The sequence below is a fragment of the Haladaptatus sp. DYF46 genome (assembly GCF_021083305.1).
Classification (GTDB): domain Archaea; phylum Halobacteriota; class Halobacteria; order Halobacteriales; family Haladaptataceae; genus Haladaptatus.
Genome location: NZ_JAJFAY010000005.1, coordinates 172,222 through 287,564, shown reverse-complemented (window position 1 = coordinate 287,564; position 115,343 = coordinate 172,222). Strand labels below are relative to the sequence as shown.

The following is a 115,343-nucleotide window of genomic DNA, read 5'->3' as shown; positions in this document are numbered from 1 at the left end:
TCGAAAACGGCCCGTCCGATGAGTTCGTCCCGAAAATAGAGAGCGGGGTTCTCCTCGATATCGATGGCGTCGGAGAGGCCCACCGTAACTCTGTCTGCTGATGTGACGTCCACCCTCTCGACATCGGGCCAGCGGAAAGTGGATGTTTGAATATGATGAATATGGCCGATTATCATCATTCATGCAGTCATTACAGGAAAAGGGATGTAATGATTGCATCGTAGAGACATCATGAGAATCAGTGGCACATCCATACTGACAACTATACTGTAGGTCGCGATTCATACCCATATTGTTTGTTATAGATATAGAATAATAATGGCTGAATTGAACATACATCCACGTAAAAAATATCATAGTATTATTACTACAGACACGTGTCCCGTTTTATCATAATTCCGAACGTCGCATTCGGTGACGATGGCCCGAACAGGCGGAGAGCAGCATCTCAAAGTCGAGGTTTCGATATCCTAGGGACATCTTCGAGGTCGAACTCCATGGCGGTGTAGGACGGTGTAAACGTCCTATTTTCCCGCTTCCTGGGACGATATCCCTCTAATATAAAATATCTGTTGTATTTGATAAACAGACAGATATCTGAGCGAATACAATACAGTAATTAGATATGTTCAGATTGTAATTTAATAACTTTGTAGAATGCCCGGATGTAACGCGGCTACCATCGGTACTCGGGAAACAGTTTCTGTATCTTTGACTTTATATAGTGATTTAACGCCCCTCTTCAATCCCCACTCGGAGGCTTGAGGAGAGGATTTCCGCACCGTACTACCCATTTTTTCGTATGGATCACGATACTATTATCGATATTATGCTACTCACTTCGTCTTTCTTTCTATGATAGATATCAAATAACTCCCGTTGAGTGATCTGATTGATGTCGGTATTGTTATCGGTGGTTAATCCATATCGGGAGGAGGCACATCATCATCATCATCATCATCATCATCATCATCATCTGAGGTATTGTACTGGGTGCACTCGAAACTACCTCATCGAATTCATAGTATTTGACATCCCTCCATACGGGATCGACCTTCCCAGGCCACCGGAATCATTACAGGACTAAAAGTGTAACGGTACGGGCGATATATCTGATTTATTTGCCATTTTGGGGAGTTTCCTTCTAACTATCCTGGTTATCTACAATCTCTTCCCACACTCCAACTTATCTGGGTAATCCAAACTTCTTTTGGAGAAATGGCGGCATATCTGATGGAATATGGGTAATCAGTTTTCGATCGTTGTAATTATTGTCGCCGGAAATTCTCCCAGCTATTCTAAACACATTCTTACTATTGCTAAATATATTTCGGCATTTCTACGAAACTTCTATTAATAATAGATATCTATGCAGTATGTAAACCAGCCACAGAATAACTAAATGGTGTTCTGAATCACTGGATAGACCGGTAACGAAATCGGACTAGAGAATGTAAATACAGAACAAATCCGATGTGGGCGATGTCACGTGTAGGTGATATTGAGTTCGATGATGTTCGCTACATTCTGGAGCTTGGCTGGTAACTCCTCCCGAAATTGTTTCGTCTGGAATCGGCTAGTTGGTCCGGAGACGCTGATTGCACCTTCGACTTCATCGTTATTATTGATTATCGGGACTGCTACGCAACGAAGCCCCTTCACGCGGGCCTCATCGTCCAGAGCATACCCGTTTTGGCGTACACGATTCAACTCTTCGAACAGCTCTTCACGGTTTGTTATCGTGTTCTCGGTCGCGGCTGGCATACCGTGCTGATCCAGAATCGCGTTTACGTGATCTCGAGGGAGATGTGCGAGTATAGCGTTCCCGAGTCCGGTATTGTGAAGGTACACTTCTTGACCGATATACGAGTCCGTTTTGACCGCGTCATCTCCGTGGGCCCGGTGTAAGTAGTACCCTCTTCCGTTTTCTTCGACGAGGAGATTTGCTAGTTCGCCTGTCTCCTCGGCTAAACTAGTGATTTCATCTTTTGCAATCGCATAGAGGCGCTGCCTGTGCTGAGCGTGTCCCCCGAGATCAAGCATTTTGAGCCCGATTCGATATGTGTTTCCCTCTTTTACTACATACCCTTCGTGTTCCAGAGTGCTGAGATAGTTATGAAGGCTGCTCTTGGAGAGATCGAACTGTTTGGTCAGTTCGGTCACTGTGGCTTCGTTCTCGGATTTCAGCGCGTCCAGAATCTGGAAGGTCGTCTGTGCTGTTTTCACCCGATTCGATGACTGCGTGTCTACCATCATTAGTGACTATCGTTCGTCACACATAAATGTATGTGTGGCAAAACTGGCCATAGATTCAGTATTACTGTGGTGGTTCCACTGACGAAACTCGTATTCATCTACAATGGCGTCCAATCGCACGCCGAAATAGCCCGTCCCCGAGACGGATACCGGTCGATAGTGCGATTGGATTTCGCGATAAGCTTATTAGACTCGCATAGGAACGGACTGTAGATGCCACGAAGACCAGCCGCGCTACGGGCGAGCATTTCGGACCACGGACTACCCGACGAATACACACAGTCTCCGGACATCGAGCGTGCGGAACTCGCGCGCGCACTGTCGGTTGCGATCGATCAGATCGATCGCAATCTCGACGACTATTACGACCGCTTCCCCGAACCGTCCAGCGATAACCTCACCTATTCACCGACGGGTAACACCGATGGGTGGACAACATCGTTTTGGACCGGCCTGTGCTGGCTCGCCTACGAAGTAACGGGTGACTCCCGGTACCGGAAAGCCGCCGAAGCGCAGTTCGAGACGTTCGAGCGGCGACTGAAATCGGGGGAAGTCAAAACGCACGATCTTGGATTCCTCTACACATTGTCCGCGATAGCCGGCCACCGCCTCACGGGAAATGATCGATATCAGTCTGCCGCCGTAACCGCGGCGGACTACTTGGTCGATCGTTTCTGGGAAGCACCTGGTCTCATCCAGGCTTGGGGCGACCACGAAGCATCCGAAGATTCCTGGGAAAGGGGTCGGATGATCGTCGATTCGATGATGAACCTTCCTCTCTTGTTCTGGGCGAGTGAAACGACCGGAGACCCGACGTACGCCTCGATAGCGGAAACGCACGCGAGGACGAACGGACAGCACATTATCCGTCAGGACGGATCCACATTCCACACGTTCAAATGTGATGTCGATACCGGAAAGCCCGTCGGTGGGGAAACAGCACAGGGATATAACGCGAGTTCCTGCTGGTCACGGGGACAGACATGGGCAATCTACGGGTACGCTCTCGCGGGTGATTACACTGGAGAGGGCGAATACGTCGAGATCGCTGCCAAACTGGCGAATTATTATCTCTCAAAGCTGGAAGACGACCACGTTCCGCGCTGGGATTTCGATGCACCTCCTGACCAAGACATTCGCGACAGCTCGGCTGCTGCGATCGCCGTCTGTGGCCTTCATGAACTCACTTGCCAACTCCCATTTGCTGACGATCGGACTCGTTTCTACCGGAATGCGGCCTTGAGCACTCTCGGGAGCCTCGCAACGGACTATTCGACCGAAGACACCGAATCGAATGGATTACTCACGGATGGCGCGTACGACCCTTCCGACGGCGATTATGACGAGTGTTGCATCTGGGGCGACTACTTCTACGTAGAAGGGCTGGTTCGGGCAACCCAACATTGGACTCGCTACTGGTAATAACGCCGATATTATCGTCATCATAGGGTGACGAGAGCGCCCAACGAAATGGAATCCGACGTTTTAGACGCAGCGGAAAAGACGCGGGGCGGTACGTTTATACGACCGATCGATAAAGGTGAAACGTGAATCCGCTGAAAGAGAACCCACTTCGAACCCGAAGCGACTTCGAACGGGCAGTAGAACAACTGTACGAACCTCTCGTCCCTCATTTCAGCGAAGGAAAAGCGAGAGTCAGACCGACGGCTACCGGCGCTCGCTTTCCCCCCGTATCGGCCGAGTTAGAGGGGTTCGCCAGACCGCTGTGGGGAATCGTTCCGCTGAGTGTCCACGGGGATTTCGATCACTGGTCCACTCTCCGGACTGGATTGGTCCATGGAACGGATCCAACCCACGAGGAGTACTGGGGGGAAGCAGATGACTACTCACAGAAGCACGTCGAGATGGCTGCGATCGGAGTTGGCCTTGCACTCGCGCCGGAGAACATCTGGGAGCCTTTGTCTCGGATCGAGCGAGAACGGTTAGTCACCTGGTTGAACCAGATAAATGAAGCTGAACTCTACGACTGCAACTGGCTCTTCTTCCGAGTGATGGTGAATCTGGGACTTCGTTCGGTTGATGCACGACACGATTGGGAGTTCACTCAGCGATCACTCGATCGTCTCGATTCGTTTTACCTCGCTGATGGGTGGTACACTGATGGGCTGAAAGACGACCAGAGTCCAATCGACTACTACCTCCCATGGGCGATGCACTTCTACGGATTGGTCTACGCCGAGTTGATGGGTGACGAAGACCCGGAGAGAGCCGAAACATATCGAACCCGGGCCGGGAAGTTCGCTACTCACCATATTCACTGGTTCGATGAGAGCGGTCGTGCGATTCCCTTCGGTCGAAGTCTGACGTACCGATTCGCACAAGCCTCGTTTTGGGGTGGACTCGCCTTCGCCGGGGTAAATCCACTTCCTTGGGGTGTCATCCGGGGGATCTGGGCACGTAACATCAGATGGTGGCTCGAACAACCGATCTTCACGGACGGTGGACTCCTGTCCGTCGGATATCGATACCCGACACTGAAGGTGTCGGAGACGTATAATTCCCCGAACTCCCCGTATTGGGCGATGAAAGCCTTCTTCCCGCTCGCTCTCGAGTCTGACCATCCGTTCTGGAAATCCGCGGAGGAGCCACTCCCGGAACTTCCGGACGAGGTCGTTCAACAGGAGGCCGGGAAGGTCATCCTCCGCGACGATGACCACCTGTTCGCGCTTTCGTCCGCTCAGGACAGCGTTCATGGGCGAGAGAAATACACGAAGTTTGCGTACTCGACGGAGTTCGGGTTCTCTGTCGCCGGGCGATCGCCGGGCGAAGGGAGGGCAGGCCACGACAGTGCCCTTGCGCTAAGTCTCGATGGGGATCAGTACAAAATTCCGGCTACAGCGACCAGTACGAGCAGCGAGGGGACTACGTTACGATCACGGTGGGTGCCGTGGGATGGGGTCACTGTCGACACGTGGCTCTCGCCAGCACTCCCTTGGCACGTACGCGTACACAGATTGCGGACCGACCGACCGATCCACAGTGAGGAGGGTGGATTCGCGCTCGACCAATCGGGGGACGACGATTCGGCGTTCGACCACGACGTTCGGAACGCAACCGCACTCGCCAGGTACCCCAACGGTCTGAGCAGCATCATCGACTTGTTCGATGATCGTACCCCGGTTGTCGTCGATGAAGAACCGAACACAAATCTGAATCATCCACGAACCGTCGTTCCCACGTTGCGGGGTTCCCATCAACCTGGAGAACACTGGCTCGCCTCGGGAGTGATGGCGTCTCCCGACGGCGAGAAAGCCTGGAGCGAGAGGTTTGAGGCGACGACTGACGAAGACGATGTCGTGGTCCGGAACTCGGATGGGAAGACGATCGTCCACTGTTCATCGAGTCAGCTTTGAGAGCCCAGTAGAGGGTCCTCGACAATCCGTTGAAAGCCGGACTGTCGGGATCTATGATTTTTTACTCACGATCCCAAATCGATATCATGGTACAAAACGAGGAAACACTCGCCGAGAGCGAAGCTCACGAACAGGCACTTGACTGTACCGACGCGGCGATGGACGCGGCCGCGTCGGAAGTCGGTGCCACGATTCGAACGGGACCGACGGAGACGAACGTGAACGATGTAGTTGTCGTCCTGATCGGAAATCGTGATAGGGCGGGTCAGCGGTCCGAGCTATTTGGCGACCACTGGATTTCGAAGGGTACCGATTTTCTCGATTTCAGCCTCGACGGTTTGTCCCGGCTCTAGAACTTCGACGGGGTCACGGAAGATTCCGACACCGCCGGGTGTCCCCGTCGCGATAACATCACCCTGACGCAGAGTCATGGATTGGCTGATGTAGGAAACGAGTTCCCCGACGTCAAAAATGAACTCCTCGGTGTTCGAGGACTGCTTCGTCTCGCCGTCGACTCTCAGTTCGACGTCGGCGGAGTTCGGATCGAAGTCCTCATCCGCGATGAGCACCGGCCCCATGGGAGCGAACGTATCGTAGCTTTTTCCGCGGAAGAACTGACCATCCGACTGTTGTGCCGTCCGCCCGCTCACGTCGTTCACAACAGTGTATCCCGCGATACGGTCGTAGACATCCGATTCGCTAGCGTCGGTGATATCCCGACCGATGACGACGGCTAACTCGACTTCGTAATCGACCTGCTCGGCTCCATTGGGATCCGGATGGACGATCGGATCCTCCGGGTTGGTGACTGCAGTCGGAGCCTTCCCGAAGAGCATCGGAGAGTCCGGAATGGTTTCGTCTTGTTCCTCCGCGTGATCTCGATAGTTCATCCCACAGCAGACGATCTTTCCGGGTTGAGGAACTGGCGCTAGAAGCGAAACCTCGGAACGTGCCGTCTGTGGAAGCGCCCCACTTGTGACGAGCGTGCGTATTCGGGAGCGATATCCTTCCTCGGAAATGTCTGCCAGGTCCGGTTCTCCTCGTGGGAGTCCGGAGAGCGAGTGGATTGTTCCGTTGCGTTCCACTCCCCAGGTGGGAGTCGACCCATCGGTATAGCGAACAAATCGCATTGGAACCGAATCGAGTGTCCTCCCGGTTAAAAGTGGCCATCCAGACAAAAACTGCCGCATTGATGCGTCGACGACCGCGAATGAGGGTTAGGTTTATCAGCTGCCGAGTGATTGACCGGATATGGGTTCTATGGAGCCTGCCGACGAACTATCGGTACCCGAGAAAACGATTATAGAAGCGTGTGGAGATCCGTCGCTCCCGGAAATGGGAGTCATCGAGCAGGTCTGGAAGACACAGCCCATTCCGACCGAATCGCTCGAACCGCGTGCTGCGGAAGCGGTTCGTTCCCTCCCACTGCACGACGTTCCCGAGGGAGGCGACGTCGCGCTCGGGGTTGGAAGCCGCGGAATCGCGAATCTCCCGGAGATCGTTAGGGGTGTCGTCAACGCGGTGTCCGAAATGGGATACATGCCCTTCATTTTTCCAGCGATGGGAAGCCACGGCGGTGCTACTGGCGAAGGGCAACGTGAGATGCTCAACGACCTCGGTGTTTCGGAGCAGTCGGTCGGCTGTGAAATCCGATCGCAAATGGACGTTGTCGAAGTTGGTCGGACTCCCGGCCGAAACGTACCCGTCGTTGCGGATGCGAACGCGGTCGGTGCGGACGCGATAATCCCGATCAATCGAATCAAGCCTCATACGGACTTCGACGGATCCGTCGAGAGCGGACTCTCTAAAATGCTGGTCATCGGAATGGGCAAACAACGTGGTGCCAAGATCGCTCACGAATGGGCCGTCGACTGGTCCTTTCGCCGGATGATCCCGGAAATCACCGAACAACTCCTCGAAGCGTTGCCGGTGGTTGGGGGTGTCGCGATCGTCGAGGATCAACACGATGATACAGCGCACATCGAGGGAATCCCTTCGAGTGGATTTCTAAATCGTGAACGTGAGCTGCTCGAACGAGCGTACGAGTGGATGCCGAAGTTGCCGTTCGACGACCTCGATCTCGTCATTTTCGACCGGCAAGGGAAGGACATCAGTGGACAGGGGATCGACACGAACGTAATCGGACGGAGACCGTTCTCGATTAACGAACCGGAACCGGAAACGCCTACCCTCAAGCGTATTTATGTGCGGGGATTGACGACGACGACGCACGGTAACGCGATGGGCATTGGTTCGGCGGACGTGATCCACGAAGATATCGTACGAGACCTCGACGCAGCGACGACGCTGATCAATGCGCTGACCGCGAGTACGATTCGTGGTGTCAAGCTACCGCCGGTCGTCGAAAGCGATCACGCCGGTGTAGTGGCAGCGTTGTCAACCATCGGTGTGGTCGACACAGGGACCGTGCGCGTGCTCAGAGCGCCCGATACGATGCACCTCCACCGGCTCTACGCATCGACCGTTCTGGTGGAGGAAGCTCGTGATCGTGACGATCTGAGAGTAGTCGAGGATCCGTCCCCGATAGCGTTTACTGACGGAGAATTCGACGCACCGTCACTTTACGAAGAGTACTGAACGCGGACGAGGGATACAAACCCCCGTTTCCCGACGATGCATAGACAACCACGTGGCACTCATAGTTTTATTACAATCGATGCATATGGTACAGACATCGTGTTCGCAAAGGCCTAGCACGTGCTACTCCCATCGAGCAACGATGAACTCCAAGCATATGCATCAAAAGCACAACAGTCGAGGAAACACAGAATGAGGTATAAAGCTGGTATTATCGGAACAGGCGGCATCGCTGGGATGGGAATTCTCGGGATGCACGACGTGGAGGATATCGGGAACAAAAAAATCGACGCTAGCCACGCTGGAGGGTATGACAGTACCGAAGAGATAGAACTCGTCGCCGTCGCGGATGTCGACGAGGAGAAACTCGCTACGTTTGGCGAAGCGTGGGATATCCCCACCAGTCAGCGGTACGTCGGTCACGAAGCAATGCTCGCTAACGAAGACTTGGACGTGGTTTCGGTCTGTACACCTTCGTATCTCCATTACGAACACACGATTGATGCTGCGCGATCGGCCGCAAATCCGGACGTTATCTGGTGTGAGAAACCGATCGCCTCACAAGTAAGCGAAGCCGAGGAGATGGTCGAAGTTTGCGAGCAGACCGATACGGAGCTGGTAATCAACCATTCATTCCGGTTTACGGACAAGCTGCAGCGGTTACACGATCTCATCCACGAGGAAAATATTCTCGGTGATGTGAAGTCGGTGAGCACTCAGTACAGGATGGAACTGATGCGAAACTCCACCCACGTCTTAGATACGCTAGTCTACCTCCTCGATGCCCGAGCCGAACAGGTGAGCGGGCACATAACTGGCGAAAACGAAGCGATCGACTCTCTCGGCGCAGCGGAGGAAGTAGTCGATGCTGGTGGTGGAGGACACGTCGTGATGGATGACGGGTCGTTCGTAACCGTCGACTGCACCATTCCGAGAGAGATATCCTCGATGACTCTCAATTTCATAGGAACTGAAGGGAAACTGTATATGAACAACGATGACGGGGTGTGGAAATATTGGTCGCTCGAAGACGGGGAACACGTTGAACGACCATTGCCTGGGATCGACGGTGCGTGGACGTGGGAGAACGACTACAAGCGATCGTTTGCGAACGCAGCGATCCATATACAGGACATACTGAACGGTGAAGACGTGAACTACTCACCGGGGATAAAAGCCGTCCGGTCCCTAGAGATCATCGTCGGGTTTTATCTCTCCCACTACACCGATTCGTCAGTCGACATTCCGCTCCCACAACCCCTACGTGAAATTCCGATTACGTCTTGGTGACGGAACTGTACAGGAGAAGCGACTTGCAAAGGTGGGATAAACGAGAGAACGATCGTGTCGCCCCTGTGTCGCTCCGACAGAGGGAATTTTACAGTACGCTCGATTGGTTTGACCACGGAGAGCGGTGAGAACTGTGGATTCACTACTCCTCTAGCCACGGTGCGCCGTCTCGCTCGACGTACCGCTCGGTTCGTCCAATATTATCGATCCGTTCGATGTCTTCGCTGTCGAGATCCAGATCGACAGCTCCGAGATTGTCCCTGATATGTGCTTCGCTCGTTGCTTTCGGGATGACACTGACGTTATCGTGCGCAAGTAACCACGCGAGGCTGACTTGGGACGGACTAACGCCGTGTTTGTCCGCGACTGCTACCACTTCGGGGAGATCGAAAACGTGCCCACGCGCGAGCGGGGAGTAGGCGACGTGGTTGTAGCCCTGTTCTTGTGCGTGGGCGATGAGGTCGTCTTGTTGAAGCAGCGGGTGAGTTTCGACCTGATGAGCGAACAGGGGTGACTCGAGGTGATCGGTCGCCTCTTCGAGCAGTTCGACACTGAAATTACAAACACCGACGTGCTCGATCAGCCCTTGGTCAACTAATTCGTCGAACGCTGGCATCGTCTCGGGTGCATCGTAATTCCCGACCGGCCAGTGGACGTACAATAAGTCTAGATACTCGAGGCCGAGTCTGTCGAGGGTCACTTCCAGTCCCTCGATGACTTCGTCGTGTTCGAGACCGAACTTTTCGGCGTGGACCTTCGAGCCGACGAACACCTCTTCGCGGGGAACGTCTGCCGAAGCGATACCTTCGCCTACGGCTTCTTCATTGCCGTAGTACTGTGCCGTGTCGACGTGACGGTACCCCATCTCTAGAGCCGTTTGTACGCTTTCTATGCAGGTGTCACGGTCGGTATTCTGCCACGTTCCGAGTCCGATTGATGGTAGACCCATACTTGAATAACCGACCGCTGCTCAATTATTGTTTCGGATGCGGTCATACGGAACCTCGGCTGCCCGTATCCCCGAAGATGACTGGATTTTATTAATTCTCGCGACGCTGTCCGTCACGCGGGATGCTGTCAGAGAGCCGCAATCGCAAGGCCATGCGGGGTTATCCGGTAAGCAGCAACGTTCAGATGCGCTCATATCATAACTCAGCTCTCACCGGAATCTTTATCATAGTACATCGTTACCTTAGCTGTGTTAGCCATGACAGGTGAGCACAATGTCCGTAGTCGACGCGATCTACTAGCGATGCTCGGCGGAGTTAGTGTTGCGAGTCTTGCAGGTTGTATCAGTTCAAATGCACCCCCGGACTCCTCGGACGATAAGTCCGGAGGACTCTCCGGTGAGATGGCGGACTCCTTCAAGTTCTGGGAGATGAGTGGGAGTTGGGACCACCATATGAAACAGTACGAGGAGGAAACCGACGTCACCATCAACCATACGAACATGGGTTACGACGAGATCATCGATCGGCTGCAGACGCGACTTCTGTCGGGGAGCGACGCGCCTGGGCTCGCCATGATCGAGTACTCGTCGCTAAAACAGGTCGCCGACACCGGCGGTCTTCGAGATCTCACCCCTTGGATCGAAGAGGCAGGAATAAAAAAGGAGTTCCCGTCGTCCATCTGGGAAAGCGTCAGTACCGGTGAAGAGACGTATGAAATTCCATACGATATCAACCCGACGAGTCTGTTTTACCGGAACGACGTCTGGAAAAAACACGGAGTCAGTACTGATATCGAGACATGGGATCAACTGATCGAGGAAGGAAAGAAGCTCCCGGACGACACGGCACTACTTTCGGTCCCATCCGCTGCACTGAACTTGTACTGGCGAATGCTTTACTGGCAGCTGGGTGGCCAGACGTTCGACAGCGAGGGGAACCTCGCATTCGATAACGACACCAGTCTCAGGGTATTTCGGCTACTACATCGATTGGGAGATGAAGGTCTCACGAGTAAAGTGACAAACTGGAGCCAACAGTGGTTCAACGGGTTCAGCGAGGGGTCAATCACGGGATACTGCTCGGGCGCTTGGTTCAACTCGACGCTCCAAGAGTCAGTGAGTGATACCTCCGGAAAGTGGAGAGCCATGAAACTCCCCGCCTTCGAGAAAGGTGGCCCTCGGGCTAGTAACCGCGGTGGTTCCGGGCTCTGCATTCCCAAACAGGTGAGCGACGATGTCGCTCGTCGGACGTTTGACTTTGCGCTGAAGACGAACGCCAACGCGGAAGAGATGGCTTGGCTCTTCGAAAATGTCGGGAATTTCAGCGCGTATAAACCCGCGTACGAGAACGACGTGTTCGACAAGGGATTCGAGTTCTTTGGCGGGCAGAAACTCGGTCAACTGTGGACCGAGCAAATAGAGGACATTCCTCCCCATCGCTTCACCGTGGATACTCCGACGGTCATGGATATCATCAACACGCAGCTACGAAAGGTGGTTTACGGGAATCTCGGCCCGGAGAAAGGCCTCAAGAACGCCGTGGAGGAGGCCAAGAAACAGACAAATCGGGGTGTTGCTTAAGTGAGTTCAACCGAGGGTCGGATACGACTGGATAAACTCTACGACGATCTACGGTTTAAACGCCAGTGGTTGTCCGAGAAGTTCCCATCGGTCTCGAACGCACCGTTGGTGCTACTGACCCCAATGATCGTCTTGTTCGCCATCTTCCTCGTATTCCCCGTTATTTTCACGCTTGTGCTGGCGTTTTTCAGATATCAGGGAGTATCTACGGACCCACTGTTCGTGGTCAATCTCGGTATTAGCTATATCGTCGTTCCTCGGGTAGTGGACTTGCAATTCGTCGGTCTTCAAAACTTCGAGAGAATGTTGACGGATAACGTTCTCCATCAAGCGCTGTTCAACACGGTGTATCTGTTTGCCGTGCTGATCCCGACGATGGTGATCATTCCGCTCACATTAGCGATTGCGCTAAATTCGGCGCTGATACGGTTCAGGAATACGTTTCGGAGTCTCCTTCTGATCCCGACAGCCGCGAACACGATCGCTTACTCGGTCGTCTTCATCGCGATCGTCGCCGAAGGGGGATTGGCCGACAGCCTCTTCGTTCTCTTAGGAATCGATCCGATCGCATGGCTTCAAAACGGGTTTTGGTCTAGAAACCTGATCGCGTTCATGTCCGTGTGGAGATGGACGGGATACAACATGATCATCTTCCTCGCCGGACTCCAGACGATTCCTCAATCACTGTACGAAGCGGCGGAGATCGACGGAGCAACTCGACTCCAGAAATTCCGATACGTGACGGTGCCGCAGCTGAAGCCGGTGTTGTTGTTCATTATCGTCACGAGCACGATTTCTATCTTCAAGAAGTTCGCGGAGCCACAGATACTGATCACCTCCGGTGCGCCACTTGAAGAGACTCGGACGGTCGTGTACTACATATATCAGGTCGCATTCCAGAACCTCGAATTAGGGTACGGCTCCGCTTTGACCGTGTTGCTTGTCGCGATCGTTACAACCATGTCCCTACTCCAGTTCCGGGTGGCTGATTGAGATGCACGAAAAAGACCTAAACGAGGCACTGTGGAAGTTCGGTGGCTACGGGTTCGTCATTGCCGCGGTCCTGTTCGTAATGATACCGATATACTGGCTACTCGTCGCTTCGACGCTTCCACAGACCGAGATTCTCGGCAGTGCCGGGGGTTTCCCTCGATTGCTTCCCGGATCACACTTCATCGACAACGCTCAAGCGTTGGCGGAGCGCCAAAGCGTCAACTACTATCAGAGCGTGTTAAACAGTATCATCGTGGCGAGTCTGTACACGGTGTTATCGCTTATTCTGTGCTCGATGAGTGGATTTGCGTTCGCGAAGTATGACTTCAAGTACAAAGAGTTGCTCTTCCTCGCGATCCTTGGCACGCTCATCATTCCGATCAACCTGCTCGTGATTCCACTGTTTCTGCTGGTCTCAAACATGGGAATATCTAACTCGTTCGCGGCGATTATTCTCCCATGGGCAGCGTATCCGGTTGGGATTTTCTTCATGCGTCAAACGATGCAGTCGATACCGGATTCGCTGTTGGAAGCCGCGCGAATGGACGGTGCTACGGAGTTCCAACTCTACTATCGAGTCGCGCTCCCGACGGTAAAGTCCGGTATCGCGGCTCTGTCCGTGATTCTGTTCCTCTTCCAGTGGAACCTCTTCCTCTGGCCGCTCGTCGTGCTTCAAGAGGAAAAGTTCACGATACCCGTTGCACTAACGAAGATTATGAGCCAACAGGTACCCGCTTACGATCAACTGATGGTCGCTGCGCTGATCGCGATTGTGCCGATGCTTATCGTCTTTATCGCTCTACAGCGTCACTTCGTAAACGGAATCCTCGCGGGAGCGGTCAAGGAGTAATAATCATGACAGAGATTACGATCGATGGACTGAAGAAGACGTACAACACCGAAGACAGCGAGATCGTTGCGGTCGACGACCTCGACATAGAAATCGAGGACGGAGAGTTCATCGTACTGGTCGGACCCTCCGGGTGTGGTAAATCAACGACGCTCCGATGCATCGCCGGATTGGAGAGTATCACCGAAGGAGAGGTACACTTCGACGGTCGGGTCGTAAACGACCTTCGCTCACGCGACCGCAACGTCGCGATGGTGTTCCAAAACTACGCTTTGTACCCGCATATGAACGTGGAACAAAACATGAGCTTCGGTCTCAAGCTCTCGTCGAAATTATCGAGTGAGGAGATCAGTTCGCGCGTGACTGACGCCGCGACGATGTTGGGAATCGACGATCTGTTGTCGAAAAAGCCGGGGGAGCTATCCGGCGGTCAGCAACAGCGTGTGGCCCTGGGCCGCGCGATCGTTCGTGAACCGGGTGTGTTCCTCATGGACGAACCGTTGTCGAATCTGGACGCTAAGCTCCGAGCAGGGATGCGAACCGAGATTCAGGAGCTCCAAAACGATCTGGATGTCACGACGATATACGTCACGCACGACCAAACGGAAGCGATGGCGATGGGTGATCGAATCGCCGTACTCAGCGATGGGATTCTCCAACAGATCGACGTTCCGGAGGAGCTCTACAGAAACCCGACCAACGAATTCGTAGCGGATTTCATCGGAAGCCCGAGCATCAACCTCTTCGACGTGGAAGTTCAGGGGCAAACCCTCATCGGACCAAATGGGTTTACCTACGAAATGGCTACCTACGAAACGGGCGATCACCGACGACTTCGCATGGGTGTTCGGCCCGAAGATATCGAAATCGACGATTCGGGGAGTGAGTTGGCTGTGAGCGTCGTCGAGAAGATGGGCAACGAGAACTTCATCTATGGACAACTCGGAGGGAAAGAGATCGTCGCACGGACGGACGCATCCATTCGACCGGAACCTGACGACCAGGTCGGGATCCGGTTTGACGAAGAGTCGGTGTATCTCTTCGACACGCAGACCGGAGCGTCTATAAAAACGAAAACCGACGAAATCAGCCCCAGCCAGACGCAAATATAGATCGCCACTCGGAGTCCATCGAAACGTTCAGCAAGAAAGGAGGGAGTCCGTCCAACGATAGTTACCGCCGATAGATATGGAATCCGGTGTCCGTCCGGTGGATTCCCTTGGGTTCGTATCCGAGTTCGCTGCTCATTCCACAGACGGTTGCGAGGAGATAAATGACGCTGAGCCACATTTCCGTACCCTGAAGCGTCGGCCGTTCGTCGGTGAGATTGAACGCGAACCCTCGGCCATCGTGCCAGTGGTCCAGTATCTGATCGAGTTGGACACGAGCCCACTCCTCGATTTCGTCTCGGCGGTAGTCCGTCTGTTGCCCACACAGCCACAGCGGGTGGACGACGTCCAAGGTGTTACACGCGTTCTTCGAGGTCGCTCGAAAGTGAGTCGAATCACGCCCGTGACGTAGCATGGTGTCGATCGTCGCCTTCGGGAACGGTACTTCCAGACCGAACTGAGCGTACGTTCCCCTCGTCGCCCGATAGAAACCGTTCACAGGTTGGAGCCACCCTTCGTCAGCCGTCGGTTCGCCCCAGAGGCCCGTGTCCGGATCGACTGACGTCTCGAGCCAACCGAACACCGATGCAAGCGACCGATCGCTGTCGAAGTATCGGTGGTTGAAGTACAGTCCGGTCGCGTAGTGATCTATCCAAGCCCCACAGCCCCATGCGTTGGTCTCCCATGGGAGTTCTTCGAGCTGTTCGTATAGGTTTTCGGGCGAACAATCGTCGACGGCGGATATCCGGTGTTCGAACGTTTCACCGAGGACTTCGAGAGCGTATCCCACTGAAAGGATGTGATACGGTCTCCACTCCGGCGGCAGTGAAGTCGGGTCGCGGTCTCCCGAGGGTGTTTCACCCGGATTTGGAAGTAACCCGGTATCCGGGTCTTGAAGATTCTGTAGCTCTTCTACCAGATCCGCCCGATTCCATCCCGGCGGAGTCCCGTCGAACATTCCCGCGATCTCCACGGCATCGCATAGGGCACGAACGGGCGTCGAATCGGGATGATCAGGGAGGCCCCTCTCCGGAGCATCGCGTCTATGGGTGGAGATCACGTCAGAGATCTGTTCCGCTACCATCTCCCCGAACTGGGACAGGCGACCACGGAGATCGGAACGAGGGGTGACTTCGTTTCTCCCCCCTCGATAGCCGACGATCGTTCCTGGATTGCCGACGACGATCGCATACTCGGGGACGTCCGACGTGACAACGGCTCCCGCGCCGATGACGCTGTGTGAACCCACATCGCTCCCGTCGAGGACGACCGCTCCCGCGCCGATCCACACGTCGTTTCCGACCTCGATTCCTTCGTATCGGTTCCCCTGCTCGTGAATCGGGGTGGCGGGATCTTCGAACACATGATTCTCTCCCCAGATGCTGGCCGTGGAGGCGATTCGAACGCCGTTGCCGATCGTAACGTTGCCTGCGATGTTCACGTACGGGTTCACCGAACAGTTTGCCCCGATGGAGACGTTTCCTCGGATGATCGCCCCGCTGGCGACGATGGTGTCGTCACCGATCTCTCCGTTCGGGAGGGTGATCACTGCTTCTTCCGAGATGAACGCATCGGTACCGATGCGTAGGTCGTACTCGTCGCGGAGAAACGTTTGCCATTCCGTCTGTCTCGCTCTCATCGATTCTGGAATCTCTCGCCACGGGAGGTGAGAGATCACCCTGTCTCGGTGGCCGTCGTAGGTGGGCATGAAGTCTCGTTCCGAACTTCATGGAAGACGGTATTATACGTTTGGATGCTTGCGTTAGTACTCACTGGGGATGATATCGTCCAGAATCCATCGTCTATCTATCCAGTTTTACCCACGCAGAATTATCCTTTCGTAACACGATTCGATCGTCCTGGGACTCCGGCGTCAACGTATCGCATACCGTCGCTTTCATGCACCTGAACGGCCCATGAATATGTCACGCAATCGTGTTAACCGATCCGAGTTCTTAATACGAACCATACGAATTATACTACATGGATTTGGACCTTAGCGGAAGGACTGCACTTGTCACCGGAGCGGGAAGGGGTAACGGACGAGCGATAGCACACGAACTGTCAGACCTCGGGGCCAACGTTATCGTAAACGACCTCGAAGAATCCTCCGCGAAAACGGTCGCAGAGGAACTCCGTGAAGACGGCGATGCGATCGGCATCGCCGCGGACGTGAGCGACGAGGACGAGGTTCAGTCGCTGGTAAACGAAGGAACGGCAGCAATGGGTGACGTCGATATTCTGGTCAACAATGCGGGAGTCGGAAACGCCGGACCGTTTCTGGCGAGCGAGGAAGAAACGATCCGGAGCCGTTTCGAGCTGAACTTGAACGTCCATCTCTGGGGTTCGATAAACTGCATTCTGGCCACCGTCGATGGGATGGTCGATCGGGGATACGGTAAAATCGTCAACATCACCTCGATCCACACGAAAAACGGCGTCGGAATGTCACCGGAGTACGACGTCGGGAAGTTCTCGCTATTGGGCCTGACGAAATCCCTCGCGCTCGAGTTCGGACGTGAGGGGGTCCGCGTCAACGCTGTCGCGCCCGGGTGGACCAACACCCGAATGGTCGACGATTTCTCGGAGAAGACTCATCAGCAGATTCGATCCAACAATCCGCTCGGTAAGTACGCTGAACCCGGGGATATCGCAAACGCCGTTGCGTTTCTCGCATCTCCCGCCTCCGACTACGTGAACGGCCACGAGCTACGCGTCGACGGCGGTCAAGTACCGATCGACTCCTGGAAGTACGACAATCGGTGATCACGTCGATACGTGTCGGGGGTTCTCCGACGCTGGTGTTGCTACCGTCGGATCGTCGTGTTGACCGAAACAACCATACGCACCCGTTCTGTTTCTCGAAGTATCATGGGTACCCATTGGAACAATCCGGAAGTAATTGAACGCAACCGACTGGACCCTCACGTCGACGTCCTCCCGTTTCGCGAGGAGGAGACCGCGCTCCGAAGCGACCGAAGTGCGTCACCGTGGATTTCGGCACTGAACGGCGAGTGGTCGTTCGACCTCGCGAACTCTCCCGCCGAAGCACCGAACGAGTTCCACGATCCCGGTTACGAGACGGAGGAATGGGACGAAATCACGGTCCCCTCGAACTGGCAAACTGAGGGATACGGCGATCCCCACTACACGAACGTCGTCTACCCGTTTCCGGTCGATCCACCACGGGTTCCGACCGAAAATCCGACCGCGTCGTATCGGCGTACGTTTCATATACCCGAGGATGGAACCGGCCGGCAGGTACGGTTGCACTTCGAGGGCGTCGATTCCGCGTTCCACGTCTGGGTGAACGGCGAGGAGGTCGGCTACAGCGAAGGGAGTCGACTCCCATCGGAGTTCGACGTGAGCGACGCGATCACTCCCGGCGAGAACACGCTTGCCGTCCGGGTGTACAAGTGGTCGAACGGTAGCTATCTCGAAGATCAGGATATGTGGTGGCTGAGCGGGATCTTTCGCGACGTCTACGTCTACTCCCTTCCGAACTTGCACGTCGCAGACGTAGACGTGCGGACCGAACTAGACGACGAGTACGTCGATGCTACCCTCAACGTCGCTGTCGACGTAGCGAACGTCGGAAGCAGTGAATCTTCGGCCGATCTGTCGATCGTTCTCCGTGACCCGGATGGGAGCGTAGTCCCGCTCGAACTCGACCGAGCGTCCGTGACGGTCGATGCGGACGCGACGACGACGGTCGAGTTCGATACCGAAGTGCCTGATCCAGCGAAGTGGACGGCGGAGACCCCGAACTGCTATAAACTGGTGTTGACCCTCCCGGGGGCCGAGGGGAAGACCACCGTCACGCAGACGGTGGGATTTCGCGAGGTCGAGGTCTCTGGTGGGCAACTTCGGGTCAACGGTGAGGCGGTGACGATCCGGGGCGTTAACCGTCACGACTTCCACGCCGACTACGGGCGGGCGGTACCCATCGAGACGATGCGTGAGGATGTCGAACTGATGAAACGCCACAACCTCAACGCCGTCCGGACGGCACACTACCCCAACGACACGCGCTTTTACGACCTCTGTGACGAGTACGGCCTGTACGTACTGGACGAAACCGACATCGAGTGCCACGGAATGGAGTTCGCCGAGTCGATCGAGCACATCAGCGACGACCCCGCGTGGGAGGACGCGTACGTCGACCGGATGGTTCGGATGCTCGAACGCGACAAGAATCATCCGAGCGTGATCGTCTGGTCTCTCGGAAACGAGTCCGGATTCGGTGCAAATCACCGGGCGATGGCCGAGGTGACACGTGAGCGGGACCCGACCCGGCCCCTCCATTACGAACAGGATTTCGACCAAGAACTAGTCGACATCGTCGGCCCGATGTACCCGACGTTCGACGAACTCGAAGCGTGGGCCGAAGAGGAAAATCCCGATACGCCCGTCATTCCGTGTGAGTACGCCCACTCGATGGGAAACGGGCCGGGAAGTCTCCGGGACTACTGGGACCTGTTCTACGAACACGACCGACTACAGGGCGGATTCGTCTGGGACTGGATCGACCAAGGTCTTCGACGGACGGACGACGAAGAAAGCGAGTGGTTCGCCTACGGCGGCGACTTCGGCGACGAACCTAACGACACGAACTTCAACATCAATGGGATGTTGTTTCCCGACCGAACGCCCTCGCCGGGTCTGATCGAGTACAAGAAGGTTGTCGAACCGGTCGCCCTCTCGGGTAACCCCGCGTCCGGGGAACTGTTGGTCGAGAACCGCTACGATTTCCGCGGTTTGAGTCATCTCAGCGCGAATTGGCGCGTCCTCTCCGACGGTCAGCCGGTTCGAAGCGGCACCCTCGACCTCCCGTCCGTCGACCCCGGTGAACGCGCGACCATCGAACTTCCGACGGGAGCGATTTCCGTCGAGACCGACCACGAAGCCGTACTTCGGGTCGATATCACGCTCGCAGCCGATACGGCGTGGGCGACACACGGTCACACCGTCTCGACGGCGGAATTCGAACTCGCCACCGAAAAATCCCAGTCAAAGACCGGATTTGACGCACCGCTGACGGTGGAGACGGTCGGCGACGACCTCGTCGTTTCGAACGGGACGTTCCGACTGCGTTTCGACACGACGTACGGCATCGTCGATTCGTACTCGTACGAGGGTCGCGACTTGCTCCGTGATGGGCCACGAGTCGGACTGTGGCGCGCACCGACGGACAACGACCGCGGGTTGCCGTTATCCCGGACGCTCCTCACGACGATGGTTGAACGATACGATGAGGAGACGCTTCTCTCGCCCACGGACATCAAGACGGTCGGATTCGCGCAACTATGGCGTGAGAACGGTCTCGATACCCTCCAATTCCGTACCGACCGCGTCGCCCACGAGATCGACGGGGACGGGCGAGTACGGATCACCGTCGAAGGGCGACTCGCGCCGCCCATCTTCGACCACGGGTTCGGCGTCCGACAGACCTACACCGTCGACCGCGACGGGACGGTCACTCTCGAGACGCATCTCGAACCCGAAGGCGACCTCTCGATGCTCCCGTCACTCCCGCGCGTCGGACTCGACCTGACGCTCGAAGACGAGTTCGACGAGGTGACGTGGTACGGACGTGGTCCGGGCGAAGCGTACGTCGACAGCAAGGAAGCCGCGCTCCTCGGTCGCTACGCGGAGACAGTCGATGACCTGCACACGCCCTACGTCAGGCCGCAGGACAACGGCAACCGGACCGACACGCGATGGGTTACGTTCAGCGACGGTCGTGGTGTCGGCGTCCACGTCACCGGTGGCACACCCTTCGATTTCAGGGGGCACCGCTACAGCGTCGATGACCTCGAGACGGCCGACCACGACCACGAGCTACCCCGTCGAGACGCGGTGTACGTCTCGCTCGATTACGTGCACTGCGGGTTGGGATCCGGTAGTTGTGGTCCGGCGACGCTCGAACAGTATCGGGTCGATCCCGAACCGATGGCGTTCACCTTCGAGTTTCGCCCGTTCACGGGCGATGGCGCAGTCCCCGACAGTCGGTGCTGAGCGGTCCGAAGGACGACTCGACGCTATCGCCGTTCTCGTCACTCGACACGTGTTCGGTACGCTCGATACCGTTCGTCCTGCATGACTGCCGTCCTACCGCCGTCAACGAGCAGGCTCTCGCCAGTGACGAACGACGCGTCGTCGCTCGCGAGAAACGCGGCGACACCCGCCACGTCATCCGGCGTTCCCAGCCGACCGACCGGGTGTATCTCCTCGGTGTACTCGTAATCGTCGCCGAGCTCCTCCCTCGTTCGTCCGACTTCAACCCAACCGGGGTTGATCGTGTTGACCGTAATACCGTGAGGCCCGAGTTCCAGAGCGAGCGCGCGAGTCATTCCATTGATACCGGCTTTGACGGCGTTGTACGGAAACAGTTTCGGCATCGTAAGGTACGCGTGGTTCGAGGACATGTTAAGTATCGTCCCGCCCGGTCGCATGTGCTCGAGACATTGCTTCGCACAGAGCCAGAAAGAACGAAAGTCGGTCTCGATCACGAATTCCCAGTCATCGATCGTAGCGTCCTCGGCCGTCGTTTCGGTCTGAACGCCCGCGTTGTTCACCAATACGTCGATTCGGCCGTACGTGTCGACGGTGTGTTCGACGAGTGCTTCGATCTCGTCGGAATCGCGCATGTCCGCCGGAACGAACGTCACCTCTCCGTCGCTCCTACGGATACCATCGGCGACGGTTTCACCGGCGTTCTCGGAGCGACCGGTGATGACAACTGACGCACCTTCGGCGGCAAACCGGCGTGCGATACCTTCGCCGATTCCACGTGTCGATCCGGTGACAAGAACGACGCGCCCCTCGTGTCTTCCGTTCACTACGTTCGTAGTCTGTGTGCTCCCGGACATCGGTGATTGACAAGACCGATCGAGCGGCGAAATAGGTATCGGATCGAGGGATATGGTTTCGATTGGGAACTACTCAATCTCCGGTAGGAAGTCGATTCAAGCATCCTGCCGGACCGATCCCTCCGCGCCGAAGATAAGCGCCGTCGCCTACGGGGCGTTCTTTGCCCGGACTTCGTCCGCGGTATCGACTAGCCTTCAGCTACCGCCATCCCACTGGGACCGAAGGACTGCTCTTCACGAATACAACTCACCATTCGGCGACGCTGCCGTCATCATGTCTCCATACGGGATTGTGCCAATTGACGTCCTTCTCGGCTTGTTCGCGGACGTACGATTCGTCTATCTCGATCCCGAGTCCTGGTGTCGTGGGGACGGAGACATAGCCGTCCTCAAACTCGAAGACGGATGGGTCGGCGAGATAATCGAGGACGTCACTGGTTTCGTTGTAGTGGATATTTAGGCTCTGTTCTTGGATGAGGGCGTTCGGGGTGCAGGCATCGATCTGTATGCACGACGCGAGTGCAATCGGTCCGAGCGGGCAATGCGGCGCAAGCGCAACGTCGTACGCCTCGGCCATGCTAGCGATCTTCTTCACCTCGGTGATACCACCGGCGTGCGAGAGGTCGGGTTGGATCACGTCCACCGCGCCCGATTCGAACACTTCTTTGAAGTCCCACCGAGAGTACATCCGCTCGCCCGTGGCGATAGGAATGGTCGTGTGGGCCGCGATTTCCGGGAGCGAGTCGTTGTGTTCCGGCAATACTGGTTCTTCGATAAACAGGGGATCGTACGGTTCGAGTGCCTTTGCGAGGCGTTTGGCCATTGGTTTCGTCACACGTCCGTGAAAGTCGACCCCGATGTCGATATCGTCTCCGACGGCGTCTCGGACGCTTTGTAGACGGGTCACCGCGTCTCTGACGGTGGCCGGATTGTCAACGCGTTCTACTTCCTCGGTCGCGTTCATCTTTAACGCCGAGAACCCCGCATTGACTTTCCGTTTCGCTTCATCTGCGACCTTCGAGGGTCGGTCACCCCCGATCCATTGATAGACTCGAATCCGATCGCGTGCGGACCCGCCGAGCAACTCGTACACCGGTGCATCGAAGCGCTTCCCCTTGATGTCCCACAACGCTTGGTCGATGCCGGCGATAGCCGACATGAGGACGGGACCGCCGCGATAAAACCCGCCACGATACATCGTCTGCCAGTGGTCCTCGATCCGATCGACGGGTCTGTCAAGGAGATAGTTCTCCATCAGTTCCTCGACGGCGGCTTTGACGGTATGAGAGCGACCTTCGACGATCGGTTCACCCCAACCGACCGTGCCGCCCGTCGTCTCGATGCGCAGAAACAACCAACGGGGGGGTACTTCGAACAGTTCGTAGTCAGTGATTCGTTCCATTTCTATAGGACCGTATCGACTCAAATCATCGCGGGGTTTGAAAGCTTTTCTACAGCTGACCGTTGTAATTCTACGCCTGATCGACGTCGGTCATCCGTTTCGGATGGTTCTCTCGTGAGTGAATAAACTGGTTACGATCCTTTACCCCGTCTTCAGCTTAGCTGAACGAGGTTGCAGTCGAGGGGACGGTTGTCAGACTCACTGATGAGTGGTTTCCGTCATGGGATGTGAGAGACTCGGTACGAGGTTGTCGCTCAGCGTGTCGCTGTCCGAAAGGCGTCGCACCGATCCGTGGACCGTGTTTTCCGTAGCGTCACCGAGATGATCGACCGTGAGGAGACGGTACTTCCGATCGATACGTTCGATTACCGAACTGTTACACGTCTTCACGAATATCTCCCTTCTCGAATCAGTATATATGAACAATGCGGTAGTATCGCTATACTGAGCGAGTTGCTCCGCCCGTAGCACCGTTGTCGGTGTCGTCCCAAAGCGCATGACAGTCATAGTATTGTAATGCAAGGGTCGATTAAGCCCAATTTCAGTGCGATCGTCACGATTCTCCCAATATATCAAACAGAGTATTCAGATATGGTGAATCCTGTTTCGTATGATTGTGCCATTCCGATTCGACCATCACTTCGCCGTGTCGGTAGTCGATCGCCGTAGCCGTGTGGCTTCGACTCCGAGGCTATTTGATAGTATTATAATGGGAACTTAATACACGACTACTTGGCTCCCATCCGTCTCTCGAACCCTCGAGACGGAAGAATAATGGTATAATATCAGATAAATATAAATAAATTTTACGGTAATCATATATGATTTGATATGACGATCTCACACAAGCTGATGGATAGTGCCCTCTGATCGAACTAATTAGCCGTAGACGTCATTTTCTTCCAATCACCGTTTCGGTGACTGTATGCGGAAATGCAGTCGCTGTATCGGTACTTGGCGCTTGATGAATTACGCATCGAGAGGCGATTTTGGAGGAATTGTATTGTAATAAACGAACAATATCATTTGCCGTGATGGCTACGTTGTCTGCCGACCATATTCACTGCGAAAACGGCGGCCGAGCGACCGTCGCGGACGGTGAGACGATCTCCCATGGACTCGCGGAGTCCCCGACGAACGTCGTCCTCCAAACGGAATCCGCCAACCGCGCGTTCCCGACCCGAATCGGCGACGAGACGTTCACCGCCGCCGTGGTCGGCATCGACGGCGAACCGGTCGATTCGCCGGAACCCGTTCACTGGCAAGCACGAGTTCGCTGAGCCCGGGGACGGGTGGGTGCGATTTTCGCTCTCCAGTTGCGCTCGCTCGACGATCGTCTCCCATTTTTCGTGGCCGAAGAAACGACACACCTTACGGTACGGCGGCTATCTGTTCCACTCCCATAGCGAACAAGAGGAGTCCGGCGATGAACAGGAGACGATGCATCGTGATGCGTGACCGTATGACGCTCATGATACATTCGAACACCCCATCAACTATTGTTATGCGCACCCTGATTGAGAACAATGACGGCTCGCGAACCCGTCTGAACACCGGTGTCGCCGCTCAGTCCGGCCGACCGACGACGAGGACAGTGGTTTCGGTGGTTTCCCGTTCCGGACGGCGTTTGCACGCACGGCCGGAACGTAACTCATCACTCGCGGCGATCTCAGCGACGTATATTTCGATTTGGGACACGAGTCACGAACGACCGACCCGAGTTGAGACCTATTTCACCGTGACGGTCTCTTCGCGCTCGATATCGGCGCTACCGATGACCCGTGTCGTGCTGATCGTACCGTTTGTCACTTCGACTCGAGAGCGAAGGAGGCTCGGTTTCCCCATCGCACGACCCTGCGCGATGCGAACGGTTCGCTCACCCTCGCCTTTCGGATCGAACACCTCGTAGTTCGTCAGGTATGCGGCGAGGGCACAGGCAGCCACGCCCGTCGCGGGATCTTCGACGTATCCCGCACGACTCGGAAACTGCCGTGCTTCGACATCGATTTCGTCGTCTTCGGAGACCGCGAACGGATAGAACCCCGTCGTCTCGTACTCGTCACACAGATCCCAAAGTGCTTCAAAATCGGGGGCTAGCTGGTCGAGTATCGCGGCGTTCCGAAGCGGAACCAGTAGCTTGTGTCTGGAGGTGGAGACAGAACGAATCGGGCCGAGTTCCGTCGCGATTTCGTCTACCGAGACGTTGAGAACCCGAGCAACGGCATCTTTCGGCGGATTCGTGTCGGCAAACGATGGCCGAAATTGGTCAAGCGAAACACGGAGTGTACCGTCCCGTTCCCTACAGGAGGCTACGACGGGTCCGAGTTCCGTTTCGACGCGGATATCACCGTAATCGAGTAACCCGCGTTCGACCAAGACGGCGATGCAGGCGATCATGCCGTGTCCGCACATTTCCATTTCGTGATTCGGCACGAAAAATCGAATCCGTACGCGATTTTCGGATGCGTCTAAATCTCGAACGAATACGCTTTCCTGGTTCCAAGCAGCGGCCAGAGAACGCATCTGCTCCGCCGTAAGGGAACCCGCATCGAGTACGACCGGGCAGGGATTTCCACCGTTCGACCCGTCAGCAAACACCGACGTACGGACTGCTGAAAAAGACATTACGTTGTTTTTCGACCCACGAAGCATAAATCCACTGATGGTTCGCTACGTGTGATTCGGCGGTGCATTCGTATTCCTCTAGAACGCGGTCGAGAACCCCATGACATCGCCATCGACGCCACGCCGCTCGGAATGAATTCATGCTATGCGTGTCTTTACTTAGTAACCCATGCATATCGTTTAGAAGGCAGTGCATAACAATTTATGATGGTCTCGTACGTATGCTATGGATCACTGGGAAATGCAAACCGAGCAAGAGAGCATCCTCGATTGCCACTGGTCGAAGCAGGACGCGCCTTTGCCCGCTCGCTCACACCAGCAACATCACAGGTTTTGGAAGGGGCTGGTCGTTGGAGCCGTGTTCGCGTTTCTGCTATGGATCGCGTTGCTTTCCTTGCTCGTCGTATAGCGAAAACTCGCGACTGATCACGACCGGCGTCGTGACCGCGAGGTTCGATATCGACGGTTGCACGTGGTGGGAACTGGTTCGATCCTCCGATCTATCGATACACACGCCGTTTCCGAACCAAAGTCGGGAACAGAATCACCCGGGCGTGGCCGTCTAAGCCTACGGTACCCGTCGATACCGTAACGCTACTTCCCACGAATCGCTTTCCCGTTTGAACGCGGATTTGTACGTCGAAGCAGAAGTGATCTGGAACTGATAGCGGATCGAGTGCCGATCACCGCTTCCTCTCCCGTACGGAGCCCCGATGGGCATCGACCCCGGGAACCTCCGAAGAATAGTGTAAAAGTCGGAAAATACACTATCGACGACGCATCGTGAAACCCCACACTAGCGTACCATCCTACCGCCATTCATTAGTGAATACCGGAGTTCTATTCCATATAATGTGGCTATGACGATCCTATGCTTCATATACACGAATGGTGGATTTTTGACTCCATCACTATTGTGTGAGAATTTTACAATATTATCCCAAAATACGCGGTCGACGACATACAATTTTCCCCATTGAATTGATTGCAATATTCATCGGTGGTCTCTCCCTGATCTGATAAAATGGGTAAACAGTAATTCAAATTCCACACCCGTGAAGGTATATCACGAAATAGCGTTCAATAGTATTGAATACCTCGTCGAGAGATGGATGAGAAAGCCGGTGGGTGACGTTTCCAAAATTGGCTTCGCCCTGCTGTTATCGGCCTTTCACACCGAAATCCGCGCCCTATCGTCCGATTCGAAGCGGAACACCGGAATTTTCCGGTGATCTCGTAGTTGGGAACGGTGTTACAGACCTATGTTTGTAATCCCAAATGCGCCGGGTGGGATTATACCGTGGGGAAGTCGAAAGTCGTTCAAAATGGTTGAATCCACCGGATGTCCCCGTTCACCGATATCACACGGCGGAACTAGTAGTGTGAATAGCGGAGTTCGATCACGTTTGCCGCCTGTTTGACCGCGCTGACGAGGTCGTCAAACGTTTCGGTGGCGTCCAGACGGCTTTTCGGACCCGAAACCGAAATCGCGCTGATAACCTCGTCGGAGCTACGATTCATGATCGGAACCCCTATCGTGAGGACGCCCCGTCTCCGTTCTTGATCCTCGACGGAATATCCCTGCTCCCGGATTCGCTCCAACTCCGTGAACAACGCATCCGCTTCCGTTATCGTGTGTTCGTTCGCTTTCGGGAGTCCATGGGTTTCGATGATCGATTCGACGCGGGAGCGGGGAAACTCCGCCAGCATCGCCTTCCCGAGCGCAGTCCAGTGCATGTGCGTATACTCCCCGATCGGAGCGTTGTCGTGAATGGCGTCCCGACCGCCGGCCTTGTAAACTAAGATACGGGATCCATCCTCCTCGATGCCCAAATTTGCGACTTCGCCCGTGTCCGTCGCGAGCTGATCCACTTCCAATTTCGCGACCTGGTAAAGCTTCGAACGGTTCCGTATCCGTCCGCCGTATTCGAGGAACCGATAACTGAGCGCGTAGTCGTTTCCGTCCCGCACGACGAATCCCAGTTGTTGGAACGTTTGAAGGTAGATGTGAACCGTACTCTTCGGAAGGTCCAGCTCGTTCGAGAGGTCCGAAACACCTGCCCGTTCGTCGACCTTCAGCTGTTCGAGGATGGAAAACGCCTTCTCGACCGACCCGAGCGTACTCGGCCCGGTACCGCTCGTGATGTCGTCGTTAGTCGTCTTCTCGTTCATACCCTATCGATGCAACAGTTCGATTTAAACGTAATTCCTTCGCGGGAGGAGTCTTCAAACGCTGAAGCGGCACGTTCGCGTGCTCCGAGGGAAGGACGCCGGTTGGCTGGCGGCCGGTTACGATCGAACGACGTTTTCCAACCCTTCCGTACCGTTCGTTTCCGAGAGCCGATTCACGTTACCCGCAACGATTTCCGCCAGCCTGTCCCAGTGTTTCGGGCTGTGGCCCGCGTTGTGAGGTGTAATCGTGACGTTCTCGAACTGCCAGAGGGGATGGTCCACCGGTAGCGGTTCGGGGTCGGTGACGTCGAGTGCGGCACCGTCGATCTGATTTTTCTGGATCGCGGAGATCAGGGCGTCGGTGTCGATTATCTTCCCTCGGCCGACGTTGACCACCCTCGCGTTCGGTGGCAACGTCTTGAACTCCTCCTCGGAAACGAGGTCACGCGTCGTGTCGCTTAACGGTGCGGCGATGAGGAGATAATCCGTCCTCGACAAGGCGTCGTGGAACGCCTCCCGTTCGAACCCGATGACCTCGTCGGTCGAACCGCCCTTTTCGGGCGTGTACCGAACCCCGATAGTGTGGACATCGAATCCGGCGAATCGGTCGACGATGGCCGTTCCGATGGCCCCCAATCCCACGACGGTAACGGTGCTCCCTTTCAGCTCCTCGGCTTGGTAATGTCGCCATTCGTGACGCTTTTCGCGCTCCCACCCTTCTCGAAGGCGGCGCGAGAACGAAAGCACGTAGCCGAGGACCTGTTCCGCGATGTTCGGCGCGTGAATACCCGACGCGTTCGTCACCGTGACGTCCATCTCGGAGAACGTTTCGAGCGGGAGGTGGTTGTAGCCCGCCGCCACGCCGGCGAACAACCGCAGGTTTTCCGCGTGTTCCAGTAGCTCTTCGTCGATATCGACGCCGGTGACGACCCGCGCTTGCTCGATTCCGTCTCGCTCTTCCGCGGGAGTACGGGCGAGATGGACGCGGTGATCCGGCAACCGTTCGTCGAGCATGGCCGCGTACTCTTCGGCCGGCAATCCGTGTGTGTCACTTCGTAGTACGAGGATGTCTGCTGATTCGTCGTTCATAGTGTAGCTCGCCAACAGGTCCGGTCCTGTGGCAGTAGTCTAAACAGTTCGAAGGGAGTATATCAATGTTTTTCTCCCGATTTTATATGATACGGAATGTGATCGAGAGTGAAAGTATTACATTCCCACCAAAGATTTATATGGGTATGTTTGTTTGTGACAAACCATGTCGGTTGAGGCATCAAGACGACAGTTTGTCAAAACGATTGGAATCGGTGGAATCGCTGGACTTTCCGGCTGCCTTAGCGCCGTGACCGATGGGAACGGCTCCGGCGGAGGCGGGAAGGATTTCGAATACTGGGAGTACTTCCACTCCCAATCGGAGGTCGCAAAGCAGTTGATGGAGTCGTCGGTCGACGAGTTCGGGTCGAATCACGACGTGCCGATGAAGATGAACTGGGCGAGTTGGGACGACATCAACGGCGGGAAGTGGAAGAACAACATCAAAAACGGGAACCGTCCGGTCATTTACGACTCCACGAACTCTCTCAACGGGCAGTTCATCGACCCCGGCTGGGTGAAACCGGTCGACGAGTACAAGGACAGACTCGACTCGAACGCGTTGAAAAACGTCGAGTGGGCCTTTGAAATGGCCGAGAGTTGCTATCGAGGCTTCGACGCCAAACTCTACGAAGTCCCGATCGGATTGGAGGTGGGCGCGCCGTTCATCGCGCGAGCCGACCACTTCGAGAAGGCCGGACTCTCCATCGAGGACGATTTCCCGCCGAAGGACTATCAGGACCTCCTTCGGGTCGCGAAACGGCTACAAAAGAACGGACCGGGGGACTACGGCTTCCAGATTTACGGTGCACAGGGCGACGTCACCGACGAGGCCCTCGTGACGTGGGCCGCATCCGATGGAGGGTACGACGGGATGTACCTCAACAAGGATTGGTCGGACGTGAACTACGACACCGACGCTTGGAAGAAGGCGACGAGGCAGTACGTCGACATCTACCAAAAGCACGGGCTCTCCTCGGACAAAGCCCCGACGGCGTCGAACGAGGCCGTCGCCCAGAGCCTGATATCCGGTTCCGTGAGCATGTATCAGGGCAGCACGAAGGATTTCGGTCTGTTCCGAAGCCGTGCAAAGGACATGCTCAAGGACGGGAAGATCGTTTTCGCCCCCTCGTGGAAGGGCAAGGCGGGTAACCGCGGGGATTTCTTCACGCAGTGTGTCGCTCTCATGCGAAAGCCGGACGGCGTGAAAAAGGACGTCTGGAAGAAACACGAGGACGCGGCCATCGACTGGATAAACAAGCTCCTCTCGAAGGATTTCCAGAAGGAGGTCCCCCGTTCCTTGGCGACGCTCCCGGTCAGGAAGGACGTCTGGGACGGGTTGAAAAACGACGAGGCGTTGGGTAACAGCAATTTCATGTCGACGTTGGAGACGACCGTCGACGGGATGGAGAACGGATGGGCCAGCCATCCGAAGATGAACGCCATCCAGTACAACATCGCCGGTCCACTCTTCCAGGAGGCCGTCCGCGGGAAGATATCCCCCGAGGAGGCGTGCGATCGATCGGCGAAGCAGATACGGAACCAAATAGAGCTCTGATATGTCGACACGAAACATCTTCGACGTGGGAAAGCGGACCGAACGGTATCGGAACCGACTGTCGGAGAACTGGTTCTCGTATCTACTGATACTCCCGGTACTCGTCTTCCTCATCGTACTCATGTGGATGCCGTTCATCCAGGGGATCTACATGAGCTTCAACGACTGGCCGTTCGGCGGCGATCCGACGTGGACCGGTTTGGCCAACTACGAGTTCCTGTTCGGGTGGAACCCGTTCTATACCTCTCTGAAGGCGACGCTGATTTTCACCCTGACGACGGTGTTTCAACTGATCGTCGCCATCGCCGCGGCGCTGGCGGTCCGCGAACTCCGTCGCGGCAAGGGGTTCGTTACCGGGATGTTTCTCATCTCGTACACGGTTCCGCCGCTGGTGACGGGTACCATCTGGGCGTACATGCTCGAACCGGACCTCGGGCCCGTCTTCGGCTATCTCACGAAGTGGCATATCCTGAACGAGACCATCTACTGGGGTAGCAACGGCGATATGGCGCTCGGAGTCGTCATGTTCGTGACGACGTGGACGTTCTGGCCGTTCATGTTCCTCATCATCTCCGCGAATCTGGAGAGCATCCCCGAGGAGATGTACGAGACGGCACGGATGTACGGCGCGAATCGGTTCCAGACGTTCCTCCGCGTCACGCTTCCCCAACTGAAGAGCGCGATTCTCGTCGCCGTGAGCATCCGCCTCATCTGGAACATGACGAAGATATCCCAAGTCCTACAGCTCACGAACGGCGGTCCGGGATACGACACCTCCATTCTGGCGGTGTTGCTCTACCGATTCGCATACGGTCAGGGTCGCATGGGCGTCTCCTACGCCGTCGGTATCATCCTGCTCCTCCTGACCATCGGCTTCGTGTTCGTGTTCATCCGCGAGTTCGAACGCGCGAGCGAGGAGGGAGCATGAGTACACAGGAGTACGACGCCGTCGGCGTGACCATCAAGGCGACCACGTACGGCGTCGTCGGGTTTCTCGTCCTGGCGAACCTCATTCCGCTGCTGTTCATCGTTTCGGTGTCGTTCATGTCGCCGAACGAGTTCTTCGGCGCGCCGCACATCGTCCCCCACTCGCCGACGCTGGAGGCGTGGACGAGCGGCTATACGGAACTGAAGGACAACCTCGTGAACAGCTTCCTCATCGGTTCCGGGACGGCGATACTGGCGCTGATAATCACCATTCCGGGTGCCTACGCGTTCGCTCGCAAGGAGTTCTACGGAAAAACCGCGGGGTTTTACGCCATCATCTCGGCGATGATGTTCCCGTACATCCTCCTCGTCATCCCGATCATGGACCTGTGGAACGACTTGGGACTGTACAACACCCTTCCCGGAATGATCCTCGCCTATCAGGTGTTCGTCACCCCGTTCGCGATTTGGATCCTTCGGGATTTCTTCGAGAAACTCCCGGACGACATCGAGGAGGCGGCGCAGGTGTACGGCTGTACGCAGTTCACGGCGTTCCTGCGGGTCATCCTCCCGCTGGCCGCTCCCGGAATCGTCGCCGTCGGCTTCCTCGCCTTCCTCACCGGGTGGAACGACTTCCTCTTCGCGAACCTGCTCACGACCGGTACCGGACCGGTACCCGCCGTTCCGGTGCTGTACGGCACCATCGGAGGCGGTTCGGGTGAGCGGGTGTATTGGGGTAAGCTGATGGCCGAGACGCTCATCATCGGCATCCCACCGACGATGATCTACCTCGTCGCGCGGAACTACCTGGAGAACGCATTCACCGTATGACTCACACAACGATGACTCGAACCACAGACGCTACTTCGAACGAATCGACGGTCGCATCGAACGCCAACCAACCCTCCGAAACGAGCGGGGGAACGCACATCCAAATCGACGAAGTCCGGAAGACGTTCAACGAGGGGCAGATCGTCGCCTGCGACGATGTGAACATCGACATCGATGAGGGCGAATTCGTCGTCTTCGTCGGCCCATCGGGATGCGGGAAAACCACCACGCTTCGTTGCATCGCCGGATTGGAGGAGCCGGACGAGGGTCGGATCCTCGTGGACGGAACGGACATCACCGGCCTGAAATCGAAGGACCGAAACCTCGCGTTCGTCTTCCAGAGCATCGCCCTGTTTCCGCACATGAGCGTGCGGAAGAACATTCGGTTCGGTCTCGACATGAACACGGACCTCTCGAAGGACGAGAAGAATCGACGCGTCGAGGAAGTCGCCGAAACGCTCGACATCGCGCCGATGTTGGACCGAAAACCCTCGGCACTGTCGGGGGGACAACAGCAACGCGTTTCGCTCGGGCGTGCGATGGTGATGGAACCCGCGGCGTTCCTGCTCGACGAACCGTTCTCCGCGCTCGATGCGAACCTCCGCGACCACATGCGCGTCGAGGTAAAGAAGATTCAACGCGAACTGAACACGTCGATGATCTTCGTCACCCACGACCAGGAGGAAGCGATGACGCTCGGCGACAAGATCGTCGTAATGGACGACGGTCACGTACAACAGATCGGCAGCCCCTACGATATTTACAACGACCCCACGAACCGCTTCGTCGCCGACTTCATCGGGTCGCCATCGCCGAATTTGATCGAGGGAACGGTCGAAAACGGTTCCACCGGTCTCTCTTTCGTCACCGACGTCGGCACGATTCCAGCGACGGACGAGCAAACCGCGGTGATGAAAGAGCGCGTTGGGGAAACCATCATTTACGGCATCCGACCGGAGTACTTGAGTCTCGATAGCGGTCCGGGCACGTTCGCCGCGGATGTCGACGTGATCGAACCGCTCGGCGACAGGGATGCGATCCACCTCTCCGCAAACGGAACGTCCCTATCGGCGCTCACGTCGCAGGGCGAAATCCCACGGCATACTGACCGCGTTCAGGTGGAATTGGAGACCGAAGAGGCGTGGCTATTTGAAAAATCGGGAGCTCGAATAACCTAAATTCACCTATTACGGGCACTTTCCGGCGCATTCGGGGATAAATCTATTGTGAAGGGAGCCGAACGCACACGAGTACGATTGGAACCCATGACACGACAAGACTCCACTTTTCGCGCGGCGGTGGAGGGTGCGACCGTTGCTCACAGGTCGTTCCCTACCGAATTCGACGTCGAAACCAAAGGCTAAAATCCACCACTCTGGATGGTACTTGATATTTATCATAAGGTACGATAAGTGAACAAAAATTATTGTACTCATTTCCGATCAACGGACCACTCCCGGACGAGCCGCCGAATATGCCCGAGCGAGTAGGAAACGTCGTACTCGTCCTCGATATGACGGCGAACGAGTTCGGGTGACCAGTCGGTGGCATCGTATCCCGATTCGGTCGGTTCCCCCATCAGATCCCGTCGAAGCGCGGTTCGTTCCTCTCGGTCGAGTTTCGTAGGACGACCGGGACGATCGTCGTCGTGAATCGCGGATTTTAGCGATTTCGTACCGACCCTATCGATCCAGTAGTACAGCGTCGATTCCGGGATGCCGTAGATTTCGCTCTGCGTAGAAATCGAGATACCGCCGTCGTACGCCAACGCGACCATCAGCCGCTTTGCCGCCTTCGGATCCGACACGTCGGCGAGTTCGTCCCGCAGTACCTCGGTCGACACGTCCGCGAGTTTGTTCATGGTTGGCGATTCTCACTGCTCGGATAAAACTACAACTATTTATGATCACCGACTCACCGAGCACCGCCTCTCTCGAATCTGGAGGACTCTCGGGGATTTGACGACCGTTCGGTGGATCGTTTGAACGAAATCCCCTCCACGATCGCGAATCGGATGAAGAAATCCGGGAGCACGGGTGTTCGACCCCCCACATTATGCTACTGACTCTATCAAAAGTCGGACGACCGACTCGCGATCATAACCACCGCTGTGATATCGACGAATCGTGGTACGGTGTCCGAAAACGCTTCGATACCATCACTCGGTATCGTCGCTCTTCGTCCCATGGATTCCGGCCTCCTCGAGTCGGTCTACCTCCTCGTCGGAATATCCCAATTTTCGTAGGACCGCACGGTTGTGCTCCCCGAGCGTCGGCGGAGGGTCACTGAACCCGCTCTCAGCATACTTGTATCGGAGCGGATGTTCGATCACGGGAATCGTTCCGAGTTTGGGATGGTCGATTTCGACGAGCGCGTCACGAGCCTCGACTTGCGGATTGTTGAGCGCTTCCTCGACGGTGAACACTGGTCCAGCAGGTACGCCGGCGTCCTCGACCAGAATTTCGATCCACTTGTCGGTGCCCTTCGTCGAGAGTGTATCTTCGAGTTCCTCCTCGAGCGCACCCATGTTCTGTACCCGATCGGCGTTCGTCTCGAAACGCTCGTCGATCGGGAGATCCGGGCGATCCAACGCTTCACACAGTTCGTACCAGAGCTTCTGGTTCAGACACGCGATGTTGATGTAGCCGTCGGCCGTTCTGAAGGACTGATACGGTGCGAGCACCGGATCCCTCGTCCCCATTCGATCGGGGGATTCGTCCGCAAACACCTTGCCTGCCTGTTTAGTGAGCCAAGGGAGAGTCGACTCGAGCATCCCGAGATCGATGTACTCACCCTCGCCCGTGGTCTCGCGCCTGTAAAGTGCGGTAACCGTTCCGAACGCGCCCCACATCGCCGTGATGAGGTCCGTCATCGGGAGCCCCACTTTCACGGGTTGTCGTCCCTCCTCTCCGGTCACACTCATTATCCCGCTCATTCCCTGTATCAGGAGGTCGTAGCCCGGACGCTCGCGCCAGGGGCCGGTCTGTCCGAACGCGGAGATGGCCAGATAGATGATGTCGTCGTTGTACTCGGAGATCGTCTCGTAATCGACATCGAGACGTTCGGCCGTCCCCGGACGATAGTTCTGAATAAACACGTCCGCCTCTTCGGCCAATTCATAGAGCGTTCGCTTCGCATCGTCGTTTTTCAGGTCCAGTTCTATGCTCCGTTTTCCGTAGTTCACCGTCCAGAAGTACGGCGATTCGCCGTTTATGAATGGGGGACCCGAATGGCGGTTATCGTCACCGATTTCGGGCCGTTCTATTTTGATGACTTCTGCACCTTGGTTTGCGAGCATCGCGGAGCAGAACCCACCGGTTACAAACGTGGACAGATCGAGAACCGTAATTCCCTCTAGGATCCTCTTGTAAGTGGTCACGACTATATCATATTATGATAGTGGCCGGGTATAGCATTTTCTATCACGAAACGATCATATTCACACGACGAGCTTTCGGGCCGTGGGAGGCGGCCTTCCGACCGAACAGTACGTGCATACATGTAGCCATCATTGGCGGCTCAATGGCTACATTTGGCCAGCGGGACGCTCGGATTCGAGGATCGCTCGTGGAAGCCGGCGAAGTATGCCCGCGAGACGATGGGAGTCTCCCACCGGTTGCCGATCAAATTTACGTCCCGGAAACGGCCTGATCACACCGTCAGCGTGAAAGTACGGGCAACTCGACGTGGGTCGGGTGTTCCCGGTCGTGGTAGAGCGTGTTTTCGGCGACTTCGAACTTCCTCCCGTCGTACAGCTCTCCGCCCGTATTTCGGTTGACGTCGTATCGCGGGAAGTTCGAGGAGGAGATGTCGACTCGAATCCGGTGGCCTTCTTTGAACACGTTCGCGGTCGGATACAGTTCGAGTTCGTACTCGTACACCTCGCCCGGTTCGATGAGGGCTGGCTCCGTTCTGTGGCCGCGGTACCGTGCCCGACAGATCGAATCGGTGAGATTGAGGGCGAACCCGCCGGTGAAGTCCTCAGTCGGTGGATATTCGTCGATCAGCTTTGCGGTGAAATCCGTGTCCGGAGCCGTACTGGCGGCGTAGAGTCGTACCCGCACCGGGCCGACGATTTCGAGGTCCGTTTCCAGCTTTTCCGTCCGAAATACCACGACATCGTCACGGCGTTCGAGCGGTCCGTACGGAGGGTCGGCACCGAAGGTGCTCGCTCGGGTCCGTTGATCGTACCCGCCGCTCCCCGTGATGTTCACGAGATAGCGTTCTTCGAGCGGGTATTCGAGGATCGATTCGTCGCGTTGCTCGTATGTGACATACGAAGAACAGTTACCGCCGATAGTCGGAACCGGATCCCGAGGGTCGAACGAATACGTCGTTTGCGCCGATCGAACCGTCGGCTCCGTACGGGTAAGCGACCCATCGGGCCGAGCGAAAAATCTCGTGGGCTGCGCGTCGGGGAGGGGCCACTCCCTCGCCGTGGCCCACTCCCCGCCGTGGAGGAGACGGTCATCAGCACAGCGCGATCCGTCGCCCGTCCCCATACGGAAGTATCGAACCGGCGGTTCGTCCCACGTATCCCGTCCTTTGAGGTAGTGGTCGAAGAAACGCAACCTCGTCCCCTGATAGTCTCGAAACGACCGTTCCCCGAACTCGATCTCGCCGGAGTAGGTCTTGTTCCACGAGGAGAGCGGATACTCGTTCCAGCCGTGGGTCCACGGCCCCATGAGGAGGAACTGATCGGACGATTTCAGGTCCGAGAGGGCCTCGAAATTGTTGCAGGTGCCGATAGCGTACGAATCGTACCACGCGCCGGAATACACGGTCGGAACGTCCGCCATCTCCTCGTAGTACGATTCGAAATTTATCCCGGGCGAGGACCACCGTTCGTCGCCGGCACTCCCCGTCGTGAGCATATCGAACATCCACTCCTCGTATTCGGGTAGATGTTTGAGCGGAGACTGCCCCCGTTTGACGGGTGCTCCGGCCAGTACGTCCCGAACGTCGACGTTCGCCAAGTGCTCTTGGAGCGCCGAGTCCCGGAGCGCCCGTTTGGCGAATCCGCCGCCCAACGTGAACGCCCAACAGAGCCATCGGAGTTCGAACGCCCCGTGATGTCGAAGCGTCGCCTTCCGTCCGTTCGCCGGCCCCTGATTGACGAACATCGCTTCGAGATGCGGTGGGTCCTGCGTTGCGAGCGCACTCTGTACCCAAGCCCCGTACGACGACCCCATCGTCCCGACCAGACCGTTGCAGTACTCCTCGTTCGCGATCCACTCGACGGTGTCGTAGCCGTCTTCCGGTTCGTCGACGAACATCTCGAACGTCCCGCCGCTATTGAACCGTCCTCGACAGTCCTGGAGAACCACGACGTACCCACGCTTTGCGAACCACTCGCCGTGACGCGTCATCTCTCCCCGTTTGTTATACGGAGTTCGGCTCAGAAGTGCCGGCTTTGGCTCGTCGACCACCGCTCCGTTTTTTGCGGGTCGGTACACGTCGGTCGCCAATTCGACGCCGTCGCGCATCTCAACCATCACGTCCAGTTTCGCGTGAACCTCGAACGAGGGTTCAGAATCCATACGTATGATGAGGTACAACTGTACTTAAAATATATCCACGATTTGCGGCGTTCCCCGTCGACCGAACGGGGGGTTTGCCGCTTTCGGGAAACGTCGAACGCTACAAAATTCCCGCGAGTGAACAATACGGCCGATGGTGGTCACGCGAGAATCCGTTTCGGATTCTCGTACACTACCTGTCGGATCGTATCGACGTCGAGTCCCATGCGATACATTTCGAGAATCGTTCGCTTGAATGCGAACACGTCACTCCGGAGCACTCCCGCGCTATCGGTTTCGACGAGGATACGGTCCGGCCCGTACTCCGCAACCACCTCGGCGACGTGATGGGGCGAAACCCCGAGGAGCCACGGATAGCTGACCGTGAAACTCAGATAGCAATCCGTGTTCTCCAAGACGTACGGGGCGATCTTTTTGTCGGCGTGGGAGAGCACCATCCGATCGTCGGGGAGTCCCGCCTCGTCCTTCAGTTCGATATCCATCTCGATCGCCTCCCGTTTCGGATTCTCCGCGGTCAACACGGGTTCCTGCTGCAAAGCGAGTTCCAACTCGTATCCGGGAACGTCTCCACGGGTCCGGTCGGGGAACTCGACGTCCCTGAGATCGGCAGGCGTGTGTAGTATCGCCGGGAGGCCGTGATCGGCCGCCACTTCGAGTTGCCGTCTAGTGACCTCCTTTTGTTCTTCGAGGGACCATCCGGCGACGTGTTGTGACTCCGTGATCCCGATTTCGCCGACCGCCGCAACCTCGTCGAGGGCACAGTACTCGGGGAGCACCGCGAGGATTTCCTCGTAGTCCTCCACACGAGCGCCGGTATGAACGCCGACACCGATCTTCGCGTCGATCAGGTGCGACTGGCGGATCGATGAGAGCCGATTGAGCGCATCATCCCAGAGATACCGGATATCGTCGGCCTCGACCGGTTTGTACGGCGTCCAATAGTACGCTGCCGCCATCATCACCATCGACTCGCATCCACTCAACGTGAACTTCTCGCGATCGTTCCACGACAGGGTGTGTGCGTGGTTGTGGATGTCGATCCACGGCATGCTGCTCAGTTCGGTCGGGACTATATCCTCGGCCTCGCTGTACTCCGCGTCCGTCGGACGCCGGGTCGGGTACGTTCCCATGGTTGCTTACCCAATGTAGCGGCACCCGTTTGTAAGTTCCCCGAGACCCTCGATGCCGACGGTCATCGTGTCCCCCTCCGAAAGAAGGACCCGTGGATCACGGAAGTAGCCGACGCCGTCGGGCGTTCCGGTGAATAGCACGTCGCCCGGAGACAGGGTGAACGCCCGACTGCAGAACGAAACGAGTTCCGCTATCGGGAAGATCAAATGTTTCGTGTTGGAGTCCTGTAACCGTTCGCCGTTAACCTCCGTCCAGATGTCGAGGTCGCCCACGTCGTCGATCTCGTCCGGGGTGATGAGATGCGGGCCGATCGGTGCGAAGGAATCCAGACTCTTCCCCCTGACCCACTGCTCATCGGCAAGTTGGAGGTCGCGGGCGGAAACGTCGTTTCCGATGGTGTATCCCGCCACGTAGTCGAGGGCATCGTCCTCGCTCACGTTGCGCGCTCGTTCGCCGATTACGACCACCAGTTCGCCCTCGTAATCGACCGCCTCGGTCAGCTCCGGGTCCCACTCGACCGGCTCGTCCGGCCCCACGATGGCCCGCGGGAACTTGGAGAACACCATCGGAGAATCCGGGGTGTCCTGATCGCCCTCCTCAGCGTGTTCCATGTAGTTCAGCCCGATGGCGACGACCTTCTCCGGTTCGGTGATCGGAGCCACCGGTACGACGGCGGAGTGGGAACGCATCGCATCTCCGGTCTCCTCGGCGTACGCGGTCGCGAATTCGACCTTCTCCCGCCAGTTCCACGTCTCGATTATTTCGCGGAGGTCGGACGGCAGCGTAACGCCCGACCGCCTGCCCGCTACGTTCAGATCGACGATTCCGCCGTCGACGACGCTCCCTGCCCACGGCCGTTCGTCCTCGCTCGTTCGAAATTGTCCGAGTTTCATGCGTATCTAACTGTATTCGGTCCAACCTTCTCGGTCAGAACAACCCGATGTTGGCGGCGTACGCCCACGTTTCACCTCCGACGGCCAAGAGAACGAGCGTGCCTCCGAGCAAGCCGACGTTCTTCAGGAAGTGGTTCAACTCGTTCTGTCGGTCCTCGCCGGACTGGTTCCAGAAGTCGTGGAACAACAGCGTCGCGACGATGAGGAACACCGCGAGAGCGCCCGCGGAGATCACCGGATAGATTCCGGCCATGATGCCGATGGATGCGAGGACCAGCACTACTCCCGACGAGATGACCGATAACGAGGGGGCGGGAATGTCCTTGTACTCCGAATATCCGACCCTGCCCTCGTAGTCGACGAAATGGTTGTATCCGTTATACAGAAACATTCCGCCGAGAAGCAGTCGCCCGGCCAACAGGAACTCACCTTCAAGCGCCATTCCCGACCACCGGTTGCGATTTTTTAGCATCTGATGCGCTCACAGTTCGATTATTAATTGTGGACATCAAGCTACGTTATGAAGGATTGGGTTATAGCTGTTTGGAATCTTGCCATTTTCTCTGCAAGACGATCCCTGCACTGACATCGCCGATTTCGGAGACGTTGACAGGAATCCACCGGAGGACGAACGCAGCAGACGAACGGCCGAATAATCGCGTATCGGAACCCACCGTGAAGGGCCATCATCGGGATTAAGTATGGTGGCGGTTTTACTTAGCGACGATGCGAATAGGTTGTTACAGTTCGAACGGAACCGGCCAACCGTGGTGTGGTGCCCGCACCTCGGACGACGACGTAGTTAACCTCCACGCGGCAGGAAAGAAGGCGGGAGTCGAGATTCCGCGACGGCTCCCCGAACTCCTCGAAACGTGGAACTGGAAGGAGAGAGCTTCCTTCGCCGTGGACTACGCGATGGAAAACGAGGTGGACTGCCACGCCATCGACGACCTCGAACGACACGCACCGATAGGAGACCCCCAAAAAGTCGTGTGCGTCGGATTGAACTACGAGGAACACGCCGAAGAAGGGGAGAACCCGATTCCGGACGAACCGGTGTTGTTCTCCAAGTTCCCGACGGCCGTTCGAGGGCCGGATGACGACATCACGTGGGACCCCGAGTACACGTATGAAGTGGATTACGAGGCCGAGTTAGTCGCCGTGATCGGTCGTCGAGCCAGGGATGTGAGTGCCGACGAGGCGCGGGACTACGTGGCGGGGGTCACGGTGGGGAACGACGTCTCCGCCCGTGATCTACAGCACGGCGACGGACAATGGGTCAGGGGGAAGAGTCTGGATTCCTTCGCACCGACCGGGCCGGAACTGGTCACGCTGGACGAGATCGACGACGTGCACGACCTCGACATCTGGACGGAGATAGACGGGGAACGGTTACAGGATTCGACGACGGCGAACCTCATCTTCGACATCGACTATCTCGTCTCGTTCTGCAGTCGGGCGTTTACGCTCGAACCGGGCGATCTGCTATTCACCGGAACGCCACCGGGAGTCGGCGTGTATCGCGACCCGCAAGTCCTCCTGGGCGACGGGACGACGGTCACGGTCGGCGTCGAGGGGGTCGGAGAGCTAACGAACACGTGTCGGCACACCTGAATCGATCCGCGACGTGAGGTTATTCCTCCAGGTCAAAGACGTCCCGTGGATTTTCGAGGACGACTTGCCGGATATCGCTCTCATCGATCCCCATCCGATAGAGGTCGAAAATCGTCCGTTTTACGGAGAACGCGTCCGTCCGGAGGATATTCGCACAGTCCGTTTCGACCAGAATTCGATCCGGCCCGTACTCGCGAATCGTCTCCGCCACGTCGGCGGCGGTCACACCGGTCAACCACGGATACCCGACGGTGAAACTCAGATAGCACTCCGTCTCCTCCATGAGGTAGTTCGTGTTGTTCGGATCCGCGTGTGAAGCGACGATCCGTTCTTCGGCCAGACCTGCCTCCGTGGCGGTTTGAACGTCGATCTTGACCGCTTCGAGTTCGGGATTATCTCCCGTGATGACGGGTGAGGATGCGAGGGACGCGTTCTTCTCGTATCCCGGCGTGCTGGCCCCGACTCGATAGGTCGGGCTATCACCGGTTCCCCGATTCGGGGTGTGGAGGATGATCGGGAGGTCGTGTTCGTCCGCGAGCTCCATCTGTGCCTGAACGACCGCCCGCTGTTCGTCTACACCCCATGACTCAACGTGCTGGGACGGGGTGATGCCGGTTTCACCGAGTGCCACGACTTCGTCGAGTCGGCAGTACTCGTCCATCGCGGCCAGCAACTCGTCGGGATTCTCGATTCGAACGCCGGTGTGAACGCCCACCGCGAGATTGGCTTCGAAGAAATGGTTGGTTTCGATCGCTCGGCGGCGATTGATGGCATCGTCCCACAGGAAACGGACGTCGTCAGCGACCACCGGTTTGTAGGGTGTCCAGTGGTACCCCGATGCGACCATCACCATCGACTGACAACCGGAAAGCGCGTACCGTTCGCGGTCCTCCCACGAGAGCGTCTGGGCGTGGTTGTGGCAGTCTATCCACGGGAGATTGAGCAGGGACGAGGGTAAATCGACCGTCTCGTCGGAGAGATACTCCGCGTCGGTCGGCCGGCGAGTCGGATAGTCCGATGGCATACCGGAACAAGACGCTCATCCCGCATGAAACTTTAGGGGGATCGGTTCACCACATCCGCTCGAAAACGGTTTCGACGCCCGACTGGGTCGCATCGAGATCGGTCGGACCGGCTTGCATAAACGGATCCTCGATGACCGCCCGCGCGAGGTCTTGGAAATCGTCCCGTTCGGTTCCCTCGACCGAACGCAGCCGAGACGGTAAATCGAGCGCATCGCGGGTATCGACGACCGATTTCACGATCGCGGCCGCCGTCTCTTCGTCGGAATCGTCCGCATTCCGGACGTCGAACGCCTCCGCCAACAGATCGCGTCGTCCGTCGACCCGTTCGAAGAGGTAGCGGAGCACGTGCGGTGCCGCGATCGCGTGTGCGACCCCTTGCTGAACGTCGTAGTTCCGCGCGATGGCGTGGCCGAACGAGTGGATGACGGAGGCTCGGTATGCGTTCGGGGTCGAAAGCCCGTACTGCGCCGCGGCGATACCCTGCAGAATTCGGGACAGCTCCGCCCGACTCGTCGAGCCGGTAGTGAGAGTCGGGAGGTTCTCGTACAGCAGTCGAACGCCGCGAACGGCCGTCCCATCCGTGAGGGGATTGTGGTGACGGGTGTACAGCATTTCGATCCCCTTGTCGAATCCGTTCATCGCGGAGCGAGCGAGGATGTGGTCGGGGGTCGTTGCGAACAGGTCCAAATCGTGGAAGACCGCGGTCGGCATCAGACGACTGTCCGATACGCCGGCGCTGGGAATCTCGGATTTCGAACGTCCGTCCGGGTCCAAACTCAGCTTGACGCCCGCGACTTGCGAGAGATCGGCACCGGGTAAGGTCGTCGGCACGGCGAAGATATCCGGTAACGGGCGGTCACGATCGGGAACGAGAACCGCCTCACGATCCACAATCTCGGCCGTGACTTCGTCGAGGGGTCGGTCGTGCCCGGCGAGGACGCAGATCAGCTTGGCGGTATCCAGGCTACTGCCACCACCGATCGGGACGAGCGCATCGACGTCTTCCTCCTGAACCCGTGTCGCACCGTCGGAGGCCGATTCGAGGTATTTTTCCGGTGTCACGCCATCGAAAACGCCGACGAGAGACTCCCCGAGACCCTCACGAACCGGCCCGATGACGGGATCGACATCCCGCAAAGTGGCGTCCGTGACGAGTAGCGCCCGCGAGAGTCCCCGTCGTTCGAGTTCCGTCTCTAGATTTGCAACGACACCCGACCCGTGATGGATCGTAGCTGGTTGATACTCGAACGTATAACGATTACCATTCATTGTACGTAGATATCATTGGACCACATGGATATATAAGAGTACCTCCCAGCTCGGCTGGACGCCGAAACGAATCGGTGTATCGGTGTCAGACGCCGATTTTACCGTTCTGAAGCACCGATGACTACCGGTCAATCGGTACGGACTTCGTCGATGATCGTCGATTCGTCGAGGAAGACGAAGTCGTTGTGTTTTGCATACGACGCCGCGTTGGATCGGGAGAGTGCGCCCCCCGTTTTGTCGTCGAGCATCTCGCAGACGGCGACGGCCGGCGGAACGTCCGCCAACTCCGCAAGCGCGATGCCGAGTTCCGTGTGACCCCGCCTGTCCTCTAGGAGGTTCGGCGCGGCTTTGAGCGTATGTACGTGTCCGGGCGTGTCGAACTCCGCCGCGAAGTCGGTCCTTTCCGGATTCCGCGCCGCGTGACCGAGTTCGGAAATCGTCCGTGCTCTGTCGTTGTCGACGATACCGGTATACGTCTCCCGGTGGTTTACCGTCAGGGAAAACGAAGATCTGTCGTCGTAATCGATAGTGGTCTCGTTACCCGCCGGGTGGTCGATGAGCTCTTCCGCGAACGGGAGGCCGAACGTTTCAGCCACCTCGTGGGACAGGGCCACACAGATCAATCCGCCAGCGTCGTTTCGGAGTCGAGCGACGTTGGACGGCGTGACGGCGTGTGCCGGATACACGACGTCCACCTCGTTCTCCCGATCCGCTGCGTCGTGAATCAAAACCGGGTCACCGGCTTGGAACGCTTCGATAGCGCTATCCAACCCGTTCACGGGCTCCTTTCGGCGATAGCTGTAACTATCGGGGAGCATGCTATCACTCAACATGATCGATCGCCTCGGTCCGGCTTCTCGATATCCGATTCATAGGTCGAACTCGTCGGCGTATATAATAAATATTCCCCCGATCCGAGATGTGGTACGACGGAGTGACTTCTCGAACGGGCGGAGATTTTATACTAACACCCCCCGATGTCTGTAACAATGGACTCGCTGTTTGCTCCATGGCGGATGCAATGGGTGACCCGGGATCGTCCGGCGGATGGTGACGACACGGAGTGTATTTTCTGCCGTCTTCCCGCGGGCGATGACGACCGCAAAAACAACATCGTGGCCCGTAGCGAGCACGCCTACGTTCTGCTGAACAATATGCCGTACAATCCGGGGCATACGATGATACTGCCGTACGAACACACGGGACGGTTCTACTCCCTCGATGAGGGTGCACTCGTCGATTACATGAAAACCGCACAGATGGTCATCGAGGTGATCGAGGAGGCGCTCTCCCCGAACGGGTTCAACATCGGGTTCAACGTCGGCGCTGCAGGGGGAGCGTCGGTGACCGATCATCTCCACATGCACATCATTCCCCGGTGGGAGAGCGACACGTCGTTTCTGCCGCTCACGGCGAACACCGCGATCGTCGAAGAAGCGGTCGATGAAACCTACGAGCGACTTCATGACGGTCTGATCGATCTCACTTCGACGAACGCGCGTGGCGAAAACGAAGCCGTGGAGATAACACACGAATAACCCACGCGGCGGGAGGAGAACGAGTAGCCGGACGGTCACGGGGTCCGGTGGGGCTAAACCTCGGTACCCCCGGATTGGATTCGAATTTCGAAGGCCGTCCCATCGGAGAGGCCGAACCGCTCCCGAAGGTTGACGGGTGAGATCAGTTCGATGGTGGACGTATCGTAGTCGGTGCGGTGGGGGAGAACGAAATGGAGCGGAACCGAGTCCGTGCTCCCGGGGACGACGGCAGGATAACAGTCGACGGCACCAAACGAGCGGTCATCCGCTTCCCAGCCGTCGAGACGCGTGGGGTCGAGACGCGCCAGTCGTTCTCGAACCGGGGCATCCAGTTCGAGATTCAAGGTACCTGGATGCGGTTCGTACCCTAACTCTCGCTCGAACTGATGGGCGTAGCCCTCCATCGCGACGAATTTCTTTCCCCTCCCGAAGCCACTGGTCACGATTCCTCGTACTGTGAATGTCATTTGTCGGTTGCGTGAGTGATCCATAATCGACGACGTACGGGTCATTGCGGAGCCCACTCGGTTCTATTCGAGCGCGGATCGTAGATCCCCGGCGATATCCGCGAGTGCGTTCACCGACGGGTCGAATTCGAACGGCTGGGCAGCCATCTGAACGAAGGCGTGTATGACGTCTTCGTAGTGGTAATGGGACACATCGACACCGGCCGCTTCCAGCCGATCGGCGTACGCGATGGCCTCATCGCGGAGCGGGTCGAACCCACCCGTTACGATCGTCGCAGGGGGGAGGTCCCCGAGATCAGCGGCGAGAAGCGGTGACGCGTACACGTTCATCTCGTCGATGGGATGCTCGAAGTAGTGATCGTCGAACCACGTCAAATCCTCCTTCGTGATGAAGTATCCCTCCCCGTTTTCGTCGACCGAGTCCCAGTTCAGGTGATGTGAGACGGGAGGATAGAGCAGGACCTGATGCTCGATGGACGGACCGTCCCGATCTCGTGCCATCATCGCGACGACCGCCGCGAGGTTTCCACCGGCAGAGTCACCTGTTACAGCGAGACGATCGGTGTCGAGGCCGTATTCGCCCCCGTTCGCAGCGACCCACTCGGTAGCTGCGTACGCATCTTCGACGGCCGCTGGGAAGGGGCTCTCCGGAGCGAGTCTGTAGTCGACCGCGACGACAGCCACCTCGGTGGTGTTCGTCAGTCTCCGACAGAGTTCGTCGTGGCTATCGAGTCCGCCGGAGACGAATCCGCCGCCGTGGAAAAACATCGTCACCGGAAACGGCTGTTCGCCCTCGGGTAGGTAGATTCGGATGGGCAGATCGCCGCCCGGACCATCGATCGTTTCGTCGAGGACCTCCCCGACGGGTTCGGGTTCCTCGACGGCGAAAACCCCGGACGTAATCCCCCGCACTTCCTCGACCGGAAGTTCGTGGAACGCCGGTGCGTCTTCGGTCTCTGCCATGAAAGCTTTTAACTGCGGATGTGGTTCTTGTGCACGCATCACATTAGGAAGTGTTCTCCCACGATATATAACTTCAGGTGTATCACGCCGAAAGTGAGGCCGAAACCTCGATGGTGTAGCCGTCGGGGTCCGACAGAAGGGCCATTCGACGTCCCCAATCGACGTCCATCGGCCCCATTCGAACGACGTCTCCCGCCTCCGAGGCGCGTTCGCATACGGCGTCCACGTCGTCCGGAGTCCCGACGTCGAGGGCGACGATGACCCCCTTTCCTCTATCGTCACCGGGGTCGTCCAATCCGAATGCGTCGAGCACCTCGGGATCGAAATCCTCTTCGAGGACGAACGTCCCTTCGCCGGTTGCAAACTCCACGTTCCCCTCTTCGACCCGATCGGTCTCCAGACCGACGATGTCCTCGTAGAACGCCGTCGATGCAGTCAGATCCGTGACCATTAACAGCGACTGATGAAGCGATGGTAGCATACGATCCACACTTCCCGCTGGGGGACCAAGAGGTTTCGGGACGTTCGGGGTATGGGTTAAATACGGACGATGGGGGAATTCGATCGGAAAAAGGATCTGTCGGTTATCGAGGGAGACGAACCGGACGATTAGGGGTTTACCTCGCCGATCTCGTCGACTTCGGGTTTGACCTCGTCGGCGTACAGTCGGAGGTTTTTGCGGGCTTTCCAGTCCGGCAAGTCGCCGAAGTGGAACTGCCCCACGATCCGACCGAATCCGCCGACCTCCTCGTACTGTTTTTCGAGCGTTTCGACGACGTATTCGGGCGTGCCCACGATCGTTTCGCCGTACTCCTGGAACTCGTCGAAATCGTAGTTGAATGCGAACTCCCCGTGCGGGTGAAGCTCTTCGACGTACTCGTCCCACTTTTCCGGGTCGTACGGTTGGTCGCCCATCATGTTCGCAGAGACGCCGATGTGGACGCCAGCGGTGAGCGTCTGGTAGAACTTCCGTAGGTGGGGTTCGGCTTCCTCGCGGGCCTTCTCCATCGTCTCGGCGACGTAGATGGCTCGCATGACGCTGAAGTCCTCGTCGCTCGGAGTCCAACCGTAGTCCTCCTCCGCATAGTGGCGGTATTCATCGAACTTCTCGCTGATCGTCTCGACCGGCTGGAAGACGAGTCCGGTAGGGACGTGATTACGGGCGGTGAAGCGAAGCGATTCTTCGCTCTCCGCCGGCATCCACATCGGCGGATGCGGATCCTGATACGGACGCGGCCAGATGTACACGTTCTCGTATTGGAAGTACTCACCGTCCCAGTCGAACGGTTCGTCGGCGGTCCACGTTTTCATGATGAGGTCCCACGCCTCTTCGAATCGACCTCGGGATTCGCCCATGTCCACGCCGTAGGCAAAATACTCGCTCGGAATTCCGCGGGGAAAACCGCTGATGATTCGGCCTTCGGTGATGTTGTCCAACATGGCGAGTTCCTCCGCGAGCCGCACCGGGTTTTCACGGAGCGCCGGTAAATTGCCGAAAAACGCGATGGTGGTATCCTCGGTTCGGGCGGCCAGATTCGACGCCGTGATGTTCGGACCGGGTTGCAACCCATATGCGTTATAATGGTGTTCGTTGACGCCGACACCATCGAAACCTAACTCGGCGGCGTATTCGAGTTGGCCGAGGTACTCCTGATAATACTGGGCACCTTTCTCCGGATCGTAATCGTACTCGGCCCACGGCCAAGCTGATTTCTTCTCGGACAGGTCTTCGATATCCTGATACGGCATCAGGTGGAACGCAAATGTCTCCATGGGAAAATTATGTGTGTTAGTACTACTTAATAGTATATGATATTTCGCCGACCATGGGAGAGAGACGATCTTCGGTGCGCGGAGAGCACTCCGGAATCCCGGTCGTGAAACGCAAAGAAACCCGTGAACACGGACCGAACGCCTCAGGCGTCGGGCCAACGCTCGATGTACACCGTCTCGTCCGTGTAGAATCGAACCACGTCCTCCGCTTGCGCATGGAGGTCCCCAAAGAACGAATCTTTCCGCCCGCCGAAGTGGAAGAACGCCATCGGTGCGGCGGTGCCAGCGTTGACGGCGAGATTACCGGCCCGAGCGTTGTGTCGGAAGTTTCGTGCTTCCGCTCCACTACCGGTGAACAGGCTCGCAGCGTTCCCGAAGTCCGACGCGTTCAGCACCTCGATACCCTCGTCCACGTCGGCGACGGGCATCAAACCGAGAACCGGGCCGAAGATCTCCTCGCGAGAGATGACCATGTCCTCGGTGACGTCCCTGAACACGCACGGCCCGAGGAAGTTCCCGTCCTCGTAGCCGTCCACCTCGACGTCCCGTCCGTCGAGGACGAGCGTCGCACCCTCTTGAACCCCCGTTTCGACGTAGTTCCGAACCCGTTCTTCGTGCTCCGGCGTGATGAGAGCGCCGACGTCCGTCTCGCCGTCGAGTCCGTGGCCGACCGTTTGATCGCCCGCGATATCGACGACGAGGTCGACGAACTCCTCGTAGACGCCCTCTTCGACACAGATAACGTCGTTCGCGAGACAGCGCTCGCCGCCACAGGCGAGCGCCGAGGAGACGCTCTTTTCCGCGGCGAACTCGAGATCGGCGGTCTCCGAGACGACGATGTGGTTTTTCGCGCCGCCCTGTGCCTGTACGCGCTTGCCGTTGGCCGCCGCCCGCTCGTAGATGGTCTTCGCGACGGGCGTGCTGCCGACGAAGGAGACGCCCTCGATACCGTCGTGGTCGAGTATCGCGTTCACCGTGTCGACGCTTCCGTTGACCAACTGGACGACGCCGTCGGGAAATCCGGCTTCGTCGATGAGTTCGAACAGTCGTTTGGCGGTCAGCGGGTCGCGCTCGCTCGGCTTGAGGATGAACGAGTTACCCGACGCGACGGCGTAGGGCAGGAACCACAGCGGAATCATTCCGGGGAAATTGAACGGGGTGACGGCCGCGAAGACGCCGAGCGGCTTCCGGACGGCCGTCTCGTCGATGTTCGGTGCGGCGTTTTCGACGTGGCCAGCCTGCATCAGCGTCGGCATTCCGCAGGCAGTTTCGACGTTCTCGATGCCGCGACGGAGTTCCCCCTTCGCCTCGCCGAACGTCTTTCCGTGTTCCCGGACGAGCAGTTCGGCCAGTTCGTCGATGTTCGCCTCGAGGAGGGTTTTCAGTTCGAACAACGGTTGGATGCGCTCCTCGATCGGCCGCTTGCTCCACGATTCGAACGCCCGCTGACCCTGCCGTACGGCGTCGTCGACATCGTCCTCGGTACTGAATCCGACGTAGGATAACGGTTCCCCGGTCGCCGGATCGATTACGTCCATTCCGTCAGCGCCGGTGGCGTCCGTCCACTGTCCACCGATGTAGTTCCCGACGCTGTCCTGGTCGCTCTTTGTTTCGGACATACGTATCAGTTATCTACCACCCCCATTAGTAGTTTTGATTCGACCAGTTCGGTCGTGACGAGACGTGAAATCGGAACCGTTCGGGAGAGACGGGAGGTTTCAGGAACGACGCCGACCGTCGGGAGCAAGCGCGTCGTCGTAGATTTCGACGTACAGTTCGCGGATCTCCTCGGCCGTCGGCTTCCGCGGATTGTTGGCGGGCGAGCCCGAATCGATGGCGTCCTGCGTCATCTCCTCGATGACGTCGAGGTACTCTTCACGAGCGGGCACCTCGCCGAAGTCGTCGAGGTAGCCGGTCAGGTCAAGGTCGTCACAGAGTCGGAGTATGCCGTCGGCCGCCCGGTCGGCGGCGGTACGGGTGTCGTCGTCTTCGTCCGCCGCACCGAGGATGCGTGCGACGGTCGCGTACTTCTCCGGCGCGGCCATCGCGGAGAAATCCGCGACGTACGGGAGGATGAGCGCGTTCGCCAGCCCGTGTGGAATGTGAAGTTGCGCCCCAAGCGGGCGTGCGAGGCCGTGGACGAGCGCCACGGAGGAGTTGGTGAACGCCTGCCCGGCTTGAAGCTGCCCCACGAGCATGTCGGCGCGAGCGTCGAGATTCTCGCCGTCCGCCCACGCGACCGGAAGGGACCGTGCGATGCGCCGCATCGCTTCCACCGCGAATCCGTCGGGAATACCGTACGAGTTCACCGACACGTAGGCCTCGATGGCGTGGGTGAGCGCGTCGATACCGGTAAACGCGGTGTGGCTCCGAGGGAGCGAAACGGTGAGTTCCGGATCTTCGATGGCGACGTCCGGGACGACGTTTTTCGAGACGATGAGGAACTTCGTCGCCGTCGATTCGTCGCTGACGACGACGGAGCGGGTCGCTTCGCTGCCGGTTCCGGCCGTCGTGTTGACGGCGAGAAGCGGCGGCGTCGGGTTCGGAACACCTTCGTATCCGGCTTTGTCGACGCCGAAATCCCGAATCTCGCCGCCGTTTCCGGCGAGGATGCCAACGCCTTTGCCGGTGTCGATGGACGAGCCGCCGCCGAGGGTGACGACGATGTCGCAGTCGTGTTCCTCCCACGATTCGTACGCCTCCTCGATGTTCTCTACGGTCGGGTCGGGACGGACGTCGGTGTAGACGACGGTTTCGATTCCCTGTTCGTCGAGCGTTTCGAGTACCACGTCCCCGTGAACGTCGAAAATCCGTTCGGTTGCGACGAGCAGCGCCGTTGTCCCGTAAAGGGACGCGTAGTCGCCGACTTCCTCGACGGCACCGGCACCGACGACGACGTTGCTTGGCGATACGACTGTTCGCGTCTCCCGCGAGAGGACGGTATCGTGAGACATACTCTCACAACTCCCCGGTTTCTAATTAATTCTTCCGGATGATGTCAACCCGCATCGTGGTTTGTCTTCATCACGAAATTGACGACGGGGGACGTTCGCTGCCAACCGTCGACAACCCAGTTCGCTCCCGTGCGGAGGGATACCCTATGATTTATATCGTGGTGCAGGAAAACACTACCCATGTTAACGGCTAGCGAAGTAACCAAACGCTTCGGCGGTCTAACCGCCGTCGATGACGTGGACTTCAGCATCGACAGTGGCGAAATAGTCGGTCTCATCGGCCCGAACGGTGCGGGGAAGACGACGCTGTTCAATTCGATCGCCGGCGTTTACACGCCGGAACACGGCAGTATCACCTTCGACGGCGAAGAGGTGGTGGGGAGATCGCCACACGAGATCGCTCGCCAAGGGATATCCCGGACCTTTCAGACGGCTCGGACGTTTAACGAGTCCACGGTACTCGACAACGTTCTCGCCGGAGCCGTGTTCGGAAAGAAGGACTCGGGATCGCTCGACGAAGAACGCGAAAAAGTGTGGGAGTACCTCGAATTCATCGGCCTCGAAGACGAGGCCGAAGAGGACGCAAGCAGCCTCACGATCGCCCACCGAAAACAACTCGAACTCGCTCGGGCACTGGCCTCCGAGCCCAAACTCATCCTGGTCGACGAAATCGGGAGCGGACTGACGCCGGCGGAACTCGGGGAGCTCTCGGCAAACCTCCAGAAGACGCGCGACGAGTTCGGCATCTCGGTGTTCTGGATCGAACACGTGATGGACGCCATCATGGCTGCTACCGACAGGATAATCGTCCTCAACCAGGGGGAGAAGATCGCGGACGGGACGCCGAAACGGATTCAACAGGACCCCCACGTGGCGGAAGCGTACCTCGGCGGGGTGGAGGTGTGACGATGATCACGGTTAACGATCTCAACGTCCACTACGGGGATTTGCAGGTCCTCTGGAACGTCTCGCTCGAAATCGATGATGACGATTCCGTCGTCGCAATCGTCGGCCCAAATGGTGCCGGAAAGACGACGCTACTCAAAACGCTCTCGGGCGTGCTCGACCCCACGAGCGGCGAGATAGAGCTGTTTGGCGAACCGGGGTCGTCGATGGCCCCGAGCGACAGGGTCAGTAACGGGTTCGTCCACGTCTCGGAAAAGCGGAACCTCTTCGGCGATCTCTCGGTGTACGAAAACCTCCGGATGGGTTCGTACACCCAACGGGACGATTTCGAGCGGACGCTCGAGGAGGTCATCGAGATGTTTCCCGTCCTCGAAGAGCGGCGGGAGCAGAAGGCGAGCACGCTCAGCGGCGGTGAACAACAGATGCTTGCAATCGGCCGAGGGCTGATGGCGAAGCCGGAGGTGTTGGCCCTTGATGAACCGTCGGGCGCTCTCGCGCCGCAACTCGTCGAACGAGTGTTCGAAAAAATCGACGCGATCAGTAACGATGTTACGGTCGTCCTCATCGAACAGCACGTCGATCAAGCACTCGATCTCGCGAATCGTGCCTATCTTCTCGAAAACGGACGTATCGCTGCGGAAGGAACCGGACAGGAGCTGCTCGATAGCGACCACGTCAGACAGAGCTACTTGAGCGGATAGCGGGCCCCTAATATAAGGTTTTGAGTTCATGTTTTAATATATTCTAGGCTAGCAGATGATTTTATCGCTGTTTACACTTCTTATATTAAAGAAAGAGATAAATACGTTCCCTTTGCGGCTAGAAAGGAGCAGCATGACTCACAATTCCCCCCCGGGTACGAAGAGACGTACGTTTCTGAAAGCAACCGGTGCAGGCGTATCAACGACACTCGCCGCAGGGTGTCTTTTCAACGGTGGTAGTAGCGGTGACGGCGACGGACCCATCGTGATTTCCTCGCTCCAACCACTCTCCGGACCGTTCGCCGTGTACGGACCGCGTCATCGGGACGGCGCGGAGTTTGCGGCCAAACAGATCAACTCGGACGGCGGCGTCAACGGGCGCGATATCGAGGTCAAAACCGTGGACACGGCGAGCAGCGGGAAGACCGCGGAGAACGCGTTCACCGAAGCCATCGAGAGGGACAACGCCGTTGCGGGCATCGGCCCCGGCGCATCGGAGGCCGCGATCAGGGCGAGACGGATAGCCGAAAAGAAGCAGGTGCCGCTGTATCTACACGCGGCGGGCGCAGTGAAAGTCGTCCCACAGGACGCGCAGTTTACGTTCCGAACCGCATTGCCCGCGACACCGACCGTCGGTCGAGCACAGGCACAGATCGTGAGGGACCGTGGGTACACCAACGTCGGAGTCATCTTCGAGGACGGCGTCTGGGGTGACGAGTACGAGGCGGCGATGAAAGCCTACTTCCCCGACGATATCAACGTGACGAGGGACACGGCACCGGTCCCCCAAACGGACTTCGTCCCCCAACTACGGAACTTCCCCGACGACATCGAAGTGTTCCTGGGTACCGCCCACCCAGCGGGGGTTAGCTCCCTCTATCCACAGATGTACGAGATCGGTTTGGAACCGGACCTGTTCCTCGGCGCTATCACCCCGATGGAAGCGGACTACAACGCCATCGGCGACAAAATCGATCGGTCATTCGCTTCGTTCAACTCGACGGACATGTACACCGACGACTATGCGGAAGTAGCGTCCAGTTTCAACGAGGACGTCGGTGGACTGTTCGACCACGCGCAGGTGAACGGATACACCGCGGTTCAACTCGTCGCGAAGTCGATAGAGCAGGCGGACTCCACGGACCCCAAGGACGTCGCCGAAGCGACACGAACGGGGTCGTTCGATCTCCTCTACGGTGCAAACATCGAGTACACCGACTGGGGAGAACCGAAGGGTTCGGTTCAGGTGTACAACTCGTTCGACGTCGGCAGTTCCCCCGAGTACTGGTCGGACGGGGCGTTCTCACCGAAAGAGGAGTTCCGGACCGATCCGCTCCCCGCGTTCGAGCCCGGCTCGCTCGACAAGTGAACGACGGTGCGAGGAGCGGCATATCACATTCGAACAGCCCGCGAGTCCGTCGGAGACGAGACGGCCCGGCTATCGGTGCGGGTCGGGTGACGGCGAAGCGAACCGTCCGTCCTCGAATCGCACCGATTTCGGTTCTTGGACGACCCGAAGGTCGTCCCTGTCGCGTGCTTCCTCGACCAGTGCCTCCGACGCGTACAGTCGTTTGAGGCGCATCGTATCAGTGGCACGGAGGACCCGAACTGACTCCGGTTTGACGATGCCGACGGTGGAGAGGGACGCGACAAACCCTGCCCGGTCGGTTTCGACCACCGGTGGAACACGAACACCGCGGGTCGTACTCGCGGTAATGGCGTTGATGAGCGATTTGGTGGCGTCTATCTCCTCGAAGCAGTCGCGGTGGATGAAATCCGCGGACCCGATTCCCATGGCGTTTCCGTTGGTCGTTTCGGTGAGTGACCGGACGTAAATGCGCTTTATCGCCGGGGTATCGGGGGCCGGTTCGTTGATGCTGAACGGCCGTCGGCCGATGACGTTCGTATCGATTCCCTGTCCGCTGATGTCCTTTCCCTGCCGATCGATGACGAGGACGTCGACGGACTCGAACGGGATCTTTGGCATGATGTCGTAGGCGGTTTCGAGCAGTTCCCGTTCCCGGTCGAGGAACCCCGACGGCGGAATCGCTTCGAGCAATCCGGTGTCGTCGTGTTGGTTCTCGACGATGGCGACACCGCCGACGATCGGCAACTCTTCGAGGAGTTGTTCGGCGATCTCGGGGATCATGTTTCGAAAACTCCAATCGACAGCCCAATCGTGTGCGGTCTTCGCACCGCGTTGTTTCCCGAGTCCGATGACTATCATCTTCGAGAGGCCGCTTTCGACGCTCCCGTCGAAGTCGGTGTGCGGCTTGATTCGGTTTATCGGGACGATCGCGTCGGCGTCAGCCGCTATCGCATCGAAATGGAGCGGTACGCCTCGATCGGGCGTCGTTCCGACGGTGACGACGTCCATACTCGATCGAACCTCGCAGCCGACGGTCTCCCTCGACACACCGAGCGACGCGAGCTTCTCCCGCTGTCCGTCCGCAGTTGCACCGCCGTGACTCCCCATCGCCGGCACGATGAACGGATCGTATCCCATGTCTCGAACGCCATCGACGACGCCGCGGACCACGTCCGGGAGGTTTGCGATTCCACGGCTCCCGACACCGAGCGCAACCGTCCCCCCTTCGGGGACGTCCTCGAACGGTAGATCCTGGACCGTTTCCGCCGCCCGGGTAGCGATTTCCGGCTCCGGAATCGCATCCGTCTCCCAGACCTGTTCTATGATTCCGAGTTTGGGGAGTGGAGTTTCCCCGCACGTCTCCTCGATAACGTTCTGTGGTACCGTTAAGTCATTTCCGTCGGCCATATCTATGCTGTACGAGTGATACCGATAAAAAGGTATTCGGGGGAGGAATCGGGCGGGACTGGATGCGAGTTCTTACGAGCCGGGGCGGAAGTTCGCCATTCGCTTTGCCACCCGCTGTCTGAGGTTCCACTTCTCCAGACGCTCGTCGACGAAGGGAACGATGCCGTCCCTGAAGTAAAGGAAGAGAACGATCAACAGCGTTCCAAGGAGAATCGAACGGTACTCCGCGAACGACCGGAGTTCCTCGTTCAGGAAGATGATCAGTGCTGCCCCGACGAGCGGGCCGTACGTCGTCCTGAGTCCGCCGACGATGAGCATGATGAGGATGAGGACGTCTATAGAATTGAACGAGAACAGGTTCGGTGTGATGTACCCGGAGAGTTGTCCGAAGAACGGCCCGGTGAGACCCATGATAAACGTCGCGACGAAGCCGGCGAAGGTCTTGTACTTCACCACGTCGAGACCCGCCGACTCGGCTGCGGTCTCGTCCTGCCGGATCATCTCGAATGCCAACCCATACTTGGAGTGCATGAGATACCGATACAGGAGGAGAACGGCGAGCAGGATCACGGAGATCGTATAGAACAGCACGACCTCTTCGCGTAAGCCGAGGGCGTTTTCGATCGCTTCTAGACGCAGCCCCGAGAAGGAGAGTCCGGTTACTCCGCCGGTGATATCGCGCAAACTGTTGATGAGTTCGATGATGGAGAACTGGAGTGCGAGGGTGAGGATCGAGATGACGATGACCGTGAGCTCGCGGATGGCCGCGACGTAGCACACGATGGCTCCGATGACACCGGCCACCGACGCTCCGAGGAACAACGTTATCCAAGGGGAGATACCGTACCCTTGCGCGACGAGTACGGTCGTATACGTGCCGACACCGGTGATTGCACCGGTGAACAGGAGCAGTTGGTCGGTGTGGCCGAAGACGATGTTGAGCCCGACGGTCAGGATGGCGTACAGCGCCATGAGGATGAAGACCCGCGAGAAGTAGCTCATGCCGGGCGCGAAGAACAGCTGTGGAATGGCGAACAGAATAACCGCCACGGCCAAGATTCGGGAATAGTTCCAATTCATTGGATTCCCTCCGGTTTCAGAAGGAGTACGACGATTGCCGTACCGAACAGCGAGATGGTGGCGACGTACGACCCGAAGAACGCACTGACGAAGGTGGTCAGAATCCCGATCAGAACACCCGCAGCCACGACGCCGGGGATACTCGTGACGCCACCGACGATGGAGACGATAACGGCGGTGATGGTGAGATCGAAGGAGTCGGAGACGCCGGCCTCGAACGTCAGCCCGTAAAGCACGCCCGCAAAACTCGCAATTGCGATACTCAGGACGAACACGAAGGTTCTCATCCGTCTCGTATCGATGCCGCAGTAGACTGCACCGATCTCGTCCTGCATTATCGTCCGGGTTGCCATTCCGGTGTACGTCCGGCTGAAAAACAGGTACATCGACAACAACGTCAGCAGCGACAGTGCGAGCGTGACGAGCGAGCCGCCTCTGATAAACGCGCCGAAGACCTGTACCGAGGAGATTTCGGCAGGGACGGAAAACAACCCGCTGTACTCGATCGAGAGAACCCCTTGGAGTAGAATCGAAAGTCCGAGCGTCGTGAAAATGCCGAGCATCAGTCGGTCGTCACCTTCGGATCGATACACGAGCTGCAGGAGCGTTCGTTCGAGAATCAACCCCATCGCCGCCACGCCAACGATCGCGACGGCCGCGGCGACGACGATCGGCAACGATCCCGTCAGTTCAAACGTTACGATAAGCGCGGTGATGCTGAACACACCCAACGCGAGGTTCAAAATACCGCCGAGACCGAACACCAGCGTGATTCCGAGCCCGAGCATCGCGTAGAGCAGTCCAATACTGAGGCCATCGATTAGCAGTGCCCCTATTCGGACGAGTTGATCGCCTGCCATGTGATATTCTAATTTGCGTATGTGAGGAGAGGTATCTTATAGATTGGGGTGTGTTATCCACGAACAGAGATCATCACGCCGTAGCGGACGATGACTTCCTCCACGGTCATCCGCCAACGAAGGCCGTTACCGAGTACTACGACGACTGCGTGTGGATTACAGCCACCGTTTCTATGAGGGGAGTCGCCGTGCTAAATTACGCGGGGCCGAAGCTCTCTATTTCGACATCGGCGAGGTCGACGCCAGCAGCGACGAGGGCGTCTTTCACCTCCTCGACGAACCCCTGAAACCCGAAAACGTACGTTTGGTTCGCGGCCACCGACTCCGCCGTTCCGGCGAGGTCTTCCGTGAGGACGACTGTCGCACCGCGCTCCTCCAAATCGGCGAGACGTTTCCGGTGTGGTGGTCGGTTTCCGCCGTGGACGATAGTGACGTCTCGCCCTGACTCCCTCGCACGTTCCCCGATACCGACCGCCGGTCCGATACCGGGGCCGCGTGCAAACACCAACGCGTCGGCGTCCCCGGTGTAGCGAACGTCGCCGAATGGCCCCTCGACGGTGATTTCCTCTCCGAGCGTTCGCTCGCCGAGCCAGGGTCCAAGCGTCCCGTCGGGGTCCACCGCGACGGTCATCTCGAAGACCTCCTCGACATCGGGCGAAGAGATAGTGTAGTAGCCGGTTTCTTCCTCGCCGTCGACGGTCGCTCGAACCAGGACGAACTGGCCCGGATGGGCCTCGAATTCGGTCGGCGTCTCGACTTCGATCGCAACGGTCTGCTCGCCGACGTCCTCGATCCGGGTTATACGCAGTGCGGGCATACAGTACCATCCCGAAGACCAATATAAAAAGATTCTGTCAACCGTGTGTCGTCTACAGTCCGAGCACGAAGTCCCGGAGTTCGCGGTGAAACCGCTCGGGATGCTCCCAGAAAGGCGAGTGACCCGTCTTCGGGTACATCGACAGCGTCGCGTCGTCGATGAGCTCAGCGTACTCCCGTGACGCCGCCGGGAGGACGACGGCATCCGATTCGCCGTGGGACAGTAGGACGGGAACGTCGAGCGCCGCGAGATCGGAGTCGTGTCTCACCGTGCGGTCGCGGAGCGCGTCCCTGACATGCGGTGGAACGACCACGTTATAGCCGAGCATGTAGGACCGGTCCGCGGGTGAGAGTTCGTCGTAGACGCACAATTCGACGAACTGCCGCAACGTCCGAACGCTCACCTCGGCATCGGTCGAGACGAAGCCCTCGATGAGATCGATGTATTCGGAGCCGAGCCGTGCGGTACCCGCCTCGGTGCCGATTTCCGAAACGCCCCCGACGAGATTAACGCCCGCAACCCTGTCCGTCCCGAACGCCTCGATGTAGTCGAGGACGACGAGCCCACCGTAGGACCACCCGACGAGGACGACGTCGTCCAATTCGAGTTCGGTGAGAACGGAGTGGACGTCCTCGGCCCACAACTCCGAATCCGAGTACGCATCGCGCGGTTTGTCCGACTCCCCGTGTCCGCGAATATCGAATGCGACGAGTCTGAAATCGTCGGTCAGATCCGACTCGAACTGATTTCGCCAACAGAGCAGGCTCTGGGAGTAGCCGTGGACGAACACCACTGGCTTCCCGCTCCCCACGTCCTCTACCGCGAGGGTAACGTCGCCGCCGCCGTCGATAGCGTGAGATACCATAATGATTCGTAATACAGGGATGGTGCATATATGCTTTCGTGGTCGGTAACGAACTGCTCGGGAAGGTCGGGCGGACCGTAGCTTTCATATCAGCACCTGCGGAATGATATCGTATGTCAAGCCTTTTGGCCGACAAGACAGCCGTCGTTACCGGCGGCGCGAGCGGCATTGGTCGCGGAATCGCACTGAAACTCGCTGCGCACGGAGCGGACGTCGTCATTGCCGACGTACGGGAGACGCCCCGAACGCCGAACACGGCACCCACGTTGGAAGCCATCGAGGACGAAACCGACTCGCGGGGTCTGTTCGTCGAATGCGACGTGACGAACTACGACGACCTCGTCAGCGCGGTGGACGCCGCCGACGAGTTCGGCGGCATCGACGTGATGGTCAACAACGCCGGTATCGTCCACTCGGTCGACTTCTTCGAGACGACCGACGACGACTTCGCGACGCTGATCGACGTCAATTTGAAGGGTGCGTATTACGGCTGTCAGGCCGCGGGTGAGCGGATGGTCGAACGCGGTAGCGGCTCCATCATCAACGTCGCCAGCACCGCCGCCGAACAGGGATTCGTCGAACCCGGCTCCATCCTCTACAGTGCGGCGAAAGGGGGCGTGAAATCGATGACCTTCGGCGTCGCCGAACTGCTCGGACCCGAGGTCCGCGTGAACGCCATTCAGCCGGGATTCACCGACGAAACCGGACTCGCCGAGAACCACCCAGAGGAGGCCGCTCGTGCCCGGGCAGCCGAGACGTCGCTGGATCGGTTGGGGACGCCCGACGACCTTGGCAACGTCGCCGTCTTTCTGGCGAGCGAACTCTCATCGTACGTGACCGCGGAGGGAATCCTCGTCGATGGGGGCTGGGTCAACACCGGCGGCCCCTGAAAGAGACGCCGTAACCCACCGTCCAGGCGGGGTCTTCGTACGTTCCACGTGTCCGTTGTTGGGTACGATACGGAGAATTCCGGCACCAACGTCGATGATCTCCGGATCGTTCTCGTGGAAATCCGAGAGGAGGACGGGACGACATCCCGGAGAACCCGAGATTTATTACATCACACGTGATACCAATCTCCATGGAAGTTGCCGGTGAACACACGGGTCCCCACCGACGGAGGGGAACGTAAAATGGACAAGGTAATGGATATGACGAAGGCGATATCGGTCGCTATCGAGGACGGACAAACGATATATCTCGGAGGATTCACCCATCTGATCCCCTTCGCTGCGGGACACGAAATCATCAGACAAGGGTACCAAAATCTCACGTTAGCGCGGGCGACGCCGGATCTGATTTTCGACCAGATGATCGCCGCGGGCTGTGCGAGCAAGCTGATCTTCTCGTGGGCGGGGAATCCCGGCGTCGGGAGCCTTCGTGGCTTCCGCCGCGCCTTCGAGGACGGGGTGCCGTGTGGGATATCCATCGACGAATATTCGCACTTCGGTCTCATCTCTCGCTTGGAGGCCGGTGCTCGTGACCTGCCGTTCCTGCCGCTTCGAACCTTCGTCGGGTCCGACTACCCCGAGCACATCGATGCGATCCGAACGGTCGAGAACCCGTACGGGGAGGAGCCGGGAGAAATTCCAGTCGTCCCACCGTTAAAACCGGACGTCGCAGTCGTTCGAGCACAGCGAGCCGACGAGTTTGGAAGCGCGCAACTGTGGGGTATCGTCGGTGAGATGGTCGAGGCGGCTTTCGCGGCCGACACGGTCGTGTTGAGTGTCGAGGAAATCGTCGACACCGACGTCATCCGGAGCGACCCGAACCGAACGCTCATCCCGGACACCGTGGTGGATTACGTGGTGGAGGAACCGTACGGTTCACATCCCTCTTACGCACAGGGATACTACGATAGGGATAATCAGGCGTATCTCGACTGGGACCAGCAGACCGAAACGCACGAGTCGACGGTGGACTGGCTGGACGAGTGGGTGATGGGCGTCGAGGACCGCACGGAGTATCTCGAAAAACTGGATACGGAGCGGTTCGCGGGGCTACAGCCGCGATCGAACTATGCGACACCGATCGATATGGGGGAGTACTGACGATGACGGACTACACGGATACGGAACTGATGATATCTCGTGCATCACAGGAACTCCAAAATGACGATACCACGCTCGTCGGGGTCGGTATTCCCAATCTCGCCTGCAATCTGGCCAAACGAACCCACGCACCTGATTTGGAGATGATTTACGAATCGGGGACGATCGACTCGAATCCATCGAAATTACCGCTCTCCATCGGCGACCCGGTACTCGCTTCGAACGCCAAGAGTATCGTACCGATGGTGCACGGCTTCGGGTACTATCTGCAGGCCGGACGCATCGACGTCGGATTCCTCGGTGGTGCGCAAATAGACCGGTTCGGTAACATCAATTCGACGGTCATCGGCGACTACGAAGACCCGATAGTTCGACTCCCGGGAAGCGGCGGAGCCTGTGAAATCGCCAGCAATACCCGCCGGACGATCATCATCACGCCACACGTCGAACGGCGGTTCCCGGAGGAAGTCGACTTCGTTACGAGTCCCGGCTACGTCGGCGGTCGCGAGAACAGGAAGGAACTGGGGCTACGAGGAGGCCCAGACGCCGTCATCACCGATATGGGAGTCATGCGATTCGACGACGACGGTGAGATGTACCTCAACTCGATACACCCGGGTGTGACGGAAGGGGCGGTCCAAGCGGCAACCGGATGGGACCTTCGTATCGGGGACGAAGTGACCGAGACGCCACCACCGACCGAGAAAGAGATCGAGTTGATTCGTCACGACCTCGACCCCGACGGAGTGTACACGGGATAACTGGCAGAAGTTGTAGGTATAAATACTATTCGTGGTGAATTTTCACACATTCAAAGGGAAATATACGCCGTTCCCGGGAGTAAGTGTGCTTCGCTCCGGAAACGGCCGACGATCGCCCTCTCGAAACGATACTCATCCTTTACACAAAGTATTATAGTGTTTCCGTCTATACGTTCTGTTGTACCATACCATGCCAGAGATAACAGGCATTCACCATGTGACAGCGTTCTGTGATGACCCGCAAGAGAACTACGATTTCTTCACGAACGTTCTCGGAATGCGATTCGTCAAGCGCACGGTTCGATTCGACGTACCCGAGAAGATTTACCACCTCTACTACGGAGACGAGGCGGGAACTCCCGGTACGATCGTTACCTACTTCCCGATGACCAACATGCCGATGGAAAAGGGAATGGTCGGCAAGGGAATGATGAGTTCCGTCGGACTGACTATTCCGGAGGGGTCGGTCGACTACTGGACGGGTCGGTTCGACGAAAACGACGTGAACTACACCGTCGAGGAGCGGTTCGACGAGACGGCAATCGGATTCACCGACCCGGACGGACTCCCGTTCGAACTGGTGACGGGCGAATCGGACATCGAACCATATACGGACGGCAGCGACGTCCCGGAGGAGTACGCCATCCGCGGAATGTTCAACACGACCCTGCACTCGAACGACCCGGCGGGAACGATGGACGTCCTCGAAACGATGGGATGGGACCGCGTCGGAGAAGGGACGCACCCGCAGGCGGGGGACCGCATGCGCTACGAAGCACCCGGTGACGCACCGTGTGCGACCACGGTCGACGTCCTGATCCGCCCGAACGCACCGCAGGGCGTGATGGGCATCGGGACGTACCTACACGTTGCCTACCGCGTCAAGAACGACTGGGAACAGGACGAGGTCAGCGATATTCTCCGTGAGAACGGATACATCACGACCTCCACGAAAGACAGGGACTACTTCCACTCACGGTACATCACCGAGCCCGGCGGAGCCGTCTTCGAGTACGCCACGGACGGGCCCGGCTTCGACATCGACCAGGACCCCGAGGAGTACGGTGAGGAACTGAAAGTGCCGGATTGGCTCGAAGTCGACGTCGAGCGCATCAACGAGATGCTCCCACACCTGGAAACCAACTAACCGGTCGTCGTTCCATTTTCGTACTCCGGACGTTGACTCGACTTGTCAGGATACACCATCTTTATTGCGGAGAGAGAAATGGGTACCAGTATGCGTGCAGCACGTTACTACGGACCCGAAGACGTTCGCGTCGAGGAGGTAGAACCGGACACCGTCGGTTCGAACGATGTCCGCGTGGAAATCGCCGCCTGTGGGATTTGCGGATCGGATCTCGGCGAGTACGTCGGCGGTCCAATCACGATACCTGACGAACCTCATCCCGTGACGGGAGAACGACTCCCGATCACGATCGGACATGAAATGGGTGGAACCGTCACCGAAGTCGGGGAAAGCGTCGATATCGATGTCGGAACCCACGCCGTGGTGAACCCGATCATCTGGTGTGGGGAGTGTCGGTACTGTGACGAAGGCGAATACCGTCTCTGCGAGTCCGGCGGATTCATCGGGCTTTCGGGCGGTGGCGGTGGTTTCGCGGAGAACATCGTCGTTTCGGCCGAAAAGATCGTTCCAGTTCCCGACGGCATCCCGGCACATCTCGCTGCGCTCGTCGAACCGTTCACCGTCGGGGTCCATGCCGTCCAACGGTCCGGGCTCGGAGCCGGAGATTCGGTAGCGGTGTTCGGAAGCGGCCCGATCGGACTGACGGTCGTTCAAGCGGCCGTCGCCGCCGGTGCGAATCCCGTGTTCGTCTCCGAACCGAAAGCGAACAGGCGGTCTCTCGCAAAGGAGTGCGGCGCTGATGAGGTCATCGACCCCACCGACACGAATCCAGTCGAAACGATTCGCAAACACACCGACGGCGGTGCCGACGTTTCGTTCGAGGTAGCCGGTGTCGAACCGTCGGTCAACCAATCGCTCGCCGCCGTCAAATCCGGTGGTACGACGACCATCGTCAGTATTTTCGAAGAGACGATCGACATCGACCCCAACGACATCGTGATGCCCGAGACGACCGTCGTCGGAACGGCGGCGTACCGGGGTGGCCCGCTTTCCGGTCGGGAGTTTGGCACGACCATGAAGAACTTCGCGACGGGCGCGTTCGATCCGACACCGCTCGTGACGTCGGAAATAGAGCTGGAAAACATCGTTCGAGACGGGTTCGAGCGGTTACTCGACGGTGAGAGCGAGGAGATTAAAATCCTGGTTCGTCCGTAGGAGTACCGACGGACCGTATCGAACTATCCTAATTAATAGGTCTGGGTCCGTAGCCAAGGGCGGAATCGCACGCTTGCGCTAGTGTCGATCGACGTCCGTTTCTCGCCCCGAACGGCCGAATCCGAACGATACGGCGGAGCTAGCGAAACTCGACGTCAACCAACCCGCAAGATAATCCGATTATGTGGGATTTATAATTGATACCGTGTACCACAGTAGTATGGGAAACGAAATCAAAACCAGATCGAAGACAACCGAGACCTCCCTTGATATAGTGGATAGCATCCAGGCGCTAAACGGGGCCACGATCCCACGGTTATCCGAACATTTAGGATTGTCTGAAAGCACCATCCACCGTCATTTGGTCTCGTTACGGGAATACGGTTACATCGTCAAGTCGGACGAGGAGTACCGCATCGGACTCCGTTTCTTGACCTTGGGCGGGTATGCTCAACAGCAAGTCACGGCGTTTCCGATGATCAAGGAGAAAGTGGATCAGCTCGCTGCGGACACCGGGGAACGCGCGCAGTTCATAGTCGAAGAGAACGGGAAACGGGTCTATCTGTATACGGAGGTGGGGGAAAGTGCGGTGCAGACGGGAGCACATATCGGACGGAGAGGACCGCTTCACGTGAGTGCAGCGGGAAAGTCCATCCTCGCAAACCTCCCCGAGAGTAGGGTCGACGAAATCGTCAACAGACATGGCCTCGCTGGCGGTGCAAAGAGCGACATTTCCACGAGAGAAGAGCTGGACGAAGCGCTCGCGGAAGTCAGTGAGAAGGGGTACGCGTTCAACAGACAGGAATCAACGGAAGGCGTCAATGCCGTGGGCGCGCCCATTTTAGACAGATCGGATACCGTAATCGGAGCTCTGAGCATTTCTGGGCCCGCACATCGCCTCAAGGGGGAACGGTTGATCGAAACCTGTTCCGAATACGTGCTGGCAGCGACCAACGAGTTAGAGCTCCACATCACACACTCCGTATAGTGGGATTCCTTGCACACCGATTCGATCATCTGTATCCGAACATATCGGCCGATTCTTGTGAGTGATTGATGTTCAGTTCCAGTTCGTTCACAACGCTCAGCAGCATTCCAACGATTTCGTCATCCAACCGATTTCTCGGCATCCGGTGCCGTGGACCCGCAACCGAACACGCGCCGATGACTGTGTCTTCCGGAACGAGTGGGACGGCGACGGCGACCAGTCCCTTCGTACTCTCCTCCACGTTAAAGGCGTATCCGCGTTCACGAACGGTTTCGAGTTCCTCCATCAGTTCGGCCTCCGTCGTGATCGTGTTCCGCGTTTCCCCCGGGAGACCCGTGCTATCGACGATGGCGCGGACCTCTTCTTCCGGCAACTGGGAGAGGATAGCTTTTCCACCGGCAGTCTGGTTGGGGTACATCCGTCGTCCCAAACGGGTTCGCGTGGATACCCCTTGGTTGCCGTTCTCTCGAAACAGGGTGATGATACGAGCGTGTTCCCGTATGGCGAACATGGCCACCTCGTTCGTCACTTCGGCCAGTTCCTGAATCTGGGGCCTGATGATTGGCGAGCCGATATAGTGGGACCGTAGCCAGCCCCCGTAGTCGAGGAAACGAAATCCGAGGTGGTACTCGCTCCCGTTCTTGACCACGAAGTCGTGTGCCATCAGTGTGGAGAGGTGCTTATAGACGCCCCCCTTCGACAAACCAGTCTCGTCAGCGATATCGGTGACCTTTCCGCCCGCGAGTTTTTTTAGGGAGTCTATTACTTCGAACGAAGTCTCCACGGCTTTGACGCGGGAATCCGATTCGGTTTCGGTGTTCGGGTTCATACGACTAGGTATGAACTATTTTAGCATATATTTTACCCATAGTTGAAAATTTCAGAGCCGAGTTTCTACCAGAAATTTCAGTGAAATATTTGTTATCAATGCTCCAGGATGATTTCAGTTGAACTCTCATAATGAGATAATGACAACCCGATAAGGACTACAAATCGACGCGAATGAAATACGGTGGACTACACGTCGAGGAGCGCAAAAAACACCCGATAGAGGCGGTATACGTCGATTCTGTGCGTTTTTGACCCGAGAGATATCGGATCGGAATGGACCGGTCACCCACGGAAACGGACGAGCGGAACGCGGAAATCCGAAGAAGGGGACGATCTTCCGGTGCGTGTTAGCAGCATTCACGGATAGTATAAACTCACTCGAGCAAAAATCCGGAGAACTGGGAGAATAATACCACAAAGTGTCCAAACGTTCCGATTATTTGTTTCCTTTCTCTATTTTTGACCGCTTATTCAGCCGATATGGAGTATACAATACGTCATCTATTAGTTCAATCACTGAATGGCGATCGCACGTGCGACTCTCCGAGACGGTATGGTCGGAGCACCCGTAACAGACGCACGCTTGTTATGGTGAACTTCCCCCTCCATAACAAGCGTACGTTTGTTATGGCCCGTCCGATCGGGAGTACTACTGTCACACCAACGGACCAAATCGGATCGGAGGGGGAATAGAAACCGGAATGCGGATCGACTGCGAACGGAGGTTCGGTTAGATAGTGGAGAAGCGTTGGTACTTGGTATCGAGTGTGGCTGCGTCGATCGCTTCGAGCGAGTCGAGGGGGATAAACGGAAGCCGTTCGCACGCGTCGTGGACGGATACCGGCGCGTACGAACGCGAGTCCCAGTTCTTCGAGGGTCTCCGCTTCGTTCTCGATTTGAACCCCGATAGTTGAGAATAGAACCAGGATGGATTACAGATTTAGTCTTGTAATGGCCACGGAGCGTTGGACGACGATTTCAGCCGTTTAGAGGACCGGGTTGATGTTCGGACATCCCTGTTGGAGAGCCGAGATTCGCCGAAAGGGGCCAGAAACGACGTTACATATCATGATAGGTCGCCTTGATGCTGACCACCTTCGCAACCTGCGTTACTTTGGCGGGAATGGTATCGGGTGAATAGTACGGAGTCCGATAAACAGTAACGTATATTACGGTCTACCGCACAAGTATATTTCAATGAGCGGGTAGCTAATCGAATACCATGGGTTGACGACGTCCTTCGGGGGAGTCCTCGCCACCGACAGGATCGATTCGAAACTGGGACTCGTTCGGACGTTTCAATTGACGACTCCGTTCGAGGATCGCTCGGTCACGGAAACCCTTCTCGCCGTCTACTCGAAGGGACTCCGAGTCACGGCGACGAAGCGACGACACGCCGAGGAGGTGTTGGAGTTCCTCGAAATCGACCACGTCTCCGACAACGAAGCTAGCGACCGCAGCGGGGGACAACAGAAGCTCCTCGAATCTAACTACAGACCGATACTTGACCCGAAATATATCCTTCTTGATGGACAGACTGCAGGTGTCAATCCGGCGCTGGCCGACCGGATTTTGGACCGAATCGACGAGATGCGAAAGGACGGGACGCCCGTCGTCATCATCGAACACGACACGAACGTCGTTCGGTCGATAAGCGACGCTGTAACCGTGTTCGACCGAGGACGGAGTATCGCGCTCGGATCGTTCGATGACGTTGCGAGGAATGAATAGGTACAGGAAGCATACCTCGGGACGGAGGACGAAGCGGAGGGGGTCACTACTATGAGCGACACGACGAGGACGGCCGGGAGACTCGTTGCGACGGATGTTTCGACCGGATACGGTACGACAGAGATCGTCCACGACGTCTCGATTGCAAGCCGAGACGGTGTGACATGTGTGTTCGGTCCTAACCGAAGTGGAAAGTCCACATCGATGAAAGCCCTGAGCGGGAAGCTACCAGTTTAGTCAGGGAAAATCACAGTCGATGGAGATGACATCACGGACGAATCCATCGTCGAAAAATATCGACGTGGCGTGGTTCAGGTTCCGCAGGATGGTGGGCAGCAAATGTCGCTGAGTATGGGACGGGCGATGGTTCCGGAACCGTCGATATATCTGCTCGATGAACCCAGCGCTGGGCTCTCCCCGGCGCTCGTCGAGGACGTGTTCGATATCGTTCGGACGGTGGCCGACGACGGTGCACAGGTGATTCTCATCGAGCAGAACATCCGCTCCGCTCTTCGTATCGCTGATTACGTTCATATCCTCACACAAGGTCGGACACAGTTCGAAGGAGGCCCGTCCGACCTCGCGGAGGAGGACGAACTCCTTGCCGCGTCTTTTGGCGAGCCTCGTCCGGTCGTCGACGCTTGAGTTGCCCACCTATTTTATCCCGCAGACTTGAGACCTCCGTATGGACGAGAAGAGACAGGCCACGTTCGGATCGGACGGGGAGTTGCGAACCGACGACGAAGCGACGAACGAGACCGACGACGGGGAGGGAGCGACAACGAACGATTTCGGCGATGAGTGCGGCGAGAACGAAACCATGTCCGGGGCGAACCGATACACCGTTTCCAGCTTGCTTCAAAAGGCGGTCAGACGTTCCGACGAGGAGACCGCCGCGTGGGCTGCCTGGGAGCTTGTGCGGTCCGGCTACGCGTGGAATTTTTGGGATCGAATCAACCTGTACGTAGTCGAGGACCTACGGGCCGGTCACGAAGCGGCGCTCACGATAGACCGTTACGAGGAATTGGCGCGTGAGCGCTGGTCGGAAGGTTCCTGGCGGGGGCGACTGTGTGCGGTACACGCCGCGCTAGCGGCGGCCAGGGCGATCTCTTCGCGCGAATCCGCGCACGCGGACGATTATTTTAGTGAACTATCGGACGAACGAGCCGCCGCGTATGAGGAGGGACGAGAACCCCGCTTTGATCACCCGGCGGACGATCTCGAAATAGATGGGAAGTACGATGTCGCGTTCGACCAGCACACGTACGAAGGAAAGAGGCGTGGCCGCGGTGGTGCCTTCTTCCGGACGCATGGAGCGCGGGTCGGTCCTGACGAGGAACCCGAACTCAGTCGTCGATGGCGTCTTCGGAGTATGAAGCTGGAGAATCGTGACTATACCGATGAACAATTGGCCCGCGCCGTCGCTCCGGTCAAGGCCGAGGACAGGTGGTCGGACGACGAAGCTCGTGACCATTGATGATATTCTGATACTTCAGGAGGGCTGAAGGATACGGCGGCGATAATGGCAAAACGCAACGGTCTCGGGGCTGACGCCCGGGGCTAATTTTCGTCGCAGGTAGGTTCACTGTCTTTGATGGGTGTTCGGAAAATACTTATCAGTAAAGATGAATACATGGATAATGGAACGGAGGAGACGGAAGTTTATCGGCGGTTTCCCGCTCGCGCTACTCGGATTATCCGGGTGTTTAGGCGTGAACTCTGGAGGGACGACGGACATCGCTATTGCGAATGAAACATCAGATATAACAACAATCAGTATTCACGTTACACGACTGTCCAATGGCACGCAGTTGCTTGACGAAACGGTTACTATCGGCGTCGGTGAGACCGAAGAAAACGAGGAAGTTGTTAGTGGCTCTCAAGTCGAAGTCTCTCTGAGCGTAGAAAACGGTCCAGAGAACAGGTACGAATGGTCCGATGGTGAAAGCGATGCGCAGGGACTTCACATCGATATCAATGAGGACTCCATAGCGTTCTCATCGTTTGTCGACTAGAGCATCTCTGTCCGCCAATGAGAGTTCACCATTTCGTTCTGACTCCATTGGCCGGAGAGGTCGCCGTCCGGCCGAGCGCTCCATGCCGTATGGAGCAATGAGAACATCGAAGAGTATCGAGCGACAGCAGGCCAATAAGACGTCTTTTCCATCTCCCACCGATTACCGAGGGGACAAAACACGTCTCTTCCTTACATGTGCAACGCGAATGGCCAAGGTCGTGGAATCGCCATCGATACGTATGGAACTTCGACTCCGGAACCGTATACGCGAGGTCGCCGAGGACGCAAAGGAGCGGACGGAAACGGTGTCGCATGTGGGGCGTACCACGGGAGAAACCACCGCGCGAAAGACGGTCGGAAGCGGGACGACTGCATACGACGAGTTAGCGCGCGCCGCCACGTCGGCGAGAGAAGCGGTCGATACCGTTCGGGAACGACTGAACGATCGGGGTTCCGAAACGCTGTCGGACCCGTCGGCGATTGCGGCAACAACGAACCGATCGGCGGCCACGGTTGCGATCGAAATTCGAGAGTTCATCGACGCTGTTGACCACCGCTACGCAGCCAAGAGCGCGTTCCAAGGAGCGCAACGCGGGTACATCGCCGGCCCGTACGGTGCGGTTCTTGGAGGTGGGATCGGTACGGTGTACGGTACGTACACCAGCACCCGTGAGGCGTTCGACCCCAACGAACCACCGCGACCGTTCAGTGAAATGGGTGACATCGAGCGGTATTTAGACGGTGTTCAGCACGCAAGAACGGGATACGAGGTCGGCAAACGGTTCGGAACGAAGGGAAAAGTCACCGGAGCGGCGATCGGCGCCGGAGTTTCGACCCTTCCCATGCTCGTCAAACGAGTGACAGCGGGTCCGAATGGCGATGTAAGCGAGCGCGACGACGAGCGAATGGAGCAGTCATCGAGTGAATAAACAACCGAACGACGGCATCGTTGTCGTCCTCCGGCGGGAGCGTCGGACAAACACGGTTCCGTACGGCACGGGGATTCCGGACGCAGTTAGGGACACCGTCGTCGCGTTCCCGTTCAACGACAAGGAGGCGACCGAGTCGATCTTACGCGAACACGCCGACACCCTCGCGGCAGTCATAATCGAGCCTGTAATGTTCTCTTGTGGCTGTCTCCTCCCGCGTGACGGCTATCACGAGTTACTCCGCGAATTGACCGCGGAACTGGACGTCGTCCTTATCTGGGACGAGGTGATGACTGGGTTCCGACTCGGGCCACACAGTGCACAGGGTCGATTTGGGGTTACGCCGGACATGACTACCTTCGCCAAAGTCGCCGGTGGAGGCTATCAAATGGCGGGATTCGGCGGCAGACGCGACATCATGGAGGAAATCGTCCCACCCGAGGGTGACGAGGAGCAAACGTGGGACTCATCGGTTTTCCACGGCGGAACGTACAACGGCCATCCGACGTCCGCCGCGGCAGGGCTGAAAGCGCCCGAACTACTCGAATCCGGGGACGTGTACGACCACATCGAACGACTCGGCGACAAGTTGTTCGTCGGTTCACAGGAGGTTGCGGACGTTGTGGGAGTGGCGGCGAACGTTCAACACATCGGTTCGATGGGACAGATCTATATGACCGATCACGATATCCACTCCTACCGGGATACGTGGCACGCGAACGAGGAGCGATTTGCCGACTGGTGGCTAGAAGCGGCGGGTCGCGGCGTCGTCTTCGGGACACCCAGTCAAGGGGAGCGCTTCTTCACGACGGACTCGCATACGGACGGAGAAATAGACCACGCTCTCGAAGTCGCCGAAGAGGCACTGAGTGCCGTGAACCATCCGTACGGGGATTGAACCAGCGAGAGGACGGGGTCGAACTTGTTTTTATCGCGGTACTCGGCCTCTTGACATGCTGCCGACAGGAAAAGCCGGAAAGGGATGGAGAAGTCCTTGAAGGGGGTGGATCGGTCCAAATGGAAGCAGCAATCCTGATCGCCTCGGGTGTCGTAATACGCCATGGAATGACGGTAACGCCATGCTGTTCGTTGTGATGGTGTAATGGAGAAACCTGTTCCCGTTCTCGATGGGATACACCGAACTGACGAACGGGGAGTTCACAAAGAGAGGCGTGGAGAGTTATCAGTTCGCCCGCTCTCTTTCTGAAGAGTGCAAGGCATCTCGGTGTCCTACGATATGATATCGACCGTCGTACCGGTCAAAGCCGAGCGCCCAGCACTCGATTACAATCTAGGACACGAAGACGGGAAATAATTTTGGCCGAACGATTGAAAATATGGTCGGATCGACCAGTCCGAGCATCCTCGAAGATGGTGAACCACCTCGGGGTCTGGCCACGTAGTCATCCTCGGTCTTCCCGATCAGCACGGTGTCGCTCGATCGGACCGTCTTCGCGCTGGACGAGTCCGCAACCGCCCGTGATAACGAGTCGTTGCCCCGGCGGGTGAGTGTGCCACGCGGTCCGCGGGGTTCGAACGTCACGCTGGCGGCGGCCGCGCGGGCATCGTCCTCCGTGTTGAACAGGGGTCGATCCGGACGTCTCCGGTGATTCGATATTATTAAATAGATGACTCATCCTCGCCGAACCGAAGATCGCTCACGACGATAGGTTCGACATATACTCCCCAAGCTTGTTCCAGTTCGTTTGAACTCCGACCCCGAACGACAGTGCGTCTGGGGCCACCACTTATTGTTGGTTGCACGTAACCCGACCGGTAGAGCCTCGTACACAGTTCATAACACGAACTCGATCCCGTTTTGTCTGCCGATTCGACTGGGCTAGCTTTGATGAGTCCTCCGTTTCACATCGTGGTAGAGAGTGCTTAGGGCGCTTGATTTGACCCGAGTTGGTAACTTCCCGTGACTCTCGCCAGTTGTACTTATACGAATTAGCTACCCCCTCCACGGATGAACATTCTCCCTGGTTAATTGGTATGAGGACAAAACCTCCGTCGAGAGCACTCACCCGACACGGTACGTAAAATCATGACCGATGACGGTGATTCTCGAATTGGTCTCGATACGCACGAATCGATCCAAACCGTGCACGTACCCTTCAGGGATCGCTGTGAACCCGCCCTATTCTTCGTTTTCGTCCGATCGGTAGTATTCCCACGCTTCGTCGGGAATCTTCAACACGGTTCCACAGTAGGGGCACCTCGCCGTCTGTTCATCCGGTGCATCGAACGGTTCCCGACATCGTATGCACCGCCACTCTACACACCCTTCCTCTGTCATGCTGTGTGACTCTAGTTACTCGCGAGGTGTATGCGTGTCGTGTGGTGAGTTATCCTCTATCGTGGACGTTTGATTGTCCGATCGAGCCGATCGGATTCCGACGCGTTGATTGCCGGCGATGTGTACCACTCCATTGCTTTGGCAACCCGTTCGCTTATGCAAATATGGGGACTGTATGGAAACCATGGGCCTCGAAGAAGACGCTCTTGACTATCACCGGCGGGATCCACCGGGGAAAATCGAAGTCTCGACCACGAAGCACACCGACTCACAGAACGAGTTGAGCCTCGCCTCCACGCCGGGCGTTGCAACACCGTGCGATCCGAACGTCCACCGTCGGCGGTGTATCCTCCCGTGTTTCCCCCTCGGAACGGAACGGGTGAGGCAAGTTAATCAACGTTTTCCCGAGAAGTGGCGGCTATTCATCCGCAAAAACGTCGTGGCCGATGGGCACCGCCCTACCGGTCGAGATTCGATCCTCGGTCGGTGGTAGAGCGATGATTCGATACGTCGAGGCAACGTTTATTGATCGCCACGTCGACAACGGGTGTCATGAACACGAGCGACCAAAGCGGCCGAGAACCGAGCGTCCAGCGACGATGTAGCATCTGTAATCGTATCCGAGAGGATTTTTTCGTCTCCGGAGACGACGCCTTCTGTTTCGATTGCTTCTCCCAACAGTACGGTTGGGATTGATGTTGCCGGTGGGGTGTCCGAAGAACCATCAGGAGCGGGGAACGGTCGGCGGGAAGCCGAGCAGTCGCGCGAAACCGTCTTCACGCCGTGTTCAGAACGGCCTTGAAAGAGCAGGCAATAGTGCTAATCGTCTCATCCGTGAATCGCGAGTCACCATGAGTCGACTTCTCGAGACGCTTCCGGATCGCTCCGAGGAAGCCGATGCGCAGGGCGGTACCGTCGGTGTCATCGCCGGTAGCGTCGAGTTTACCGGTCAGCCAGTTCTCACCGGGTTGGCCGCCCTTCGAACCGGCTCGGATCACGTCCGCGCCTTCACGCCGGAGAAAATCTATCCCATCGTGGCGAGCCATTCGCCGAACCTGCTCGTCGGCCAGTATCCCGGCGAGGGGTTTACCGAAGCGGCGGTCGACCAAGCCATCGAACTGGGCCAGTGGGCCGATGCACTCGTCGTGGGGCCGGGTCTCACTCGCTCGGACGGGTCCGCAGTGTGTGAGACGCTTACGGAGGTGGATGGTCCGATGGTCGTCGACGCCGTCGCCATCGAACCGGCGCTGGGGAACGACCTCTCGAACGCGGTGTTCACACCCGATGAATCCGAAATGGAATCGATAGTCGACGAACATGGATCGCTCGAGGAGTTCTCCGAATCGACGGGTGCCGTCGTCGTCGCGACTGGCGACGAAGACACTATCGTCGCCGAAGGGGAGCGAACGACCAACGAAACCGGCACTCCGGCACTGGCGGCCGCCGGGACTGGTGATACGTTGGCGGGAATCGTCGCCTCGCTGCTGAGCCAAGGACTGTCGCGTGAAGACGCCGCGGAACTCGGCGCGTGGCTCGTCGGGAAAGCTGGCGAACTGGCGACTATCGACCACGGCAACGGACTCGTCGCCACCGACGTTATCGACCGGATTCCGGACACCATCCGTTGATCGGTGACTTCGTGCATCGAGAGGGTCGTCTATCGTTTTACACGTCGAACGAATCGGGTCGGGAGAACGACAGCTCGGTTCCCTGCGTCCTGTTCGTACTCGGCCGTGCCGGACTCACCGTCCGAACCGATGAACGCGTCGCTTCGAAGCGTCGATTCGATCGCTTCGAGCGAGGATGAATCCGTGTCCGGTACAAACGAGTGACACATGCTCTCGTTTAAATCCCATTCGACTGTCGATACTGCTAGCCACAGCAGTATCGACGAATCCTCCCCGTTCGTGTCGGTTCATCGCCTTCGTAGGATTTCTAGCGGGGACGACGGGCGGAGAGGGGCCGGTTTGACACCGAAAACTCCTGTGGCTCACAACTAAGTAACTCGTGGTTGCCGATGTACCACCATGTCCCTAGAGACTCCGACCAGTATCCTCGTTGTCGGTGCGACGGGAACACAGGGAGGCGCCGTCGTGGATGCCCTCCTCGATTCCGACGTCGAGTTCGACGTTCACGGATTGACACGACACCCGGAAAGCGACGCCGCCCGTCAGTTGGTCGAGCGGGGCGTCACGATAGAGGAGGGTGATCTAAACGAGAAGGGAACGTTCCGTCCGATAGTGGAGGGAGTGGACGTGGTGTACGGCGTGACCAACTACTACGAAGCGGGCTACGACGGCGAAGTGGCTCAAGGCACGAACCTCGCGGAAGTGGCCGCAGACGTCGGTGTCGACCATTTCGTCTTCAGTTCGGTCGGCGGGGCCGAGCGCGACACCGACATTCCCCACTTCGACTCGAAGTACGAGGTCGAAGAGCGAATCCGTGACCTCGACCTCCCGGCCACCGTCGTCCGCCCCGTCTTCTTCATGCAGAACTTCGAGGGACAGCGCGACGCCGTCGAGAACGGAACGATGGCGCTCGCGCTCGACGAGGGGGTCGAACTACAGATGATCGACGTCGATGACATCGGTGCCTTCGTGGCGCGAATTTTCGAGAACCCCGACGAATATCGAGGGGAAACGTTCGAACTCGCGGGCGACGAACACACCCTCGAAAGCGCCGCGGCTACCGCCTCCGACATACTTGACCGTGACGTCGAAGCACGCCACCTCTCAATAGAGGACGTGCGGGAGCGGATGGGTGACGAATCCGCCACGATGTTCGAGTGGTTCAACGAACACGGCTACGAAGCCGATATCGAAACGCTTCGGGAGGACAACGACGTGGATTTCACGCGGTTGGCTGCGTACTTCCGCAAAAACGACTGGAAGTGAGCCGACGGCACGGACCGCTCGAAACTCGAAACGGTATCGACCTTCGAGAGGTGACGGCCAGCCTCTTCGGGGAGTTGTGCCGCGATGTTGACCGCTTCCAATCGAGACGACACGGAACCCTGACCTGTCCGGACGGAACGGACTTCGTGAAGACACGCCCACGTTTATACCGAATAAACAATGGTCAGTATCGTGACATAGATTGTCAGAAAACGAAACTAATCTGGCAATAACGACTATTGATATTCCGGCACAGAAAGTCCACTCGGAGGAATAACACATGTCAATGAGAGCTGTCGTCTTTCAGGGAGAGCACGAAGTGGACGTCGAAGACGTGGATGAACCGCAGATAGAACACCCGAACGACGTCATCGTCGATATCACGACGACGGCGATTTGCGGTTCGGACCTCCACATGTACGAGGGCCGAACCGGAGCCGATCCCGGGATGGTCTTCGGCCACGAGAACATGGGAATCGTCGAGGAAGTCGGAGACGGGGTCGACACGCTCACCGAAGGTGATCGGGTCGTCATGCCGTTCAACGTCGCGTGTGGCTTCTGCGAGAACTGCGAGAACGGCTACACCGGATTCTGCCAGAACGTCAACCCCGGATTCGACGGCGGCGCGTACGGATACGTTCAAATGGGGCCGTACCGAGGGGGACAAGCCGAGAAACTTCGGGTCCCGTACGCGGATTTCAACGCGCTCAAACTCCCGGACGGGGACGAACACGAGGATTCGTTTGCGCTGCTCGCGGACATCTTCCCGACGGGATGGCACGGCACCCGGCTCGCCGACCTCCAGCCCGGCGAATCCATCGTCATCTACGGTGCGGGACCGGTCGGGTTGATGGCCGCCTACAGCGCGAAACTGCAAGGAGCGTCGGAGATTTACGTCGTCGACCGCGTGGAGGACAGACTCGAACTCGCCGAGGAACACTGTGACGCCAAAACGGTAAACTTCGAGGAGGAAGACGCCGTCGAACGGATCGTGGAGATGACCGGCGGCGGGACCGACAAGGGCGTCGATGCGGTCGGCTATCAGGCGGTCGACCCCGAAAAGGAGGCCGAAGAGGATTACGACCCGGCGCGCGAAAACCCGGCGATCGTCATCAACAACCTCATCCGGACCGTGCGAGCCACCGGCCAAATCGGGGTCGTCGGCCTCTACGTCCCGGAAGACCCGGGAGCGCCCGACGAGATGGCCGCCGAAGGCCGCCTCGGCATCGACTTCGGAAAACTCTTCGAGAAGGGCCAGCGGTTGGGTACCGGACAGTGTGACGTGAAACGGTACAACCGCCAACTTCGGGACATGATAATCGAAGGACGCGCCGACCCGAGTTTCGTCATTTCCCACCGCGTTGACCTCGACGAAGCCCCGGAGATGTACGAACGGTTCGACAACCGCGAGGAAGGCTTCACCAAAGTCCTGATGGAACCGTAGCGACTACACGGCCTTTTTTTCAGCGATCTCGTCTCACCGTCAGGAACCGCGGATCGCCCGAACCTCGGAAAATGAGAGCGGTGAACTACCGTACTGAACGTCAGCGGTACTCGTCCGGGTTCTCTTCGAACAGTTCCTTGCACTTCGCGGACTCGAAGTAGTACGTGTCGCCTTCGTACTCCACATCGACGGCGGGAACGTCGCTGTCAACCATCGAATCACAGACTTGGCACTCTGTCATTTGCAGTTACCTCCGGGTGGGCGGTCAGTCGCGCTCTCCATAAAATTTGTTCCCGCGGTCGCATTTCGGGTAGTTCAAGGCGAGCACCGCGTGGGGAGGAAATAGCGACAGCACGACGCTATACGGTCTCTCTCCCGTGGAATGGACCGTCGAATTGCCGTACACGCTGTCCGTATCGTTCGATGTTCCGCGACTCCCGAAGGTGATCGTCGCGGGCGCGGTTATAGCACCCGTTCGTCGACGGTTTTCGGTACGATCTTCGCCTCGGAAAGCGGTGTGATATTGATCGCGACGCCGTGCTTGTGATTCGAGAGATAGCCGGCAGTCGTGATCTCCGATAGCGCCCGGTCGGCCCAGTTGGAGGGGAGTCGTTCGTCGACATCTTGGCAACGGTCCTGTATCTCTTCGGCTAGCGCCTTGAACTCCGCCAGCGGCGGGAGATCATCGACACTCTCGTCATCGTCCGTCATCGACTCCAGATACCCCACATCGACGATCGAGGAATCGTCGAGGCCCATCGCGAGCGAGGCGAGCAGGCGCTCGTCCTCGGTCAGATTGTCGAACGGCTGGCCGTCCTCGTCCACCAAGTCGGCACCCTCGCGCTCGAAGTAGTAGGTCATAAACAGGATACCCGTACTGGAGTAATGATCCGAGCCTTTGAGCCGCCAGTTGAAATAGTCGAACAGATCGGCCAGGTGCGCTTCGACGGGTTCGTCGACCGGGTTTGCATACTGCTCGCAGGCCAGTTCGAGTTCGTCGAGGGCGTCGACCCACTCCTCGCACCACTCGTCAACCGTGTTCCAGAAGTTGTCCGAGAAGGTATCCTGGAACCACGCTTCGCCGTTGCGCTCGCGTAGTTCGGCCAGCACGTCCACCCGCTCGCGTAGTTCCTCGCGGAAGGAGGCGACCTTCGGAGCCAATTCTTCGACGTGCTGACGGTCCTCGTCGGTGAAGTCCCGCTCGTCGGTGCTGCTCAGTTCCTGCATCACGTCCTCGAAGACGTCGATCCGATTGAGCCCGCTTGCACAGCGTTCGTACAGTTCCGTAGCCTCGGCCCGCTCGCTCGTCGAGAGCGAATCGTCACTCCGACGGCGGTTCGCGGCGCTGCGGCGTTCCCGCAGTTCGGCCTTCCGCGGTACGATGTACCGATTGGCGATCCGGTCGAACAGTCCCGAATCGAGGCGATGGTAATCGACGAAACACGCGAAGCCTTCGCCGTCCGAATTGGCAATGAGGCGTTCGGTAGTGAGCTTCCAGAGGATCGGCGTGTTTTCCATCCGCTCGACATGATACTCGAACAAGTCGTCCTCGATGAATATCCGGAGGTTGGGGTACGCCTCCTCGGCGGCGGACTTTGCGCCGAGCAAGCCGTCGACTTCGACCAGTCTGTTTTCGGCGTACTCGCCGTAGGTGTCGCCGAACCGTTCGACGATACGATCGAACAGATCGGCATGGTCGCCGGCACCGTGGAGGGGAACGATTCCGTCCGGTTCGTCGCGAACCGCTTCCATCGCGAAGTAATGGACGAGATCTCGACAGTAGGAACGAACGTCTTGCGTTTCAAACAGGTCGGCTACGGGGCCAGACCCGCGAAGATCGATCTCATGATCGATAGCTTTTCTCGTCGCCTCGGAGATGTTCAATGAGTCGTAGACCAGCGTATCAGTCGCTTCTGCGGTCTTTTTGATATCGTCCTCCCTGGAAGTGATACGATCGTTGGCGATCTTCGCTGCTTGAGAGATGGTCGTATCGGTCAGTATCGATTCATTTTCGAACGTATCTCCGTCCGTCGGTGCCTGCGCTATGTGTGGGTGTTGATCGTAGACGTACGATTCGGACGGTTCGTCCGGGAGAATATGTGGACCGACGAAATAGGGGCTAGTCGGATCTCCCTGCCGTTGTGAGGTGAATAACTCATACTGAGCTTTCGCTTTCTCTTCTAGCTCTTCGGCAGGTACGATGGACGGATCGTACGGGATGCGGCCGACGTCGCCGGGATTCCACTCTCGATCCGGGGTCAACGAGAGAAACAACCCGTGATAGAGTTGTGAATTGAGAACGTTCTGCATAGCCCATGCGGAGTGTCCGTCCGGGAACACCATCGGTCCTTTCTGGTCGAAGATCCCACCTGCGGGGAAGTAACCGAATCGCCGTCCCGTTTCCTTTATATACGTCCATGTGAGACCTTCCCGAAAATAGTAGTCGGTATTCTGTGGCCGAGACGAAGTGATTCGCTTCACTTCCTTCCCGTTCCCTTCCCACCAGATCGTTTGTACGGTCTTCGGAAGCGTCCAAGCGTCCGTCCCTCCCTTCGCGAACGGATAAAAGGGCTCGTCGAACGATATTTCCCAATGATTCCGAACGAATCTCGGATTATCGCCGGTTTGCAGACCGGTTTTGACGTCCGAGACCGACTCCCCCTCGATATTTGCGACAGCCGCATCGACGAAGGGGGAGTCGTCGAACAACGCTCTCGTTTCTTCCGTCGTCCAGTAGCTCATCGGCGACTTTGGCAGGCGACCGAACTCCGAGAGTTCGACACGATAGAGCCGCTCGACCCCTCTCGAAACGTTCCCCAACACCTCGTCGATGAACACACCTTCTTTCGAGCCGGCATCCGGATCTTCCAATCGGATGAACGTCCCCGTGTCTTGCGTACTCGAACCGGAACGCAGAACCGTTCCCACGGTCCGCACCGTAGCATTGTCCAATATTCCTAGACCGAACTCGGAGAGGAAATCGAAAGACGCGATGTGACCTTGGAAATCCCTTCTAAAATCCTCGAAACTCCGTTTGAACATGAACGAGCGCGGTACGAGCATACCGATTCTCCCGTTCGTAGCGCAGAGTTTGTTGCATACCTCGACGAAATTGACGTAGAACTCCGGATAGTATCGGTAATTGTTTTCCACGTATTCCTGGACGGCGTTCGGCATCCGACCCTTCGAACCGTACGGCGGGTTCATCAGCGTCACATCGTACTCCTGTGCGAGGATATCCAGCAACCGAACGAAACTCCTCAAATCTCGTGCGAGGAACGAATCCGACTCCCGATGCTCCTCCACGGCCTCGCGCAGGCTGTGCAGAACTTGCCCGAGGGTGTAATTCTCCCGCGGGTCGTCGCCGAGGGTGATCTGCACACCCTCGACATCGCTGTCGTCCTCGAACAGATCACCGAGCGTCCCGCGCACGTCCAACAGACTGCCGAGACCGTGAACCTCTTCGAACGCGTCGAGGATACGCCGGAGCGCCCGTTCGACCTCCTCATCCGTACCGGCAACCTCGTCGAACACCGCCTCAACGCCGTCGATCTCGGCGACAGACGCGTCGGCACAGACGATACCGACTTCGGGCATATCGAACCCGACGGCACCCTCGGCCTCGGCGCGGGTCCGACCCTTCAGATACAGATTGAACGCCGCGAGCTGGCAGGCCCGCATATCCAGGTCGACGCCGTAGAGGTTGTGTCGCAGGATCTCGCGGGGAATCTTCTCGAAAGCGAGGTCCGTCTCGGCGCGCCAGATCCGTTCCAGCACGTCGAAAGCGTAGAGAAGAAAATGTCCGCTTCCGCAGGCCGGGTCGATGACACGGAGTTCCTCGGGATGCTCGAAGTCGGTCGGCTCACCTTCTTCCTCGGAGGGGACGAGATAGGTACAGAAGTCGGCGATGTCGGGTGACTCGTCGGGCGAGAGCGGTCGATTCTTCCGTTCGTCGGGAGCGAACGCCTCCTGAGCCTCGACGACGTCCCGAAGCTCGCCTGTCTGTTCGAGATAGAGCTTCCCGAGACTGTTGTCAGTGAGCATCCGAACGACCCAATGGGGCGTGTAGAACTGGTTCGCCGGCGGCACGTCTCCGGGGTCGAGTCCCTCACGGTCACCCTTGCGACGCAAGTCGTCGAGGAGTTTGACGTTGTAGTACTCATAGACCCACCCGAGAACGTCATCGGCCCGCCAGACCTCGTCGTCGGCCTCGTCAAGCGTTTTGCAGAGTTCCTCGAAGGTGTCGTCGTCAGGGTCGATCAGGCTGTACACCGACGAGCGATCGAAGAGAATCTCGATCTCTTCTGCGAGATCGTCACACGCGTTGTGGTATGCCTTGAGGATGGCTTCGTCCTCGAGGAGGAACTCCTCCCGAACGAGCGTCTCGGCGGCGGGCGTCAGTCCGTTCTCCTTGAAGACGGTGACTTCCTCATCGATGAAATCACGCACCTCCATGGACCGGAGCGCTGCCAGTCGATTGACGATCGTGTAGCCGACGCCCGTGACGTACTGCTCGAACGCGTCCGACCAAACCTCGTCGGGAGCTTCGAGTTCGATCGCCTCCACGAGCTTCTCAGTATCCGTATCCAGCCCGGTGCGGTCTTTCGGTTCGTCATCGAGTCCTCGTTGCGTCAGCTGAAAACGAACGTTGTCCTCGACGCGCCCGCGCATCTCGGTGACGACATCCTCGAGGTGTTCGCGCTCCTCCTTGTCGAGCTGTGCTTTCCGGTGAGAGAGAAAATCGCGTTCCATATGGAGTACTGTGTGTGCTACCTTCGAGTCACAGGAGTGGCTTTAATGTTATCAAAGGGTTAAGTTTGGAATCGGTAGCGACACCCACAATCCCGTCTCTGTTCGGGATACGGGACAGAAATTCCCCCCGCTTCCCGGTAGAACGGAACCCCTTCTCAGAAGTCCACGACGAACTCCCATGAAACCGCTCTCGACCACCAAACATCGAACGTGCCGGGCGGTAAATAGGTGTTTTTCACGTTAGCCCGGCGGTTCGATGCGTTGTGTAGGGTGATAGAACGATGTAGTGGTACCGCTATGGGACCGACGGGACGTTCAACCGCGCCGAATCGAGTGTTGGCAGACGGGGCATTGTCGTTTCTCGCTATCGGTTACGCAATTCGTCGCATTTCCAGTCCATCCACATTCAGGACATTGAGCGATGTCAGTAGGCATTTCGACGTAAACTAACGGCTCATCCACTAACTACCTTGGTGTGAAGATACTACTAAGTAGCTGCCCCAGCCACTAGCCCACCAATCTCGCAGGGATATGTTGATCGTGTCGGTATCACTGGACGCGTTCATCAACGATTGGTGGTCACTGCACGTCCCCCAAACTTTTCCGATACCATGGAAAGTGTACAGTACCACCAATGAGCTTCATGAGCAAACTCAAAGAGCTCTTCGGGACAGAGAGCGATGCGCGATTTTCATGTCAGATGTGTGGTGAAACCTTCGATACCACGGACGGAGTGTGTCCGGAATGTGGTGGCCAAGTCACGAGGCGAGATCAACTGTCGTCGGACAATCGGCCCGGTCGCTAGCGACGCGGACGAACGCTGTTGGCGGGCAACTACCTCTTCGGCGAATGCATCGGGAGCTTCACTCGTTATCTCGCAGCGTAGCTGCAATTGCCTCGAGCTCTGCCTTCCGGAAAGCGTTCGAAGTTTGTTCCGGGTTATCGTCGTCCAGTTCGCCGATTTTCAGGAGGATTCCGGCCCGCATTTGTGGTTTGGACGGTAGATTGTTCGGGTCGATATCGTAGTTGACAGCCGTACAGAGTGCTGCGAGGGCCTCTTTCGTGAACGCCGTCGATTCGATACGTTCGTGTCTCCCGACAGCCTGTCGAATTTCGTTGCGGAGTTCGGTAACCGTTTGTGACATGGGTACTATGCTGGTGGGAGTTGGCATGTCGGTTCTGGTTTCTCCCGTGATGGAATTCGGTTCCGATCGTCGTTTCCGTCGCCCGGCTACCGCCGATGTGTGACGGTTCAGCGGGAAAACCGTTATCTGGTCGCCCCGATATCTGCACGGTATGGGACTGTTTCAGGATGTGCTGTGCATCACGGGCGTTCGACACGACTACGGCGACGTGCACGGCGGGATGAAGCGCTGTCGAAACTGCGGGAACGTCGAGGAGGACGAGTAGCGACAATCGAATCACGATCAAGGTCGTATAGAACACGGATCCTCTCCGAAAACAGATGGATATCAGCGAGTGCCGCCCCTAGTGCCCGACAGTTTTGACCGAGAATGTTCGATACCGATGTTTGATCGGTGATAAATACCACGAGTCAACGGAAGTTCGATCCAAAACTAGCCCCATCCTCCGAAACTGTGGGAATCTATTAGTCCCGATATTATATGTGGCGATATATGGTTCATGTACTCTCCCGACTCCCGGATGGTGTCCGCCTGGACGAAGGGGACGGTTAGGAGGAAGCCGTCATCACTGACGGAGACACCGGCGTCGTCCTCATTGATCGTCACGTCGACCCGCTCAACTCATGGACATCCGTTCTCCTTTCCCATAGATTCTTCCCGACCAGTTCCTTACGGGACGAGTGATGGAGTACAGCTACATCGGTAACGCTCACCACAGTCTAGTCGCCGCCTACGAGGCTGACGAGCCGCCCTTCCCGGTCCACGAGCCACGGGCCGCCCCCGAAACCTCGCACGCGAGGACTGAACTCTCCCTTCTTCATCGACTCCTCTTCCCGAGTTGCTGGAACGCCTACGCGGACCACACTGACCCCGAAGAGGTTCAAGAAACCCTCACCGAACTCGGCGAGCAGCTCATGCGAGGCTGCCAACTGTACGCTCCCCGTGCTCAGCCTCGGGACTGCATCAGTGCCGTCATCGACGAGCTGCCCGCGATCAGAGAGCGCCTCAAACGTGATGTCGAAGCCGCGTATAAAGGTGATCCCGCCGCGAAATCCCACCTCGAGGTTATCCGAGCGTATCCGGGATTCCACGCCATCGTCGCTCAGCGCGTCGCTCACGAACTGTACAAGGAGAGCAGGCAGGAGTACGCCCGCGAACTCACCGAAGCCGCGAAAAGCGACACGGGCATCGACATCCATCCCGGCGCCGAGATTGGCGACTACTTTTTCATCGATCACGGCACCGGCGTCGTCATTGGCGAGACCGCCACGATCGGAGATTGGTGTCGGCTCTACCAGAACGTCACCCTCGGCGCCCTCCACTTCGAAGAAGAGGAGGACACCGACCACGCACTCAAGAAAGGGTACAAGCGCCACCCGGACATCGGCGATCACGTCGTCATCGGTGCCGGGACGAACGTCCTCGGAGCCATCTCCGTCGGCGATCACGTCAGCATCGGCGCAAACTCCTGGATTACCGAAGATATCCCCGCGAACACTACGGTGTACGTCTCCGACCATCCCGACCAGGAACGCAAATCAAGCGGCAGCGAGACCGAAGAATAACGCTTTCAGCGATACGACTTCGTCACCTTCATTCTTTTACCGTGGATGACTGGGAGTCGTCGAACCGATCAACTGTGCCAGTGAGAGGGATATCTCGTGAGCGAAACAGCGCCTTTGCGTGTTCGAACTCTTCGTAACGGGCGGGAGTGTGAGACTGCTTGGATGGCCACGTCGGTCGGTTTATGCGGTTCACACCGGTTAACACCGTAGAAATATCCGTTGGAGTTTGGTTTTGAGAGATCGGTCAGAACGTCTTTTTCCTGAACGTCCATTGGTCGAGGTGGCCCGAGGAAACTCGGCCACCACCCTGTCGAAGTGACGTCAGAGGCACATCATCGATCGACAGGGTAACTGTGAACTGCGTTCACATCGGCTACCCGCCTATCATCCAACCCGCAGCATCTCTCTGCTCGGCCCACACGGGGGCATTATTTTTCGGTCACGCTGGCGCGTCTAGGAGAGGAAGTACTGCCGTACTCGAGGGACGTCTGTGTAATCACTTGAAGACGGTTTCGAGTGGCGGGACGACCTGCTTCTTTCGGGACATAACCCCCGGTAAGAACGCCTCGCGGTCAGTAAACGTCGTATCGAGGCCTTCTTCTACGGTATCGACAGCACTGCCCGCGATCAGTGCGGTGGTGTCTTCTTCGAGGAGATCCGTAACGAGCAATACGAACGCGGTGTACCCTCGCTCTGCGGTCACGTCGTCCATCGCGGCGAGCACGTCGTCACGTTGATCGAGGACTACCGCTGGCTCTACCGTTTCTACCTGTCCGATTCCAACCCGATCGGATCCGAATTCGAACTCCTTGAAATCGCTCAGTACCATCTCACGAGGGCTTTTTTCGCCGATCTTGCTCTTTCGTTGGAGTAGCTCCTTGCCGTACTCCTCGGTATCGACACCAGCGATCTCCGCCAGTCGATCAGCGACGACTCGATCCCGGTCGGTCGTCGTCGGCGAGCGAAGTACCACCGTATCACTCAGCAGTCCGCTGAGGAGCAGTCCGGCAGTTTGTGTATCGATCGTCTCGCCTGCATCATCGTACAGTCGTGTCAGGATGGTCGCGGTGGACCCGACCGGTTCCGTCCGGAAGAAGATCGGATCACCGGTTTTCACGTCGCCGATTCGGTGATGATCCACGACCTCGACGATCTTCGCATCTTGCGCGCCGGGAACCGTCTGACTGTACTCGTTGTGATCGACGAGAATGAGCTGTTCCCCGGTTGCGTCGTCGATGAGAGACGGACTCTCTACGTCCCAGCGATCCAAGACGAACCGCGTTTCCGGATTTAACTCACCGGCCCGCGCCGGAATCACATCGGCTTCCTGTGCCTGCTTCAGCCACGCGTAGGCAACTGCAGAGCAGATCGTATCCGTATCCGGCTGTTGATGGCCAACAACGTAGGTTGACGATGACATACGAAAGTGTCTCGACTCCAAATGTATGAACGCTTTTATTGCAATGTGAGTCACATCGGAAGGCAATTTCTGTCCGCATCGTAATCCATAGAGCATCCAAAACCTCGGTCTCAAGCCTACTCCATCGTCCACCTTGACCGATCGTCGCGAGCACCCGTGTTGCCTCGAAGCGAACCTTCTCCCTCTCTCCCGGACAACACGTGTCCGTCGGTGGGAATGGCATCTGTAAACGGTGGCGGACTGAACCAAATACAGTGGCGACCACAACTAGAGAGAACAACTGTTGAACGCAACTAGTGAGCACAACTGTTGTGTGCAATCAGCGAACACAACCAGTGAACACAACCAGTGAACGCCATTCTGTTCATTCCAGAACGTCATACGTGCGTTCGCGTCGTCCTCCACCGTGTACAAAACGCTTTGTGCGCGGTCACGAGGAGCCTTCGCTATTCAGAGCCGTAATCAGTGAGCCGAAGTTTCCCTTCGACTTCGTACACATGGCCCTTGTTGTACAGTCGTTCGATGATATCCTCGGCAGCGGGCCGCTCGAGATCTTCGTTTTCAGCCAGAACGGCGTAGGCTTGCTCGTAGGTGAGTTCACCACCGGGTGGGATCGTGCTCGCGAGTGCATCAAGCGCTTCTTGCGCAAGTGGGGTGAGTGGCGATTTCTCATTTGGACCCATTCGTACGACCGAATTAGAGGACACGATAGGTAAACCCTCGGACAGCGTCTACTCGTGATTGCGGCAGAAGGATCCGAACGGGTGGCAGCCGATTTAGTAAGATTTGGTGACGGTTTGGTGACGATTTGGTGACGATGGTCGATCTCGAGAAAACACCCCCACACCGGATTTCAAATGAATTCCGTTCCAAGAGAAGGGAGGGTTCGGAGAAGAAGGAGGACGGAAGAGGTCCTCGAAGAAAGAGATCACGCGATAGAACAGTCATAGACCACGAATTTATAAAAACCGAGTTCGTTTGGAGGACAATCCTCTATTCGCGTCATCATATATATATATATATATATATTACTATAACGGTAAGATAGTAGTAGTAGTGAAGCGCAAGAAAGCGGGTTTCCAAAGGTACAATCACTCTGAGGAATGGGCGGTTTCTACAAGCAGCTCGTTTATATACCAAATGCTGAATCGGTGTTTCGATCGTCGGCACTCGTCCTTTCCGTCGTAGTTCACAATCGACACCGGATTTCAAATGATTCCGAAGTTACCGGGCTTCTATCGCCTTTCTAGCGTGGGTTCAGATTATTCCGCCGTTCCCTCCCCGTCCCTGTACCCGCCTGAATCGCACCCGAATTCATTTGAAATCCGGTGTATGGATTCCGGCACAGCACAGGTGAAAACACTCGGCGATTATGCTGCCGAGCATGGGGCTGTTGCCCATTCTCGCTCTAAGGCTCGCGATGATCCTCTTTCCGTGCTCGACGAGGACGATCCCATTTTCGCGAACGAAGATTTACTTCGTATCGACCACATTCCCGAGCATGACAAAATCGTCGGTCGAAACGACCAGATCGAGACCGTCGCCCGCCGACTCAAACCGACGATAACTGGAGGATCCGGGAAAGGAACCCTCCTTCTCGGCAAGTCCGGTTCCGGAAAGACGCTTGTCACTCGATATGTGAGCCGAGAAGTCGAAGAACGCGGTGCAGAGACTGACACCCGGATCGGTCGAGCAATCATCGACTGCGCACAACGCCGTTCGGAAGTTCAAACGGTCATTCACCTCTCGAAAAGTCTGAACGACCCGCAGAAAACGGGCATTACGATTCCGCACTCGGGAATCGCGACGGGAGCGTACTACGACCGCTTGTGGACGGTCATCGACAAACTCTACGATGCGATCATTGTCGTCCTCGACGAAATCGATCGACTTGCGCCGCCGGATGATGCCCGGAACATCCCCGGAGGAGGCCGACGACAGTAAGCTCCTCATGCAGCTTTCTCGAGCCGGTGAGGAGAACGACGTCGACGCTAGCATCACCGTCGTTGGTATCAGCAACGATCTCAAATACGGTGATCGACTGGACACTCGTGTCGAGAGTTCGTTCGCTCCCGATGAGATCGTTTTCCCAGCGTACGACGCAAACCAGCTTGGAGATATTCTGTACCGACGCCGTGATGCCTATCACGAGGGCGTCCTTTCGGAGGACGTGATCCCGCTGTGCTCTGCATTTTCCGCACAGGAACACGGGGATGCACGGCGGGCGCTCGATCTCTTTCGACTTGCTGGTGAAGTCGCTCGCGACGCCGATGGTGATCAGGTCCGTGAAGAACACGTCCGAGCTGCGAACGATGACGCCGAAGTCACACGCGTCCAAGATCTGATTCGGGGCTGTCCAACCCAGGCAAAGATCGCGATCGCGGCGCTTGCCGCCATGGACGAATTCACGAATCAATCCCATTTCAAGGCGACCGAGATGTGTCAAGTCTACCGTATATTCGCGGAGTCAATCGGCACGAACGTCCTGGGTCAGAAGCGTATCACCGACCAACTCCGTGAGTATGAAACGTTGAAAATCATCGACATGACCCGGACGAGTGACGGATACCGTGAAGGAACGTATCTAGAGCTTTCGCTTTTGGACGAAGCGAGCCTTCTGCTTCAGTCGATCGGACTCGACGACCAGTGTTCCCAAATTCCGATCGACACTCAAATGCGCCAGCAGATCGTCGGTCTGGTGGGACGCTGATCCCGGTCTCGATCGTCAGGTTTCGCTTCAGACGGAGGAACCGAACGTTGGAAAAATAAACTCGGTAGCAAAATCGCGACTCAGTCGAACGTCATTCCGTATCCCCATTCTTCCAGGTGACCCTCGGCCTCGTCGAGATGTTGGAGACCGACTTTCATCAGGGCTTCTCGAAGATCGGTCAGGGAAACGTCGTCGTCAAATCGGTCTTCGAGTTCTCGAAGCGCGTCACGTTCAGCGCTTTTCGTGTCCTTTTGAAGGAATAGTGGTACTCGATCGCGGCCGTCTTGGACCCCATCTCGGCGGAACTTGTACGGAATTTGCATGGTCCGTCGTGAACTGGCCGTGTCCGTCGTCGTTGATTAGGAGTCGGTCGGTTCATCGTTGGTGACCGGTTCATCGTTGGCAACCGGTTCATCGTCGGTGGCGTCGATACCGTCCGAATCCGATCGTTCGGTAGCTGTTGGATCGGTTGTACTAGCGTCTTCTGCGAACGGATCTTCACCCGCTCCTTCTTTCATTCCCGTCATACGGTCACAACCTCGTGATCAAGATCGCCTGGCTCAGGTGCGTTCGGTGCTTCGAGACCGACTTGGCTCTCGAGATACCGGGCCACCCTGTCGAACTGTGCGAGCGTTTCGAGTTCGTAGTCGCGACGACGGTCCCGGTATTCACGGACGTAGGTGAACGCCGAACACTGTTGCATCCAGCATCCTTCCATCAAAGACGCACGCTCCCCGATGATCTCCGGAACCGGGTACTCGATTCCGTCGAGGATTTCCCGCTGATCACGCGTGTCTTTGAACCCGATCGGCAGTGCGCCGAGAACGCCAACTTCGACGTCCAACTGGTCCTCTAGGCCGGTCACGAGTGATTCCAACCCTTCGACCGCTGCGCGACCCTTCGCGGTGGGTTCGACCGGAATAACTAACGACCGCGTCGCGTGGATCGGGTTGTAGAGATGTGGCCCTTCGGTCGCTGGCGGATCACAGATGAGTACATCGTACCCGTCGGGGACACCTGCTTCACGGAGGACGCGGAGCAGTTGTGCGTGCATTCCAAACGCTTCTCCCATCGCCTCCGCTTGATCTTTCTCCCGCTGGAGGTACTCCGCGAGGTCAGAGAGCATGTTATGCTCTGGAATGATATCCACGCCGTCGACCGTCCTGATGAGGTCATCGAAGTCGCCTTTCGGACGACGGATCATATGCCGAACGATATTATCGACGGCCTCCGTTCGATGTTCGTCGACATCGAAGAGACGGGACAGATCACCGTCTTGTGGGTCGAGTGGCACCACGAGCGGTTTGAGACCCGCGCGGGCGTGCGCTACCGCGAGGTTCACAGCGGTTGTGGTCTTGCCCACCCCGCCAGCCTCACTGTACGTTGAGTACGCTAACATATTCTCTTCAGGAGAACCATTCATCTTGAAAGTTCGTCAGACGAATTCATGTCTTGTGTTCTTTTGTGGGTGTAATTGGTGTGTTCAATGGACGGATATGATGAATGGATTCGATGAACATCATCGCTGAACATAACTAATGAATACACATGGTTGATTCATCCATTGGTTGCTTTTGTAGGCCATACCTACTGGAACCACTGAACATAGGTACTGAATGTAGTTCGTGAACACCTCGGCTGAACCTCTCACTATGGCGTCCACTTTGGTAGCGATATCTGAAAAATGTAGCATACAGCTGCGTGTTCATCACTGAACATAATTAGTGAATGCTCTCAGTGAACGTACTCGGTGAATGCTACACTGTTCACTACTATTGTGATCAATTGGCCGCCCGTGTTCAGCGCGTTTCGTCCGTCTCAAGCGTGCGTACAACATCACGAAGGTCGAAAAGGCGAAGGTCGCTACGATCGGCGGCGGCTTCTTCTACGGATGACTTGAATCCCGACCGGCTGAATAACGCGTATTCATACGACGGATCGCCGCCCGTCTTCGGTGTCCAGTCGATGTACTCCACCGTCTCTTCGAGAGTGTTAAGGATATCATATCCGAGTGGAGTGTTTGTGAACTTGACTTCACCGACGAGGAGTTTCGATGCGTCAGTCGGGGCGACGACATCGATTTCACGTCCCTTGTACCACCACTGACTCGGCACTCGTGTGAACGTACATTCGGGATACAGTTCAGGGAGTGCGTCGTGACAGAGCTCTTCAAACGTCTCACTCACGAAGTCCGGCAACTCCGGTTCGATGAGATCCTCGTATGCATTTTCGCCATAGAGCTCATACTGACCGCCGCGGCCGTACAGATATCGAAAGTAAAAACGAAAGACGGGATCCCGGATTTTGTATCGTGTTCGTTTGCTTCGGGTCGGGTCAGCGAGTGCTGGATGATTTTTCTCGATGATCTGAAGCGTCTCCAAGCGGTCGAAATAATAGGATGTATTGGTGCTCTCAACTCCGGCCCCTTGTGCGATTTCGTTTCTGCTCCGATTTCCGCTCGCCATCGATTCCAACACCGAGAAATACGTGTTCACCTCACCGAGTTCCATTTGGAGCACCGTTTCTGGCTCGTTGTGAAGTGACCCGTCCGGATCACACAATAGTCGCGTGATGTTCTCTCCCAACGATCGTGATGCGTCGAGCGGATCTAAATAGCGCGGTGTACCACCGAAAACACCGTACACGAATACGCGATCTTCCGGGTTGTATCCCGGAACGAACTCTTGAACTGACCGAAAGGGAAGCTGTGTGAGTTCCATTCGACCGTTCGGTGTCTGGGAAACACGACCATATAGCGGTGCACCGCCATCGAGCAGATACGTGTGGATCATTCCGATCGCTGACCCCGTAAGGACGAGCGTCGATTGACTGTCGTCCACGCCGGTATCCCACAGGTGTTGCACGATAGAGGGGAGGCTCTCGTCCGATTCGATGAGATAGGGGAACTCGTCGATAACGATAATCGCGTCTCGCTCAACGAGGTGTGTGAGGAGCGGTTCCCATTCCTCTTTGACGGACGTGATGCCGGGAAATGGTGATGCTGCTGCTTCGACGAAGCGGGAAAGTTGGGCCGTGGGAGTTCCTTGGATAGCCTGATAGTAGACGACGTCGTTTCGATCGATAACCGATTGGCGAACGAGTTCGCTTTTCCCGATTTGTCGACGCCCGTAGACGATTGCGAGTTCCGCCTGCTCGCTATCGTACAGCGCTTCGAGTCGGTCAAGTTCCGTAATGCGATTGACGAACCGTTCCATACGTGCTATAGAAATACGGGGTATGTATGTGCTTCGAAATTAGTGACGAAACTATTATAGTCTAAACTCTAATAGTCTCGCTCCTATTCTGTACGTTCTATCAGGCTCGAACGTTCGATGGTGTCATCGTTTTCCGATTCATCGCCGTAGTACCTCTAGTTTCGAGGTTATCGAAGTCCGGACTTGGCGGGATGTAATGGCCTCACGCCTCCAGCGACCGAACTCGCGATAACCCATTCTTTGTGACGAGTTGTGAAGTGGACAGTTTGTCCCGTCGACCGCCTTTCATGGGTCAGCAAAAGGTCTTTCACTGATATCGAACTGGTAAGACCGTCTGAAAGACAAGATCGGATGTGGGTAGAAGGCGTCTATCGGCAGTGTACCGCCGAATTACTCCGGAACTGTGGTGTGGTAGTAGCGGACCGTCCGGGTGCCTTGCGATGGTCGTCCGTGATGTTGGAATTCACTCGGAAAACGGGGCGTTTCACACCGGATTGGACATCGTTTCCGCCGTCCGACTGACCACCGATCAGGCAACAGGGACCCCCAACGGTGGGTCGACGGGCGGTCAGGAGTGCGGGAAAACAGGACCGCTTTTCATCACGTTCCCCGACAGACAACAAAACTCCTTTACAAAGCCCACACCAATGGGTAGCAACGACAGCCGAGCTCTATACAACACTATGCAAGGACAAAATCAACAGCAGGCATACGATCGAGGCACCTCGATTTTCTCACCGGACGGGCGACTCTACCAAGTCGAATACGCTCGCGAAGCGGTCAAACGGGGCAGTGCCTGTGTCGGAATTCGGACGACTGACGGGGTGGTGCTCGCAGCCGAAATCAATACCCGATCACCGTTGATGGAATCGTCGTCGGTCGAAAAGCTCCATAAGACGGACGAGCATATCGGGATCGCATCCGCGGGCCATGCCGCTGACGCTCGCCAACTAGTCGACAAGGCACGTCAGCATGCACAAGTCGAGCAGTGGCGCTATGATCAACCGATTAGCGTCGATACGCTCACCACCGCGGTCTGTGATGATATTCAAGAACATACGCAGAAAGGTGGCACACGACCATTTGGTGTCGGGCTTCTCATCGGTGGCATCGACGAGGGCGAACCGAAACTCTTCGAAGTATCCCCGGCAGGAACGGCGTCCGAATGGCGGGCAACTGCAATCGGTGCGAGGAGTGAGGACCTGAAAGCATCTCTCGAAGAACAGTATAAGGCCGATATCTCGATCGATAGCGGCATTCGCGTCGTTCTTCAGGCATTTAAAAGCGTGAAAGACGATGAGCTGTCGGCAACGGACGTCAGTGTCGCAACCATCGACACTGAGTCGAACCGGTACGGGATGATAAATGAGGAAACGGTCGTAGACCACCTTCGCGATCTCTCGACGGACGATGAGTGAACACGGGTAGTGGTTCGTTCCGGAAACACGGTTCTCTCATGGCTTTTTCCGCGGCTTGGATAGCGTGTAGACCTGCTTTCAGGGATCGTTTGTGGTTGGTATGAGCTACTAACCGGAGTATGCTCTCAACCGGGAACTCGACGGTCGTGGAGCGACCTGTTCGATAGCGGGCTTCGACAACCGCGAGGCTGCGAGTCGAAGCGACGTCGTCGTGCTGGCTATTCCGCCGTTTTACATCAAAGGGACGATAGAATCGATCGCCGAGGAACTCGACGCCGAGACTGTTCTCGTCAGTCCCGCCGTCGGGATGCAGGGAGACGCGGACGGACTCCACTATCGGCCGCCGCCGACGGGAAGCGTCGCCGAACTCGTCGCCGAGACGGCCCCGGACGACGTGCCCGTCGTCGGGGCGTGTACGAACCTCTCGGCGGAACGTCTGGCCGACCTCGACGTGACGTTCGAGATGGACACGCTCGTGTTCGGCGACTCGGCCGACGCGAAGCGGACGGTCGGGGACATGGTCGAGCGACTGGAGGGTATCACTGCACTCGACGCTGGCCCGCTAGCGAACGCAACCGAAGTCGAGTCACTCACGCCACTGCTCATCAACTTGGCGCGGTACAACGACGACATCGACCACGCTGGCGTGAAGTTCGTCTGAGCGTCACCGAATCGTCATTTATCGAACACGGTATCGAGATTAGCCGTCCGGATCTGATTTTACGAAGCGAAGCAGTCAGCAAGAAAACAATTGCAGACGCGTCTGTAAATCACTTCTCCGTCCTTGTTTCCTCGACAGGCGTTCGGTCGATAGGAGATTGATACGGCCGCTGACGGTCGTAGTAATGTACAGACTATCCAAGAGTCGATGGGCGCTTGGCCGACTCCCACCCATGAGACGTGGAAGCGGTCGATCCACAATTAGAGGGTTTGTCACCGTTTTCGATCGGGTTTCGATCGGTGTACTCGAAGCGACAGCTCAATCGGATACGAACGAATTTGATCCGATAACCGCGGCTATCGACGAGAAGACTCTCGTCAGAACGGTCGTGTTTCCCGCTAGTTCAGTGTGAACCGAAGCTGTCGAACAAGTGTCATTTCTCGAACACGGCCACGCCGAGCGGCAGTTTTGTTTCGATTGGCATTGTAAAGTGGGAACAAGACAATTGCCAGCGAGTTTGACAGAGGTTTCGTCCACCGCAGTCCGCGTCGGCCGCGCCGCCACCGGAACGCGTTGCGTTCCGGTTGGCACACGAACGCTTCGCTCTCGTGAACGACGGCGGGTCGAATACACTGTCGGATGTCGGATAGATCTGCTGAAAAGTAGCATGATGTGAGCGTTCGACACAGCATAGACCGAGAATTTTTGTCCCTTCGAGTGTGATACAGTTCGCTTGAGGTGAGCGCGGTGGAGATTTTCACCCAATCTTCCCGCATGTTTATTGAAATTTGTTTGGGGAAAAACTTATGGTACTATTATAATAAATATGATCCAATGTCTCCTTCACGACGAACGTTTCTCAAGTCGACAGGTCTCACGCTCAGTAGCGGGATGCTCGCGTCGGCTGCCGGATGTCTCACTGACTCATCGGCCGGCGGCAACAGTAGTCCAACTGAATCAACCACGTCGAACCAGTCGGGCGGGACCGATGCGAGGGATTTCACACGGTGGTTCCCGGATCCAACGACGACCCCGCTGCGAGACGGCTACGGGATCCGGTATTTCGACATCGCAAGCATCCGTGCCCGGAAAGATTCCATCCACGATAATTCCTACGCCCGACTCAGGGCCCAGATGTTGCGCCCCGTTCCCGGTGAATACGTCGATGAAACCGCTGTCGATGCCACAGTAGCGATAGACTTCGTCATGCAGTTGGCTCTCGGATCGTTCGATCCGGAGGCGATAGGAGAGAAAATCACTACCGACAGGCAGTCATCCGTAACGACGTCGGCGCGGAGTTCCACAACAGCGACGCGAACCACCCGGCCGGAGCCGGAACGCTACAAGGGGTTCGACCTCTACGGGACGGAGTACGTTTATGCCGTTTCGAAGGACGCGCTGATGGTGGTGTCCCCGATGGTCGATGGCGACGCAGTCGAGTACACGAAAGCTATCATCGATACGCGGGCCGCGAAGACGAACCAGTACGCTGACAGCAACGGGTATGTTGCGGCGATGCTCGGGGTCGTCGACGCCCCCCACGCGCTCTGGTGCTATCCGGAGGCGATGGACGGGTCAACGTCGCGGGGCTTCCGGAAGGACGTCATCACGGGAGAGCTCAAATCGTGGCGATTCGGGGCCGAGACAACCCACCTCACATGGGCGAACACCTATCCCGACACTGAAACGGCCGAGAGCGGCGAACTGACGGAGTACATCGAAGCGGAATCCGATCGATTCGGCGCGTACGAAGGGCTCGATGTCAAAACCAAAGGCCGGATGGCCTGGGCCGGCGGCACTATTCCGACCGGGGAATTCGATCATCTGTCACCACGCGGTCCGGGGGACAGTATCACTACCTCCCACAAGTCCCGTCGCAATCCCTTCTGAGGGCTACCTCGAAGACCGCCCGATCGGTCGGCCGAAGTGCTCGGCGATATTCGCACTCGCCGAAAAGGTGATCGAACCGATTGCGAGCTACTACCGTCCGGGGAGTTCGTGAAAAATCGGCTGCCGAGGAATACCGTTTTCGCATTTCCGGATTCGGTGTCGTTTAGGGGGCCGGAACCGGTGAATCGTGATCGCGTCCGGCTTCACGCAGTCGCTCTTGTTCAGCCTCGTCGAGGGGTTCGTATTCGTCCGCCGCGTCGAGAATGTCCGGCACTAGGTTCGGATCACCGGCGCTCGGGATGGTGGTCATGCCCTGCGAGAGCGCGTAGCGGAAGCAGTCGACGAGTTCCTCTTCCGTGTCGTACGGTTCATACCAGGTCTCATAGGGGCGCTCGTCCTCGGAGAGGTCCTCGGGCCACGACCGTTTCGCGAAGCCTTTGATACACAGGGTACCGAGGCCGCGCTCTTGGGCGAACTCGAGTACCGATCGGTAGTCGTATTCGGGACCCTCCTTCGAGTCGAGTGTGTAATTGAACGGAAACATCACCGATTCTAGTTCGGGGATGCGCTTGATACTGGTGCGAATGATGCTCGGATCACCATGGCTTGTCAGACCGATATGGCCGATAATTCCCTCTTCTTTCGCTTCCCTGAACGCCTCCAGCGCGCCCGGATCGTGATCGCCTTGAGACATCTCTGGCTGATAGTCGCCCGTGATAGTGTCCAGTTCATCATAGCGGGTCACTGCGTGGAACTGATACAGATCGATGTAGTCCGTATCGAGGCGCTCCAATGACTTATGGAGTTCGCCCCAAGCGCCGTAGTAGGTGCGCTCTTGGGTCTTACATCCGAGGAAGATTTCGTCGCGGTGTTCGTTCAGCTTTGGGGCCAGTTTCACTTCGGCGTCACCGTAGGTAGGAGCGACGTCGAAGTGATTGACACCCGCATCGAGAACGTCCTCCACCATCCGATTCGCGTCGTCTTGTTCGAGGAAATTCAGTGCGATGGCGCCGAACGTCAGAATCGAGCTGTCGTGACCGATGTCGCCGAGTGGTCGAGTTTCCATGTGTCCGCAACGGTGGGAGGTCACAAAATTCTATGCTCGCCGTCGGGACAACGTTACTCTCCACTCTGTTTCCGAATACCCCTATTGACAGAATAGATTCACAATCGCCCGGCACACCAATATTGCCAGTAAAAGCACCTGATTGAAGAACTGGCACTGTCTAGATAAGGACGAGCAGGTCGAAGAGTTAGTGATTGATGCTACTCTCAAACCAGCTCAAAGAGAGTTTAGACACGGCTACGCTTGAATGTTGGGAGCGTGAGCGGACGGCGACGTTGACGAGAGCGAAGCCCTCGTTCGCACACCAGAAATCTCCGATTTCCGGGGACGTTAACGAGACGCGGAGCGTCTCGTTCGCCAACCAGAACGCAACGCGTTCTGGTGACGGCATCGCCGACGCGGGTCGCGGTGGACGAAACCGCTGTCAAAATTAACGGCGAGTGGTCTTGGGTGTACGCTGCAATAGACACCGAAACAAAGTTGCTGCTCGGTATCGAAGTATTTGATCGGCATGGGACCGATCAAGCGGCTGTGTTTCTGTCTGCATTGGCCGAGAAACACGATTTCTCGGACGTCACCAGAAATCTTTGATTTCTGGTTGGCAGACGAGACGTGAAGCGTCTCGTCAACGCCGTGTTTCTCGTTGATGGCTACGGCTATCGGACTGCCCTCTTTCGGATTGGGTTAAGCGGTCGGCTCGACTATACAGAGCGAAACCTGATCGAAAAGTGGTTTCACACGCTCAAACAACGGATCGACCGCTTCCATACGTCGTGGGTGGGCAGTCGGCCAAGCGTCCAGCGGTGGCTTGATCAGTTTGTGCATTACTATAACCATCAGCGACCGCATCAATCGCTTGACAATCGAACGCCTGTCGAGGAGGAGCTTAACTAGACAGTGCCCCACATACCGATACCGCGGACACGCGACACCGGAGAAACTACTTGAAATCTCCCTGTTCTTTCTCAAAATTGGTATTGTCGGCTTCGGTGGACCACTCGTCCACATTGCAATGATGGAAGACGAACTCGTTGGTGACGAAAGTAAGGCGTGGACGGATGAAGGAATTTTCATAGAGGGATTGGCGATTTGCAATATGTTCCCCGGTCCTGCATCCACGCAATTAGGGATTTTCATGGGCTGGGTGTATGCTGGGATGACGGGGGCACTCGTCGCAGGATTCTGCTTTATGCTGCCGACGTTCATCATCGTTGTTGGCTTCTCGTATCTCTACTTCGCGTATCAGACACTTCCGTCGCTCGAAGCATTCTTCTACGGGATTAATCCGGTTGTGATTGGTCTCATTGTTGGTGCATCGTATTCAATGGCACGTAGTGCTCTAAAGCAAGCTGATGACGATCTCATTTCCTATTGGGCGTGACAGCTGGGTCATTGACTACAAACTCCTTGCCATACTCGCTGGCGCACTTAGTGCGACGGTTGTGCTCAATCCGAATCCAGTGCTCGAATTCATCATTGCAGGTGTTATCGCAGTGGGCGTCTATCGACCTGACTGGATCCGTTCGAATCGACGAACTGTCTCAATAGCTGGTGCTCTCGGTGCCATTGCCGGTCTCTTCTATCTCTTATGGGATCGCATCTCGGCAGTTCTTAGCCAGTCAGTGATCGGGCTTTTGAAACGCAGTCCGGTTGCTGGTCTTCTCCTGGCGCTCTGGGCAAATCCGTGGATCAAACTCTTCCTGTTCATGGTATACACCGGGTCGTTCATCTACGGGGGTGGACTGGTGCTTATTCCCTTCATCGAGAAGTATGTTGTCGGCGAGTTCGGGTGGATGAGTGGGAAGGTATTCGTTGATGGGTTGCGATCGGGCAGCTCTCTCCTGGCCCGTCGTAATGACGACAGCGTTTATCGGATACGAATTGATGCTCGATACCTACGGAAGTGTTCCAATTGCCATTCTCGGCGCGTTCGTTGCCACTGTTGGGGCGTTCGGGCCATCGTTTGTCTTTATCATCGGATTCTTCCCGTACTTCGCACGGGTTCGCGAGAACCAAATCATTCAAACAGCGCTGATTGGTGTCAACGCGGCTGTTGTCGGTGCAATTCTCGGAGCAACTGTGACACTCGCGCAGGAGGGCATCGTCGATATCGTTACTACGGCCCTTGCTGTCGTCACTTTCCTCCTCTTTGTTCGTGGCGTCAGTGCAGTGTATCTCATCCTCGGTGGTGGGGGATTCGGAATCCTTGTTGGCTATCTCATTATGTAGTTGATTTCAAATGACCATACGAAAACCATCCATACCGATCGCAGCAACTCACTGCAGCGTGCCTCAGTCGGAACCATTAGTGTTACTACTCACGTGCAACTGGTATTGGACATGAATCGACGTACTCGGCTTCTTTCGCTTGCAGGAATCCTCTTTCTCCTCGTCTGTTCGTTAGGCGTCCAGGCGTATACAGCTGACACATCGGCGCGAACCCGACAGACCGCGTCAGGAGCGTACCCTGGAAATACGCTCATCAGCGTGCAAGATTACCAGTACGATGGGCGGCTTATCGAAGTGACCCCAAAAGGCGATGTTGCATGGGAGTTCGACCCGCCGAACTCACGGGTCTTCGATGCTGAACGACTGAAAAATGGGAACATCCTCGTCGCAGTCACGACGAAACTCGAGCCGAAAGCATGTCCAGCTGAGCAGCTCCAGGTCAATTCCGACCAGTGTATCAAGAGTCGTGTGCTTGAGTTGGACTATGAGACGAAAAACGTGGTCTGGAAGTACACCTGGTACGACGAGTACATTACACATCACGAAGTCCATGACGTTGATCGGTTAGCAAACGGTGAGACGGCGATAATCGACATGGGGAATGATCGAGCATTCACTGTCAACCAGCAGGGCAATATCACGTGGGAGTGGCACGCTGAAAATCATCTCGAGCAGGGAACGCCATTTTATGCGAAGCATGGTGGTGATCCGAATCCAGGAGGTGAAAAAGACTGGACGCATATGAACGATATTGACCGTCTGGAGAACGGGAATTTCCAGATTTCGGTGCGGAATTTCGACGCCGTTATCGAAGTGAATCCGAACACAAACAAGATTGTTGATGTAATCGGCGAACCAGGGAACCACAGCTTCCTCTACGAGCAACACAGTCCGCAGCGTCTCGAAGAGTGGGGGACGATACTCGTTGCCGATAGTGAAAACGACCGAATCGTCGAGTATGATACTGCCAGTGGGCAGCGTGTCTGGGAATATGGCGGGAACGATATTCTCTTATGGCCACGTGACGCTGATCGGCTTCCGAACGGGAATACGCTCATTACAGATTCGCTTCATAACCGTGTCTTCGAAATCAACGAGCAGGGAGACATCGTCTGGGAGTACAAAGGCGTCGATTTGCCTTACTCTGCCGACCGGTTGAGCGTTCCAGAAGAATCCGGAAAAACTGTTCCCGGGTGGCAACTCGAAGATCGAACATCGAACGCCGGTGATGTTGTCGGAACAATTCGTAGTATCGAGGGGTGGGCCTCCTACGTCTTCCCTACGTGGGTGAAGCTTCCTGAGTTACTAACCCTTGTTGCGAGCGGACTTGTGACCCTGGCAATAGTGGTTGATCTATCGATCTACGGACTTTCGGCCCTCCTCGAATATCGAGGATGATATCTCTGTTTATCTCTATCGACCAAACTATGAGATGATGTGACCAACAAGCAATGTCATGCTATCAATATGCGGGAGGACGTTCCCGCACATGTTCACCCATGTTGAAGGTACGTTCTCTCGACTCCCTGTTGGCTTCCGCTTTCAGGGGGCTCATCTCAGTTCCTCTGACATGGAACAGGGGGACACCAGCCCATCTCAATCTGAGTAGCTAACATCGCTGGTTCCTGTGGTTCCGGGAAAGAGGTTCTCCTTCGTCGCCAATGCAACTCGAACGAGTGCAAGCATGACGGGGACTTCGATGAGTGGCCCGACAACGGTGGCGAGTGCAACATTGCTTCCGACACCGAAGACGGCGACTGCGACGGCAATTGCGAGTTCGAAATTGTTCGACGAAGCTGTGAACGCCACGCTGATTCCCTCGGTGTAGCTAAACCCGAGAAGAGCACTCGCGCCGTATGCGAGCCCCCACATCGCAGCGAAGAAAATGAACAGTGGCGTTGCGATCAAAACGATCTGTTCGGGATGACTGACTATGTACTCGCCTTTCAGCGCGAACATGACCACGACGGTAAACAGCAACCCGAGAAGACCGAATGGACTGATACGAGGGATAACTCGCTCGTAGTAGGTCCGTTCACCAACCGTTTGGAACGCAACTTTTTGTGTGAGATAGCCGAGGAGCAACGGCAATCCGAGGAAGACGCCGACCATCTGTGCGATGAGACCGATGTCGACGCTCACCGTTGTCTCACGAAGGATAGTGAGAAAGAGGAACGCGTAGGGCACGAACAACACGATTTGGAGGAGGCTGTTGACGCCGACACAGACTGCACACATTTCTTGATTCCCGCTTGCAAGTTCGTTCCAGACGAGTACCATTGCGATACACGGCGCGATCCCAACGATGATGAGTCCTGTCACGAACTCGGGGTAGTCGCTCAAGAAGAGGACTGCCAGTCCGTACATGACGAACGGGGCAATAAGCCAGTTGAACGTGAGCGTCAGCGCGATTTCTTGCCGTGCGGTCCGCGTAACGCGTGGAATCCGTTCGTAATCGATTTCGGCCATGATGGGGAAGATCATCACGAACAGTCCGACAGCAATCGGAAGGCTCGTTCCATGCCACGTCACGGCGTTCAACATGTCTGCGATTCCGGGTACGAAGTGACCGAGGGCGACACCGAGTACCATTGCTAAGCCGATCCAGACCGTGAGATAGCGGTCAAGGACGCCGAGGTCGTCACTCATCTCGACCACTGTTCATCTCTTGATTCAGGACTTTGCTGTTGGTACTTGTTTCATTTTCAATCGATCGACATCGTATTCGTGTGTCTCTCTCCATCAGCAAGACAATTGTATAGTCGTTCAATTAAAGCTTCGGAATAAGACTGACATATTCATCTCTATAGCCATATCTGGTGGTTTTATGGTTGAACAACTATTCAAACATCTAGTGAGATGATGGACCGAACGAGTTCCTCGGTACGACGTGAATTGGACCGGAAAGAATCGTTCATTGGCTACGGGAAGCGCTCGTACAAGACGTAACTCTCGTTCACAGGGAGATATCTCCCCGAAACTGACGAGGGGATTGTCCTCAGCCATGAATCGGTCGCAACCCAAATGCGCCAGTGTCTCGAGAGTCTCAGAACAACGCTGCACGAACAGGGTCTGCCACTCCAAAACGTGCTGAAAACGACGATCTATCTCACGAGCCTTGATCACTACGACGCAGTAAACGACGTGTACAGCGAGTATTTTGCTGGAACCGTCCCTGCTCGAAGTACTGTGGGAGTAACAGAGCTCCTTGGCGATGCAGATGTTCAAATCGAGGCAGTCGTCGTTCGCCGATAAGGAACCATTCTGTGGCTTACTCACAAGTAGTTGAGAAGGGCGAAAGTACTACCAGACGTGGAGAGCACGTCGCAGTCTCAGGAAAGCTGTTTCATCATACAGCTTGCCGTCGTGGGACAGAGATCCCGAAACTCACTCGTTTGCTGAATCGTTGATGGCGCATCTTCCCGTTGAATTTCGCGAAAGCCAAGATCCGCGAAAAATCCGTCAGCAGTCGTTGTGAGAAGATAGAGTTCGGTTACACCAGAAGCAGCCGCCTGCTTGCACAACTGGCGACATAGTGAGTGACCATATCCTTCGTTTTGCTTTGAAGATTCGATTGCTACGGAGCGAAGCAGCGCGACTGGCTCGTAGCATTCGAGACCACCAACACCGATTCGGGTGGAATCAACAGTATATACGTAGAGAGAGTCTTGCTGTACTTCGATATCGTCCGTCGGTAGATCCTGCTCCTTGAGGAGGCGACGAATGTAGTCCAGTCGGTCTTCAGTCGCTGGGAGCAGTTGTTCGTAATCGTGTGGGTTCATACTGATCTCACCGAATAGCTCCGCTTACTACTGAGGTTTGTGACCTTCTATCGCCGCCGACACCACGTAGTCACTCAAATCGCGACTGTCGTCCCACTCTCGGATGAACTCGCCACTTTCCTCTTTCGGGTCGATCTGTACGTCTTCGAACCCAGCATCGGCAAGCATCGTCTGGAGCGACTCGATCGTCGCCGCACCCGCGATACAGCCCGTGAGTGATTCGATGTCATTCCGAGCGTCAGCAGGCAATGGTGCGGTCATCACGACGTCGGAAATCGCAAGCCGACCACCGGGACGAAGCGCGCGATAGGCCTCGCGGAAGACCTGCGGTTTATCGGGTGAGAGGTTGATTACGCAGTTTGAAATGATGACGTCGACGCTCTGGTTCGCTACTGGCAGGTGTTCGATTTCACCAAGGCGGAACTCCGCGTTGGTCACATCGTTCTTGTCGACGTTCGATCGGGCACGTTCGATCATCTCCGGGGTCATATCCACTCCGATGACCCGTCCCTCCTCACCGACTTCATCCGCGGCGAGGAAACAATCGAATCCGCCACCGGAGCCGAGGTCGAGGACCGTCTCTCCAGCGTCGAGTGACGCGATAGCGTTTGGATTTCCACAGCCAAGCCCCAGATTGGCACCGTCAGCGATCGAATCGATGTCGTCGGCCGTGTACCCGAGTTGTTCCGTTTTGTCCTCAAGTTCGGTATCATCACAGCACGAAAGTGAATCACCACAGCAACTCGACTCGTCGGTCGCGATGGTTCCGTAGCGTTCTCGCACCGCTCGTCGTTGGGTTTCGGCATCTACCGTCGTTACATCGTCGCGTTCGGAGTTGGTTGAATTACTCATGGGTATCGTGTCGGATCGCATCGAGTGCGTTCAGAAGCATTACTGCTGGTTCTGTAGCTTCGTAATATCGCCACCGGCCCTCCTTCCGTCGAGTGACCAGCCCGTCCGTGTGCAGGCGCGAGAGCGCATGACTGACTGCACTTTGGCTCACCCCGAGTGATGGTGCGAGTTCACAAACACAGACACCGTCATCGCTCGCGGCGATGAGCCGGAGTGCTTCGTACCGAGTGTCGTTTGCGGTTGCCGAGAGAAGCGTAACGTCGTCTCGGAGCTCGCTCTCTGAAAGGGGCTGCTCTGCCGCACAACAGCCTCCGTCTATCGGTTGCTGGGTGTCTGGCACCGATTGTGTTGATTGTTCGCCTTTCATCTGAACACATCATCATATGTGCGTCTGGTCATATATTCGTTGTGGTGAGCATGCCATCGACTATTGAGTAGTAGTCTCGAGTAGTTCTCACTCTGTACTGCGATTTTGACCGAAGAAGAGGAAAATCAACGACTGCTGTTAAACTGTCTTCGTGCCGTCGAGTGCAACGAGAAGGGCGGTTGCACGTCCCGTTGCTCGATACTTTCGCCACTTCCCATCTTTGCGTCTCGTAACGAGTCCTGCTTTCGTCAAATCAGACAGTGCGTGGCTGATCGCACTCTCACTGACGTCGAGTAGCGGTGAGAACTCACAGACACAGAGCTCACCATCGGCCGCGTGCAGTAATCGAACGATCTTGTAGCGTGTTTCATTGGCAAGTGCGGAAAGAACTCGTACGTCGGATTCGAGTGTCGTCTCGTCAGTCTGTGCACCAAGTACTTCGAGTTCGTCGACGCGTTGTTCGACGTCTTCGTCGCAACACTCTCCCAGTTCATCGGTGAGATAGCGTCGAAGTCGGTCGTTGGTCGCCATTACCATACACTTGAGCAAACACTTCAATAAGAGTTCTGGAGTCCAAAGCCCGTAGAGGGTCTATTGAATCGAATTCTTGCGTGTTTGTTCCCCCTTTAGGTCATCTGCTGTCGCCATCTACCCCCTGTCTATACTGCAAATTTTCCAAGATTGACTTCTCCTCCCGTTTGAACTTGATCTCTACAGATATTGTGGGGTACTGTACCATTGTTATCAGAACTGTCTCCTCAGTTCATCTATGTCCCAATTATAGCCGTAGGCTTCGAAACCTTAATAGAAGAGTTGTTCAATCATTCACCCATGGGACAAACATCTACTCAGACGATCCGGGTTGCGTTCATGTGCGTGCAGAATGCCGGTCGAAGCCAAATGTCGACGGCGTTTGCAGAGCGGGAGCGTAAGCGACGTGGACTTGAAGACACCGTGGAAATCATGACGGGAGGGACACACCCTGCAGATCACGTCCACGAGATCGTTGTCGAAGTCATGGACGAAGTGGGGTTCGACCTCTCGGATCGGACGCCACGAGCGATCACGACTGATGAACTTGAATCCTGTGACTACGTCGCGACGATGGGATGTTCGACGCTCGAACTCGATACCTCCGCAGATGTCGATGTTCGAGATTGGGCGCTTGCCGATCCCGATGGACAAGATCTCGATCAAGTTCGCGAGATCCGCGACGACATCGAACGACGAGTGGTTGCACTCTTCGATGAGATCGAAGCCGACCTCGAATGAGTAGCCTACGAATCGAGCAGCAATGTGTCGCTAGCAAGACCCCAAGTGCTAAACTCATTTATCTGATTTTGCAGCACGAAGGGCGGCTGACTAAGTCAGAACTTCTTGAGAAAACGATGCTTTCTCGAAGTACCGTTCACGCAGGTATCGACCAGCTTCTCTCGTGCGGAGTCATCGAAAAACAGACCAGCTTACGAGACGCCCGTGAACGGGTGTATGTCTCTATTTCTCCCTATTGAGAGTCGACTCGGAATGCAGCGCAGCGAAATAGGAATTTGGTCGGTTAACTCACTGTCTGTTATCGATAGGACGAGTTAGCAGCAACTGTCGTCGCTACACACCTCGCCATAGTCGATACCCAGTTCCTGTTTGATCTCCTGATTGCACTCGAGGAGAATCGAATCGAATGCCTCGCGATTCGATTCTTCTTTGGTTTCTGCAAGTGCGTCGCCAAGCCGCTCAGCCGCAGTCAGTACGTCAGATTGTGTGGAGCTCAACAGCAGCCACCTCCCGTAGTCTGTGCAAATTCTTGGCCAATCTTCTCGCTGATGATGGCGTTCGTCTGTTCGAGAAGGGCGATCAGCTCATTTTCAGCGTGGCTGACGTCCTGAATCGTGTCATTCTCTTCCATCTCTTGCTGGAGTTCGCGTAGTTCCTTCATTGTTGCTTGGTCGAAGCCGTTCTGTTGCAACTGCTGTTGTTTCTGCTGGAAGTCACGGATGAGTTGTTGTGCCTCATCATCCGCTTTCAGTTGCTGTTGACTCTCGATGAACCGTTGGTACGGCTCCGAATCGGTGAGTTGGTCGATGAATTCGTGCAACTGCTCGTTAACATCAGCGTTATCGATGTCGGTAGTAGCGTGTTCGCTCATTGGATTTCGATTTCGGGGTTGTCACTCTCGATCGATTCTAGTTCCGGGAATATCTCGGTGCCGAACGTTCGAAGATCGGCAAGACCGGTTGGTTCGTCCCGCTGTAGCGGTGCGAGCAGCATCGGCACGTCGAACCGGTCGCTAATCTCATCAAGGTACTCACGCTGTTGTTGCCGTCGACTTTCGAAGAACGCATTCTCTCCGTATTCATCGGGCAACAGATAGTTGACCGCGACAAGCGAGGTGTCGATATTGACCTGCTTCCGGAGGTCTTCGGATGCTCGCCATGCTTCCATCATTGGCGTGTATTCCGGATACATGACGAAGACGAAGGAGCTCTTTGCTGGATCGCGCATCGTTTCGATTACGCGGTCGTACTTCCGACTCGTCTGGGAGGCTTCTTTAGTCAGCGAGCCGAGATCCATGAATCCCTTCCACTCGGAAGGAAGTTCGAGGAGCCGAAGCGTGTGACCAGTCGGTGCAGTATCGAAGACCACGACATCGTGCTCGGTATCGTCGAAGTACCCGACGAACTTCTCGAGCGCCGCCATCTCCTCGGCACACGGCGAATCGAGCTCTTCCTTCACCTGTTGTTTAACCGTCTCGACATCGGTCTCTGTATCGTCGCCAGTAAAGGACTCCTCGACTTGGTTGAGCATGCGCTCTTTGTACTCCGCGAGCGCTCGCTCTTGGTCTATCCGAGCAGCTTCAAGACCATCAATGCCGACCGAAGTCGGTTCGTGACCTACTTCGGTTCCAAATACGTCCTGGAGGTGGGATGCAGGGTCGGTGGTGACGACGAGTGTGTCATAGCCCTCGTCAGCCAGTACGGTTGCAGTCGTTGCTGCTATCGTACTCTTGCCGACGCCACCTTTTCCGGTGAAGAACAGGTAACGAGTGTCGTCGTGTGGACGAAGCCGTTCCATGACCGCTTCGGTGTTCGTAGTGGCCACGTTCGCGGATGTCGCCGTTGTCGCTTCATTGGAGGATGACTCAACGTCGACAGTCGCATTGGCGTCTTCGTACAGGACACCCGCGACATCGGTTAATAGGTCTGTCCCCGTGATTTCTCCCGGTTGCAGTGGATAGGTCGCGATTGGTTGATTTGAGAACGTGGTTTCGACATCTTCGAGGATTGCCTGCTCGGTGTCTCGCTTGCTTTCGAAGAAGGGATCCTGACAGACTGCTTCGGGAAGATAGCCGTTGATGGTCACGAGATCGGTCGAAATGCCGAGTTCGGCGAGGTTCTCGGAACTGCGTTCGATCTCGTTGATGGCGGCCTCTTCGGGACGACCGACAAAGACGAACGATGTTCGGTCGTCGTCACCGAGTGTTTCGATCGCTTTCTCGTACTGTTCCTTTTGATCTTGGAGTGAGGTGGCTGGGCCGATGCAGGTCGCACCGCCTTTTTCGAGTTCTTCGTTCCACCCGCTCGGTAGCTCCATGAGTCGAATAGTATGACCTGTTGGAGCGGTATCGAAGACCACGATGTCGTGATCCGGTTCATCCATGAACTCGACGAATCGATCGAACGCGGCGATTTCCTCGACACACGGACTATCGAGTTGTTCTTCGACGGTCTCGAGTTGCTCGTCGTCGAGAAGTTGCCGCATCGGTTCGAGGGTTCGCTCACGATACTCCGCTGCTGCCTCATCGGGGTCGATTTCGATCGCAGAGAGATTTGCTACCTCGTCGATTGACGTGACGGCGTGCCCGATCTGCTGGTTGAAGATATCGGAGAGATTTGGTGCTGGGTCGGTCGTAACGAGAAGCGTGTCATAGCCATTTTCGGCGAGCCACGCTGCAGTTGCACAACTTACCGTGCTTTTACCGACGCCACCCTTTCCACTGAAAAACACGAATTCAGTTTCCTCACCGTGGGGTTCAACAACGCTTCGCGGTGTCGTTGCAGCCATGCTATGCCTCCTGTGTCCGGTGCTCGTCGATTGTAGTGGCTAATTCATCGTAGGAGAGGTATTCTCCCTTGGCTATGATCTGGTCGTCAACGGTGGTGATTGGGAGGACAGAAGGACTATTCGATTCGACAGCGTCAGAAATGTCCTCGTGTTCGAGAAACCGTTCGATATTGCTGGACATATTCGCTCGCGTTATCTCGATGTCTGTGAATTCCTCTTCGAGTTTATCGACTGCATGCGTAACCTCGACGAGTTCTGTGTCCGGATCTGGTCCACAGATACCGGTGGAACAACACATCGCCTCTTCGTAGATTGTGAGTTTGACCATTGTTGGGATTCCTCCGTACTTGGGGTTTAGCGGCCGAATTCGCAGCCGAGCGCGTTCTATAGCATCCGACGTATGACGGCTCGCCCAAGTCTTGACCACGAGAACGATTGAACGTATTATCAAATAATACTTTGGATGTGGTTCCTGTGACACTGATAAATCGACTAATGAGTCCCAATATGTTGATTCTCGAAGAATGATACTCACACGATAATCTGAGCTCCTATTCAATTGGAATGCATGAGAACGGTAAATCAATTGTCCCCTCGTTAGAACTGCTCCTCGAGTGGATTGGAAGACAGCGGCGTCATTGCCTTAGAAGTTGAGACTAGCGCTCACAATGAGAGCCGCCAGCATTTAACGTCTACCACTAAGAACAATGAACCATGTCGAATGAGCTAGCCGACGGAGTTCGTGTGTGGTTAGTGGAGAACGTATTCGGACGACGAGCAGAACCTCATCATCCTGACCTATGCTTCCCCAGATGGTGCCCGCTACTACCGAAAGGAGCGAGCACTCACTTCCTTTACTGATACCCGAGATACGACAGCAGCTGTTACCGTTGATTCCGACAATCTTGGCGCTACAAATAGTGGGAACCTGCCCGTTATGCTTCGGCGATTCCTACAATAGCAATATGCGCGAACTCGTCTTCGCCCTTGAGTATGAGCCTGGGTGCAATAAAGTAGCAGATACACTTGCTACACACCCTGCCCGGATTCGATCACTCTCGTTACACGCTACAACCGAGCGCCTCTGGCGAGTTGACCATGCCACTGGAACGCCCGATGCACTCACTGATATCGAAGATGCTTTTCTCACCGCGGACTACTATGCGGATTGTCTTGCGACCGAAGATTGCGGTGCTACTCAATCTACCGAGGTTCTCGATCACACCGATGATACACTCGTCCTTTACTCGTATTGGGAACGCACTCCTACCTGCTCGTCCGTTCCCCATATCGCACGTGAACACCTTGGAGACGGCTTGCTGTTCGATACACGCCACGAGAGCCGTCACTATACATGGCGCATCATCCACTCGGGGAACGGAGATGTCGCTACGTTCTTTGCTGAGCTTGATGATGCTGTCGGCGACTGTGCCCACATGGAAATGCTTCGAACGGCGGATACCTCTGTCTCGACGCACGGTGCAGACGACGAGGCGAGCGAACTCTCGCCGGAACAAGAGGCTGCACTTCGAGCTGCCGTTGAGCATGGCTACTACCAATCACCACGGGCCATCGACGTCGGCGAACTCGCGGAGCATCTTGATGTGCCACGATCGACGCTCACCTACCGACTTCGACGTGCAGAGGAACATTTAGCAAAACAGCATGTTTCTCGTGAACGGATCGCAGATGGGCCGTCGACTCCGGTTTGACACCGCTTCTTTGGGTTTGGAATATTCCAACTAAGGCTTATCGAACTGACTGTCCAATCTCTACGTAATGACTGATGACGCGACGACTGAGCAGGTAGGTAACGGGCAATCGCGAGAGCTTTCGCTCCGTCTCACGGTCCCGGAAATGGACTGTCCGTCCTGTGCACAGAAGGTCGATAAGAGTCTCCAGCGTGTGGAGGGCATCATCGAGACCACCTTGCAACCGACCACAGGGATGGCCACGGTTACCTACAACCCCGATTATGTCGCCAAAGCTGACGTCGTTGCGGCCATCGAGAATGCAGGCTACGAGGTTGTTGACGACGAGGGTGACTCCACGGAAGCGACTGGTGGCGAGATGGCGATTGCACCGCCATCAGAGATCTGGACGAGTTCACGGGCGATCAAAACGTGGATTGGTGCAGTGTTCGTCACATTTGGGCTTCTCTTCGAATTCGTCCTCACGGGACAGAATCTCGCCATTGCAAGCGTCCTCAATTTCCCACTTACGCTCGCTGATGGGGCATTCCTTGTCGCGATCGCAATCAGTGGCTATCCGGTTATTCGCGGTGGGTATTACTCGGCACGGAATCGGAGTCTCGATATCGATCTTCTGATGGGGACGGCGATTCTCGCTGCGACGGGCATCGGCTATTTCGTTGAGGCCGCGACGCTAGCCGTCCTCTTCAGCATTGCTGAGCTGCTTGAAGACTATTCGATGGATCGAGCACGGAACTCGCTACGCGAGTTGATGGAGCTCTCGCCGGACGAGGCCACTGTCCGCCGTGACGGCGAAGAGGTAACCGTACCAGCCGACGATGTGGAGGTCGGCGAGACTGTTATCGTCCGTCCCGGAGAGAAGGTTCCGCTTGACGGCGAAGTCATCGATGGTGAGAGTGCCGTTGACGAATCTCCGATCACTGGTGAGAGTGTCCCTGTCGATAAAACGATGGGAGATGAGGTGTACGCCGGGAGTATCGCCGAGGAGGGATATCTTGAAATAGACGTCGTCTCCGCTGCAGGTGACTCAACGCTGTCGCGAATCATCGAGATGGTTCAGGGTGCCCAAGAGAAGAAGACAGAGAAAGAGCAATTCGTCGATCGGTTCGCGGGCTACTACACGCCCGCGGTTGTCGCACTGGCCATTCTCACCGCCGCGGTCCCGCCGCTCGCATTCGGATGGCCGTGGCAGACGTGGTTCATCCGGGGACTTACGTTCCTTGTGATCGCCTGTCCTTGTGCGTTCGTTATTTCGACGCCCGTTTCCGTAGTGTCGGGTATCACAAGCGCTGCAAAGAATGGTGTTCTGATCAAAGGTGGGAATCATCTTGAGGCGATGGGTGAGGTTGATACCATCGCACTCGACAAAACTGGCACACTCACGAAAGGCGAACTGACTGTCACGGATGTCGTCTCACTCGGAAACTATAACGAAACAGACGTTATTCGATACGCTGCCGGACTGGAGCAGCGAAGTGAGCATCCGATTGCGGAAGCGATTCTCACCCATACTGACAAGGCAAACGTGACCGCCCTTCCAGAACCCGCTGCATTTGAAAGTCTCACCGGAAAGGGAATCCGTGCCGAACTCGAGGGCGACACGTACTATGCAGGCAAGCCCGCACTGTTCGAGGAGCTTGGCTTCGACCTGTCGGATACTCACCGTGCGACAGATGGCGGTGCGATGACGAAGGATTCGATAACTGAAGAGAGCAGGGACGTGCTTGTCGATTTGGAACAGGAGGGTAAAACAGTTGTTCTTGTCGGCACGGAGTCGGACCTGGTGGGCATCGTGGCGATCGCCGACGAAATGCGGCCGGGCGCTGAACGTGCCGTCGAACGCCTGCACGAACTGGGTGTCATCCACGTGGTGATGTTGACTGGTGACAACGAGGGAACTGCACGAGCGATTGCTGAACAGGTCGGCGTTGATGAGTATCGTGCTGAACTCCTTCCCGAGGAGAAAGTCGATGCAGTAGAACAACTACAAGCAGAGTATGGCGATGTTGCGATGGTAGGTGACGGTATCAATGATGCGCCAGCCCTCGCGACCGCTGAAGTGGGTATCGCGATGGGTGCAGCAGGGACTGATACGGCCCTCGAAACGGCGGACATTGCATTGATGGGTGATGATATTGAGAAGCTTCCGTATCTGTACGCGCTGTCGCACAAGGCGAACGGCGTTATCCGACAGAACATTTGGGTGAGTCTCGGTATGAAGGCAGTGTTGGCGATTGGCGTGCCGCTTGGATATGTGAGTGTTGCGCTTGCAGTCGTGGTGGGCGACATGGGGATGAGCCTCGGGGTGACAAGCAACGCGATGCGGCTGTCCCGGCTCAAACCTGACCAGTTTTTCGAGTCCTGAACGGCTACTACGTACCCCAAAACGTTTCAGCCGACCATCTCGATACAATCATCCCGGTCTTGAGATCCATTCCCACTCATTACTCATTTTCTGAGCTCTCTTCCTAACGAACCACCGTGCGTTTGTCAGCACTCTCTGGAAACGTGCTCGCCTGTGATCTAATCGGCGGGAATAATCGAGGTCGGTCGATCAGGCTGTCGTGCTGCTTCGACTGAATAGACCAAGCTCCCAGTGAAGAGGATGATACTCCCGATGATAAACAGTGCACTGAGTGGAGACGCTGTATCGACGAATACCCAATAGAGGGGTGCTGCAATAGATGGTCCGGCTGCGAGCACTGCGATTTTCGCAACGAGTGGGCCACAACAGCCACAGGTACAGGAGCCAACGATTGCAGCACTCCCAACAGTCCCTTCTGTCATACCTGCTCGTTGTTCAACGCGCCACTGTCGAGCAATGAGAGCGGCGTTCAACCCGATGAGTGTACTCAATAATCCGACAATGATGATTTGACCGGGTGAAATGGCTAGGAAGAAGGGGATGTGAGGAAGCGCGATTTCGAGTGTTGGCCACATAACTAGCTGATAGATCACCGGTAACACGATAATCGTCCGCTCGTGTGGAAGTCCTTCTTCTGGCAAAAAGGAAAGATAGCCGGTAACAGTGAGGAAGAAAAAGGCAAGCACAATGCCAACTCCAATCCCGAATCGACGAGCGACCGGATCGCGCAATACAGCACGGAGCACAGTTCCCGCATCTTTCCAGAGAATGTATCCGACTGCCAATGGAGTCCCCAAGACGATCGCATAGCCGAGTGGGTGGGAATTACCGGATATCCCGGGAATGAGGACGGGATAGGCGATCCACGCACCCATCAGGATTCCGAGAAACGTGTAGCGAGGTCGAGTCGGCCATCGCAGCCACCCGATCAGGAAGCTCGAAATGGCGATTAGCAACCCGGTTGATACTGCCAACGGATCGTACCATGAGCGGGGAAATGGCATTGAACGCGCTGAATACGTCGGATCCGATGCCAAGCCTTCGAAGAGAATGGCTCCCAGGGCAGTCACAACGATACCAGCAAATACGCCATAGAGCGCGACAGTCGGTGAAATCCGGTTGGTTCGCTTGAGAATAACCGCTCCACCAAGAACGGAGACGCCGATAAAACCGAGGAGGATTCCGTGTGACTGCGTAATCATTCCAGTGGCAGTCGCACCATGAGCGGAGACGGGAGGAATTTGCGCGAGCACCAGAGTAAAGAAGAGGAAGAAAGGGAGTGGGCGACTGGAATTAAACCAGGGCACCCTTTTACTACCGTTTTCACCCCGTTGTCGTCCTTCTTTTGATGCCATCAGCGAGTCTTATCGAGCGAGTCACTTTTACTTGACTACTTTGAGGGACTGTGGGTGGCTCGTACTGATGAAGATTCGAACGATACATCCCGATTACAGGTGTTGTTGGCTATAACCCATCACATTGCGAACGCTGATTCATGATCTGTCGTCGCTGGCGAGAGCGATGTACACACTCATCAGCATCTATCTTCTACTCACACCTATGCCAACAATGGGATCTCGATCATTACTGTCGAACTTAATGATATCTAAATTATATACTCAGGCTAAACACCCTCCAAGAATGAATTCGGTGTATATTAAAATGAGACCTACTCTACATGCTCGTGTGAAAACCGTAGGAGGATTTACTCCGAGAATCACGGTGTATATTCTAAATCAATGCGTGATCGGATCCTATGGGTGGGAAGAAGAGTGATACGAACTAGAGCAATCGTTTTCGGAGTTCTAGTCGAACTCGTCATCATCTGCTTCGCTAATTTTATCCCCCTCCCAAGTTCAATCATTTCGGTCGGAATTCTCATCACTCTCTCAGCCGGATTGGTTGGTGGATTTATTGCTGGAACACTTACAAATGGTGGATGGAAAGCGCGTGCCATGCATGGGCTTGTATCCGGATTCATCGGTGGGGTGGCCTTTGGTATCACTCTGTGGTTTAGCATGAGTTTAGTCATCCCGCGTACTGATTACAGTGCGCTCTGGGGAATCAATTATATTCTTGCTACAAACCCTATCGGAATACGACAATTGCCATGGCTATATACCGGGAATACCCTTCTAGTGCCGCTCGTTCTATTGTCAGCGATCCTCTTTGCCATAGAAGGATACATTGCAGGAGGTGCTGCATTTGGCCGAAGTCACTCCCAAAACCCTCCGATAAAT

General features: G+C 56.6%; 101 protein-coding genes and 5 pseudogenes. 54 read left to right on the top strand and 52 right to left on the bottom strand.

Annotated features, from left to right (window positions below; genetic code table 11):
* Positions 1 to 1,485: 1,485 nt before the first annotated feature.
* A complete protein-coding gene (locus LJF34_RS21545) occupies positions 1,486 to 2,253 on the bottom strand; it encodes an IclR family transcriptional regulator (RefSeq protein WP_231187711.1) in 768 nt (255 codons plus the stop codon).
* A 216-nt stretch (positions 2,254 to 2,469) separates the two neighbouring features.
* On the opposite strand from LJF34_RS21545, the gene LJF34_RS21540 reads away from it, so the two are divergent.
* The 3 genes from LJF34_RS21540 to LJF34_RS21530 all read left to right on the top strand — a co-directional run bounded on the left by LJF34_RS21540 (position 2,470) and on the right by LJF34_RS21530 (position 5,983).
* A complete protein-coding gene (locus LJF34_RS21540) occupies positions 2,470 to 3,678 on the top strand; it encodes a glycoside hydrolase family 88 protein (RefSeq protein ID WP_231187709.1) in 1,209 nt (402 codons plus the stop codon).
* Positions 3,679 to 3,803: 125 nt separating this feature from the next.
* Positions 3,804 to 5,630, top strand: a complete 1,827-nt coding sequence (locus tag LJF34_RS21535; RefSeq protein ID WP_231187707.1) for a DUF2264 domain-containing protein — start codon at positions 3,804 to 3,806, stop codon at positions 5,628 to 5,630.
* A gap of 86 nt (positions 5,631 to 5,716) precedes the next feature.
* Positions 5,717 to 5,983 (top strand): hypothetical protein, encoded by a 267-nt coding sequence (locus LJF34_RS21530; RefSeq protein WP_231187705.1) that lies wholly within the window; start codon positions 5,717 to 5,719, stop codon positions 5,981 to 5,983.
* Here LJF34_RS21530 and LJF34_RS21525 read toward each other — a convergent pair.
* Both LJF34_RS21525 and LJF34_RS29195 read right to left on the bottom strand, forming a co-directional pair.
* The gene (locus tag LJF34_RS21525) at positions 5,909 to 6,520 is read right to left on the bottom strand and encodes a fumarylacetoacetate hydrolase family protein (RefSeq protein ID WP_303646685.1); all 612 of its coding nucleotides are present in this window, start codon (positions 6,518 to 6,520) and stop codon (positions 5,909 to 5,911) included. The genes LJF34_RS21530 and LJF34_RS21525 overlap by 75 nt on opposite strands.
* A gap of 45 nt (positions 6,521 to 6,565) precedes the next feature.
* Positions 6,566 to 6,760 (bottom strand): annotated as a pseudogene (locus LJF34_RS29195) (Rv2993c-like domain-containing protein); the annotation flags it as partial.
* Between the two features lie 121 nt (positions 6,761 to 6,881).
* On the opposite strand from LJF34_RS29195, the gene LJF34_RS21520 reads away from it, so the two are divergent.
* Both LJF34_RS21520 and LJF34_RS21515 read left to right on the top strand, forming a co-directional pair.
* Positions 6,882 to 8,228 carry a DUF362 domain-containing protein gene (locus LJF34_RS21520; protein WP_231187702.1) on the top strand — a complete coding sequence of 449 codons (1,347 nt, stop codon included), beginning with the start codon at positions 6,882 to 6,884 and terminating at the stop codon, positions 8,226 to 8,228.
* Between the two features lie 192 nt (positions 8,229 to 8,420).
* Entirely contained in the window at positions 8,421 to 9,518 is a 1,098-nt protein-coding gene (locus LJF34_RS21515) for a Gfo/Idh/MocA family oxidoreductase (RefSeq protein ID WP_231187700.1), read from the top strand.
* A 142-nt stretch (positions 9,519 to 9,660) separates the two neighbouring features.
* Here the strand turns inward: LJF34_RS21515 and LJF34_RS21510 are convergent, their stop codons facing one another.
* Complete coding sequence (locus tag LJF34_RS21510; RefSeq protein WP_231187698.1) at positions 9,661 to 10,467, bottom strand: aldo/keto reductase; 807 nt, start codon at positions 10,465 to 10,467, stop codon at positions 9,661 to 9,663.
* Positions 10,468 to 10,869: 402 nt separating this feature from the next.
* Between LJF34_RS21510 and LJF34_RS21505 the strand changes: the two genes are divergently transcribed.
* Genes LJF34_RS21505 through LJF34_RS21490 form a run of 4 tightly spaced genes read left to right on the top strand, consistent with a single transcriptional unit; the run spans position 10,870 to position 15,003 of the window.
* Entirely contained in the window at positions 10,870 to 12,048 is a 1,179-nt protein-coding gene (locus LJF34_RS21505) for an extracellular solute-binding protein (RefSeq protein ID WP_231187696.1), read from the top strand.
* Complete coding sequence (locus LJF34_RS21500) at positions 12,049 to 13,041, top strand: sugar ABC transporter permease (protein ID WP_231187693.1); 993 nt, start codon at positions 12,049 to 12,051, stop codon at positions 13,039 to 13,041.
* 1 nt (position 13,042) lies between these two features.
* The gene (locus tag LJF34_RS21495) at positions 13,043 to 13,891 is read left to right on the top strand and encodes a carbohydrate ABC transporter permease (RefSeq protein ID WP_231187691.1); all 849 of its coding nucleotides are present in this window, start codon (positions 13,043 to 13,045) and stop codon (positions 13,889 to 13,891) included.
* A 5-nt stretch (positions 13,892 to 13,896) separates the two neighbouring features.
* On the top strand, positions 13,897 to 15,003 hold the full coding sequence (locus tag LJF34_RS21490) for an ABC transporter ATP-binding protein (protein WP_231187689.1): 1,107 nt from the start codon (positions 13,897 to 13,899) through the stop codon (positions 15,001 to 15,003).
* Positions 15,004 to 15,064: 61 nt separating this feature from the next.
* Here the strand turns inward: LJF34_RS21490 and LJF34_RS21485 are convergent, their stop codons facing one another.
* Positions 15,065 to 16,708 (bottom strand): acyltransferase, encoded by a 1,644-nt coding sequence (locus LJF34_RS21485; protein WP_231187687.1) that lies wholly within the window; start codon positions 16,706 to 16,708, stop codon positions 15,065 to 15,067.
* 275 nt (positions 16,709 to 16,983) lie between these two features.
* On the opposite strand from LJF34_RS21485, the gene LJF34_RS21480 reads away from it, so the two are divergent.
* Positions 16,984 to 17,766, top strand: coding sequence for a glucose 1-dehydrogenase (locus LJF34_RS21480; protein ID WP_231187685.1), 783 nt, complete (start codon positions 16,984 to 16,986; stop codon positions 17,764 to 17,766).
* A gap of 105 nt (positions 17,767 to 17,871) precedes the next feature.
* Positions 17,872 to 21,018 (top strand): glycoside hydrolase family 2 TIM barrel-domain containing protein, encoded by a 3,147-nt coding sequence (locus LJF34_RS21475; protein WP_231187683.1) that lies wholly within the window; start codon positions 17,872 to 17,874, stop codon positions 21,016 to 21,018.
* A 38-nt stretch (positions 21,019 to 21,056) separates the two neighbouring features.
* On the opposite strand, the gene LJF34_RS21470 is transcribed toward LJF34_RS21475, so the two are convergent.
* Both LJF34_RS21470 and dgoD read right to left on the bottom strand, forming a co-directional pair.
* Positions 21,057 to 21,842, bottom strand: a complete 786-nt coding sequence (locus LJF34_RS21470) for an SDR family oxidoreductase (protein ID WP_231187681.1) — start codon at positions 21,840 to 21,842, stop codon at positions 21,057 to 21,059.
* A gap of 277 nt (positions 21,843 to 22,119) precedes the next feature.
* Positions 22,120 to 23,274, bottom strand: coding sequence for a galactonate dehydratase (dgoD, locus tag LJF34_RS21465; protein ID WP_231187679.1), 1,155 nt, complete (start codon positions 23,272 to 23,274; stop codon positions 22,120 to 22,122).
* A gap of 1,034 nt (positions 23,275 to 24,308) precedes the next feature.
* On the opposite strand from dgoD, the gene LJF34_RS21460 reads away from it, so the two are divergent.
* Entirely contained in the window at positions 24,309 to 24,554 is a 246-nt protein-coding gene (locus LJF34_RS21460; protein ID WP_231187677.1) for a hypothetical protein, read from the top strand.
* A 448-nt stretch (positions 24,555 to 25,002) separates the two neighbouring features.
* Here the strand turns inward: LJF34_RS21460 and LJF34_RS21455 are convergent, their stop codons facing one another.
* The 3 genes from LJF34_RS21455 to LJF34_RS21445 all read right to left on the bottom strand — a co-directional run bounded on the left by LJF34_RS21455 (position 25,003) and on the right by LJF34_RS21445 (position 29,160).
* A complete protein-coding gene (locus LJF34_RS21455) occupies positions 25,003 to 25,899 on the bottom strand; it encodes a PhzF family phenazine biosynthesis protein (RefSeq protein ID WP_231187675.1) in 897 nt (298 codons plus the stop codon).
* Positions 25,900 to 27,273: 1,374 nt separating this feature from the next.
* A complete protein-coding gene (locus LJF34_RS21450; protein WP_231187673.1) occupies positions 27,274 to 28,071 on the bottom strand; it encodes an IclR family transcriptional regulator in 798 nt (265 codons plus the stop codon).
* A gap of 117 nt (positions 28,072 to 28,188) precedes the next feature.
* Positions 28,189 to 29,160, bottom strand: a complete 972-nt coding sequence (locus LJF34_RS21445) for a D-2-hydroxyacid dehydrogenase (protein ID WP_231187672.1) — start codon at positions 29,158 to 29,160, stop codon at positions 28,189 to 28,191.
* A gap of 166 nt (positions 29,161 to 29,326) precedes the next feature.
* Here LJF34_RS21445 and LJF34_RS21440 point away from each other — a divergent pair, with 166 nt between their 5' ends.
* The 4 genes from LJF34_RS21440 to LJF34_RS21425 are packed head-to-tail and all read left to right on the top strand — an operon-like array spanning position 29,327 to position 33,654.
* A complete protein-coding gene (locus tag LJF34_RS21440) occupies positions 29,327 to 30,718 on the top strand; it encodes an extracellular solute-binding protein (protein WP_231187670.1) in 1,392 nt (463 codons plus the stop codon).
* Between the two features lies 1 nt (position 30,719).
* Positions 30,720 to 31,646: a sugar ABC transporter permease gene (locus LJF34_RS21435; protein ID WP_231187668.1), complete on the top strand. Its 927-nt coding sequence runs from the start codon at positions 30,720 to 30,722 to the stop codon at positions 31,644 to 31,646.
* Positions 31,643 to 32,476 (top strand): carbohydrate ABC transporter permease, encoded by an 834-nt coding sequence (locus LJF34_RS21430; RefSeq protein ID WP_231187666.1) that lies wholly within the window; start codon positions 31,643 to 31,645, stop codon positions 32,474 to 32,476. The genes LJF34_RS21435 and LJF34_RS21430 overlap by 4 nt, the downstream gene beginning before the upstream one ends.
* Positions 32,473 to 33,654, top strand: a complete 1,182-nt coding sequence (locus LJF34_RS21425) for an ABC transporter ATP-binding protein (protein WP_231187664.1) — start codon at positions 32,473 to 32,475, stop codon at positions 33,652 to 33,654. The genes LJF34_RS21430 and LJF34_RS21425 overlap by 4 nt, the downstream gene beginning before the upstream one ends.
* Positions 33,655 to 33,908: 254 nt before the next feature.
* On the opposite strand, the gene LJF34_RS21420 is transcribed toward LJF34_RS21425, so the two are convergent.
* From LJF34_RS21420 to LJF34_RS21395, 6 genes are all read right to left on the bottom strand, one after another.
* The gene (locus tag LJF34_RS21420; RefSeq protein ID WP_231187662.1) at positions 33,909 to 34,337 is read right to left on the bottom strand and encodes a helix-turn-helix domain-containing protein; all 429 of its coding nucleotides are present in this window, start codon (positions 34,335 to 34,337) and stop codon (positions 33,909 to 33,911) included.
* A gap of 297 nt (positions 34,338 to 34,634) precedes the next feature.
* Entirely contained in the window at positions 34,635 to 35,855 is a 1,221-nt protein-coding gene (locus LJF34_RS21415) for a CoA transferase (protein WP_342765891.1), read from the bottom strand.
* Positions 35,856 to 36,135: 280 nt separating this feature from the next.
* Positions 36,136 to 38,016: a CocE/NonD family hydrolase gene (locus LJF34_RS21410; RefSeq protein WP_231187659.1), complete on the bottom strand. Its 1,881-nt coding sequence runs from the start codon at positions 38,014 to 38,016 to the stop codon at positions 36,136 to 36,138.
* A 140-nt stretch (positions 38,017 to 38,156) separates the two neighbouring features.
* Positions 38,157 to 39,146 carry a TatD family hydrolase gene (locus LJF34_RS21405; RefSeq protein WP_231187658.1) on the bottom strand — a complete coding sequence of 330 codons (990 nt, stop codon included), beginning with the start codon at positions 39,144 to 39,146 and terminating at the stop codon, positions 38,157 to 38,159.
* A gap of 6 nt (positions 39,147 to 39,152) precedes the next feature.
* Positions 39,153 to 40,040, bottom strand: coding sequence for a fumarylacetoacetate hydrolase family protein (locus tag LJF34_RS21400; RefSeq protein WP_231187657.1), 888 nt, complete (start codon positions 40,038 to 40,040; stop codon positions 39,153 to 39,155).
* 34 nt (positions 40,041 to 40,074) lie between these two features.
* On the bottom strand, positions 40,075 to 40,482 hold the full coding sequence (locus LJF34_RS21395; RefSeq protein ID WP_231187656.1) for a DoxX family protein: 408 nt from the start codon (positions 40,480 to 40,482) through the stop codon (positions 40,075 to 40,077).
* A gap of 284 nt (positions 40,483 to 40,766) precedes the next feature.
* Between LJF34_RS21395 and LJF34_RS21390 the strand changes: the two genes are divergently transcribed.
* Positions 40,767 to 41,654, top strand: coding sequence for a fumarylacetoacetate hydrolase family protein (locus LJF34_RS21390; protein WP_231187655.1), 888 nt, complete (start codon positions 40,767 to 40,769; stop codon positions 41,652 to 41,654).
* Positions 41,655 to 41,673: 19 nt separating this feature from the next.
* On the opposite strand, the gene LJF34_RS21385 is transcribed toward LJF34_RS21390, so the two are convergent.
* The 3 genes from LJF34_RS21385 to ribB all read right to left on the bottom strand — a co-directional run bounded on the left by LJF34_RS21385 (position 41,674) and on the right by ribB (position 44,781).
* Positions 41,674 to 42,678: a TatD family hydrolase gene (locus LJF34_RS21385; protein WP_231187654.1), complete on the bottom strand. Its 1,005-nt coding sequence runs from the start codon at positions 42,676 to 42,678 to the stop codon at positions 41,674 to 41,676.
* Between the two features lie 46 nt (positions 42,679 to 42,724).
* Positions 42,725 to 43,948 (bottom strand): iron-containing alcohol dehydrogenase family protein, encoded by a 1,224-nt coding sequence (locus LJF34_RS21380; RefSeq protein ID WP_231187653.1) that lies wholly within the window; start codon positions 43,946 to 43,948, stop codon positions 42,725 to 42,727.
* A 128-nt stretch (positions 43,949 to 44,076) separates the two neighbouring features.
* Positions 44,077 to 44,781 (bottom strand): 3,4-dihydroxy-2-butanone-4-phosphate synthase, encoded by a 705-nt coding sequence (gene ribB / locus LJF34_RS21375; RefSeq protein ID WP_231187652.1) that lies wholly within the window; start codon positions 44,779 to 44,781, stop codon positions 44,077 to 44,079.
* A gap of 156 nt (positions 44,782 to 44,937) precedes the next feature.
* Between ribB and LJF34_RS21370 the strand changes: the two genes are divergently transcribed.
* On the top strand, positions 44,938 to 45,486 hold the full coding sequence (locus tag LJF34_RS21370) for an HIT domain-containing protein (protein ID WP_231187650.1): 549 nt from the start codon (positions 44,938 to 44,940) through the stop codon (positions 45,484 to 45,486).
* Positions 45,487 to 45,539: 53 nt separating this feature from the next.
* On the opposite strand, the gene LJF34_RS21365 is transcribed toward LJF34_RS21370, so the two are convergent.
* From LJF34_RS21365 to LJF34_RS21340, 6 genes are all read right to left on the bottom strand, one after another.
* Positions 45,540 to 45,929: a CTP-dependent riboflavin kinase gene (locus tag LJF34_RS21365; RefSeq protein ID WP_231187648.1), complete on the bottom strand. Its 390-nt coding sequence runs from the start codon at positions 45,927 to 45,929 to the stop codon at positions 45,540 to 45,542.
* Positions 45,930 to 46,016: 87 nt separating this feature from the next.
* Positions 46,017 to 46,916: an alpha/beta hydrolase gene (locus LJF34_RS21360; RefSeq protein ID WP_231187646.1), complete on the bottom strand. Its 900-nt coding sequence runs from the start codon at positions 46,914 to 46,916 to the stop codon at positions 46,017 to 46,019.
* 82 nt (positions 46,917 to 46,998) lie between these two features.
* Positions 46,999 to 47,397 carry a VOC family protein gene (locus LJF34_RS21355; protein ID WP_231187645.1) on the bottom strand — a complete coding sequence of 133 codons (399 nt, stop codon included), beginning with the start codon at positions 47,395 to 47,397 and terminating at the stop codon, positions 46,999 to 47,001.
* Between the two features lie 128 nt (positions 47,398 to 47,525).
* Complete coding sequence (locus tag LJF34_RS21350; protein WP_231187642.1) at positions 47,526 to 48,689, bottom strand: LLM class flavin-dependent oxidoreductase; 1,164 nt, start codon at positions 48,687 to 48,689, stop codon at positions 47,526 to 47,528.
* Between the two features lie 143 nt (positions 48,690 to 48,832).
* Positions 48,833 to 50,308, bottom strand: coding sequence for a CoA-acylating methylmalonate-semialdehyde dehydrogenase (locus LJF34_RS21345; protein WP_231187639.1), 1,476 nt, complete (start codon positions 50,306 to 50,308; stop codon positions 48,833 to 48,835).
* A 99-nt stretch (positions 50,309 to 50,407) separates the two neighbouring features.
* Complete coding sequence (locus tag LJF34_RS21340) at positions 50,408 to 51,643, bottom strand: iron-containing alcohol dehydrogenase (RefSeq protein WP_231187637.1); 1,236 nt, start codon at positions 51,641 to 51,643, stop codon at positions 50,408 to 50,410.
* A gap of 180 nt (positions 51,644 to 51,823) precedes the next feature.
* On the opposite strand from LJF34_RS21340, the gene LJF34_RS21335 reads away from it, so the two are divergent.
* The 3 genes from LJF34_RS21335 to LJF34_RS21325 all read left to right on the top strand — a co-directional run bounded on the left by LJF34_RS21335 (position 51,824) and on the right by LJF34_RS21325 (position 54,619).
* The gene (locus LJF34_RS21335) at positions 51,824 to 52,549 is read left to right on the top strand and encodes an ABC transporter ATP-binding protein (RefSeq protein ID WP_231187635.1); all 726 of its coding nucleotides are present in this window, start codon (positions 51,824 to 51,826) and stop codon (positions 52,547 to 52,549) included.
* Between the two features lie 2 nt (positions 52,550 to 52,551).
* On the top strand, positions 52,552 to 53,250 hold the full coding sequence (locus LJF34_RS21330) for an ABC transporter ATP-binding protein (protein ID WP_231187633.1): 699 nt from the start codon (positions 52,552 to 52,554) through the stop codon (positions 53,248 to 53,250).
* A 265-nt stretch (positions 53,251 to 53,515) separates the two neighbouring features.
* Positions 53,516 to 54,619 (top strand): ABC transporter substrate-binding protein, encoded by a 1,104-nt coding sequence (locus LJF34_RS21325; protein ID WP_231187631.1) that lies wholly within the window; start codon positions 53,516 to 53,518, stop codon positions 54,617 to 54,619.
* 69 nt (positions 54,620 to 54,688) lie between these two features.
* Here the strand turns inward: LJF34_RS21325 and LJF34_RS21320 are convergent, their stop codons facing one another.
* The 5 genes from LJF34_RS21320 to LJF34_RS21300 form a co-directional block, all read right to left on the bottom strand.
* A complete protein-coding gene (locus LJF34_RS21320) occupies positions 54,689 to 56,026 on the bottom strand; it encodes a lactate racemase domain-containing protein (protein WP_231187629.1) in 1,338 nt (445 codons plus the stop codon).
* 72 nt (positions 56,027 to 56,098) lie between these two features.
* Entirely contained in the window at positions 56,099 to 57,106 is a 1,008-nt protein-coding gene (locus tag LJF34_RS21315; protein WP_231187627.1) for a branched-chain amino acid ABC transporter permease, read from the bottom strand.
* Complete coding sequence (locus LJF34_RS21310) at positions 57,103 to 57,966, bottom strand: branched-chain amino acid ABC transporter permease (protein ID WP_231187625.1); 864 nt, start codon at positions 57,964 to 57,966, stop codon at positions 57,103 to 57,105. The genes LJF34_RS21315 and LJF34_RS21310 overlap by 4 nt, the downstream gene beginning before the upstream one ends.
* Before the next feature lie 196 nt (positions 57,967 to 58,162).
* Entirely contained in the window at positions 58,163 to 58,783 is a 621-nt protein-coding gene (locus tag LJF34_RS21305) for an FAD-dependent oxidoreductase (RefSeq protein ID WP_231187623.1), read from the bottom strand.
* 52 nt (positions 58,784 to 58,835) lie between these two features.
* Complete coding sequence (locus tag LJF34_RS21300; protein ID WP_231187621.1) at positions 58,836 to 59,648, bottom strand: alpha/beta hydrolase; 813 nt, start codon at positions 59,646 to 59,648, stop codon at positions 58,836 to 58,838.
* Positions 59,649 to 59,761: 113 nt separating this feature from the next.
* Here LJF34_RS21300 and LJF34_RS21295 point away from each other — a divergent pair, with 113 nt between their 5' ends.
* The 6 genes from LJF34_RS21295 (at position 59,762) to LJF34_RS21270 (ending at position 65,750) form a co-directional block, all read left to right on the top strand.
* Entirely contained in the window at positions 59,762 to 60,538 is a 777-nt protein-coding gene (locus LJF34_RS21295; protein WP_231187619.1) for a glucose 1-dehydrogenase, read from the top strand.
* A 243-nt stretch (positions 60,539 to 60,781) separates the two neighbouring features.
* Positions 60,782 to 61,699 carry a CoA-transferase gene (locus LJF34_RS21290; protein WP_231187617.1) on the top strand — a complete coding sequence of 306 codons (918 nt, stop codon included), beginning with the start codon at positions 60,782 to 60,784 and terminating at the stop codon, positions 61,697 to 61,699.
* A 2-nt stretch (positions 61,700 to 61,701) separates the two neighbouring features.
* Positions 61,702 to 62,460 carry a CoA-transferase gene (locus tag LJF34_RS21285; RefSeq protein WP_231187615.1) on the top strand — a complete coding sequence of 253 codons (759 nt, stop codon included), beginning with the start codon at positions 61,702 to 61,704 and terminating at the stop codon, positions 62,458 to 62,460.
* Between the two features lie 190 nt (positions 62,461 to 62,650).
* A complete protein-coding gene (locus LJF34_RS21280; RefSeq protein ID WP_231187613.1) occupies positions 62,651 to 63,607 on the top strand; it encodes a VOC family protein in 957 nt (318 codons plus the stop codon).
* A gap of 90 nt (positions 63,608 to 63,697) precedes the next feature.
* Entirely contained in the window at positions 63,698 to 64,762 is a 1,065-nt protein-coding gene (locus tag LJF34_RS21275; protein WP_231187611.1) for a 2,3-butanediol dehydrogenase, read from the top strand.
* A 220-nt stretch (positions 64,763 to 64,982) separates the two neighbouring features.
* Complete coding sequence (locus LJF34_RS21270) at positions 64,983 to 65,750, top strand: IclR family transcriptional regulator (protein WP_231187609.1); 768 nt, start codon at positions 64,983 to 64,985, stop codon at positions 65,748 to 65,750.
* Positions 65,751 to 65,775: 25 nt separating this feature from the next.
* Here LJF34_RS21270 and LJF34_RS21265 read toward each other — a convergent pair whose 3' ends face one another.
* A complete protein-coding gene (locus LJF34_RS21265) occupies positions 65,776 to 66,579 on the bottom strand; it encodes an IclR family transcriptional regulator (RefSeq protein ID WP_231187608.1) in 804 nt (267 codons plus the stop codon).
* Positions 66,580 to 67,348: 769 nt separating this feature from the next.
* Here LJF34_RS21265 and LJF34_RS21260 point away from each other — a divergent pair.
* The 10 genes from LJF34_RS21260 (at position 67,349) to LJF34_RS21215 (ending at position 75,185) form a co-directional block, all read left to right on the top strand.
* Complete coding sequence (locus tag LJF34_RS21260) at positions 67,349 to 67,495, top strand: hypothetical protein (protein ID WP_231187606.1); 147 nt, start codon at positions 67,349 to 67,351, stop codon at positions 67,493 to 67,495.
* Between the two features lie 388 nt (positions 67,496 to 67,883).
* On the top strand, positions 67,884 to 68,312 hold the full coding sequence (locus LJF34_RS21255; protein WP_231187604.1) for a hypothetical protein: 429 nt from the start codon (positions 67,884 to 67,886) through the stop codon (positions 68,310 to 68,312).
* A 339-nt stretch (positions 68,313 to 68,651) separates the two neighbouring features.
* Entirely contained in the window at positions 68,652 to 68,957 is a 306-nt protein-coding gene (locus tag LJF34_RS21250; RefSeq protein WP_231187602.1) for a hypothetical protein, read from the top strand.
* A gap of 40 nt (positions 68,958 to 68,997) precedes the next feature.
* Positions 68,998 to 69,789: a hypothetical protein gene (locus tag LJF34_RS21245; protein WP_231187600.1), complete on the top strand. Its 792-nt coding sequence runs from the start codon at positions 68,998 to 69,000 to the stop codon at positions 69,787 to 69,789.
* A 163-nt stretch (positions 69,790 to 69,952) separates the two neighbouring features.
* Entirely contained in the window at positions 69,953 to 70,327 is a 375-nt protein-coding gene (locus LJF34_RS21240; RefSeq protein ID WP_231187598.1) for a hypothetical protein, read from the top strand.
* Between the two features lie 241 nt (positions 70,328 to 70,568).
* Entirely contained in the window at positions 70,569 to 71,258 is a 690-nt protein-coding gene (locus LJF34_RS21235) for a hypothetical protein (RefSeq protein ID WP_231187596.1), read from the top strand.
* Positions 71,251 to 72,156, top strand: coding sequence for an aminotransferase class III-fold pyridoxal phosphate-dependent enzyme (locus tag LJF34_RS21230; protein WP_231187594.1), 906 nt, complete (start codon positions 71,251 to 71,253; stop codon positions 72,154 to 72,156). Before LJF34_RS21235 ends, LJF34_RS21230 begins: the two co-directional genes overlap by 8 nt.
* A 532-nt stretch (positions 72,157 to 72,688) precedes the next feature.
* On the top strand, positions 72,689 to 72,868 hold the full coding sequence (locus LJF34_RS21225; RefSeq protein WP_231187592.1) for a hypothetical protein: 180 nt from the start codon (positions 72,689 to 72,691) through the stop codon (positions 72,866 to 72,868).
* Positions 72,869 to 74,109: 1,241 nt separating this feature from the next.
* Positions 74,110 to 74,253 carry a hypothetical protein gene (locus tag LJF34_RS21220; RefSeq protein WP_231187590.1) on the top strand — a complete coding sequence of 48 codons (144 nt, stop codon included), beginning with the start codon at positions 74,110 to 74,112 and terminating at the stop codon, positions 74,251 to 74,253.
* Positions 74,254 to 74,408: 155 nt separating this feature from the next.
* The gene (locus LJF34_RS21215; protein WP_231187588.1) at positions 74,409 to 75,185 is read left to right on the top strand and encodes an NAD(P)H-hydrate dehydratase; all 777 of its coding nucleotides are present in this window, start codon (positions 74,409 to 74,411) and stop codon (positions 75,183 to 75,185) included.
* A gap of 29 nt (positions 75,186 to 75,214) precedes the next feature.
* On the opposite strand, the gene LJF34_RS21210 is transcribed toward LJF34_RS21215, so the two are convergent.
* Entirely contained in the window at positions 75,215 to 75,394 is a 180-nt protein-coding gene (locus LJF34_RS21210) for a hypothetical protein (protein WP_231187586.1), read from the bottom strand.
* 190 nt (positions 75,395 to 75,584) lie between these two features.
* On the opposite strand from LJF34_RS21210, the gene LJF34_RS21205 reads away from it, so the two are divergent.
* Together LJF34_RS21205 and LJF34_RS21200 are read left to right on the top strand one after the other, a co-directional pair.
* Complete coding sequence (locus LJF34_RS21205) at positions 75,585 to 76,451, top strand: NmrA/HSCARG family protein (RefSeq protein WP_231187584.1); 867 nt, start codon at positions 75,585 to 75,587, stop codon at positions 76,449 to 76,451.
* Positions 76,452 to 76,737: 286 nt separating this feature from the next.
* Positions 76,738 to 77,895, top strand: coding sequence for a glutathione-independent formaldehyde dehydrogenase (locus tag LJF34_RS21200; RefSeq protein ID WP_231187818.1), 1,158 nt, complete (start codon positions 76,738 to 76,740; stop codon positions 77,893 to 77,895).
* A 100-nt stretch (positions 77,896 to 77,995) separates the two neighbouring features.
* On the opposite strand, the gene LJF34_RS21195 is transcribed toward LJF34_RS21200, so the two are convergent.
* From LJF34_RS21195 to LJF34_RS21185, 3 genes are all read right to left on the bottom strand, one after another.
* Positions 77,996 to 78,136 (bottom strand): YHS domain-containing protein, encoded by a 141-nt coding sequence (locus tag LJF34_RS21195; RefSeq protein ID WP_231187583.1) that lies wholly within the window; start codon positions 78,134 to 78,136, stop codon positions 77,996 to 77,998.
* Between the two features lie 221 nt (positions 78,137 to 78,357).
* On the bottom strand, positions 78,358 to 82,647 hold the full coding sequence (gene pglX, locus LJF34_RS21190; RefSeq protein WP_231187581.1) for a BREX-5 system adenine-specific DNA-methyltransferase PglX: 4,290 nt from the start codon (positions 82,645 to 82,647) through the stop codon (positions 78,358 to 78,360).
* 863 nt (positions 82,648 to 83,510) lie between these two features.
* On the bottom strand, positions 83,511 to 83,792 hold the full coding sequence (locus tag LJF34_RS21185; RefSeq protein ID WP_231187579.1) for a hypothetical protein: 282 nt from the start codon (positions 83,790 to 83,792) through the stop codon (positions 83,511 to 83,513).
* Positions 83,793 to 84,475: 683 nt separating this feature from the next.
* On the opposite strand from LJF34_RS21185, the gene epsC reads away from it, so the two are divergent.
* Positions 84,476 to 85,357 (top strand): serine O-acetyltransferase EpsC, encoded by an 882-nt coding sequence (gene epsC, locus LJF34_RS21180; RefSeq protein ID WP_231187577.1) that lies wholly within the window; start codon positions 84,476 to 84,478, stop codon positions 85,355 to 85,357.
* Positions 85,358 to 85,853: 496 nt separating this feature from the next.
* Here the strand turns inward: epsC and LJF34_RS21175 are convergent, their stop codons facing one another.
* Both LJF34_RS21175 and LJF34_RS21170 read right to left on the bottom strand, forming a co-directional pair.
* Positions 85,854 to 86,777, bottom strand: a complete 924-nt coding sequence (locus LJF34_RS21175) for a manganese-dependent inorganic pyrophosphatase (RefSeq protein WP_231187575.1) — start codon at positions 86,775 to 86,777, stop codon at positions 85,854 to 85,856.
* Positions 86,778 to 87,223: 446 nt separating this feature from the next.
* Positions 87,224 to 87,460, bottom strand: coding sequence for a hypothetical protein (locus tag LJF34_RS21170; protein ID WP_231187573.1), 237 nt, complete (start codon positions 87,458 to 87,460; stop codon positions 87,224 to 87,226).
* A gap of 751 nt (positions 87,461 to 88,211) precedes the next feature.
* On the opposite strand from LJF34_RS21170, the gene LJF34_RS21165 reads away from it, so the two are divergent.
* Positions 88,212 to 88,721 (top strand): AAA family ATPase, encoded by a 510-nt coding sequence (locus LJF34_RS21165; protein ID WP_231187572.1) that lies wholly within the window; start codon positions 88,212 to 88,214, stop codon positions 88,719 to 88,721.
* Positions 88,684 to 89,487, top strand: coding sequence for a hypothetical protein (locus LJF34_RS21160; protein ID WP_231187571.1), 804 nt, complete (start codon positions 88,684 to 88,686; stop codon positions 89,485 to 89,487). Before LJF34_RS21165 ends, LJF34_RS21160 begins: the two co-directional genes overlap by 38 nt.
* Before the next feature lie 80 nt (positions 89,488 to 89,567).
* Here LJF34_RS21160 and LJF34_RS21155 read toward each other — a convergent pair whose 3' ends face one another.
* The 4 genes from LJF34_RS21155 to LJF34_RS21140 form a co-directional block, all read right to left on the bottom strand.
* Positions 89,568 to 89,810: a hypothetical protein gene (locus LJF34_RS21155; protein ID WP_231187570.1), complete on the bottom strand. Its 243-nt coding sequence runs from the start codon at positions 89,808 to 89,810 to the stop codon at positions 89,568 to 89,570.
* Between the two features lie 36 nt (positions 89,811 to 89,846).
* Positions 89,847 to 90,014 (bottom strand): hypothetical protein, encoded by a 168-nt coding sequence (locus LJF34_RS21150; protein ID WP_231187569.1) that lies wholly within the window; start codon positions 90,012 to 90,014, stop codon positions 89,847 to 89,849.
* Complete coding sequence (locus LJF34_RS21145) at positions 90,011 to 90,886, bottom strand: ParA family protein (RefSeq protein WP_231187568.1); 876 nt, start codon at positions 90,884 to 90,886, stop codon at positions 90,011 to 90,013. Before LJF34_RS21145 ends, LJF34_RS21150 begins: the two co-directional genes overlap by 4 nt.
* A gap of 400 nt (positions 90,887 to 91,286) precedes the next feature.
* Entirely contained in the window at positions 91,287 to 92,702 is a 1,416-nt protein-coding gene (locus tag LJF34_RS21140; RefSeq protein ID WP_231187567.1) for an ATP-binding protein, read from the bottom strand.
* 683 nt (positions 92,703 to 93,385) lie between these two features.
* On the opposite strand from LJF34_RS21140, the gene psmA reads away from it, so the two are divergent.
* From psmA to LJF34_RS21125, 3 genes and pseudogenes are all read left to right on the top strand, one after another.
* A complete protein-coding gene (psmA, locus tag LJF34_RS21135; RefSeq protein ID WP_231187816.1) occupies positions 93,386 to 94,120 on the top strand; it encodes an archaeal proteasome endopeptidase complex subunit alpha in 735 nt (244 codons plus the stop codon).
* A 142-nt stretch (positions 94,121 to 94,262) separates the two neighbouring features.
* Positions 94,263 to 94,781: pseudogene (gene npdG, locus LJF34_RS21130) on the top strand (NADPH-dependent F420 reductase); the annotation flags it as partial.
* 834 nt (positions 94,782 to 95,615) lie between these two features.
* Positions 95,616 to 96,671, top strand: coding sequence for a hypothetical protein (locus LJF34_RS21125; protein WP_231187566.1), 1,056 nt, complete (start codon positions 95,616 to 95,618; stop codon positions 96,669 to 96,671).
* Between the two features lie 163 nt (positions 96,672 to 96,834).
* On the opposite strand, the gene LJF34_RS21120 is transcribed toward LJF34_RS21125, so the two are convergent.
* Positions 96,835 to 97,737 (bottom strand): aldo/keto reductase, encoded by a 903-nt coding sequence (locus LJF34_RS21120; RefSeq protein WP_231187564.1) that lies wholly within the window; start codon positions 97,735 to 97,737, stop codon positions 96,835 to 96,837.
* A 197-nt stretch (positions 97,738 to 97,934) separates the two neighbouring features.
* Here LJF34_RS21120 and LJF34_RS21115 point away from each other — a divergent pair.
* The 5 genes and pseudogenes from LJF34_RS21115 (at position 97,935) to LJF34_RS21100 (ending at position 101,364) form a co-directional block, all read left to right on the top strand.
* A pseudogene (locus LJF34_RS21115) lies at positions 97,935 to 98,631 on the top strand (DDE-type integrase/transposase/recombinase).
* Positions 98,594 to 99,118, top strand: a complete 525-nt coding sequence (locus LJF34_RS21110) for a chromate transporter (protein ID WP_231187562.1) — start codon at positions 98,594 to 98,596, stop codon at positions 99,116 to 99,118. Before LJF34_RS21115 ends, LJF34_RS21110 begins: the two are co-directional and overlap by 38 nt.
* Positions 99,090 to 99,506 (top strand): annotated as a pseudogene (locus LJF34_RS29300) (chromate transporter); the annotation flags it as partial. The gene LJF34_RS21110 and the pseudogene LJF34_RS29300, both read left to right, overlap by 29 nt.
* Positions 99,507 to 99,621: 115 nt before the next feature.
* Complete coding sequence (locus LJF34_RS21105; protein ID WP_255666358.1) at positions 99,622 to 99,966, top strand: chromate transporter; 345 nt, start codon at positions 99,622 to 99,624, stop codon at positions 99,964 to 99,966.
* Between the two features lie 258 nt (positions 99,967 to 100,224).
* Positions 100,225 to 101,364 (top strand): aryl-sulfate sulfotransferase, encoded by a 1,140-nt coding sequence (locus tag LJF34_RS21100; protein ID WP_231187560.1) that lies wholly within the window; start codon positions 100,225 to 100,227, stop codon positions 101,362 to 101,364.
* 198 nt (positions 101,365 to 101,562) lie between these two features.
* Here the strand turns inward: LJF34_RS21100 and arsB are convergent, their stop codons facing one another.
* From arsB to LJF34_RS21075, 5 genes are all read right to left on the bottom strand, one after another.
* Complete coding sequence (gene arsB / locus LJF34_RS21095) at positions 101,563 to 102,615, bottom strand: ACR3 family arsenite efflux transporter (RefSeq protein ID WP_231187558.1); 1,053 nt, start codon at positions 102,613 to 102,615, stop codon at positions 101,563 to 101,565.
* A 683-nt stretch (positions 102,616 to 103,298) separates the two neighbouring features.
* Positions 103,299 to 103,748 carry an arsenic resistance N-acetyltransferase ArsN2 gene (arsN2, locus tag LJF34_RS21090; protein WP_231187556.1) on the bottom strand — a complete coding sequence of 150 codons (450 nt, stop codon included), beginning with the start codon at positions 103,746 to 103,748 and terminating at the stop codon, positions 103,299 to 103,301.
* Positions 103,749 to 103,775: 27 nt separating this feature from the next.
* Complete coding sequence (locus LJF34_RS21085) at positions 103,776 to 104,600, bottom strand: arsenite methyltransferase (RefSeq protein ID WP_231187555.1); 825 nt, start codon at positions 104,598 to 104,600, stop codon at positions 103,776 to 103,778.
* Positions 104,593 to 104,967: a metalloregulator ArsR/SmtB family transcription factor gene (locus LJF34_RS21080; protein ID WP_231187554.1), complete on the bottom strand. Its 375-nt coding sequence runs from the start codon at positions 104,965 to 104,967 to the stop codon at positions 104,593 to 104,595. Before LJF34_RS21080 ends, LJF34_RS21085 begins: the two co-directional genes overlap by 8 nt.
* Positions 104,968 to 105,105: 138 nt before the next feature.
* Positions 105,106 to 105,498 carry a metalloregulator ArsR/SmtB family transcription factor gene (locus LJF34_RS21075; protein ID WP_231187553.1) on the bottom strand — a complete coding sequence of 131 codons (393 nt, stop codon included), beginning with the start codon at positions 105,496 to 105,498 and terminating at the stop codon, positions 105,106 to 105,108.
* Between the two features lie 339 nt (positions 105,499 to 105,837).
* Here LJF34_RS21075 and LJF34_RS21070 point away from each other — a divergent pair, with 339 nt between their 5' ends.
* Positions 105,838 to 106,239, top strand: coding sequence for a low molecular weight phosphatase family protein (locus LJF34_RS21070; RefSeq protein ID WP_231187812.1), 402 nt, complete (start codon positions 105,838 to 105,840; stop codon positions 106,237 to 106,239).
* A 314-nt stretch (positions 106,240 to 106,553) separates the two neighbouring features.
* Here the strand turns inward: LJF34_RS21070 and hcsS are convergent, their stop codons facing one another.
* Genes hcsS through arsD form a run of 4 tightly spaced genes read right to left on the bottom strand, consistent with a single transcriptional unit; the run spans position 106,554 to position 109,354 of the window.
* Positions 106,554 to 106,736, bottom strand: a complete 183-nt coding sequence (hcsS, locus tag LJF34_RS21065; protein WP_231187552.1) for a halo-CC-star protein HcsS — start codon at positions 106,734 to 106,736, stop codon at positions 106,554 to 106,556.
* The gene (gene hcsL / locus LJF34_RS21060; RefSeq protein WP_231187551.1) at positions 106,733 to 107,110 is read right to left on the bottom strand and encodes a halo-CC-star protein HcsL; all 378 of its coding nucleotides are present in this window, start codon (positions 107,108 to 107,110) and stop codon (positions 106,733 to 106,735) included. Before hcsL ends, hcsS begins: the two co-directional genes overlap by 4 nt.
* Entirely contained in the window at positions 107,107 to 109,026 is a 1,920-nt protein-coding gene (arsA, locus tag LJF34_RS21055; RefSeq protein ID WP_231187550.1) for an arsenical pump-driving ATPase, read from the bottom strand. The genes hcsL and arsA overlap by 4 nt, the downstream gene beginning before the upstream one ends.
* Position 109,027: 1 nt before the next feature.
* Positions 109,028 to 109,354: an arsenite efflux transporter metallochaperone ArsD gene (arsD, locus tag LJF34_RS21050; protein WP_231187549.1), complete on the bottom strand. Its 327-nt coding sequence runs from the start codon at positions 109,352 to 109,354 to the stop codon at positions 109,028 to 109,030.
* Positions 109,355 to 109,740: 386 nt separating this feature from the next.
* Here arsD and LJF34_RS21045 point away from each other — a divergent pair.
* From LJF34_RS21045 to LJF34_RS21035, 3 genes and pseudogenes are all read left to right on the top strand, one after another.
* Positions 109,741 to 110,043, top strand: a pseudogene (locus LJF34_RS21045) (hypothetical protein).
* Positions 109,992 to 110,738, top strand: a complete 747-nt coding sequence (locus LJF34_RS21040) for a helix-turn-helix domain-containing protein (RefSeq protein WP_231187548.1) — start codon at positions 109,992 to 109,994, stop codon at positions 110,736 to 110,738. Before LJF34_RS21045 ends, LJF34_RS21040 begins: the two are co-directional and overlap by 52 nt.
* A gap of 67 nt (positions 110,739 to 110,805) precedes the next feature.
* The gene (locus tag LJF34_RS21035) at positions 110,806 to 113,103 is read left to right on the top strand and encodes a cation-translocating P-type ATPase (RefSeq protein ID WP_231187546.1); all 2,298 of its coding nucleotides are present in this window, start codon (positions 110,806 to 110,808) and stop codon (positions 113,101 to 113,103) included.
* 158 nt (positions 113,104 to 113,261) lie between these two features.
* Here LJF34_RS21035 and LJF34_RS21030 read toward each other — a convergent pair whose 3' ends face one another.
* Positions 113,262 to 114,458 (bottom strand): hypothetical protein, encoded by a 1,197-nt coding sequence (locus LJF34_RS21030; protein ID WP_231187544.1) that lies wholly within the window; start codon positions 114,456 to 114,458, stop codon positions 113,262 to 113,264.
* Positions 114,459 to 115,343 lie beyond the last annotated feature (885 nt).

Coding starts and splice junctions, on each gene's coding strand:
- LJF34_RS21545 (WP_231187711.1), bottom strand. CDS start 2,253: ATGGTAGACACGCAGTCATCGAATCGGGTGAAAACAGCACAGACGACC.
- LJF34_RS21540 (WP_231187709.1), top strand. CDS start 2,470: ATGCCACGAAGACCAGCCGCGCTACGGGCGAGCATTTCGGACCACGGA.
- LJF34_RS21530 (WP_231187705.1), top strand. CDS start 5,717: ATGGTACAAAACGAGGAAACACTCGCCGAGAGCGAAGCTCACGAACAG.
- LJF34_RS21525 (WP_303646685.1), bottom strand. CDS start 6,520: ATGAACTATCGAGATCACGCGGAGGAACAAGACGAAACCATTCCGGAC.
- LJF34_RS21520 (WP_231187702.1), top strand. CDS start 6,882: ATGGGTTCTATGGAGCCTGCCGACGAACTATCGGTACCCGAGAAAACG.
- LJF34_RS21515 (WP_231187700.1), top strand. CDS start 8,421: ATGAGGTATAAAGCTGGTATTATCGGAACAGGCGGCATCGCTGGGATG.
- LJF34_RS21510 (WP_231187698.1), bottom strand. CDS start 10,467: ATGGGTCTACCATCAATCGGACTCGGAACGTGGCAGAATACCGACCGT.
- LJF34_RS21505 (WP_231187696.1), top strand. CDS start 10,870: ATGGCGGACTCCTTCAAGTTCTGGGAGATGAGTGGGAGTTGGGACCAC.
- LJF34_RS21495 (WP_231187691.1), top strand. CDS start 13,043: ATGCACGAAAAAGACCTAAACGAGGCACTGTGGAAGTTCGGTGGCTAC.
- LJF34_RS21490 (WP_231187689.1), top strand. CDS start 13,897: ATGACAGAGATTACGATCGATGGACTGAAGAAGACGTACAACACCGAA.
- LJF34_RS21485 (WP_231187687.1), bottom strand. CDS start 16,708: ATGCCCACCTACGACGGCCACCGAGACAGGGTGATCTCTCACCTCCCG.
- LJF34_RS21480 (WP_231187685.1), top strand. CDS start 16,984: ATGGATTTGGACCTTAGCGGAAGGACTGCACTTGTCACCGGAGCGGGA.
- LJF34_RS21475 (WP_231187683.1), top strand. CDS start 17,872: ATGGGTACCCATTGGAACAATCCGGAAGTAATTGAACGCAACCGACTG.
- dgoD (WP_231187679.1), bottom strand. CDS start 23,274: ATGGAACGAATCACTGACTACGAACTGTTCGAAGTACCCCCCCGTTGG.
- LJF34_RS21460 (WP_231187677.1), top strand. CDS start 24,309: ATGGCTACGTTGTCTGCCGACCATATTCACTGCGAAAACGGCGGCCGA.
- LJF34_RS21455 (WP_231187675.1), bottom strand. CDS start 25,899: ATGTCTTTTTCAGCAGTCCGTACGTCGGTGTTTGCTGACGGGTCGAAC.
- LJF34_RS21450 (WP_231187673.1), bottom strand. CDS start 28,071: ATGAACGAGAAGACGACTAACGACGACATCACGAGCGGTACCGGGCCG.
- LJF34_RS21445 (WP_231187672.1), bottom strand. CDS start 29,160: ATGAACGACGAATCAGCAGACATCCTCGTACTACGAAGTGACACACAC.
- LJF34_RS21440 (WP_231187670.1), top strand. CDS start 29,327: ATGTCGGTTGAGGCATCAAGACGACAGTTTGTCAAAACGATTGGAATC.
- LJF34_RS21435 (WP_231187668.1), top strand. CDS start 30,720: ATGTCGACACGAAACATCTTCGACGTGGGAAAGCGGACCGAACGGTAT.
- LJF34_RS21430 (WP_231187666.1), top strand. CDS start 31,643: ATGAGTACACAGGAGTACGACGCCGTCGGCGTGACCATCAAGGCGACC.
- LJF34_RS21425 (WP_231187664.1), top strand. CDS start 32,473: ATGACTCACACAACGATGACTCGAACCACAGACGCTACTTCGAACGAA.
- LJF34_RS21420 (WP_231187662.1), bottom strand. CDS start 34,337: ATGAACAAACTCGCGGACGTGTCGACCGAGGTACTGCGGGACGAACTC.
- LJF34_RS21410 (WP_231187659.1), bottom strand. CDS start 38,016: ATGGATTCTGAACCCTCGTTCGAGGTTCACGCGAAACTGGACGTGATG.
- LJF34_RS21405 (WP_231187658.1), bottom strand. CDS start 39,146: ATGGGAACGTACCCGACCCGGCGTCCGACGGACGCGGAGTACAGCGAG.
- LJF34_RS21400 (WP_231187657.1), bottom strand. CDS start 40,040: ATGAAACTCGGACAATTTCGAACGAGCGAGGACGAACGGCCGTGGGCA.
- LJF34_RS21395 (WP_231187656.1), bottom strand. CDS start 40,482: ATGGCGCTTGAAGGTGAGTTCCTGTTGGCCGGGCGACTGCTTCTCGGC.
- LJF34_RS21390 (WP_231187655.1), top strand. CDS start 40,767: ATGCGAATAGGTTGTTACAGTTCGAACGGAACCGGCCAACCGTGGTGT.
- LJF34_RS21385 (WP_231187654.1), bottom strand. CDS start 42,678: ATGCCATCGGACTATCCGACTCGCCGGCCGACCGACGCGGAGTATCTC.
- LJF34_RS21380 (WP_231187653.1), bottom strand. CDS start 43,948: ATGAATGGTAATCGTTATACGTTCGAGTATCAACCAGCTACGATCCAT.
- ribB (WP_231187652.1), bottom strand. CDS start 44,781: ATGTTGAGTGATAGCATGCTCCCCGATAGTTACAGCTATCGCCGAAAG.
- LJF34_RS21370 (WP_231187650.1), top strand. CDS start 44,938: ATGGACTCGCTGTTTGCTCCATGGCGGATGCAATGGGTGACCCGGGAT.
- LJF34_RS21360 (WP_231187646.1), bottom strand. CDS start 46,916: ATGGCAGAGACCGAAGACGCACCGGCGTTCCACGAACTTCCGGTCGAG.
- LJF34_RS21355 (WP_231187645.1), bottom strand. CDS start 47,397: ATGCTACCATCGCTTCATCAGTCGCTGTTAATGGTCACGGATCTGACT.
- LJF34_RS21350 (WP_231187642.1), bottom strand. CDS start 48,689: ATGGAGACATTTGCGTTCCACCTGATGCCGTATCAGGATATCGAAGAC.
- LJF34_RS21345 (WP_231187639.1), bottom strand. CDS start 50,308: ATGTCCGAAACAAAGAGCGACCAGGACAGCGTCGGGAACTACATCGGT.
- LJF34_RS21340 (WP_231187637.1), bottom strand. CDS start 51,643: ATGTCTCACGATACCGTCCTCTCGCGGGAGACGCGAACAGTCGTATCG.
- LJF34_RS21335 (WP_231187635.1), top strand. CDS start 51,824: ATGTTAACGGCTAGCGAAGTAACCAAACGCTTCGGCGGTCTAACCGCC.
- LJF34_RS21330 (WP_231187633.1), top strand. CDS start 52,552: ATGATCACGGTTAACGATCTCAACGTCCACTACGGGGATTTGCAGGTC.
- LJF34_RS21320 (WP_231187629.1), bottom strand. CDS start 56,026: ATGGCCGACGGAAATGACTTAACGGTACCACAGAACGTTATCGAGGAG.
- LJF34_RS21315 (WP_231187627.1), bottom strand. CDS start 57,106: ATGAATTGGAACTATTCCCGAATCTTGGCCGTGGCGGTTATTCTGTTC.
- LJF34_RS21310 (WP_231187625.1), bottom strand. CDS start 57,966: ATGGCAGGCGATCAACTCGTCCGAATAGGGGCACTGCTAATCGATGGC.
- LJF34_RS21305 (WP_231187623.1), bottom strand. CDS start 58,783: ATGCCCGCACTGCGTATAACCCGGATCGAGGACGTCGGCGAGCAGACC.
- LJF34_RS21300 (WP_231187621.1), bottom strand. CDS start 59,648: ATGGTATCTCACGCTATCGACGGCGGCGGCGACGTTACCCTCGCGGTA.
- LJF34_RS21295 (WP_231187619.1), top strand. CDS start 59,762: ATGTCAAGCCTTTTGGCCGACAAGACAGCCGTCGTTACCGGCGGCGCG.
- LJF34_RS21290 (WP_231187617.1), top strand. CDS start 60,782: ATGGACAAGGTAATGGATATGACGAAGGCGATATCGGTCGCTATCGAG.
- LJF34_RS21285 (WP_231187615.1), top strand. CDS start 61,702: ATGACGGACTACACGGATACGGAACTGATGATATCTCGTGCATCACAG.
- LJF34_RS21280 (WP_231187613.1), top strand. CDS start 62,651: ATGCCAGAGATAACAGGCATTCACCATGTGACAGCGTTCTGTGATGAC.
- LJF34_RS21275 (WP_231187611.1), top strand. CDS start 63,698: ATGCGTGCAGCACGTTACTACGGACCCGAAGACGTTCGCGTCGAGGAG.
- LJF34_RS21270 (WP_231187609.1), top strand. CDS start 64,983: ATGGGAAACGAAATCAAAACCAGATCGAAGACAACCGAGACCTCCCTT.
- LJF34_RS21265 (WP_231187608.1), bottom strand. CDS start 66,579: ATGAACCCGAACACCGAAACCGAATCGGATTCCCGCGTCAAAGCCGTG.
- LJF34_RS21250 (WP_231187602.1), top strand. CDS start 68,652: ATGTCGCTGAGTATGGGACGGGCGATGGTTCCGGAACCGTCGATATAT.
- LJF34_RS21245 (WP_231187600.1), top strand. CDS start 68,998: ATGGACGAGAAGAGACAGGCCACGTTCGGATCGGACGGGGAGTTGCGA.
- LJF34_RS21240 (WP_231187598.1), top strand. CDS start 69,953: ATGGAACGGAGGAGACGGAAGTTTATCGGCGGTTTCCCGCTCGCGCTA.
- LJF34_RS21235 (WP_231187596.1), top strand. CDS start 70,569: ATGGAACTTCGACTCCGGAACCGTATACGCGAGGTCGCCGAGGACGCA.
- LJF34_RS21220 (WP_231187590.1), top strand. CDS start 74,110: ATGAACACGAGCGACCAAAGCGGCCGAGAACCGAGCGTCCAGCGACGA.
- LJF34_RS21215 (WP_231187588.1), top strand. CDS start 74,409: ATGAGTCGACTTCTCGAGACGCTTCCGGATCGCTCCGAGGAAGCCGAT.
- LJF34_RS21210 (WP_231187586.1), bottom strand. CDS start 75,394: ATGTGTCACTCGTTTGTACCGGACACGGATTCATCCTCGCTCGAAGCG.
- LJF34_RS21205 (WP_231187584.1), top strand. CDS start 75,585: ATGTCCCTAGAGACTCCGACCAGTATCCTCGTTGTCGGTGCGACGGGA.
- LJF34_RS21200 (WP_231187818.1), top strand. CDS start 76,738: ATGAGAGCTGTCGTCTTTCAGGGAGAGCACGAAGTGGACGTCGAAGAC.
- LJF34_RS21195 (WP_231187583.1), bottom strand. CDS start 78,136: ATGACAGAGTGCCAAGTCTGTGATTCGATGGTTGACAGCGACGTTCCC.
- pglX (WP_231187581.1), bottom strand. CDS start 82,647: ATGGAACGCGATTTTCTCTCTCACCGGAAAGCACAGCTCGACAAGGAG.
- LJF34_RS21185 (WP_231187579.1), bottom strand. CDS start 83,792: ATGTCACAAACGGTTACCGAACTCCGCAACGAAATTCGACAGGCTGTC.
- epsC (WP_231187577.1), top strand. CDS start 84,476: ATGGAGTACAGCTACATCGGTAACGCTCACCACAGTCTAGTCGCCGCC.
- LJF34_RS21175 (WP_231187575.1), bottom strand. CDS start 86,777: ATGTCATCGTCAACCTACGTTGTTGGCCATCAACAGCCGGATACGGAT.
- LJF34_RS21170 (WP_231187573.1), bottom strand. CDS start 87,460: ATGGGTCCAAATGAGAAATCGCCACTCACCCCACTTGCGCAAGAAGCG.
- LJF34_RS21160 (WP_231187571.1), top strand. CDS start 88,684: ATGCCCGGAACATCCCCGGAGGAGGCCGACGACAGTAAGCTCCTCATG.
- LJF34_RS21155 (WP_231187570.1), bottom strand. CDS start 89,810: ATGCAAATTCCGTACAAGTTCCGCCGAGATGGGGTCCAAGACGGCCGC.
- LJF34_RS21150 (WP_231187569.1), bottom strand. CDS start 90,014: ATGACGGGAATGAAAGAAGGAGCGGGTGAAGATCCGTTCGCAGAAGAC.
- LJF34_RS21145 (WP_231187568.1), bottom strand. CDS start 90,886: ATGTTAGCGTACTCAACGTACAGTGAGGCTGGCGGGGTGGGCAAGACC.
- LJF34_RS21140 (WP_231187567.1), bottom strand. CDS start 92,702: ATGGAACGGTTCGTCAATCGCATTACGGAACTTGACCGACTCGAAGCG.
- psmA (WP_231187816.1), top strand. CDS start 93,386: ATGCAAGGACAAAATCAACAGCAGGCATACGATCGAGGCACCTCGATT.
- LJF34_RS21125 (WP_231187566.1), top strand. CDS start 95,616: ATGTCTCCTTCACGACGAACGTTTCTCAAGTCGACAGGTCTCACGCTC.
- LJF34_RS21120 (WP_231187564.1), bottom strand. CDS start 97,737: ATGGAAACTCGACCACTCGGCGACATCGGTCACGACAGCTCGATTCTG.
- LJF34_RS21105 (WP_255666358.1), top strand. CDS start 99,622: ATGCTCGATACCTACGGAAGTGTTCCAATTGCCATTCTCGGCGCGTTC.
- arsB (WP_231187558.1), bottom strand. CDS start 102,615: ATGAGTGACGACCTCGGCGTCCTTGACCGCTATCTCACGGTCTGGATC.
- arsN2 (WP_231187556.1), bottom strand. CDS start 103,748: ATGAACCCACACGATTACGAACAACTGCTCCCAGCGACTGAAGACCGA.
- LJF34_RS21085 (WP_231187555.1), bottom strand. CDS start 104,600: ATGAGTAATTCAACCAACTCCGAACGCGACGATGTAACGACGGTAGAT.
- LJF34_RS21080 (WP_231187554.1), bottom strand. CDS start 104,967: ATGAAAGGCGAACAATCAACACAATCGGTGCCAGACACCCAGCAACCG.
- LJF34_RS21075 (WP_231187553.1), bottom strand. CDS start 105,498: ATGGCGACCAACGACCGACTTCGACGCTATCTCACCGATGAACTGGGA.
- LJF34_RS21070 (WP_231187812.1), top strand. CDS start 105,838: ATGTGCGTGCAGAATGCCGGTCGAAGCCAAATGTCGACGGCGTTTGCA.
- hcsL (WP_231187551.1), bottom strand. CDS start 107,110: ATGAGCGAACACGCTACTACCGACATCGATAACGCTGATGTTAACGAG.
- arsA (WP_231187550.1), bottom strand. CDS start 109,026: ATGGCTGCAACGACACCGCGAAGCGTTGTTGAACCCCACGGTGAGGAA.
- arsD (WP_231187549.1), bottom strand. CDS start 109,354: ATGGTCAAACTCACAATCTACGAAGAGGCGATGTGTTGTTCCACCGGT.
- LJF34_RS21040 (WP_231187548.1), top strand. CDS start 109,992: ATGCGCGAACTCGTCTTCGCCCTTGAGTATGAGCCTGGGTGCAATAAA.
- LJF34_RS21035 (WP_231187546.1), top strand. CDS start 110,806: ATGACTGATGACGCGACGACTGAGCAGGTAGGTAACGGGCAATCGCGA.
- LJF34_RS21030 (WP_231187544.1), bottom strand. CDS start 114,458: ATGGCATCAAAAGAAGGACGACAACGGGGTGAAAACGGTAGTAAAAGG.